Below are 115,343 nucleotides of genomic sequence, written 5' to 3' on the forward strand. Positions count from 1 at the left end.
GAACTACAGGAACGTGCCGCGGCGGTTGGCCAGCAGCTGGTACAGCGTCTGCTGGATGGTGGCGCGCACCTGGTCGGTCAGCTCGAAGGTGATCATCGGGTCGTCGGCGGCGGACTCGTCGTAGTCGGCCGTCGAGATGGGCTCGCCGAACTGGATGTACCACTTCGACGGCAGCGGCAGCAGGCCGATAGGCCCGGCGAGCGGGAACAGCGGCGTCAGTGGGAAGTACGGCAGCCCGAGCAGGCGGGCCAGCAGCTTCACGTCGCCGATCTTGGGGTAGATCTCCTCGGAGCCGACGATCGAGCACGGCACGATGGGCGCACCCGAGCGCAGCGCCGCCGAGACGAAGCCGCCGCGGCCGAACCGCTGCAGCTTGTACCGGTCCTTGAAAGGCTTGCCGAGCCCCTTGTACCCCTCGGGGAACACGGCGGTCAGCTCGCCGGCCTCGAGCAGCCGGTGCGCGTCGGCGGTGCAGGCCATGGTGTGGCCGGCCTTGCGCGCCGCCTGTCCCACCACCGGCAGGTCGAAGACGAGGTCGGCGGCCAGCAGCCGCAGATCCCGATGCTTCGGGTGTTTGTCGTGCACGGCGACCGACGTCATCAATCCGTCGAACGGCAATACGCCCGCATGGTTTGCCACCACCAATGCGGCGCCGTCATCGGGCAAATTCTCGATGCCGGATACCTCGACGCGGAACCACGAATTGAAAAGTGTTCGCAGCAACGGAAGAAAGACCGCATTGTTGAGATGCTGGTCGAAACCGAATTCGTCGACACGGTAGTCGCCGGTCAGTCGCTTGCGGATGAAATCCGAAGCGGCACTTATGCGTTGGGCCAGTTCATTGGGCCCCTCGTCGGCCGCAGGGCCGGCCGCGGCAAACCGGTGCTGGTCGATCTCACGGACCACGGCAGCAATCTGCTCGGCCGATGCGCGAGTCCCGGGGTCGGTCAACAGCGAAGGATGTCGCAGCGTTGCATCCCGTTTCGACGCCCGACGTTGCGCGGCAGCGCGTGTCGAATTCGAATGGAGCGGAATGACTTTGGCTTTAGATTCGCCCGCCACGTCAATATCTCCCACCATCAAAAACTTGCGAAATCAGCGTCCCCACCGCTGCGCTGCGGCCACTGCACGACGCTCCACTGAGCCTACCCACCCCGGGTCGATAATGGGCGTCAGCGCGCGGCCTGAAACGTAATCGTCAAAAGCCTCCATGGTCGTCCACTTTGGGGTATAGCCGAGTTCCCTCGTCATCCGTGTGGTGTCCATGACCCGGCCGTAGCGCATGTAGTCGGACTGCTCGCGGTCCAGTTCGACGCCCGCGGTCGCCCGTCGCCACGCGTCGAGCACCCACATGGTGGGGCCGGCGAGCGGCAACCCGATGCGGCCGGACCGGCGTATGGCCTGGCTCATCAGGATGATGCCCGGCGCCCCGATGTTGAAGGTGCCGGCCCGTCCGACCAGGGTGGCGCGTTCCAGCGCCCCGAGGGCGTCCTGCTCGTGCAGCAGTTGCAGCCGGGCGTCGTGCCCGAACGCGGTCGGCACCAAGGGGCCTGCCAGGTACCGCGACAGCGCGGTGTCCATGGCCGGACCGATCATGTTGGCCAGGCGCAGGATCGTCACCGCGATGTCGGGCCGCCGCCGCGCGAGACCGCGGGCGTAGCCCTCGATGTCGATGCTGTCCCGGGCGAAGCCCTCCCCCGGTGGTCGGCGGGCGCTGCTGTCCTCGGTGAACATCACCGGATCACGCGAGCTGGACCCGTAGATCTCCGATGTCGACTTGAGGATCACCCGACGGACCGAAGGTGCCTTCTGACAGGCCGCGAACAACTGCATCGCGCCCATGACGTTGAGCTCTTTGAGCGCAGCACGACCGGATTGCGGCACGTAGGACGCCGCCGCCGCGTGGACGACGGTGTCGACGTTGCCGTTCCGGATCACCTTGGCGATGAACGGGTTGCGGATGTCCGCGCGGACGAACTCCGCGCGGCCCATACGCCGCAACATGTCCTTGCTCGGCGTGATCGCGTCGACCGCGATCACATGCTCGATGAGCTGGTTCTGAGCGAGTCTGGCTGTCAGATATCCGCCCAGGAACCGGCACGCCCCGGTGACCAGCACCACCTTGGGGTGGTGCAGGGTCTCGGGGATGTCCGGGCCGGAATCGCTTCCGCCCGGCGCTGTGGGCCGGCTTCCGGGGCGTCCGTCGGCATCCATTTGGTCAGCCTAGTGGGCGACGCAAACGAGCGCTGAGAACTACTTACCGAGTTTTCTGCGCTGAACCCGGGTGCGACGAAGCAGCTTGCGGTGCTTCTTCTTCGACATGCGCTTACGCCGCTTCTTGATGACTGAACCCATAGACTTTGAAGTCTCCGCTACTAGACGTCGATCCGTGAAGATCGGTGTGAAACCAACCCCGCCACTTTACCCGGCGGGGTTTCCCGCCACGAAAACGCCTGCTGGATACGCCCACTCATCAGTGATTTGAGCGCGCCCCGGCCGTGCTGACCCGGACGGCTCACGCCGAAGTCGCGGAGTCGGTGCTGCGCACCTGAGGTGCGCAGCACTCAGCCGAGCCCGCGGAGACTAACCCGCGTCGTGGTACGACGACTCGAGCAGGTCGTGCACGGCCTTGGCGTGCACCCGAAATGAGCGGCCGACACGCACCGCGGGCAACTCCCCGTTGTGCACCAGCCGGTATACCGTCATCTTGCTGACCCGCATAAGGCTCGCAACCTCGGCAACAGTCAGGAACTGCGTTCGTGGCTGATCGCCACCGTCACGCGCCGATGGCCCGTTCATAGACGTCATCGCAACCCAATCAATCAGGCACGGCCAGCTCCAGCGGCTTCCCCTCCGCTGGCACCAACGCGTGCTTACGAGAAGGAGAATAGCGTGGCCAATGTGGTTATTGCGACGGGTGTGGGGTAATCAATCTGAAATCTTAGAACTACTCAGATGTAATTCTTAGCTGCTCAGACCGTGTTTTTGCGGCTTCGACCGCGCTTGCGACGGCAGACCGCAGCCCACCACGTTCGAGTTCCCGCAGACCAGCGGCGGTAGTGCCCCCCGGAGAGGTCACCGAAGCCCGCAATGCCGCGGCGCTGGTGTCCAGCGGACCGACCGTGGAACCAGGCCCGGATTGGGTCATGCGATCGAGCAACATGGCCGCCGCACCGGCCATCGTCTGGGCCGCCAGCTCGGTTGCCACGGGCCGTGGCAGGCCTGCCGCGACACCCGCGTCGACGACCGCCTCGACCATCAGGAAGAAGTACGCAGGGCCCGAACCGGACACCGCGGTGACCGCGTCCATCTGCTTCTCGGGCACCGTCAGCACCGCGCCGACGGCCGAGAAGATCTCCGACACCTCGGCCAGTTGCGCGTCGGTCGCGTACCGGCCCCGTGACAGCGCGGTGATGCCCGCACCGACCAGCATGGGCGTATTCGGCATGACCCGCACCACCGGCGAGCCGGCCGGCAGCTTGGCCTCGTAGAAGGCCGTGGGGACGCCCGCGGCCACCGACACCACGACCTGCTCGACGCTGCTGCTGTCGGCGTCCGCGGCAGCGTCGGCCAGCGTCTCGACGACGCCCTCGACGGCGTCGGGCTTGACCGCCACGATCACGTAGGCCGCGTTCTCGACAGCGTCCGCGACATCGGTGACCCGGACCGAGTACGTCTCGGCGAGCTGCGCGGCACGCGCCGGATTGGCCTCGGCGACCACCAGATCCTTGACCTGTCGCCCCGACTGCAACAGCCCCGCCAGCAGGGCTTCGCCGATATTTCCGCCACCGATGATCGCAATTCTCGCCACGGGAGACAGCATGCCAGGACGGTGCGGGGTCAGCGCAGCAGGTGCCGCCGCGCGAATTCGAGCGACTCGACGAGCAGCGCCTCACGCTCGGCGTTGTTGCGTGCCGCCGACGTGGTGACCTCCAGGATCACGTGCCCGGAGAACTCCCCGGCGGCCAGCATCTGGCAGATCTGCACCGTCGGCTGGCTGCCGCGCCCGGGCACGAGATGTTCGTCGGTGGACGCGCCGTTGCCGTCACACAGGTGCAGGTGCACCAGCCCCTTGCCCATGCGCCGCGCCATGTCGACGGCATCGGTGCCGGCCGTCGCCGAATGCGACAGGTCCAGCGTGTAGTGGGCGTGATTGCCGTCCAGCGGGTCGTAGGACGGCGCGAACGCCGAGATCCCCGGTCCTGGGTTCCCGCCGCGCTTACGCATCCGCTCGATCGACGGCTGGCCGGTGCCGAAGAACCGGTCGGTGCGGAACGGGAACATGTTCTCGACCGCGACCAGCACGTCGCTCGATGCCTCGAGCTCGGCGACCTGATCGGAGAAGCCTTCGGCATAGCGGCGCTGCCACCGGAACGGCGGATGTACGACGACCGTCTGCGCACCCAGCTGCTCGGCGGCCCGCACGCTGCGTTCCAGCTTCGGGATCGGGTTGGAGCCCCACACGCGCTGCGAGATCAGCAGGCACGGCGCGTGGACACTGAGCACCGGGACGCCCCACCGCTGCGACATCCGCTCGATCGCGTCGATGTCCTGGCTCACCGGCTCGGCCCACACCATCAGCTCGACACCGTCGTAGCCGAGGCGGGCGGCGTACTCGAAGGCAGCCTCGGTCCGCAAGGGATAGACCGACGCGGTGGACAGACCTACCTTGATGGCGGGACGCACAGGCCTCCGGTTCAGGCTGAGTAGAGCAGTGCCAGGGGTCCGAACGTGACAAGACCGCCGACCAGAATCGCGATCAGCGTACTGGCCAGATCATGATCCTTCCGGATCACCCGAATGCCGGCGACCAGGCCGAGGATCACCAGCATCGACAGCATCAGCGCCACGATCTGGTTCCAGCGCCACAGCTGGTCGAACGCGAAGAACATGCCGGCGCCGAACGCCACGGCCAGCAGGCTCTGCCCGACGACCCACGCGCCGCGCTTCAGGCCGGAACCGGACTCTTCGTCGTCCTCGTGGTCGGCTTCGTCGTGGTCGACGTCCTCGTCGCGCACGTCGTGGTCGGCGACCAGCTCTTCCCGCCGGGTGTCCTCGTCGGCCGCGAAGCCGCCGAACAGGGCGTCGTAGCGCTCGGCGCGGCCATTGCGTGACGGCTCACGCGGCGCCTCCGGAGCGGCTTCCGGCGCCACGGTGTCCTCGGCGTCCTCGGTGTCCTCGACGACGCGGACGGCGCGGACGGCGCCGGTGTCGAGCTTGGCGACGGGCTCCGCGTCCGTGAGCGAGAGCAGGTCGTCGTCGATGTCCGCGTCGGCCGGCGGCAGGTCCTCGTCGACCGGGTCGGGGCTCATCTCCTCGGCGCCGCGGACCGGCTTGAACGACCACCGGAAGGCGGGCTTGCGCGACGGCGCCACGAACTCCACCGGGTCGGCCTCGGCGTCGCGGCGGCGCAGGTGGTCCTCGTAGTCGTCGACCGCCGCGGTGTCCGCGGGCACGGGTTCGACGAGGTCGGTGTGCAGCATCTCCTCGTCGACGACGTAGTGGGCCCCGGTGTCGTCGGGCTCCATCTCGTCGGCCGCCGACGGCGTCTCGTCCTCGACGGCGACGGCCGGCTCCTCGACGGCGGCCTCCGCTTCCGGCTCGGCGACGGGCTCGGGCTCGGGTTCGGCGACAGGCTCGGGAGCCGCTTCCTCCGGAGCCGGGGCCTCAGGGGCCTCAGCCGGCTCTGCGTGCGGCGTCTCCGGCCGGATGATCGGGATTTCGCCGGTCAGTTCGGCGACGGTCACCGCGTCGCTGTTCCCCCGCCGCCGGCGCCGGCGGCCACCGACCGGCGGCGCACCGATGGTGCCGTTCTTGGCCAGCAGCTCGGCGACCGAGATCGGTCGCGTCGCCGAGAAGTCGTCTGAATCTGTCATCGTGTCTCGCCTTTGGCGGGAGCCAATCCCGCGAACGTTTCGACCAAGTCGGTTCCATCGGCTTCACTGTCGAGTTTCCGCAGGATCACACCCTCCCGCAATGCCCACGGGCAGATGTCCACGGAGTCGAGCGACAGCGCTCGCATGGTCGCCTCGGCCACCAACGCACCGGCCACGATCTGTGGCGCGCGGTCGGCACTCACCCCCTCCAGTTCGGCTCTATCAGCGGTGGTCATCCTAGAGATGAAAGATATGAGCTGTCTGAGGCCGGCGGCGGTCAACGTGCGCTTCACGCGCGGGCCCGCGCCCGACGGCGCCGCACCGGTGAGCCGCGCCAGCGACCGGAACGTCTTCGACGTCGCGACCGCGAGCTCCGGTGTACCGGCCGCCAGCACCTTGGCCGCCGAGGCGGAAATCTCGTTGTCGAGCCAGTCACGCAGCACCGCCACGCGCCGCCGCCCGGGCGGATCCTCCTGCAGCCATTCGCGCGTCAAACGGCCCGCACCCAGCGGCATCGACAGTGCGACGTCGGGTTCTTCGTCGATGCCGCCCGAGAGCTCGAGCGATCCGCCGCCGATGTCGAGGTTGATGATGCGGCCCGCGCTCCAGCCGTACCAGCGGCGCACGGCCAGGAAGGTGAGCCGCGATTCGTCGACCCCGGACAGGACCTGCAGCTGGACGCCGGTCTCGGCCCGCACCCGCGCCAGGACCGCCTCGGAGTTGGTGGCATCCCGGACCGCAGATGTGGCGAACGCCATAAACTCGGCGCACCCCGAGCTGGTGGCGATCTTGGCGAACTCGTCGACGGTCGCGACGAGGCTGTCGGCACCCTTGCGGGTCAATTTGCCGGTGTCGTCGATCGCCTCGGCAAGGCGCAGTGAGGCCTTGGTCGAACTCATCGGTGTCGGGTGCCCGCCGCGGCGCGCGTCGACTACCAACAGATGAACGGTGTTACTGCCCACGTCGAGGACGCCCAATCGCACGGAAACCACGGTAACGGGTCTACGGTTGCGTGCTGTGACCGCATCGCAGAAGAGTGCCGGCGAGCCTTCGAAGCCCGGTTCCCACGAGGTGGGGCTGGACTTTGCCCGCGAGTGGGTGGAGTTCTTCGACCCCGACAATCCGGAGCATCTGATCGCCGCGGACATGACGTGGCTGCTGTCGAAATGGACCTGCGTCTTCGGGACGCCGGCGTGCCAGGGCACCGTCGAGGGCCGGCCCGACGACGGCTGCTGCAGCCACGGCGCCTTCATGGCCGATGACGACGACGTCGCGCAGCTCGAGGAGTCGGTCAAGCTGCTGACCGACGAGGACTGGCAGTTCCGGGAGAAGGGCCTGGGCCGCAAGGGCTACCTCGAGATGGACGAATACGACGACAAGCCCAACCTGCGGACCCGCAAATACAAGGGCGCGTGCATCTTCCTGAACCGGCCGGGTTTCGCCGGCGGCATCGGCTGCGCACTGCACAGCAAGGCCCTCAAGCTCGGCGTCGAGCCGCTGACCATGAAACCCGAGGTCTGCTGGCAGCTGCCGATCCGTCGCACACAGGACTGGGTGACGCGGCCGGACGGCACCGAGATCCTGCGGACCGTCGTCACCGAATACGACCGGCGCGGCTGGGGCGAGGGCGGCCACGACCTGGTCTGGTACTGCACGGGCGACCCGGCCGCGCACGTCGGCGCCCGGCCCGTGTGGGAGTCCTACGGGCCCGAACTGACCGAACTGCTCGGCGCGAAGGTGTACGCCGAGCTGGCGGCCCTGTGCAAGCGGCGGGCCGGGCTGGGGCTCATCGCCGTGCACCCGGCCACTGCGGCGGCAGACAAGTAACCGCGAGGACTTGCGCCGGGAGCTAGCCCTCGAGCTTGTAACCCAGCCCGCGAACGGTGACGAGGTGCACCGGGTTGGCCGGGTCGGCCTCGATCTTGGACCGCAGCCGCTTGACGTGGACGTCGAGGGTCTTGGTGTCGCCGACGTAGTCGGCGCCCCAGACCCGGTCGATCAACTGGCCGCGCGTCAGCACCCGCCCGCTGTTGCGCATCAGGTACTCGAGCAGGTCGAACTCCTTGAGCGGCAGCGTGATGGCGTCGCCGTTGACGGACACGATGTGCCGCTCGACGTCCATGCGGACCGGCCCGGCCTCCAGCACGCCGTCGGCGCCGACGGTGTCGTCGGACTCACCACCGCGGCGCAGAACGGCGCGGATGCGGGCGATGAGCTCGCGGGCCGAGTACGGCTTGGTGACGTAGTCGTCGGCGCCGAGTTCCAGGCCGACGACCTTGTCGATCTCACTGTCCCGCGCGGTCACCATGATGACCGGCACGCCGGACCGCGAGCGCAGCTGCTTACAGACGTCGGTGCCGCTCATACCGGGCAGCATCAGGTCCAGGAGCACGATGTCGGCCCCGGCCCGGTCGAACTCGGCCAACGCCGACGGACCATCGGTCACGACGGTGGCCTCGAAACCTTCCTTGCGCAACAGGAACGCCAAGGGATCGGCCAGGGACTCCTCGTCCTCCACGATCAGCACACTGGTCATTGGTTCGGTCGCCCTCCTTGTGATGGCAATGAGTGGTCGTCTCCCTCGTCGACATCCACGTCGTCCGAGTCGAGATAGGCCGGAATCGACAAGGTGAATGTCGACCCGGTTCCCGGCTGACTCCACAGCCGGATGGTTCCGTTGTGGTTGGCCGCAACGTGTTTGACGATGGCCAGCCCCAGCCCGGTGCCGCCGGTGGCCCGGGACCGCGCCTTGTCGACGCGGAAGAATCGCTCGAAAACCCGCTCCTGATCGGCCTTTTCGATACCGATGCCACGGTCGGTCACCGCGATCTCGACATTGTCGCCGTAGCGGCGCCGGCTGATCGATACCTGGGAACCCTTGGGCGAGTAGGAGATTGCGTTGGACACCAGGTTCGCGAGCGCCGTCGCCAGCAGGGTCTCACTGCCCAGCACCTGGTAACCGCGGGGCGCGTCGGTGGTGATCGCGATATCGGCGTTGTCGGCGGCCACCTTGTGCCGGGAAACCACCTCGGCGACAACGGAATCCACGTCGACCGCGTCGAGGTGCGGCAGCGGCTCGGCGCCCTGCAAGCGGGACAGCTCGATCAGTTCACCGACCATGTTGGCCAGCCGGTTGGACTCGGTGACGATCTTCTCGGCGAACCGGTTGACCATGTCCTGGTCCTCCGACGACGCCAGCAGCGCCTCGGCCAGCAGGCCCATGGCACCGACCGGCGTCTTGAGCTCATGACTGACATTGGCGACGAAGTCGCGGCGACTGGCCTCCATGCGGGCCTGTTCGGACTGATCGTTGACGTAGACCACCGCGAAGCGGCCGTCCTCTTCCGTCAGCTGCCGCGCCAGACCCCGCACTGCCAGCCGGGACCGGCCGGGGTTGGCCCGTTTGGCCGGCGACAGGTCGAACTCGACGTCCTCGCCGGTCGCGAGGGTCCGCTGCGCGGCCTCCCACGCCCGGTCGTCCAGCAGCCGGTCCCGCACCAGACCGAGGTCCTTGGCCAGGCCGTTGGTGTAGACCACGTCGCGGTAGGTGTCGACGACCGCCATGCCCAGTGGGGACATGGACACGATGTGCGCGAACATCTCGGACACCGTGAGGCCGGACTGCTCGGCGGCGCGGCGCTCGCGGCGCTCGTTCAGCCGCGGCACCCACCGCATGCCGATCGCGATGCCCAGGGCCAACGCGAGCAGCGCCGTGGCGGCCACCAGAGGCAGCGCGTACGACAAGCTCACGGGCAAATCGTACGCATCAGATGAACGCCATCCCAGCAGCGAGCGGCCGGATCGGTACAAGTCACACGTACAAATCCAGGTGTTTCACTGGTGTTAACCGCTGTTCACCAGCTGTTCGCGGCGTCAGTGCTGTTTGGCGCCCTGCGCGGCGACCGCGGCGGCTCCCGCGGCGGCTGCCTCGGGGTCCAGGTATTCGCCACCGGGCACCGTCGGCTTCAGATTTTCGTCCAGTTCGTACCGCAGCGGGATGCCCGTCGGGATGTTCAGGCCGGTGATCTCGTCGTCGGACATGCCGTCCAGGTACTTCACCAGCGCGCGCAGCGAGTTGCCGTGTGCCGCGATCAGCACGGTCTTGCCGGCCTTGAGGTCGGCCGCGATGGTCTGCTCGAAGTAGGGCACGAACCGCTTGACGACGTCGGCGAGGCATTCGGTCAGCGGCGCGTCGATGCCGGCGTACCGCGGGTCGCCGTCCTGGCTGTAGGTGCTGCCCTTCTCGATCGGGGGCGGCGGGGTGTCGTAGCTGCGGCGCCACGACATGAACTGGTCCTGGCCGTACTTGGCCAGCGTCTCGGCCTTGTCGAGGCCCTGCAGCGCGCCGTAGTGCCGCTCGTTGAGGCGCCAGTCGCGGTGCACGGGAATCCAGTGCCGGTCGGCGGCGTCCAAAGCCAGGTTGGCCGTGGTGATCGCGCGGCGCAGCAGCGACGTGTACAGCACGTCCGGCAGCACACCCTGCTCGACCAGCAGCTTTCCGCCTCGGACGGCCTCGGCCCGGCCCTTGTCGGTGAGGTCGACGTCGACCCAACCGGTGAACAGGTTCTTCTCGTTCCACTGGCTCTCGCCGTGACGCAGCAGGATCAAGGTCGGCATGGCCTGCATCTTCTCACGTGCGGTTTTTTGGGGGGCGCTCTGGCTAGCCCACCGCCGAGAGTGGGCGATGTGACCGACAAATCGGCGGTACTGCGGCCATTTCGCCCACCTTCGGTGGCACGGACAGCTCAGATCGCGCAACCCGCCGCCCGGAGCCGAGTTCTGACACGGGCGACTACGGCGTCCGGCCGCCGCAACATCACGGCACTGACCCTGATCACCGTCCAGCCCAGTGACTCCAGAATCGCGATGCGCTCGATATCCCAGGCCCGCTGGCGCGCATCGGCCCAGTGCTGAACACCGTCGTACTCGACAATCACCTTCCACTGCCGCCAGCCCATGTCCACGCGGATGTGCGCGGCGCCGTACTCATCGAAGAACTCGATCTGCGTTTCGGGCGCCGGTAAGCCACCCGCGATCAGCGCTAACCGCAGCCGGGTTTCCTGAGGCGACTCAGCTCCGCCGTCAGTCAGATTCAGCGCCTTCGTCAGCTGACGGATGCCGCGCATACCCGTTCGGTTGAGCGCGAGCCTCTCTACCTCGATGATGTCCAGCTTGGTCGCGTTCAGCAGCGCATCCAGAATCGGCACAGAGCGGGCCTCGGGCAACAGCCTGCCGATGTCGAACGCCGTCCGAGCCGGCGTGGTGACGCGCATGCCGCGCCTGATGCAGATGTCGTCCGAGGCCAACTGGTACGAGTGAATCGTCAGCCCGGGCGGGCCGTGTTTCTCCTGACGCACAATGACGGCCGGCGCATCGACATCCAGCCATTTGGTGCCGTGGACCGCCGCTGCCGACACCCCTGCCAACACCGCGTCGGGCCCAGCGAACAGCCAGGCCGCGCGAGCCTTGAGCTCCGCGGTCACCGCGACGTCATTGGGCACGTAGACGTTACGGAAGATCGCACGGTTCCGAGTGAGCAGTTGATGCTTGGTGAGCTCACCCGCCCGGACCGCCGCACGGCCTAAAAATGGTTCGGTCATGATTCGAGCGTTGGCGCGACCACCGACAAGCCAGGCCACGAAACCGAGGGTTATCCACAGGCCAGTGCTACCCAAATCGCACCGAAAGTGGGCAAAATGACTGCTAAATCGCCGATCGTGCGGTCATTTCGCCCGCTTTCGGCGCTGAACCCCTACTCCGGCCGCAGGTGCTCGAACGCCTTGAGGTTCTTCAGCGACTCCCCGCGGGACAGCCGCCACTTCCACTCTTTCTCGATCGACGAGCGGAACCCCAGCTCGAGCAGGGTGTTGAAGTCGAAGTCGACGGCCTCGATGACCTGGCCCATCAGCCGGTCGATCTCGTCTGGGGTCACCGCATGCAGCGCCATCCGGCCCACCAGATAGATGTCGCCGATGTTGTCCAGCGTGTAAGCCATGCCGTACAGCCGCCGATTGCGGCGCAGCAGGTACTTGTAGACGCCCTCGAAGTTCTCGTCGGGCTTGCGGCAGACGAATGCCTCCAGGCGCACGCCGTGCTCGCCCACGCTGAGCAGCGTGTTGGTGGTCAGCCGGCGCTCACCGGGCAGCGCCACGACGATGCCGGGCCGGCCGTGCACTCCCCCGTCATGGTGCGAGAAGTCGAGTTCGTGTGCGCGCAGGGTCTCTTCGATCAACTGCGTGACCGTGGCGGCAGTCGTCATGCGCGCACGCCCCGACGGATCAGGAACCGGCGGCTGCGGCGGGCCGCGGAATCACGCCGGGGACGACGGCCGCGGTAGTCGGCGATCGCCCGCGTGTAACCGGCCAGCAGCGCGTCCACGGTGTGGGCCCACGAGAACGTCGCAGCGTGCTGTAAAGCGCCGTCGCGCAGGGATTCCGGACCCATTTCCAGCGTCCGCCCGATGGCGTTGGCCCAGTCGACCGGATCGTGGCCTTGCACCAGCACGCCGCTCACGCCGTCGCGCACCGCGACAGGCAGCCCGCCGACAGCGGCGGCGACCACCGGCGTCCCGCAGGCCTGCGCCTCGACCGCGACCAGGCCGAACGACTCCGAATAGCTCGGCACCGCAACGAGATCCGCGGCACGGTAGACATTGACCAGCTGGTCACGGGACTGCGGCGGCAGGAATGTCACACGGTCGGTGATACCCAGCTCGTCGGCGAGGGAAACCAGGCCGTCGGGTACGGCCAGGCCACTGCCCGACGGACCGCCGGCGACCACGACGCGCACGTCGGGCAGCTTGGCCGCCGCGCGCAACAGCACGTCGGGGGCCTTCAGCGGCTGGATGCGGCCGACGAAGGCGACCACCTGTTCGTGGGGCGAAAGCCCCAGTGCCGCACGGGCTTCGGCCTTGTCGCCGGGCGTGAAGGTCGTCAGGTCGACACCCGGGTAGGCCACGTCGATGCGGGCCGGGTCCGCGTGGTGCAGCGAAACCAGTTGCTGCGCTTCGTCTTCGGTGTTGACGATGAGCCGGTCGGCGGCGTCGACCACCTGCTGCTCACCGACCGCGCGCAGCGCCGGCTCCGGGGTATCGCCTTCCGCCAGCGACAGGTTCTTCACCGCGGCCCACGTGTGCGCGGTGTGCACCAGAGGCACGGCCCAGCGGTCCGAGGCCAGCCAGCCCACCTGCCCCGACAGCCAGTAGTGCGAATGCACGATGTCGTAGTAGCCCGGCTCATGGTTGGCCTCGACGCGCAGCACGCCCGCCGTGAAGGCGCACAGCTGCGTCGGCAGGTCGTACTTGTCCAGGCCCTCGAACGGGCCGGCGACGATGTTGCGTACCAGGACGCCGGGGGCCACCCGGACCACCGGGGCGTCGGTCGACGACGTGGCGCGGGTGAAGATTTCCACCTCGACGCCGCGACGGGCCAACTCGAGGGCGCTTTGCAGGACGTAGACGTTCATGCCGCCGGCATCGCCGGTGCCCGGTTGGGCCAGCGGCGAGGTATGGACCGACAGGACGGCGACACGCACGCCCTCCATCCTTACACCGTCGCTTCGGGCGCCCGCCGTCCGGTGGTCCGAGCTGGGCATTTTGGGGACGCTCGACGCCCGCGAGCGGCCGCGGAATGCACGCCTGACACGGAGTGTCGGCGTGCAGACACGGACGCTCGCGGGAAGTACCCCAGGCCGGGACGGTGGGGCACCTAGAGCATGTTGGTGGCGGTGCGGCGGGCGACGGCCATGACGGTGATCATGGGGTTCACGCCGGAACAGGTCGGCATGGCGCTGGCGTCGGCGATCCACACGCCGGGGGTGTCGTGCAGCTCGCCGGACGGCTTGGCGACCGACGTCTGCGGGTCGGTGCCCATCCGCGCGCTGCTCATCTGGTGGGCGCTGAACACCGGGGTGCCGCCGGGTCCGATCGGCAGCTGGTTGACCTTCGCGATGAACGCCTCCAGGTCCTCGCCGCGCTGCCACGGCGCGAACGGCTGGCCCGCCGCGTAAATCTGCTGCGCGCCCGCGGCGGCGTGCATCCGGATGGACGTCTCGATGCCCTCCCGGAAATGGCGGCGGTCGAGTTCGTCGGTGAACGGGTACCAGTGCACCGCCTCCCCGTCGGCGTCGATGGTGACGCTGCCGTCGCCGCGGTCCTTGACCAGGACGACCCAGTCGGCGCGGTTCTGGTACTGCCGGGCGAGTTCCTTGTGCTGTGCGCCCGACAGCCACGGGACGGTAGCGGTGAACAGCCCGGGCAGGTGCTGCACGCATTCGATGAGGTAGCCGTGGCCGTCGTGGGCCTCGGCGAACTCGTTCATCACGCCGGCCATGGCGGGGCCAGACCAAGGGTCCTGGCGGTCGTCGTAGATGCCGCTGACCAGGGTCGCCGGGTGCAACCGCAGGCCGGTGCCGACGGCGGGGCCGCCGATGCCCGAACGCAGCAGCAGCGCCGGGGTCTCCAGACTGCCCGCGGCCGCGACCACCTGCGGGGCGTTGATCAGCACGCGGTGCGCGGCGCCGGTCGCCGGGTCGGTGTACGTCGCCTCGACGCCCGCGGCCACCCCGTCGCGCGTGACGATCCGGTGAGCCCGGGTGTCGGGCAGCACCTGGGCGCCGGCGTCGGAGGCGTCCTGCAGGAACGTCTTCATGGTGCCCTGCTTGGCCCCTGTCTGATCGCCCATGCCGCTGTAGCCGACCAGTGCCGGGTCGAAGCGTTCCGGGTCGATGTTGAGCTGCGCGACGCCGTACGAATAGTCCAGTGCCGCGGCGCCTTCCGACAGGCGTTGGTGCGGTTCGTTCTGGACGGCGACCTTGTCGCAGCAGCCGATGCGCTCGAACACCGCGGCCAGGTGCTCGTCGAACGACGGGCCGGTGACGTCGGTCAGCCCGTACTCCTCGGCCCAGGTCTTGCGGACCGTGGCCGGCGTCAGCAGCGAGTTGGACCAGTTGACGGTGCTGCCGCCGCCGACCGTCGACCCGGCGGCGATCGAGACCATGCCGTCGGCGCTCGGGAAGAAGCCGCCGCGCAGGAACAGGTTGTGATAGGCGACGGGCTCGAGCTGCACGAAGTCCGATTCGTTGCGGTAGCCGCCGGCTTCCAGGACGATGACGCGCTTGCCCGCTGCGGCCAGGACCGCAGCGGCAACGCCCCCGCCCGACCCGGATCCGACGATGACGACGTCCGCGTCGAGCGTCGTATCCGCCGACGGGGTGATGACCGACAGCGTCTTCGGCGTCTGCGGCGGCTGTTGCGCCGGGCCGGGGTACCCCATGCCCGCCCACAGCGGGTTTCCGTTCTCGCCGCCGGGCAGGCTGTAGGAGAACAGCACCGACAGCGTGTACAGGGCCGTCATGGCCGCGGTGGTCTCGGGCGAGATGCGCGACAGGTTGCCGACGATGACCTCGCGCACATTCAGCGGCTGGTTGTTGAGGCCGACCAGCTCGGCGGTGTCCAGCAGCTGCTGTAGCCCGGCGAACTGCTCGGCGGGCAGCTTGGTCGTCAGGTACTGCTCGAGCACGGCGTCGGTGCCCAGGTCACTGCCTTTGGCGGCGAAGAATCCGGTGGGGTCGTCGTCGCGCGGCACCGCGGCGACGTAGGTGTCGACGATGGACTTCAGGGTCGCGCGCTGTTTGGTGGTGAATGCGTTGGCCATGGGAGTTGCTTTCGAAAGTCGTTGGGGATAGGGAAGTTTCAGGGCAGCTGCAGGGACTTGGTCTCGAGGAATTCCTCCAGGCCCCACTTGCCGAATTCGCGCCCGTTCCCGGACTGGCCGTAGCCGCCGAACGGGGCATGGATGTTGAAGGCGCCGTCGTTGATCTGCACCTGGCCGGACCGCAGCCGGCGGGCCACGGCGATCGCGCGCTCCCGGTCCGCCGAGTACACGCCGGCGTTGAGCCCGTAGATGCTGTCGTTGGCGAGGCGGACGGCTTCGTCCTCGTCGTCGTAGGCCTGGATGACGAGGACGGGCCCGAAGATCTCCTCGCGCACGATGGCCATGTCGGGTGTGCAGTCCGAGAACACCGTCGGCCGGACGTAGAAACCGCAGTCGAGGCCGTCGGGTGGGGTCGGGCCGCCGGCCACCAGGCGCGCACCTTCGGCGATGCCCTTCTCGATGTAGCCGACGACGCGGTCGCGCTGTACCGCGGACACCAGCGGGCCCAGTTCGGTGGCCGGGTCGAAGGGATCGCCGACGCGCAGCGCCTCGGTGCCGGCGCGCGCAATCGCTTCCACCTCAGCGACTTTCGCGCGCGGGACGATCATGCGGGTCAGCGCGATGCACGTCTGACCGGAGTTGAGGAAGCACCGGGTCAACCCTTCCCGCACGGCCTCGAGGAGGTCGGCGTCGTCGAGCACCACCAGCGCGGACTTGCCGCCGAGTTCCAGGCCGACGCGCTTGACGGTCTGTGCGGCCACCGCGCCGATGCGGCGGCCCGCGGCCGTCGACCCCGTCAGCGACACCATGTCCACCTGCTCGTGCGCGACGAGCGTCTCGCCGACGCCCGGGCCGGTGCCGGTGACCAGGTTGAAGACGCCCGGCGGCAGGCCGATCGCATCGAACACCTCGGCCAGTACGTAGGCGTTGAGCGGTGCGACCTCGCTGGGTTTGAGCACGACGGTGCAGCCCGCAGCCAGCGCCGGCGCCACCTTGGCGGCGATCTGGTGCAGCGGGTAGTTCCACGGCGTGATCGCGACGACGACGCCGATCGGCTCACGGACCACCAGCGAGTTGTAGACCTGCTCCTCGAACGGAAAGCTCAGTGCCACATCGGCGATCGACACGAACGACTGCACCGGCAACCCCGCCTGGATCACGTTGCTATACGCGAACGGCATGCCGACCTCTTGGCTGATCAGCGTGGCGATCTCGGTCTGCCGACGCTGCAGTTCCTCGGCCGCCAGCTTGAGGTACCCGGCGCGCTCGGCGACCGACGTCGCCGCCCACCCGGGAAACGCGGCGCGCGCCGCGGCCACTGCCGCGTCGGCATCGTCGGCGTCGCCCAGCGGGATGGTCGCGATGACGTCCTCGGTGGCAGCGTTGACGACCTCGAATCGCTCGGTGCCGATCGACGGCTGCCACCGGCCGTCGATGTAGTGCGAGTCGTGTTCGATCATCGGGTTGCTCCTGTCAGGGATCGTCAAAGATTTGTCACTGCGACCTATGCCATTGCCAGGGTGCGATGTGATGCCCGCCATATTCTTGGTCTGGCGGGACAACGAATCGCGCGACGTTGTTCGCGCGGACAAATGAGGAGCGAATGCATGCGGACCGATCCGGCCGTGACGGACTGGCTGGCGCAGTTCGCCGAGGCGTCGGAGCACCGGGAGACGCTCGACCACCTGGTCACCGTCGTCGATGACGAGATCACCGAGGCGTTGCCGATGTTCACGGACCCGACGCTGCGCCGCGATCTCGATGCGAGCACCCGCTCGAACTGGAAGGGTTTCCTCGCCGTCGTGACGCGCGACATCGTCGACGTGCGACCGGCACCCGAGATTTACGATCTGGCGCGGACCCTCGCCCGCCGCGGTTACGAACTGCCGGTGCTGCTGGCGGTCTACCGCATCGGGCAGCGGTCCGCGTGGCAGTTCATCACCGAGACGCGGGTCGCCGCCATCGGTGACCCGGAGCTGCGCGCGGCGGTGCTGATGCAGCTCTGGCCGCGGCTGGCGGGCTGGCTGGACACCATGGTCGAGGCGCTCATCGTCACCTTTTCCGACGAACGCGACCAGTGGCAGCGGGGCGCGCGGGCCCGGCGCGCCGAAACCGTCCGGACCATCCTCGCGGGCCAGGCCGTCGACATCGACGACGCCACCACCGCGCTGTCGTATCCACTTCGCCAGCGGCACACCGCATTTGCGGTGTGGGTCGACGAGCCGGTGGCCGACGCCGACGTGCAACGGCTACTCGACGCCACCCCGGTCACCGTCAGCGCGGCCCTCGGTGCCGGCCGGCCGCTGACGATAACCAGCGGAGCCCGTACCGTGTGGTGCTGGTCGGCCACCGCCGGACCGTCGAAACCCCTGCCCGACAACGATATTGCCGCACTGCCCGAGTTCGTCCACGTCGCGCTCGGCACGTGCCATCCGGGTGTCGACGGATTCCGCCGCAGCCATGCCGAAGCGCTCGCCGCCCAGGCGGTGGCGCACCGCCGCGGCGCCGGCGCAGTTCGTTATGACGACGTCGAATTGGCTTGCCTGGCAGCGGGTATCGCGGGCGAAGACGGCATGGCCACATTGGTGCGACGGGAACTGGGCGCGCTCGCGGCGGCCGACGACGGGGCGGCACGCCTGCGAGACACGCTCCGGCTCTATCTGGAGCACGCGGGTGACGCCCGGGCCGTCGGCGAAATCCTGAACCTGCACCCGAATACCGTCCGCTACCGCGTCCGGCAAGCCGAAGGGCTGCTCGGGCACTCCGTCGACCACCGCCGCGTCTACCTCGAACTGGCGCTGCACATCGTCAGCGCCTTCGGCGCTGTTTAGGCCGCGCGACGATCAAGCGGCGAGGAACGAGCCGCGATGAGGAGTGCGGCAAATCGGATCAGGCGGCGCGCAGGGCGCGGCGCATGGCGCCGATCGGGTCGGCATACAGCCCGCCGAGGGACACCACTCCGGCGCCGGCCTCCTGCACGCGGTTGCCGAACGTGGTGACGCGAATGTCCCTGACGCCCAACACCGTTCGCTCCGCGAACGCCTGCTCGACGAGCGGCAGACCCTCGGGGTACTCGGAGAAGGCCTGGCCGCCGACGACCAGATCATCGGGGTTCAGCAGGTCGCGCAGCAGCGCCACCGCACCACCGAGCACGCGGGCCCGTTCGGCCAGCAGTTCGACGGCCGCGGCGTTGCCGGACCGCGCGGCGCGCAGCACCGCGGCGATGGTCGACGACGGTCCGTCCGCCGGCACGATCCGCTGCTTGCGGGCGGCGGCCAGCACGGCCTCGTCGCTCACGGTGGACTCGAGCCGGCCGCTGCCGCCGAGCAGTTCCGACTGCGCCGGCAGGCCCGAGATGGTGCCGGGGCCGCTGGCCGGCGAGTGCACCTTGCCGCCGATCGACAGCGCGTAGCCGACGGTCTCGCGGGCGTACACGTACAGGCTGGTCATGGATTCAGACGAGGCCTCGGCGCCGATCTTGCCGCGGCGCGCGCCCAGCAGCAGTTCGGCGCCGGCCATCGCATCGACGTGCGACGCCAGCGACACCGGCAGACCCAGGGTCTGGGCCAGCACCGGGCCGACGGGCGCGTCGACCCAGCCGAGGCGCGGATGGTCGACGTGACCGGTGGCGCTGTCCACCACACCACCGGCGGCGACGCCGACCCACAGCGGGCGGCGCCGGTGCCAGCGGCTCAGGTAACGCTGCGCGCTGCCGGCCAGCGATGCCAGCGCGGCGTTCTGGTCGCCGCGCGGCGTGGGCGTCTCGACCACGTCGAGGGTGCGGCCGAACAGGTCGGTCGCGACGATCGCGGTGGTGCGGGCGCCGACGTGCAGGCCCAGGGTGAGGAACGGTTCGTGGTTGACCTCGACCGGGATGCGCGGGCGGCCGATGGCGCCGGCGACGGCCAGGTCGGCCCGCTCACGCAGCATCCCGGCGTCCAACAGGGCCGTGACCTGGCGGTTCACCGTGGCAATGCTCAGGCCGGTGGCCTGCGCGATCACGTCCCGGGCGATGGGGCCGCGCAGCCGGGCCGCGCTGAAGACCGAGCCGGCGGCGGCGTCGGCGACGCGGAGCGACGGGGCGACGATGTGGTGCCGGGCCAGGAGGGTGCGCTTGGCGTGTGCGGCAGAGCGGACGCCGGAGGGGGCAGAAACGGTGGAGACGGAAGCAGGCATTTGGGTGTCCTAGGGAAGAAGTCGGGCTGGTGGATCCTGGGGCCACACCTGCCGACAGCTAGGACGAAGATATCCGTGTCGTGAGTCAGGCGCAGCGCGAAGCGCGACAACAACAACACGAACGCCGCACAGCGACGCCGGATGCCTGACTGATGATCACGGAAGGAACTTAGCACGCCCACTAAGGTCGGTCATATGCCAGCTGACGAACGCTCCGTACGCGTCGCGGTGGTCACCGGCGCCAGTTCCGGAATCGGCGCCGCCACCGCGAAAACCCTTGCCGCCCTTGGTTTTCATGTCGTCTGTGCGGCCCGCCGCGCGGACCGGATCACCACCCTCGCAGCCGAGATCGGCGGCACCGCGGTTGTGACGGACGTCACCGACCAGGAGTCGGTGGACGCGCTTGCGGCCCAGGTCAGAGGCCTGGGACCGGTACACGTCCTGGTCAACAACGCCGGCGGCGCCAAGGGTCTGGCGCCTGTCGCGGAGGCCGATCTGGAGCACTGGGACTGGATGTGGCGGACCAACGTGCTGGGCACCCTGCGGGTGACGCGCGCGCTGCTGCCCGCGCTGATCGATTCGGGTGACGGACTGGTCGTCACCGTCACGTCCATCGCGGCACTGGAGACGTACGACAACGGCGCCGGGTACATCGCCGCCAAGCACGGCCAGGGCGCGCTGCACCGCACGCTGCGCGGCGAATTGCTGGGAAAACCGGTGCGGCTCACCGAGATTGCGCCCGGCGCCGTCGAGACGGAGTTCTCGCTGGTGCGGTTCGACGGTGACGCCGAACGCGCGGACGCGGTGTATCAGGGCATCACGCCACTGGTCGCCGAGGACGTCGCGGAGGTCATCGGTTTCGTGGCGTCACGGCCGCCGCACGTCGATCTGGACCAGATCGTCATGCGGCCGCGCGACCAGGCGCCCTACAGCCGCTTCAGCCGCCGGCCGCAGTAGTCGTCGTCGGGGCCGGCAGGCTCGAAGTCGAAGTCGAAGTCGACGTCGCTGTCGAGGTCGTCGTCGAGGTGGACGACGACGTCGACGGCGTGGTCGACGTGGTGGCCGGACCCGTCGGCGGCGGTGTCGTGGTGGTCGTCGGCGTGCCCGAATAGGTCGGCGCGTCGGTCGGGGTGGCCGGCGCGCTCTGCGGGATCGAGGTCTCCGGCGGCGCGGCGTTCGCCGGCGGCAGCGCCGACATCGAGACCCAGGTGGCCCAGTCGACGGCCCAGTCCCAGATGTCGCCGTCGGCGTAGGACAGCTGGATCGACGTGCCCGTCACCTCGACCGGATCGCCGTAGATGGCGGTCTGGAAGTACTGCTGGGCGTTGTCGGTCGACAGGTTGATACAGCCGTTGGTGACGTTCGTGTTGCCCTGCGCGCCCGAGCTGGCCGGGTTGGCGTGGATGAACTCGCCGTTGTTGGAGATGCGCACCGCCCAGCGTTCGTGGACGTTCGAGTATCCGGCGGCCGGATTCGACATCCAGAAGTCCGCGTACTTCTCGGTGACGACGTGCGTGCCGCTGCGGGTCACGTTGCGCGGCTTGTCGGCCTCGCCGTAGCTGCACGGGAAGTCGAACAGCACGCCGCCGTCGGTGATGACCTGGATGCGGTGGCTGGTCGCATCGGCCTTGACGACCTGGCGCCGGCCGATCGTGATTTCCAGCGTGCTGTCCTGCGCGCCGTAGGCGTCGTCACCGAACGGGACGCCGTACAACTTCGCCGAGACGCTGACCTTGGTGCCCGGCGGGTAGTACTCGCGGGGACGCCAGTGCATGCGTGCACCCTCGCGCTCGTCGGGCAACCAGGCCCAACTGCCCTCGACGGGCGGCTCGGTGACGACCTTGACGTTGCGCTCGACCGAGGCCTTGTCGCTGATCGACGAGTCGAACTGCAGGATGATCGGCGCCGCCACCCCGACGGTCTGCCCGTCGGCGAGCTGGAACTGACCGTTGACCTGCTTGGTCGGGTTGACGGTCGTGAACGTCGCGGACACCGGCACGGCCTTGCCGTCCCGGCCGACGGCGGAACCGGTGAACGTGTACGTCGCGCCGAAGCCGAGGGGCTCGGCGGCGTTGAACGAGGTGCGGTCCTTGTTGAACACCGCGGCGACGACCTTGCCGTCGCCGTTCGTCAGGGTCAGCTTCTGGAACCAGCCGTCGGTGACGTCGACGCCGACGCTGCTGGTCGGCACCACGTCGGTGGCGCCGTTGGCGGGCCGGTAGGTGATGACGGGCGCCGCGGTCTCTTTGGCAGGGGCCGACGAACCAGATCCGTTCGACTTGTCGGAGCACGCGGCGAGCACGCCGGAAGTGCCGACGGCAATCGCGGTCAGCATCTGTCGCCGGTTCACACTCACAGGAATGAATTTTACTACAGCGAACAGCCGATTAAGCACGGTTCCGGTGTGAGATCTATCCCGAAAGCGGCCTTGACGCCGTCCCGAACCGTCCTGGCCAGCGCTAATACGTCAGCGCTGCCAGCAAAGCCCCGGTTCGTCAGGGCCAGCGCATGCTTGGTCGAGAGCCGGGCCGGAGCGCCGTCACCCGGGTATCCCTTGCCGAAACCGGCCTGTTCCACGAGCCAGCCGGCAGCCAGCTTGACCCCGTTCGGGGCCGGGTAATTGGGCACGGGACCGTCCGATGCGTCCCTTATCCGTTCGAAGACGTCGGGCGGAACCACCGGGTTGGTGAAGAACGACCCGGCGCTCCAGGTGTCGTGGTCGGCCGCGTCGGACACCATGCCCTTGCCGCGCCGCAACGCCAGCACCGCCTCGCGGACCGCGAGCGCATCGACCCGGGTACCCGGCTCGGCGCCCAGGCGGGACGCGAGTTCGCCGTACCGCAGCGGGGCACTGAGCCCGTCGGGGTTCAGGGTGAACTCCACCTCCAGGACGACGGCGTGGTCGGAGTTCTTCAGCACGCTGTGCCGATAGCCGAAATCCAGCGTCTCGGGGCTCACCCAGTTGTCGGCACCCGTCGCACGGTCGAACAGCCGCACCCGGCTGATGGTGTCGGCGACCTCGGCCCCATAGGCACCGACGTTCTGCACCGGCGTCGCCCCGGCCGAGCCCGGGATACCGGACAGGCATTCCAGACCACCGAGCCCGTGCGCCAACGAGGCCACGACGACGTCGTCCCACAGCGCGCCGGCCTCGGCCCGCACCACGTTGCCCTCGACAGTGATCTCGGTGTTCGCCAGCAGGACGACGGTCAGCTCGGTCAAATCATCGGCGACCAGCACATTCGACCCGCCCGCCAGGACCAGCAGCGGACCCGGGCCGTCCTGCAGCGCGGTCAGCGCGCCGACCACCTTGGCGGTGGTATCGCAGGTGATCAGACGGGCTGCCACCGGTCCGACACGGAACGAGGTCAGGGGTGCCAGCGGCACGTCATAGTCGACCGCCGCGCCCCCGATATCCGAACTGACCACGGCCGCTAACGGTAGCGTGGCCGAGTATGGCCCGCTCTTTCGACATGGTTGCCGAATACCTCGGGACCGTGGCGCAGGTGCACAGCGCGTTCTGCAGCAAGGATTACTGGCTGGACCGGCTGGCAGAGGGCCGCGCCGACGTGTCGACCCTCGACTCGTTCGCCGAGGACGGCCACGGCGGCACGGACATCACCACCACGCAGACCATGCGCGCCGCCGGCCTGCCCAGCATCGTCACCCAGTTCCACTTCGGTGACCTCAGCCTGGTCCGCGAAGAGCACTGGGGCCCGCTCTCCGACGGGCGTGCCGTCGGGACGGTGCGCAGCCGCGTCCCCGGCGCGCCCGCGACCATCACCGGCAAGGGTGTCCTGACCGCCACCGGAGACGGTGCGCGACTGGACTTCTCGGCCAATGTCGAGGTCCGCATCCCGCTGGTCGGCGGCAAGCTCGAGGCGATGCTGGGGCAGCAACTCGGCTATCTGATCGAGCTGGAGCAGAAATTCACCAGCGACTGGATCGCCGCCCGCCGGTGAGCCGCCCATAAACTCGGGCCATGAGTTCGCCGTTGGGCCAGCCACGGGGTACACCTGTCGGCCAGCCACGGGGTACTCCTGTCGGCCAGCCGACGCGCGGCACAACGGGATACAACCGCCTGCGCCGCAGCGACCGCTGGCTCGTCCACTCGCCGCGGGTGCGGGCGCTGCTGCGCGCTGCGCCGGATCCCGTGGTCGTCGACCTCGGCTACGGCGCGCTTCCGGTGACCACCGTGGAACTGGCGTCCCGGCTGCGCACCGTCCGGGCCGACGTGCGAGTGGTAGGCCTGGAGATTCACCCGGACCGGGTGCGGCTGGCCCGGGAGCTGGCCGGCGACGTCGCCGAATTCGGCCTCGGCGGCTTCGAATTGGCCGGGCACACACCGGTTCTGGTGCGCGCGTTCAATGTGTTGCGGCAGTACGACGTCGCCGACGTACCCGCCGCGTGGGCGGAGATGACGGGCCGGCTCGCACCCGGCGGGCTGCTGGTCGACGGCACCTGCGACGAGTTGGGCCGGCGCTGCTGCTGGGTCCTGCTCGACGCCGACGGGCCGGTGAGCCTGACCTTGTCGTGCGACCCGTTCGCCATCGAGCGGCCCTCCGATCTGGCGGAGCGACTGCCGAAAGTGCTTATCCACCACAATGTTCCGGGTCAGCCGATCCACCAGCTGCTGCAGGCCGCCGACCGCGCCTGGGCCACCACGGCCGGGCACGGGGTGTTCGGCCCGCGGGTCCGCTGGCGCGCGATGCTCGACCTGCTGGTCGCCGAGGGCCAACCGCTGGAGCCGCCACGTCGCCGGTTGCGTGACGGCGTGCTGACCGTGCCGTGGTCGGCCGTCGCGCCCACACCGTGACGACGAGCGCATAGGGTTCGCCGTATGCCGTCACCCCGCAGCCGACTGCGATCGCCGGTCGTCCTGGCCTCGGCCGCGGCGGTGATCGTCGTCGCCCTGATCGTCGCGGCCGTCCTGAGCAAGCCGCGGCCCGTCGACGCCCCGCCTCCGGCGCCCAACCAGCCCACCGCGGCACCGCCGCCTGCCCCGTGCCGGCTGGACACCGTCGTGACAGCCCTCAGCGTGCGCCAGAAACTGGCCCAGCTGCTGATGGTCGGGGTCAAGAACCTGGCCGACGCGGAGGCCGTCGTCCGGCAGCAGGAGGTCGGCGGCATCTTCATCACCAGCTGGACCGACCACTCGATGCTCGGCGCTCCCCTGACCGCGCTGGCGCAGGAACCCCGGCCACTGCCGATCGCGGTCAGCGTCGACGAGGAGGGCGGCCGGGTGCAGCGGCTGAAAGGCCTCATCGGCAGCCAACCGTCGGCGCGCGCGCTCGTCGCCGCGGGCAAGAGCCCGGAACAGGTTCGCGAGATCGCCAGGCTGCGCGGGCAGGCGATGAAGGAACTCGGCATCACCATCGACTTCGCGCCCGTCGTCGACATCACCAACGCGGCCGACGGCACCGTCATCGGCGACCGGTCGTGGGGCAACACCGCCGAGGTCGTCACCGCCTACGCCGGGGCATACGCCGACGGCCTGCGTGACGCCGGCGTGCTGCCGGTGCTCAAGCACTTCCCCGGCCACGGCCACGCCTCCGGCGACTCGCACCAAGGCGGCGTCGTCACCCCGCCGCTGGCCCAGCTCGAGACGCTGGACCTGGTGCCCTACCAGTCTCTGACGACCCGCAAGCCCGTCGCCGTGATGGTCGGCCACATGCAGGTGCCCGGCCTCACCGAGACCGACCCGGCCAGCCTGTCCAAGGCCGCGTACGACCTGCTGCGCAGCGGCAGCTACGGCGGGCAGCCCTTTGACGGCGCCGTATTCACCGACGACCTCTCCAGCATGGGCGCCATCACGCAGCGCTACAGCGTGCCGGAGGCGGTGCTCAAAGCCCTGCAGGCCGGCGCCGACACCGCGCTGTGGATCACCACCAAAGAGGTGCCCGACGTCCTCGACCGGCTGCAGCAGGCCGTCGACTCCGGCGAGCTGCCCACCGAACGCGTCGACGACGCAGTGCGGCACATGGCGCTGACCAAGGATCCGTCCCTGGCCTGCACCCGCTGATTACGCTGGGGCGCATGCGCATCGCACTGGCCCAGATCGGCGCCGGCACCGACCCCGAGGCCAACCTGGCGCTGGTCGCCGACCACACGGCGCGCGCCGCCGACGCCGGTGCCGACCTGGTGTTGTTCCCCGAGGCGACGATGTGCCGCTTCGGGGTGCCACTCGCGCCCGTGGCGCGGCCACTCGACGGCCCGTGGGCGGACGCCGTCCGCGACCTCGCCGAACGGTCGGGTGTCACCGTGGTGGCGGGGATGTTCTGCCCGACCGCCGACGGCCGCGTCACCAACACCCTGCTCGCCACCGGCCCGGGCCTTGACGCGCACTACCACAAGATTCACCTCTACGACGCGTTCGGATTCGCCGAATCCCGCACTGTGGCAAGGGGTTTCGAGCCCGTCGTGATCGACGTTCCGACCGCCGACGGCACCGTGCCCGTCGGCCTCACGACGTGTTACGACGTCCGGTTCCCGGAGCTGCATCTCGAGCTCGCCGAACGCGGGGCCAAGCTGCTGACCGTCCACGCATCGTGGGGATCAGGCCCGGGCAAGCTCGAGCAGTGGACGCTGCTGGCCCGCGCCCGCGCGCTCGACACCGGCTGCTTCGTCGCCGCCGTCGACCAGCCGTACCCCGGTGACGAACTCGCCAAGAAGGGTCCGACCGGCAACGGCGGGAGTCTGGTGGCCTCCCCCACAGGCGACATCGTGGTGCAGGCCGGCCTCGAGCCGGAACTGCTGGTCACCGACGTCGACCTGGCCGCCGTCGAGCGGGCCCGCGAGACCATCGCCGTGCTGCGCAACCGCACCACGATTCCGCGTAAGGCACAATCGCAAGGGTGACTGACCCCTGGGCCCGCCCCGCCAATGAGGACGCCGCACCATCTGCCGAGCCCGCGCCGCAGGCGCCGGAGGCTCCGGGTGCCCAGCCCACCGAGGTGCTGACGGCCGCCGAACAACCGGCACCGGCCGCCGCCGACGTCCCGCCCGCCTACGGCGCCGACGCTCCCGCCGCGGCCCCCTATGGCGGCGACGTCCCGCCGACGTCCTACCCGGCTCCGCAGCAGGTGCCCGCCACCGATCCGCCGAAGAAGCGCCGCGGCGTCATGGAGCTGCTGCGCGACCCGATGTCGCTGATCCTGATCATCGTCATCGCCCTCGCGCTGTCGGCGGCCGGTGTGGTCGGCGGCGAGTTCTACGCGCGCAGCCGCGGCAACAGCGTCGTGTCGCAGTCCGTTCAGTGCGTCGTCCAGGACAAGGTCGACGTGCAGTTCGGCGCGACCCCGTTCCTGTGGCAGGTCGCCAACAAGCACTACGACCACATCACGGTCACCACGGCCGGCAACCAGCTGCGGTTCGCCAAGGGCATGAAGGCCCAGATCAACATCGATGACGTCAAGCTCGACAAGACGGCGAAGTCGGCCGGCACCATCGGGTCCCTCGATGCGACCGTCACCTGGTCGGCCGACGGCATCAAGCAGACCATCGCCGACACCGTCCCGGTGCTGGGTGGCCTGGTCTCCGACGTCACCACCGACCCGTCGTCGGGCACCATCGTGCTGGACGCGCCGATGACCCAGATCGTGGCCAAGCCGACGCTGTCCGACGGCACCATCTCGCTCAAGGTGGAGCAGCTCACCGGCTTGGGCTTCCTGCTGCCGCGCGAGTCGATCCAGCCGGCGCTGGACTTGTTCGCGTCGCAGCTGACCAAGGATTACCCGATGGGCATCCGCCCGGAGGCCCTGCAGGTGACCGGTACCGGCGTGACCGCGAAGTTCGGCACCAAGAACGCGACGATCCCGCTGGGCCAGCAGGACACCTGCTTCTCCGGCCTCTGATCCCCCGCTGACCCCAGGGATTTGTGCACGATTTTCCGCGGTGACCGCGGAAAATCGTGCACAAATCCCTAGTTGAGCCCGTCGAGGACGGCGCGGGTACCGGACAGGCCGAGCCTGGTGGCGCCGGCGTCCAGCATCGCGACGGCGTCTGCGGCCGAACGGATACCGCCGCTGGCCTTGATACCCAGCGCCGGGACGGTCTGGGCCATGATCTCCACGGCCTGCACCGACGCACCACCCGCCGGGTGGAAACCGGTGGAGGTCTTCACGAAGTCGGCGCCAGCGTCGGCGGCCGCACGGCAGACGTCGGCCAGCGTCGGCGCGCCGGCCATGTTCAGCAGCGCCGCGGATTCCACGATCACCTTCAGCACCGCCATCGGGGCGGCCCCGCGGACCGCGGAAATATCGGCGAACACCGCCGAGATGTCGCCGGCGATGGCGGCGCCCACGTCGATCACCATGTCGACCTCGTCGGCACCGCGCCGGCCGTCGGACCCGACGACCGACAACGCGGCCTCGCGCGCCTTGATCTGCGAATCATGCTTGCCCGACGGGAATCCCACGACGGTCGCGATCTTGACCCGCTCGGGCACCTCGACCGCGCCGAGCATCGACGGTGACACACAGACCGCGCACACCCCCAGATCGGCGGCCTCCCAGCACAGGCTCGCCACGTCGGCGGCGGTCGCCTCGGGCTTCAGCAAGGTGTGGTCGACCAGTGCGGCCACCTGCTGGCGGGTCCAACTCATCAGAACGGCTCCTCTGCGCCACCGGGATTGCAACGTGCTCTCACCATCTGGTTGTCGTCGACCACCGGGCGCCACGGCTCGAGATTCCAGCTGGTCTTGCCGGGCGCGCCCGCTTCGGCGAAATACCAGTGGCACATGAACTGGGCGCGCATGCCGGGGGTGTCGGCGTCGGGGGCAAGGTTCAAGACCTCGGACCAGGCCTCGTCTCCCGGCTGCGTGGCGCCCAGGCCGGACGCGCGCCGGCCGGCCCACGTCGGGTACACCCGCAGGCTTTTCGAACCGTCCCACTGCGTCCACCGGGTGTGGTCGATGTAGGGCGGCGCCGGGGCGGGTTGTGGAATGGGTTCGCCGGGATCAGCTGTGGACAGCGGCGCCGGAGCCAGCGTCAACGCCGCGGCAGCCAGCACCCCGCACCAGATCGAGCGCACCGACTACCGGGATTTCCCTTGGACCTCAAGAAGTTTGGGCTTCACATCGACCAGATACACACCGGTGGCGCAGGCCGCGATGGCCGCACCGACGGGCGGGCCGATGATCCAGCCCAGGACGGCACCGCCGCCCAGGATCGCGAGCCACACCGGCTTGGTCAGTTTGTCGACGGCCGTGTAGGCGTCCGGCCGCTGCATGGCGGCATGCACGAACGCATAAACGGTCGTGGCCAGCACCGCGATCTGCAATGCGAAAAGGACGTAACCCACCAGGCTTCCGAGGTACACGCCCTCAGCCTATGTGGGTTACGTCCCTGACGTCTAACTGTCCCGTCGCTTCGCTCGCCCCGGGAAAACCTGACTACTTCTGGGTGACCTTCTTGGCCGGAGCGGCCTTCTTGGCCGGAGCCTTGGCAGCGGCCTTGGCCGGAGCAGCCTTGGTCGCAGCAGCCTTGGCCGGAGCCTTCTTGGCGGCCGGCGCCTTCTTGGCCGGGGCGGCCTTCTTGGCCGGGGCCTCTTCCTTCTCGGGCAGCTCGACGCCGACCAGCTTGGCGGCGCGCTCGCCGACCGCGCGGGTCTGGCTGGCGACGTTGCCCAGGGCGTCCTGGGTCAGCTCGGTGACCTGCTCACGCACGTCCTCGACACGCTCACGGACGTCCTCGACGCGCTCGCGGACGCTCTCGATCGACGACTGGGTGCGCAGGCGCTCCAGGGCAGCCTCGCCACGCTCGACCAGCTTGTTGTAGGTGTTCTGGGCGTTCTCGGCGTAGGTCTCGGCGGCCTTGCGCAGCTCTTCGGTGCTGAACTTCTCGCGCAGCTCTTCAACCTGGCCCGGCAGTTCTTCCTGCAGCTTGGTCAGGCGGGCACGGCCCTCTTCGACACGCGCGTTGGCATCGGTGCGGGCCTCTTCGGCACGCTCACGCAGGCTCGCGACGATCTCGTTGACGGTGGCCAGGGCGAGGTCCGCGGCGCCGACGGCGGCGAACAGGGGGGCCTTCAGGTCTTCGATGGTGGGCTGGCTGGTCTCTTTGTTCTCTGCCATGTTCGTTGTTTCCTTTCTCGGGTACTGCGTTGGTCAGTTCGCTACTTGGTGAGTGTCAGTCGCCGTTGTCTGCTCCTCACTGGCGGCTTCCAATTCAGGCTGATCAGGAAGCGGTTTGGACTCGGCATCGTTCTGCTGCCGGAAGGATGTGTAGATGTCGAGCAGCACCTGCTTCTGCCGCTCGGTGATCGAGAGGTCCGCGATGATGGCGTCGCGCACCTCGCCGGCGGCGCTGGGCTCCAGAATTCCGGCCCGCACGTAGAGCACCTCGGCCGAAACCCTGAGCGCCTTGGCGATCTGGTTCAGCACATCGGCCGACGGCTTGCGCAGGCCACGCTCGATCTGGCTCAGGTAGGGGTTGCTGACACCCGCCTTCTCAGCGAGCTGGCGGACGGAGACCTGCGCAGCCTCCCGCTGGGTGCGGATGAAGCTGCCGATGTCCTGGGCTGCATTCGACATGACGGCGGCGATATCTGCATCCTGCGCCATGTCGTTCCCCTGTCTTCGTCGACCGCTTTTGGTTGGCGGTCCGTACCAAAACAACGGTACGAGGGGGTGCTAACTATTGCAAGCGCTAGCAAGCGCCCGCTGGCACCGTCAGACGAAAAGCTCGGCGATCGTGTAGATGACGAGGCCCGCCAACGATCCGACGACGGTGCCGTTGATCCGGATGAACTGCAGGTCACGGCCCACATGGAGCTCGATTCGCCGGCTCGCCTCGTCGGCGTCCCAGCGCTCGATGGTCTCCGTGATGATCGCTGTGATCTCCGTCCCATATTGCGCTACAAGGTGTTTTGCGCCCCTGACGAGCCAGTTGTCGACCTTGTCGCGGAGCTCCGCATCGTCCCGCAGGGACTCCCCGATCCGCACCACCGAATCTGCAATCCGGGTGCGCAAAACTGACGTCGGATCGTCCACCGATTCGAGGATGATGCGCTTGGCGGTACTCCATGCCGTCTCCGCCGCGCGGGCCACCTCGTCGCGCGCCAGGATCTGCTCCTTGATGCGCTCCGCCCGCGCGATGGTGTCCTCGTCGTTCTGCAGATCGTCGGCGAAATCGAAGAGGAACTTCGTCGCCGACATCCGCAGCTCGTGCTCGGGGTTGCGGCGCACCTTGTCGGTGAAGTCCATGAGCTCGCGGTGGATCCGGTCGCCCACCAGGTGGTCGACCCAGCGCGGCGACCACGTCGGCGAATCCCGCTCGATGACGCGCTCGATGATCTCGCCGGCGTTGAGCGACCACTGGAACGCCCGGTCGGCCAGCAGCTGCAGCAGTGCCTCTTGCCGCCGCTCCGCCAGCAGGCTCTCCAGCACCCGGCCGATCGGTGGACCCCACTGCGGTTCGGCGATGCGCTTGACGATCATCCGGTCCAGCACGTGCTGCACGTCCTCGTCGCGCAGCAGTTCCACCAGCACGCGCAACACGGTCGACGCCTCGGCCGCCACCCGCGCCGCGTGCACCGGTTCGGAGAGCCACTTGCCCAGCCGACTGGCCACCTGGGCGTCGCGCAGCTTGGTCTCGACCACTTCCTGCGACATGAAGTTCTCGCGCACGAAGGTGCCCAGACCCTCACCGAGCTGGTCCTTCTTGCGCGGGATGATCGCGGTGTGCGGGATCGGGATGCCCAGCGGATGACGGAACAGCGCCGTCACGGCGAACCAGTCGGCCAGCGCGCCGACCATGCCCGCCTCGGCGGCGGCCCGCACGTATCCCACCCACGGGCCCGTCCAGCTGTACGCGCCCCCGCGGGCCTGCAGCCATGTGCACACCGCAAACAAGACCGTCGCGCCGAGCAGGAAGCTCAGCGCGACCGCCTTCATCCGGCGCAGATTGCGACGCCGCTCCTCGTCGGCCGTCCGGTCGGCGCCGGCAAACGACTCCGCGAGACTGACGTGCGGTTCGAGGGACGCCTGGTGCCTCGGCTGAGGTCCAGGTCCCGGCCTGGGTCGGTGTGCCACGCTTCCATCATCCTGTATGCCCGGCATGGTCGCCCCGTATTATTAAGCGGACCTAGCGGAATGGACGTATTGCGACCGTGGCACAGCAAAACGCACCCTCGTCGGCAAAAGCCGACGGGCGTAAACGACGCTGGCACCAACACAAGGTCGACCGCCGCAACGAACTGGTCGACGGCACCCTCGAGGCCGTCCGGCGCCGCGGCAGCAACGTCAGCATGGACGAGATCGCGGCCGAGATCGGCGTGTCGAAGACCGTGCTCTACCGCTACTTCGTCGACAAGAACGATCTCACGACCGCGGTGATGATGCGGTTCGCGCAAACCACGCTGATCCCCAACATGGCGTCGGCGCTGTCGTCCAACCTCGACGGCTTCGAACTCACCCGCGAGATCATCCGCGTGTACGTCGACACCGTCGCCGCGGAACCCGAGATCTATCCGTTCGTCTTCGCCAACAGCTCGGCGAGCAAGAGCAAGGCCATCGCCGACTCGGAGCGGATCATCGCGCGGATGCTCGCCGTCGTGCTGCGCCGACGGATGTCGCACGCCCGCATGGACACCGGCGGCGTCGAAGCCTTCGCGTTCCACACCGTCGGCGGTGTACAGCTGGCCACCCACTCGTGGATGTCGAATCCCCGGATGACGGCCAAGGAGCTCATCGACTACCTGACCCTGCTGTCCTGGAGTGCGCTGCGCGGCATCGTCGAAGTGGGCGGATCACTTGCGGAATTCAACGCACAACCGCATCCGTCCCCGACCCTGCCGGATCATCTGCTTCACTGATCGCGTGACCTCCGATCTGCCGTCGCTGTGGACCCACGAACCGCACAAGCACCTGGAGTTCAAACCCGGCCTGCGCGTGAGCGACATCGACCCGGACGCGACTCCCGGATTCCGCGGCAAGAAGGCCGACGCCCCCGAGCTACAGGCCGAACGCAACGCGCGGTTCGCCGAACTGCAGGAGATGCTCTACGCGGGCAGCCGCTCCGGGGACACCCGCTCGATCCTGCTGGTGTTGCAGGGCATGGACACCGCCGGCAAGGGCGGCATCGTCAAACATGTTGTGGGAGCGGGTAATCCACAGGGAATTCGATACTCCAGCTTCGGCAAGCCCACTGAGGAAGAGCTGTCGCACCACTACCTGTGGCGCATCCGCAACGCACTGCCCACCGCCGGGCACATCGGCGTCTTCGACCGGTCGCACTACGAGGACGTGCTGATCGTGCGGGTGCACAACCTGGTGCCGCCGCCGGTGTGGGAAGCCCGGTACGACGAGATCAACGCCTTCGAGCGCGAACTCGTCGACGCGGGGACGACGATCATCAAGGTGGCGATGTTCGTTTCGCTCGACGAACAGAAGAAGCGGCTCGCCGAGCGACTCGACCGGCCCGACAAATACTGGAAGTTCAACCCCGGCGACATCGACGAGCGGCTGCTGTGGCCCAAGTACCAGGAGGCCTACCAGGCCGTGCTGGACCGCACCTCCACGGACTACGCGCCGTGGCACGTCGTGCCCTGCAACCGCAAGTGGTACTCCCGGCTGGCCATCACCGAGCTGCTGATCGAGGCGCTCGAGCGGCTCGAACTATCTTGGCCGCCAGCAGATTTCGATGTCGAGGCCGAGAAGAAGCGGCTGGAGTCCGCATAGCGCCGAGATAGCAACTTTTGCCGTTATCCGGCGAATTCTTCGCCAGAAGTTTCGGTCTCGACGTCCGAGAGATTGATGGAACCGTGCGTCGATTTCCACCGTCAGTATAGGTGTGCGGGAAATCATCGTGGGCACCGAAGCCCTCTCGCGCGGTGCGGTAACCCGGCACGCGCTGCAGACCAAGTTCGTGAAACTCCACCAAAACGTCTACGCCCCAAAGGGATTGACGCTTACTGCATATGACCGTGCGGTAGCCGCTTGGCTGTGGTCTGGACGCCGAGCAACGCTGGCCGGCCTCTCGGCCGCAGCAGCCTTCGGCACTCGCTGGCTGCCGGCCGACGCAAAGCCCGAGCTGGCCCGCGTTTACCAATCGTCGACATCCCGGATCGTCATCCATATCGGCGAGATCACCGACGACGAGTTGACGGTCGTTGATGCGATGTCATGCACCACGCCCGCCCGCACCGCCTACGACCTCGGCCGTCGATTGCCTTTCGAGACTGCCGTCATTCGCATCGATGCTCTGCTGAACGCCACCGGCACCACGGTCACCGCGGTGTCGGCGATTGCCGAACGCTATGCCGGGGCACGCGGCATCCGGCGCCTGCGGACCGCCCTCGTTGTCGCCGATGCGGGCGCCGAATCTCCGCAGGAAACGCGGTTGCGGTTATTGCTCGTGCATTCCGGGCTGCCCCGGCCAGAAACCCAGATACCGGTGGTCGATCAGTGGGGCCGCGTGCGTCGGCGTATCGACATGGGCTACCCGCAATGGATGGTCGGGATCGAGTACGACGGGGAGCAGCACTGGACCGATGCACGGCAGCATGAGGAGGACATCGAGCGGCTGGAGTTCCTGGCGGCGCAAGGCTGGACGATCATCCGGGTGAGCCGCAATCAACTGCGCTATCGGCAATCGGAGGTACTTCAGCGGGTGCGGGCCGCCCTAGCAGCTGCCGGATGCCATGCGACTTCCCCCAAATAGCAACTTATGCCGATATTCAAGAGGAATAGCGGCATAAGTTGCTGTCTCGGCGCTACTTGACCAGCGTGAACTGGCCGATGTTGGTGATGCCGCGGCGGAAGAAGTCGGCGCAACCGGTCAGGTACTTCATGTAGCGGTCGTAGACCTCCTGGCCCTGCAGGGCGATGGCCTCGTCCTTGGCCGCCTCCAGGTTGGCCGCCCACATGTCCAGCGTGCGCGCGTAATGCGGACGCAGCAGGTGGGTGCGCTGCAGGGTGAAGCCCGAGTTCGCGGCGAGCACCTCGATGTCCTCGACTGCCGGCAGCTGGCCGCCGGGGAAGATCTCGTCGCCGATGAACTTCATGAACTTCAGGTCGCTGATGGTCAGCTTGATGCCGTTCTCGCGGAAGAACTGCTGGGTGTGCGCGAGGATCGTGTGCAGCAGCATCCGGCCGCCGTTCTCCGGCAGGATGTTGTAGGCGCGCTCGAAGAAGATGGGGTAGCGCTCCTGCTTGAAGGCCTCGAAAGCGCCGATCGAGACGATGCGGTCGACCGGCTCGTCGAACTCTTCCCAGCCCTGCATCCGGATCTCGATGCTGCGGTTGGTGTCGAGCTTGGCGAGGCGAGCGCGGGCGTACTCCGACTGCGCCTTGCTCAGGGTGATGCCGATGACGTTCACGTCGAACTGGGTGATGGCCCGCTCCAGCGCACCGCCCCAGCCACAGCCGATGTCGAGCAGGGTCATGCCCGGCTTGAGGTCGAGCTTGCCCAGCGCCAAGTCGAACTTGGCGTTCTGCGACTCCTCGAGAGTCATGTCTTCGCGCTCGTAGTAGCCGCAGGTATAACCCATGGTCGGGCCGAGCCACAGGGCGAAGAACTCATTCGAGATGTCGTAGATCGACTGCGACTCCTCGTAATGGGGGGTCAAATCGATGTCGGCTTGTGACATATCGGTATCTATCCTTTGCGTTTACGTTCGCCGGGCGGGCGGCGCGACCGCATGCTGCGGCCAGCTGACATACCCGTACGTGCGCGCCCTGACGGGCCCAGCGAAAAACAACCCGCACGCAAGGTTAACGAAAATTACTGTCAGGCTCCAACCCGGCGTCTGTCAGTAGGTGTAGAAGCCCTTACCGGACTTCTTGCCGAGCTGGCCGGCCTCGACCATGCGCAGCAGCAACGGCGGGGCCGCGTACAGCGGCTCCTTGTACTCGTCGTACATCGAGTCGGCGATCAGCTTCATGGTGTCCAGGCCCACCAGGTCAGCGAGCTTCAGTGGGCCCATCGGATGCGCCAACCCGGCGACGACCGCGGTGTCGATGTCCTCGACGGTGGCGAAGCCCGATTCGGCCATCCGGATGGCGGCCAGCAGGTAGGGAACCAGCAGGAAGTTGACAACGAAGCCCGAGCGATCGGACGCCCGCACGACCTTCTTGCCCAGCACCTCGGCGGCGAAAGTCTCGACGCGCGCGGCGGCTTCGGGGGCGGTCGTCACCGAGGAGATGAGCTCGACCAGGGGCAGCACCGGCACCGGGTTGAAGAAGTGCAGACCGAGGACCCGGCTCGGGTTCTTGGTCGCGGCGGCGATGCGCATGATCGGGATGGACGACGTGTTCGACGCCAGCACCGCGTCGGGATCGGTGATGATCTCGTCAAGCTGAGAAAAAACCTTCGCCTTGACGTTGACGTCTTCGACGATGGCCTCGATGACGAGCTGCCGGTCGGCCATGTCGGCCAGGTCGTTGGTGAAGCTCAGGCGACCCAGCGCGGCGTCGCGGTCGGCCTCGGACAGCTTGCCCTTCTTGACGGCGTTGTCCAGCGACTTGGTGATCCGCTCCCGGCCGGCGGTGGTCAGCGCGTCGGTCGGCTCGAACGCCAGGACCTGCGCGCCTGCCTTGATGCAGACCTCGGCGATACCGCCGCCCATCTGCCCGGCCCCGATGACCCCGACTCGTTCGATTGCGTTGCTCACCGCTGTCCTCTCCTCGTGATTACTTCTGAAGATATGCGACAGGCCCCGCCCAGTTTCTGGGCGGGGCCTGCCGTATCAAGCTGTCGCGACCGTGAGGGCTGTGTACGGAATTCGTCGCGAAACGTGCACAGCACTCACACTCGTCGGCTGCCTAGTGGAACTGTCCCTCTTCGGTCGAGCCCTTCAGAGCTGCGGTCGAGGTGTTCGGGTCCACGGTGGTGGCGATCTTGTCGAAGTAGCCGGCGCCGACCTCACGCTGGTGCTTGGTGGCGGTGTAGCCACGAGCCTCAGCGGCGAACTCGCGCTCCTGCAGGTCGACGTAGGCCGTCATGCCCTCGCGGGCGTAGCCGTAGGCCAGGTCGAACATCGAGTAGTTGAGGGCGTGGAAGCCGGCCAGGGTGATGAACTGGAAGGTGAAGCCCATGGCACCCAGTTCCTTCTGGAACTTGGCGATGGTCGAGTCGTCCAGCGCCTGCTTCCAGTTGAAGGACGGGCTGCAGTTGTAGGACAGCAGCTGGTCCGGGAAGTCGGCCTTGACGGCCTCGGCGAACTTGCGGGCGACCTCGAGGTCCGGCACACCGGTCTCCATCCAGATCATGTCGGCGTACGGGGCGTAGGCCTTGGCACGCGCGATGCAGGGCTCGATGCCCTTCTGGATGTTGTAGAAGCCCTCAGAGGTGCGCTCACCGGTGACGAACGGCTTGTCGCGGTCGTCCACGTCCGAGGTGATCAGGGTGGCGGCCTCGGCGTCGGTACGCGCGATGACGACGGTGGGGGTGTTGGCGACGTCGGCGGCCAGGCGAGCCGAGGTCAGGGTGCGGATGTGCTGCTGGGTCGGGATCAGCACCTTGCCACCGAGGTGGCCACACTTCTTCTCCGAGGCCAGCTGGTCCTCCCAGTGGGTACCGGCGGCACCCGCGGCGATCATGGCCTTCTGCAGTTCGTAGACGTTCAGGGCGCCACCGAAGCCGGCCTCACCGTCGGCGACGATCGGGACGAGCCAGTTGTCGACGCTCTTGTCACCCTCGACGCGGGCGATCTCGTCGGCGCGCAGCAGGGCGTTGTTGATGCGGCGAACGACGGCCGGCACCGAGTTGGCCGGGTACAGGCTCTGGTCCGGGTAGGTGTGGCCGGAGAGGTTCGCGTCACCGGCGACCTGCCAACCCGACAGGTAGATGGCCTTCAGGCCGGCGCGGACCTGCTGAACGGCCATGTTGCCGGTCAGGGCGCCCAGCGCGTTGATGTAGGAGCCGTCGCCCTTGGTGACCGCGTCCCACAGGATCTCGGAGCCACGACGCGCGAGGGTGTGCTCCTCGACGACGCTGCCCTGCAGCTCCTCAACCTGGGCTGCGGTGTAGTCGCGGGTGATGCCCTTCCAGCGGGGGTTGGTGTCCCAGTCCTGCTGAATCTCAGCGGCGGTACGTGGCTTTCCGACGTTGGACATTGTGCTCCTTCGTGAGGCCGCGTCGCCGTGGGCGCCAAGATTCAAACTGATTGTTAACGCTTTGGCGACTTCGCTTGTGTGCTGTTAACGACGATGACACAGCACATACCCGCAGGTCCAGCGGTTACAAGTGCCAACTTTCGCCAACACATGTAGCGAAGTTGCGAAGATTGCGAAGTTGCTGAGGTGCTTGACCGGTTCAGAAGCTACCGAACGGTAACCGAAACGCGCTGGTCAGTACGCTCGTACTGTTAAATCCGCGCTCTCAGAGCGCGAACAGGCACGCGACGGCTTTGACCTCGTCACCGACGACATATGTGAGCGTTGTAACACTGCGGTCACATAGCTCGGGAGAGAATTTCTCGGTCGATCCGGCGGGGTACTCGTGCGTGATGATCTCGAGCCGCTCCCCCAGCGCCACCGCGGCGTCGTGCTCGATGGTGACCCGCAGCGGTGCTTCGAGCAGTTCGGGGCGATAGGTCTGCAGGTAGTCCTCGACCACCGACCAGTAGACGGAGTTGTTCATGTGGTCGAACAGGTCGATGTCGCTGACCCGGACCGGGAAGTCGACGATCCGGAGCGCGTCGTCGCGACCGCCGGCCTTGAGGTAGCCCTTCCAGCGCAGCCGATCAGTGGCGGCGGTCCGCTTCAGACCCGCCAGGAAGTCGTCCGAGATGCGGGCCGGTCCCTGCGTCTCGAGGTTCATGTTGATCCAGAACGCCTCGGACTCGATCAGTCCGCCCTTACGGCCGTCGATGCGCACCCGCATCTCGCACCACCGGTTCGACGTGCCCGAACACCAGCGCCGCAGCCGCAGGATGTCGCCGCGCTCGAACGGACGGATCAGGTCCACCATGGTGCGCCGGACGACCCAGGCCGGGTGGACGTCTTCGTAGCCCATCTGGCGCAGCTGGTCCTGGCCGACGTCCTGGATGTGCCGGCAGGCACCGTCGAACCGCAGGCGGCCGTCGCGATCGACGTCGGCCATCCGCAGCGGCCAGCTGGTGTCAAAGACGTCGGGATGCCCCTCCGGGACCGGCGCGAGGGTCTTGGCCAGGCCCGTTGCCGGTGCGGCAGTGGTCTTTTCGACGACCTTGTCGATGGTCTCCGCGGTGCTCATGGCGGCCCCTTTCCCAGCGGGCCAACGCGGCTGGATCGTCCAACTCACCCGCGGGCCCGATCCTGCCACAGCCCATTTTTGCCAATTGTGCGAAGACGGTATTCACATGATTGCTAGCCTGGTTTCGTGGCGAAGACTTTCGTTGGCTCCCGGGTGCGTCAGCTCCGGGGCGAACGCGGCTTCAGCCAGGCGGCGCTGGCGCAGATGCTCGACATCTCCCCCAGCTATCTCAACCAGATCGAGCACGATGTCCGGCCGCTGAGCGTCGCCGTGCTGCTGCGCATCACCGAGGTGTTCGGGGTCGACGCCACGTTCTTCGCCTCCCAGGACGACACCCGCCTGGTCGCGGAGTTGCGTGAAGCGCTGATGGATCGCGACCTGGGTGTCGACGTCGACATCCCGGAGATCGCCGACCTGGTCAGCACCCACCCGACGATGGCGCGCGCGATGGTCGACCTGCACCGCCGCTACCGGTTGTCCACGGCACAACTGGCCGCCGCCACCGAAGACCGGTTCTCCGACGGCAGTGGCAGCGGGGCCATCACGATGCCGCACGAGGAGGTGCGCGACTACTTCTACACGCGCCAGAACTACCTCCACGAACTCGACACCGCGGCCGAGGAATTCATCCTCCGCATGCACATGCGCCGATCCGAGCTGTCCCGCGAGCTGGCCGAGCGGCTGAGCCGCGTCCATCACGTGCGCATCGTGCAGCGGCTTGAACTCGGCGACAATGTGCTGCACCGGTACGACCCCGAAACCAGGACGCTGGAGATCGGCGGCCACCTGTCGTCGGGACAGTACGTGTTCAAACTGGCCGCCGAGCTCGCCTACCTGGAATTCGGCGACCTGCTGGAAAGCCTGGTAGCCGAAGGCAATTTCACCAGCGAGGAGTCGGTGAAGCTGGCCCGCATGGGGCTGGCCAACTACTTCGCCGCGGCCGCAGTGCTGCCCTACGGCCAATTCCATGCTGTCGCCGAGGAATTCCGCTACGACGTCGAGCGGCTGTCGGCGTATCACTCGGTGAGTTACGAGACCATCGCACACCGGTTGTCGACGCTGCAGCGGCCGTCGATGCGCGGCGTGCCGCTGTCGTTCGTCCGCGTCGACCGGGCCGGGAACATGTCGAAACGCCAGTCCGCCACCGGTTTTCATTTCTCGTCGTCGGGCGGCACCTGTCCCCTGTGGAACGTCTACGAGACGTTCGCCAACCCCGGCAAGATGCTGGTGCAGATCGCACAGATGCCCGACGGGCGCAACTACATGTGGGTGGCGCGCACCGTGGAACGACGCGCCGCGCGCTACGGCCAGCCGGGCAAGACGTTCGCCATCGGGCTGGGTTGCGAACTGCGCCATGCCAATCGGCTGGTCTACTCCGAAGGGCTGGACCTGTCCGGCGGCGCCGCGACGCCCATCGGCTCGGGCTGCCGGGTGTGTGAGCGCGACAACTGTCCGCAACGCGCGTTCCCCGCGCTGGGCCGGGAACTCGACCTCGACGAACACCGCAGCACCGTGACGCCGTACGTCGTGAAGCGGGCGAATTAGTGACAGGCAGCGCGCCAGCGCGGGCATAGGCTTGATGCGTGGCTCTCTCGAACCTGAAGGTCGATCCTGCCCGTCTGCGGTCACTCGCCGGAGAATTCAACGAGATCGCCGGCGGGTTGAAGGCAGCGCCCTCGCCAGTCACGGCTGGCCCATCGTGGCAACCAAGCGCCGCGGCCGTGGGTGCTGTGTCCGCCGGGATTGATCATGTCGATGGTGAATGTGCGACGGCCCTGACCGAATTCGGTGGCAACCTGACCAAGGCCGCCACAGAATACGAAGCCGCTGACGCCGCGGGCGGCGCAGGCATATCGCGGGCGATGCCGGGTCGGTAGGAGTCTTGACCGCACCGATCTCGATGCCGACGAAGTCACAGGTCCAGTCTTGGAACACCGAGTTGCTGGACGCTGCGGCAAAGGACTGGGGCCAACGCGCCACGAAACTGAAGGACGCCTACGACAAAGCCCAGCACGGACTCGAGAACGCCGACTGGAGCGGCACCGCGGGTAGACAGGCCAAGGCACGTATGCAGGCTGATGTAGCCAAGGTCCATTCGGTTCTGGAACGGATCGAGCACGCTCAAACGACGGCCACCCGGGGCGCCCAGACGATCGGCAACGCAAAACGCGACGCGATCAAGGCGATTGACGACGCCGAGGACGAGATGTTCTCCGTCAGCGAGGATCTAACGGTCACCGATCGACTGCCGAAAATTCTTGTGGCCCCGATGCTGCTCGTGCGCGAGCTCGCGCGGCACGCATACCAGGCAGCGATCCGTGGTCTGGCGATGAAATTGGCCAGCATCGATGCTCAGGTAGCCGCGGCACTGAAGCTGATCGGCACGCAATTGAACGGATTCAAACTCGGCCCCGGGGGCGGTGGTCCCGGGGCCGACGGTTCGGTGCCGCCGGGCGGAGTCAAGAACCTCGGGCCCATCGCCGGCACCGGCGCTCAGCCGGGTATTCCGGGCATCGGGGCCGCTGATCTCGGCGAGATTGTCGAGCTTCCAGACGGTCGGCTGGTAGCCGTCTTCGGCGACTCCTTCAAGGGCGACAAGGTCGGCGGGCCAGACAACGAGCACTACCGCTCGGTCGCCGTGCCGATCGTCGGCTGGGACAAGGACGGCAGGCCCATCTTCGGCCAGCCGCTCAACAGCCCCGGCGGCCCCGGGACCCCAGGTGTCCTGTTCCCACCCCCACCGGAAGCACTGGCGATCGACCCGAACACCAATCCCCTGCCAGCCGGCTCATTTCAGGCCAACGGCAAGACCTACATGATGGTCAGCGGAACCTCCGGCCTGAAGCCGACAGCTGGCTCATGGCTCGTCGAGGTCTCAAACGATCCGTCCAAAGGTTGGCAACCCGTGCCCGGCTCGTGGCGTCCCTCCTATCCCGGCCTGCCCGGAAACCCGCCTACACAGGTGAGCGGCTACCAGGGCAAAGACGGAATGGTGTACATAGCGGGAGACTCGTTCGACCGCAGCCAGGGCGTCACTATGTACCGAGTCGATCCGGCGCACGCCGCGGATCGCAGTGCATGGCAGCCGTGGACCGGCAACGACTGGGGGCAGCCCCGCGACGTACCCGCCGTATTGAGTCGTGGACAGAACTTCGGCGAATTGAGCTTCCGCGAGATCGATGGCCACCCCGTGTTGTCAGGGTTCAACAGCACTCCAGGTGTCAATCAGGTCGAAGTTCGCGTGGCCGATGACCCGACCAAGATCTTCGCACCGCCGCCGATCATTGCGGCCCAACAGAACTCGCCAGCGGCGCCTGGCTACGTCTTCCAGCCGTACGGCGGCTACATCATGCCGGGATCATCGCTCGACGACCTGAATATCCTTGTCAGCCAATGGAATACTCAAAATGGCCCCGACGGCCAACCGCTCGGCGCGCCATACGACACTCAGCAGGTACAGGTCAATGCGTCCAGGTAACGCGGATCGGGCGCGACGCGATTACCGTTCAGCTGATTCTGGAAGGATCTGACATGAGAGCACTCCCCAGAGCATCTTTCATCGTCGCGGTGATGACCCTGCTCAGCAGCGCCGCCCACCCCAGCGCTTGGGCGGATCCGCCGCCGTTTCCCGACATGAGCCGCTACGTACCGGTTAACGCCGCCGACTACGAAGTCGACGCATCCACGCCAGGCATCCACGCCACACAAGTTGTTTTCCTGACTCCTGACGGCATCACCTGCGATTACATGGCTCCGCCTGCAGCGATCTGCACGGGCAACAACTTTCCGTCGGTTCCGCCGGCCACAGTTGGCGTCAATTCGATCGGGACAGACTATGGATTGGCCGCAATCGGCTCTGGCATCCCGCAGAGAAGCAGCCTCAAGACACTCCCGCCGTTCCACACGCTTACCGTCAATGGAGTGATCTGCGGCGTTGACGACAAGCGCACGACTGCATGCAAGGACTCCCAGGGGCGGGGTTTCGTCTTGTCTCCCAACGGATCTGCCTGGCTTCCGCGGGTCTGATCACGATGAGAGTACATTCCGCGGTCATCATCGCGGGATTCGCCACGTTCGCGGGTGCCGCCTGCTCCAACCACCCGGCCAGCCCCACGCCGACCACTGCCCGCGCCGAGCTGACCAGCTTCCCGAATCTGAATGACTACGTTCTGGTCAACAGCCACGACTACGACGTCAAGGAGCACACCGGGTCAACCGAGGAGTTCTCCACCGCGGACGGTATCCGTTGCAGCATCAACGGGTACACGGCGAAGAGCTGCTCGACACCATTCGCATAGCCCGGTACGAACTCGGGAAGTACCGACAGCAGCTGCACGTCGGTCGGGCCCAACAGTGTGCCGCTGCGGGACGGGGATCCGCAGCCCTATCGGTTTCGGCAATCCAACACCTCATGCACGTCGGGTCCGTTGGAGAAGCGACTTCCAAACGGCACCAAGATCAACTACGACGCCCGAGAGTCACGTACTTCACGTGCGCTGCGGACGTCAACCTCGTTGCGTACATCGACGACAAGAAGCACGGCTTCGTCCTGCAGCCGTCACGCAGCTGGACTTTCTGACTCTTCGCCCGTCAATCGCTCAATCGCCGGCGCAGGGGTGCCCGGACGTGAGAAGAACGTGCCGTAGAAGCCGTACGTCAGCGTCGCGAGCGCCCCGATGATGAGCAGCCCGAACATGACCGGATAGTGCGCCATCCATTCCGACAGATAACGAACGCACAGCATCAGGCCGACGATGATGGCCACGCCACCGGCAATCAGTCGCAGCCGGGCATGGGGTGCCGGCCGAACCGGTTCCCGCAGCGCCGATTCCACCGTCAGGCACAACGCCGCACCGACGACGAGGTCTACGCCGTAGTGGAAGCCGAAGCCCAGCGTCGCGGCGAGGGTGCCCACGAGCCAGCAGGTGCCGCCGATGCGCAGCCACCGCGGACCGGACCGCGAATGGATGAACACGGCCAGCGCCCACGCCGTGTGCAGCGACGGCATGCAGTTGCGCGGGGTCGATGTGTCGAACGCGATGGGAACCGCAGACCCGTCAACCGGCGGCAGCAGCGCCGGCCAGAAGTCCCCGACCTGAAAGCCGCCCCCGGCCGCGCCGAACGCATAGGTCGGCCCGACCAACGGGAACATCAGATAGATCAGCGGCCCGATCAGACCCAGCACCAGAAAGGTCCGCACGACGAAGTGCTGCGGCCACCGTCCACCGGTGGTGACGTTGCGCAGCTGATAGATGGCCACCACAGTCGCGGCGGCGGACAGTTCGAGGTACACCCAGTGCAGCACGATGTAGAGGACCGAGTGGTGCTGCACCAGCTGCCCCAGCACCCAGGACGGCTGCCCGAGCGCAACGTCGGCCCGCGCCGCGAACTCATCGAGAACAGTAGGGCGCGTCAGAGACGTGATCGTCAGCCACGCGTCGCCGGCCTTGGTCGCGAGGACCAGCAGCAGGCCGGTGGCGACACCCTTCAGCGCGGTGTCACGCTGCGGGCCGGTCCACCGCAGCAGGGCAAGCACGCCCAGGCCAGTCAGCACAACCAGCGCGCCGCTGCCCATCGCCGAGGGCAGACCGAGAAACTCGCGGCCACCGACAAATGCCACATCGAGCCCCAACGCCACGCCCGCCGCCGGCAACCGGTACTGCCGCGGCACTGCGACCAGAGCCACCACCAACGCCGCCCACGGCACCGTGAACCCTGCCGGAGTTCCGACGTAATCGCTGATCAGGCGCTCGATCGGACCCCGGAATCCACACAGCATCGCTGTGATCTGCAGTGCGCACATGAATGTCGCGACCAGCGCTATGCCGATCGCGACCTTCGTCCGGGGCGGTACACCCTCCTTAAGGAAGGGTGAATGTTCGGTGAACACGCATAGACGATAGGCCGTCGGCCGCCGCTACCAGCAATTTGCGACCAATTTGCGACTCACCTGCATCACTCGATGGCTCGACCCTAAGACCCCGCCGCCTGTGCCAGACTCGGGAATTGTGAACAGCATCGAGCCGGCCCGCATCGAACCCGGCGGCTTCCGTGAACTCGGCCCGCTGAATTGGGTCATCGCCAAGATCGGCGCCAAGACCATCCGGGCCCCGAGGTTCGCGCTCTTCAACGTCCTCGGCCAGCATCACCTGCTGTTCCTGACGTTCCTCCCCTACTCCGGCATGCTGCTGGGCCGCAGCAAGCTGGGGCTCAAGGACGCCGAACTGGTGATCCTGCGCGTCGGGCATCTGCGCGGCAGCGAGTACGAACTGCAGCAGCACCGCCGCCTCGCCCGCAGCCGCGGCGTCGACGCCGAGACGCAGGCCCGCATTTTCGAGGGCCCCGACGCCGAGGGCCTCACCGACCGGCAGCGCGTGCTGATCACCGCGACGGACGAGTTCGTCATCACCCGGTCGGTGTCCGACCAGACGTGGAAGTCGCTGGCGTCGTACCTCGACCGCAAGCAGCTCATCGACTTCTGCCTGCTGGCCGCGCACTACGACGGCCTGGCGGCCACCATCGCGACGCTGCGTGTGCCGCTCGATTTCCCGGACTAGCTAGAGGTAGGTGACTCCCAGCACCGCGAGCGTCATCAGCACCGGCGCGACGGGTAGGCACCACAGGAACGCGGACTTGGCAAAAGCCTTGCGCTCTTGGAACTTTCGCGCGAAGAACACGGCGACGCCGGCCACCACGACGACCGCCGCGGACACCACCAGCACCCAGGAACTGATGCTGGTGGTGTCCATCGCGAGCGAGATGGCCAGCAGCCACAGCATGTGACCGACGACCAAACCGCCTATCGCGGCAACGACATTCGCGCGCAAGACCGACCTAGAAGTTGATCATGTGGCCGGCCAGGCCGTGGATGGCCTCCTGCAACGCCTCCGACAGCGTCGGGTGGGTGTGCACGTTGCGGGCCAGTTCGGTGGCGGTCAGGTCCCACTTCTGGGCCAGCGTCAGCTCGGGCAGCAGCTCGGACACGTCGGGGCCGATCAGGTGTCCACCGAGCAGTTCGAGGTGCTTCTTGTCGGCGATCAGCTTCACGAAACCGGTCGGGTCCGCCAGGCCGTGCGCCTTGCCGTTGGCGGTGAACGGGAATTTGGCGACGACAACGTCGTAGCCCTCGGCCTTGGCCTGTTCCTCGGTGAGTCCGAAGCTGGCGACCTGCGGCTGGCAGAACGTGGCGCGCGGCATCATGCGGTAGTCGCCGAGCGTCTGGGTTTCGGCACCGGCGATGGTCTCGGCGGCGACGACGCCCTGCGCCTCGGCGACGTGCGCGAGCTGCAGCTTGGCGGTGACGTCACCGATGGCGTAGATGTGCGGCACGTTGGTGCGCATGTTGTCGTCGATCGCGATGGCGCCGCGGTCGGTGAGCGCCACACCCGTCGTGTCGAGGCCGTAGCCGTCGACGTTGGGGCCGAAACCGATGGCCTGCAACACCTTGTCGGCCTTGAGTTCCTGCTTGGCGCCGTCCTTGCTCACGACGACGGTCACTTCGGAACCGTTGTCCTCGATCGACTCGACCTTGGTACCGGTGAGGATTTTGACGCCCAACTTCTTGTACTGCTTCTCGATCTCCTTGGAGACCTCGGCATCCTCGTTGGGCAGCGCGCGCGGCAGGAACTCGACGATGGTCACGTCGACGCCGTAGTTCTTCAGCACGTAGGCGAACTCCATGCCGATGGCGCCCGCGCCGGCGATGATGATCGAGCCGGGCAGCTCCCGGGTCATGATCTGCTTTTCGTAGGTGACGACGTTCTCGCTCAGCGAGGTGCCGGGCACCAGCCGCACCGACGAACCGGTGGCGATGATCGCGTTGTCGAAGGTGAGATCCTCGGTACCACCGGCGTTCAGCGCGACGCGCATCGAGTTGGGGCCGGTGAAGGTGCCGTAGCCCTCCAGCTCGGTGATCTTGTTCTTCTTCATCAGGAAGTGCACGCCCGCGACGCGGCCCTCGGCGACCTTGCGGCTGCGGTCGAACGCCGCGCCGAAGTCAAAGGTGGCCTCGCCGCTGATGCCGAAGGTCTTGGCTTCCTTGGTGAAGATGTGGGCCAGCTCCGCGTTGCGCAGCAGGGCCTTGGATGGGATGCATCCCACGTTGAGACAGACGCCGCCCCAGTACTTCGGTTCGACGATGGCGGTGGTCAGCCCCAGCTGGGCTGCGCGAATTGCGGCGACATATCCGCCGGGACCGGCTCCGAGAACGACGACGTCATAGTGAGTCACATGCACACCTTATAGGCGCGGCGGCGAGGAGGGTCGGGAGACCGATTCAACTTTGCGAAACGGGGTATACGGCGGGGACCTATCGCCAGAAAGGGTCGATGTCCCATGTCCAACTCCCTGATGCCGCACTTCAGCGATGTGCAGGCGCATTACGACCTCTCTGACGAGTTCTTTCGGCTGTTCCTCGATCCGACCCAGACCTACAGCTGCGCCTACTTCGTGCGCGACGACATGACGCTGCAGGAAGCGCAGCTGGCGAAGATCGACCTGGCGCTCAGCAAGCTCGGCCTGCTGCCGGGGATGAAGCTGCTGGACATCGGCTGCGGCTGGGGGTCGACGATGCTGCGCGCCGTCGAACGGTACGACGTCGACGTGATCGGCCTGACGCTGTCGCGGAACCAGGCGGCCCACGTGCAGCGCACCTTCGACCGGATGGACAGCGCCCGCAGCCGGGAAGTCCGGTTGCAGGGCTGGGAACAGTTCGACGAGCCCGTCGACCGGATCGTCTCGATCGGCGCCTTCGAGCACTTCGGTCCGGACCGCTATCCGGAGTTCTTCCGGCGGACGTACGCGGCCATGCCGCCCGACGGCGTCATGCTGCTGCACACCATCTGCGGCTTCGACTTCCGTGATGCCAAGGAGCTCGGGATACCGCTGACGTTCGAATTCGCCCGCTTCGTGAAGTTTCTGCTGACAGACATCTTCCCGGGCGGCCGGCTGCCGATCATCCCCGTGGTGGAGGAACTCGCAACGGCGGCCGGATACACCGTCACCCGGAAACACTCACTGCAGCCGCACTACGCCACGACGCTCGACATCTGGGCGCAGAACCTGGCGGACCAGCGGGACGAGGCCATCAGAATCCAGTCCCGAGAGGTCTACGACCGCTATCAGAAGTACCTGACCGGCTGCGCCGAATTGTTCCGCAACAAGCAGGCCGACGTCGTCCAGTTCACGTTGGAGAAGTAAGTGACCATGGACGAGACCACCTCCGCCACAACACAATTGCAGCCGCACTTCGACGATATCCAGGCCCACTACGACATCTCCGACGACTTCTTCGGCCTGTTCCAGGACCCCAGCCGCACCTACAGCTGCGCCTATTTCGAACCGCCCGGGCTGAGCCTCGAAGACGCCCAGGTGGCAAAGATCGACCTGAATCTGGACAAGCTGAACCTGGAACCGGGAATGACGCTGCTGGACATCGGCTGCGGCTGGGGCGCGACCATGCGCCGGGCCGTCGAGAAGTACGACGTCAACGTCATCGGCCTGACCCTGTCCAAGAATCAGTTCGCGTACACCAAGCGCCTGCTCGACGGCGTCGACAGTCCGAGGACCCGCGAACTGCAACTGCACGGCTGGGAGCAGTTTCACCGACCGGTGGACCGCATCGTCTCCATCGAGGCTTTCGAGCACTTCGGGTTCGACCGCTACGACGACTTCTTCACGAACTGCTTCGACATCCTGCCCGCTGGCGGCCGGATGGTGATCCAGAGCAGCACCGGATACCACCCCTACGACCTGAACCGGCGGGGCAAGGCGCTGACGTTCGAGACCGCGCGCTTCATCAAGTTCATGGTCACCGAGATCTTTCCGGGCGGCCGGATCCCGACCGCCGACATGATGGTCGAGCACGGAAGGAAAGCCGGATTCGAGGTGCCGGAATGCCTCTCGCTGCGCCCGCACTACATCCAGACGCTCGGCATCTGGGCCGACAAGCTGGAGGCGCGCCGCGAGCAGGCCCTGGCCGTCACCTCAGAGGAGGTCTACCAGCGCTACATGCGGTACCTGCGCGGGTGCCGGCACTACTTCAGTGACGAGATGCTCGACGTCAATCTGGTGACCTACGTCAAGCCAGAGGCCTGACACCCGGCACGGGGCACGCCTCCTCGGCGTGATCGACGATCAGCGTGCCGTCCCGCACCGGCCTGACGCCCTGCGCGTACTGCGCGCCGGTGACGGGCGGCTGCGCGACCAACGCGGCGTTCTCCGCCTCGCTGAACACCCGCCCGCGCGACAGGAAGCGCTTGCCTTCGGGCGCCTCCAGGCTGAACCCGCTACCCCGGCCCACGACCACGTCGATGATGAGCTGGGTGTGCTGCCAGGCCTCGAACTGCGGCCCGGAGATCCACACCGGGACGCCGTCGGAGCCGACATCGAGAACCGCCAGCAGCACGTCCCGGTCCCCCACGATGAAGTCGCCGTCGGGATAGCACATCGGCGACGAGCCGTCGCAGCATCCGCCCGACTGGTGAAACATCAAGGGGCCGTGCTGGTTCTGCAGCGCGCGCAGCAGCTCGGCGGCCTCGGCGGTGATCAGTGCCCGAGATGGCATACGGCCACCCTACGCCGGGGAGTAAGAATGACCAGGTGAGTTCTGAATCCCCAGTTGATCCCTACCTCTGGCTCGAGGACGTCACGGGTGACGACGCCCTCGCCTGGGTGCGTGCGCACAACGAGCCGACGATCGCCGAGTTCGGCGGCGAGCGCTTCGAGCAGATGCGCGCCGATGCCCTCGAGGTGATGGACACCGACGCCCGCATCCCGTACGTCCGCCGGCGGGGCGAGTTCCTCTACAACTACTGGCGCGACGCGGAGAACCCGCGCGGGCTGTGGCGTCGCACGACGCTCGACAGCTACCGCACCGAAGCCCCCGAGTGGGACGTGCTGATCGACCTGGACAAGCTCGCGGCCGACGAGGACGAGAACTGGGTGTGGGCCGGCGCCGACGTCATCGAACCCGGATTGAACCTGGCGCTGATCGCGCTGTCGCGCGGCGGGGCCGACGCCACCGTGGTGCGTGAGTTCGACATGGAGACAAGGCAGTTCGTCGACGACGGCTTCAACCTGCCGGAAGCCAAGTCCAGCGTCTCCTGGGAGACCCCCGACACGGTGTTGGTGGGCACCGACTTCGGGCCGGGCGCCATGACCGAGTCGGGGTACCCCCGGATCGTCAAGCGGTGGCACCGCGGGCAGCCGCTCGCCGACGCCGTGACGATCTTCGAAGGCGAGGCTTCCGACGTCAGCGTCGGCGCCGGCTACGACAGCACACCGGGTTTCGAGCGGCTGCTGGTGTCACGGTCCACCGACTTCTTCAACCGCGAACGCTACGAGGTCCGCGGCGACGAGCTCATCCGCATCGACGTCCCCACCGATGCCGCGATCTCCATTCACCGGGACTGGCTGCTGATCCGGCCGCGCGTCGAATGGACCGTCGGCGAGACGAAGTATGCGGCGGGCACGCTGCTGGCCGCACGCTATGACGACTACCTCGCCGGAAACCGCGAGCTGAGTGTCATTTTCGAACCCGACGACCACAGCAGCATGCAGAACTTCGCGTGGACCCGCGACCGGCTGCTGCTGCAGACGCTGGTCGACGTCATCGGCCACATCGAGCTGGTCACGCCGGGCACCTGGGAACGCACGGACATTCCGGGCGTGCCTGAGCACGCCACCACGGTCATCGTCGACGTCGACGAGTACGGCGACGAAATCTTCCTGGATTCAAGCGGATTCGACAGCCCGTCGCGCCTGCTGTGGGGCCACGCCGGCGGCGCGGTCACCGAGATCAAGCGCGCCCCGGCATTCTTCGACGCCTCCGAAGTCGAGGTGTCACAGCATTTCGCGACGTCCGCCGACGGCACGCGCATCCCGTACTTCGTTGTGGGACAACGCGGTGTCACCGAGCCACGCAAGACGCTGCTGAGCGGATACGGCGGCTTCGAGTCGTCGATGCTGCCGGGCTACGCCGGGGTGCTCGGCCGGTTGTGGCTGACGCAGGGCGGTACCTACGTCGAGGCGAACATCCGTGGCGGCGGTGAGTACGGGCCGCGCTGGCACACGCAGGCCATGCGCGAGGGCCGCCACCTGGTGTACGAGGACTTCGCCGCCGTCGCAGCCGATCTGGTACGCTGCGGCATCACCACCGTCGAACAACTCGCCGCCGAGGGCGGCAGCAACGGCGGGCTGCTCATGGGCGTCATGCTCACGCGGTATCCGGAACTCTTCGGCGCCCTGGTGTGCAGCGTGCCGCTGCTCGACATGAAGCGGTATCACCTGCTGCTCGCCGGCGCGTCGTGGGTGGCCGAGTACGGCGACCCCGACAACCCCGACGACTGGGAATTCATCTCGAAGTACTCGCCGTACCAGAACATCTCGGCCGACCGGAAGTACCCGGCGCTGCTGATGACCACGTCGACGCGCGACGACCGGGTGCACCCCGGTCACGCACGGAAGATGACGGCGGCCCTCGAGGCCGCCGGCCACCGCGTCAGCTACTACGAGAACATCGAGGGCGGACACGGCGGGGCCGCGGACAATTCGCAGGCCGCGTTCAAAGCCGCGCTGGTCTACTCGTTCCTGGAACGCACCGTCGGATCGTGATTTGTGCACGATTTTCCGCGCTGACCGCGGATTTTCGTGCACAAATCACTGTCAGGCGGCGGGAGCCGCCACCGGCTTGGGCTTGCGGACGACGCGTCGGCCGAGGTTGCCCAGCAGCGTGACGAGCACGCCCAGCACCACCAGCCCGCCGCCGATCGCGAGGGTGATGTTGAGCCACTGGTGGGCGTTGGCGATGGCCGTGTCGACCATGACGTCGGCCACCTGGCGGACGTTGCCGGTGGTGCGGTTCAGCCCGTCGTTGATGTAACGCCGCCCCGCCTCGATGCCGGCCCAGCCCGCGGCGCCGACGATCATGGTCGAGATACCCAGGGCGGCAACGGTTTTACCGCGTGACCGCGTCACCGCCAGCGTGAGCAGAGCGAACACGCCCGTCAGCACACAGATGCCGACCCGAGCCCACGGTCCCCACGTCGTCGCGGCGCGGAACTGACCCGGCCGCAACGATTGCGCCGAATCGGTGATCGGTACCTCGATTTTCGACGGGACGCGGACCCCGAACGCCGCCAAGGTCGCCTTGAACGACCGGTCCGACAGCATCGGCGACAGGTCGATGGTCCACCGGCCGGACGAGTCCGAGTGCGCCATGGTGTCGGTGAACAGCCAGTCGTGCGCGTAGCCGTTCGCGGCGCCGAACTGGCCCGGGAAGGCCGAGCTGGACGTGTAGATACCGGCGGCTTTCGACACGGTGCCGGTGCTCAGGTCGTATCCCGCGCTGGTGGCCAGCCTGTTGACCTGGATGCCCAGCTCGCTGGCCGTGGCCTTCTGCAGCTCATGGTTCTTGGCTGCCGTGGTGGCCAGGGCGACGTAGCCGCCCCGGTCGACAAGTGTGTGCTGCGCCCAGCAGACCGGCACAGCCACCGCCACAGCGACGGTGGTGACCAGCCACAACAGCAGTGTCGCGACGAATCGCAAGCGCCCTCCTACGTTGGTGGGCGCTGCTCAGTCGGACAGCGCCCGTCCCACGATCAGCGGATCGGCGTGTCCGACCACCTCATGGTCCTTGTTGTCGTAGTCGAACTTACCGAGAACATGCCGCATGGCGTTGATCCGGGCGCGCTTCTTGTCGTTGCTCTTCACCACGGTCCACGGCGCGACCTCGGTGTCCGTCCAGGCGAACATCTCTTCCTTGGCCGCCGTGTAGGCGTCCCACTTGTCCAGCGAGGCCAGATCCGTCGGCGAGAGTTTCCACTGCCGCACCGGGTCGACCTGACGGATCGTGAAGCGGGTGCGCTGCTCGGCCTGGGTCACCGAGAACCACAGCTTGGTGAGGCTGATGCCGTCGTTGGCCAGCATCTGCTCGAAAAGCGGTGCCTGGCGGACGAATTCAGCGTGCTGTTTGGGCGTGCAGTAACCCATCACGCGCTCGACACCGGCCCGGTTGTACCAGGAGCGGTCGAACAGCACGATCTCGCCGGCGGCCGGCAGATGCGTGACGTACCGCTGGAAGTACCACTGGGTGCGTTCCCTCTCGGTCGGCTTCTCCAGCGCGACGACGCGGGCACCACGCGGGTTGAGGTGCTCCATGAACCGCTTGATGGTGCCGCCCTTGCCTGCGGCGTCGCGGCCTTCGAAGACGATGACGTGCCGCAGCCCGTTGGCCTGGCTCCACTTCTGCAGCTTCAGCAGCTCGATCTGCAGCAGGCGCTTCTGCTGTTCGTACTCGTGCCGGTTCATCCGCTCGTCGTACGGGTAACCCTCGCGCCAGGTGTCGACCACTTCCCCGCTGGGCAGCAGCACCAGTTCGGGGTCGTCGTCGTCATCGTCGCGGACGGTGTAGGTGTCGGCGGCAGAGGCGTCCAGGATCACCGGCTGAACGTAACCGCCGGGCCGAACCTGGCGGTGACGTCACGGTGAACAACTGGTGGCGCTACTTGGCGGTGCGCTTGGACCGGATCAGCGACACCTTGGTCAGGACGCTGTTCATGCGGGCCAGCGCCTTCATCGAATTGTGGTAGTAGTTGCCGCCCGCGCCCTTGCTCGTGCGCGGCTCGACGACCGTCTCCTGGCGACAGAACTTGCGGATGCCGTCGGCCCCACCGAACCGCGCGCCGATGCCCGACGTCTTCCAGCCACCCATCGGGGCGGTGGTGCACATCAGGTTGGCCAGCACGTCGTTGATGTTCACCGCGCCGCAGTCGAGCTGCAGCGCAACGTCTTTGGCGCGCTGCACATCGCCCGAGAACACCGTCGCGCTCAAACCGTACGGGCTGTCGTTGGCCAGGCGTACCGCCTCGCCGACGGTGGCGACCTTCATGATCGGCAAGGTCGGGCCGAACGTCTCCTCCGTCATGCACGCCATCGTGTGGTCGACGTCGACCAGCACCGTCGGCGGATAGAAGCTGCCCGGACCGTCGGGGCGCTTGCCGCCGGTCAGCGCGCGGGCGCCGGCCGCCACGGCCTCGTTGACATGCCGCTCGGTGATGTCCACCTGGCCGGCGTCGATCTGCGCGCCCAGGTGATAGCCCTCGCCGGCACCCACCTTGAGGTTCTGCACCGCCTTGACGACGGCATCGACGAACGCGTCGTAGGCCGGTTCCAGCACGTAGACGCGTTCGACGGACACGCAGGTCTGCCCGGCGTTGAACATCGCGCCCCAGACCGCGGCGTTGGCGGCGAGCTCGACGTCGGCGTCCTCGAGAACGATCATCGGGTCCTTGCCGCCGAGCTCGAGGCTGACCGGTGTGAGACGACGGGCCGCACGCTCCATGACCTTGCGGCCGGTGGCCGTCGAGCCGGTGAACTGGACGAAATCCGAGTTGTCGATGACGGCCTCGGACACCTCGCGCGCGCCCTGTGCGAGGGCCAGCACCTCGGGCGCGCCGGAGTCGGTCCAGCCGCGCAGCAGCAGCTCGGCGGTCAGCGGAGTGCGCTCGGACGGCTTGAGCAGGACCGCGCAGCCGGCCGCGAGCGCGCCGATGGCGTCCATCAACGCGTTGGCCACCGGGTAGTTCCACGGCGCGATGATGCCGACCACCGGGCGCGGGCGGTAGTGCACGGTGATCTTCTTGATCGACAGCATCGGCATGGGGGCCGGCCGGGTGTCGGGCGCCAGCGCCTTCTCCATGGTCTTGACCACGTACGAGATGATCAGGATGACCAGCGGGATTTCGACCTTCGCGTCGACCGTCGACTTGCCGGTCTCGCGGATCAGCAGGGCCTCGACCTCATCGCGGTGATCGTTCAGCCACACCGCGAACCGGGCCAGCACCTTCGCCCGGCCCTGGGGTCCGCGGGCCTCCCACTCGCGCTGCGCGGCGCGCAGGCCGGCTGCGATGCGCGGCACGTCGGCCGGATCGGTCCAGCTCACGGTTCCTGCGATGGCACCCGTGGCGGGGTCGTAAATGGTGCCGGAACCGGGCGATTGGACGTCAGACGTAGCGGTCATACCGCCATCGTAACGACCGGGTGTGACGCGGGTCGCACCCGGCTTGACGCGTGTCAAAAATGGCCGGGCCGGACACGGCTCCGACAGATCAGGCCCCGGCTTCCCGGCCCGCCGGCACCGCGAGCAGCCGCGCCGCCAGGCACACCAGGCTGGACCCGAAGAGCAGCGCGCCGACGGTGTCGGTGAAGTAGTGGTACGTGAAGGCCTGGCCGAGCATGCCTAGTGGCACGAAGACGCCGGCCAGCACTCGGGCCCACAGCACCGCCCCGGCGGCGACGACGATGACGCCGAGCACCGTCACCATCAGCACGGTGTGCCCACTCGGATAGGCCAGCGCCCCACCCTTGTGCCGGCCGAACAGCTCCTTGAGCCCGCGCTCGATGACCACCGCCAACTGGGGCGTCAACGCGATGACCGCGGCCAGCCGCCAGCGCTTGTGCCACAACGCGATTCCCACCGCGATCACGAGCATCACCAGGAGCACACGCGGATCGGTGAAGAAGAGCAGCCAACCGGTATACGGCTCTCCGGCCCGGCCCGCGTCCTGGAAGACGTCGTCGACCGGTGTCGAGGCCCTACCGACACCCCAGCCCAACAGGGCCATCAGCACCAGTCCGACCGGCGGCCACCAGCGGACGAACTTCGCACCTGTCATCTGTGCGCGGCGATGCCCCGCACATACGCGGCCTGCCCAAGATGCTGCGCGCAATCGTCGACGATGCTGACGAGCCGCGCGCTCGCGGTGACCGGAGGGTTCCAGCGCCGGTCGATGACCTGCTCGAGCGCCTCGGGGGTCACGCTCGCGACATATTCAAGCGTCACCTTGTGCACCGCGCGGTAGTAGCCGACCAGCAGTTCGACCGGCGGCCGGACCTTGCCGACATCCTCGGCGGTGTGGCCATATCCGATGTCATAGCCGGGCGCGTCACTGTGCGGCAGATCGAGAGCGAACCGCTGCTCCCAACCTTCACTCGTCCACACCTGCTCGACGCCCGCGACATCGCACAGCTGCATGTCCTGGCACCGCGCGCTGTGCCACAGCAGCCACGCGATGCTGTTCGCCTCCGGAGTCGGCCGCCACCACGACACGTCGTCGGTCAGACCGTCGGTGACCTCGTCGACGTGCTCGATGAGTCGGGTGAACGAGTCGCGCAACAGTTCCCGCGCCGCAGCGGTGTCAGACATATCGCCGACGCTACCCGAGCTCGCAGCTATCCGGCCGCGCCGTGGAAGACCGCCTCGACGTTGTTGCCGTCGGGGTCACGGACGAACGCACCGAAGTAGCCGGGGTGGTATTCGGGCCACAGCCGGGGCGCGTGCAACGACTCGGCGCCGAGCTCGACGGCGGCGTCGTGGAACGCCGTCACCGCGTCGGTGTCCGCGGCCTGGAAGGCAAAGTGCACCTCACGGTTCGGCCCCGAGGCCTCCCCCGCGCTGGCGTCGGCGATCCAGAAATCCGGCTTGCCGTCACGGCCGTAACCGATGGCGACCCCGAAGTCCATCTGCCTACTGAAGCCGAGCACGCCGAGCACGGCGTCGTAGAACTGCTGGGACTTGGCCCAGTCACTGCAGTTGATACCGAAGTGGTCGATCATGCCCAGATCGTGCCACGGGGCACCGACAACATCGGAGCGACGAACCCGCATGGGTCCGCCGCTCCGATCGTCGGCCTCGGTCAGTTGTCAGCCAAGGTGCGGTAGAGCGCCTTCTTGGCCTCGGCCACCGCGCCGGACAGGGTGGCGACCGCCGCCTTCAGGTCGGCTTTCTGCGCGTCGTTGCCGGTGAACTTGATCGTGCGCGCCAGCCCGGCGAGCTCGAACAAGTCCTTGCGCAGCTTGATGACATCGCCGAACTTCCCCGCCTGCCCGAGGAACGCCTGCACCGTCTCGCTGCTGACGCCGCGCCAGGCGAGCAACTGCTCACCGAACTCGGTCAGCGTCGCGACACCGTCCTCGACCGTGGCCACGCCACGCGCCGCGAGCAGTGAGATGACGAACTCGACCTTGTCCACCGGCGGCGTGAACGCGCCGTCGGTGATCTCCGAAACCCGCTGCGAGAGCTGCTCCGCCGTGGCCGGACCTTCCTGTAGTAGCGCGGCCGCCGCAATCGCGGCACGCTTGATACGACCCCGGAAGAAGTGATGTCCGGCCCCCGGCCCGAAGCCGCCGCCGAAACCACCGCCGAAGCCCGGGCCGCAGGCGCCGGGACCACCCGCGCCGGGACCGAAGCCCCCGAATCCGGGACCGAAGCCCCCACCGAAACCGGGGCCGAAACCAGCTGAGAACATCGCTATTCCTTTCATTTGTTCGATGCATCTTGTACCTATCACGATACATCGGTTTGGCGATGCCTAGTCGTTCTAACTTCAACTCAAAGCCAACTCACAGATCTGATGACGGCCTGAGTCGTACGTTGTTCACATGAACGCAGCGGGCGCCGCCTACGACATCGTCATTCGCAACGGACTCATCGCAGACGGCTTGGGCGGCGCGCCCTTCCGCGGCGATGTCGCAGTTCAGGGCGGGTTGATCGCGGCGGTCGGCACCGTCGAAGGGACCGGCGCCCGCGAGATCGACGCCACCGGCAGGCTCGTCACCCCCGGCTTCGTGGACCTGCACACGCACTACGACGGACAGGCCATCTGGTCCGACCGGATGACCCCGTCTTCCGCTCACGGCGTAACCACCGCTGTGATGGGCAACTGCGGCGTCGGCTTCGCGCCCTGCCGCCCCGACGATCACGACGTGCTCGTCGACGTGATGGCCGGCGTCGAGGACATCCCCGGCGTGGTGATGGTCGACGGCCTGCCGTGGACGTGGGAGACCTTCCCCGAGTTCCTCGACGCCGTTGATGCCGGACGCCGCGACATCGACGTGGCGGCATTCCTCCCGCACTCGCCGCTGCGCGTCTATGTGATGGGTCAGCGCGGCGTCGACCGCGAGCCCGCCACCCCCGAGGACCTGGCCCTGATGCGCAAGCTCGCGGCCGAGGCCGTGGAGTGCGGCGCGCTGGGCTTCGCATCGTCGCGGCTGACGCTGCACAAGACCTCGGGCGGACAGCCCATCCCCAGCCACGACGCGGCGCAGGTCGAGATCGAGGCCATCGCGCGCGGCGTCGAGGACGGCGGCGGCGGCCTGATCCAGTTCGTACCCGACCTGCTGGCCGGCGACTACGAGGTCGCACTGAAGACCGTGTTCGACGTCGCCGCCGACGTCGGCCTGCCCGTCACGTTCACGCTCGCCGTCGGCAACGCCGGGCCGGCCACGTTCGAGGACGCGCTGCGCATGGTCGAGAAGGCCAACACCGACGGCGGCAGCATCAGCGCGCAGATTTTCCCGCGGCCCATCGGCCTCGTCATCGGCCTCGAACTTTCCGGCAACCCGTTCGTGCTGTATCCGTCGTACCGCGAGATCGCGGACCTGCCGCTGGCCGAGCGCGTCGCCGAGATGCGCAAACCCGAAGTACGCCAACGCATCCTGAACGACACGGCGGCCGCCGACGGCCACCCGCTGATGTTCGCGGCGCAGGCGTGGGACTACATGTTCCCCCTGGGCACTCCCCCGAATTACGAACCGGCACCGTCGGATTCGATCGCCGCCCGCGCCGCCGCCCGCGGCGTCAGCCCGCTCGAGGAGGCCTACGACCGCGTCCTCGACGACGACGGCCACGCCATGCTGCTGGTCACCCTCGCCAACTTCCGCGACGGTTCCCTCGACACCGTCGCCGAACTGATCCAGCGCGACGACGTCATCCTGGGCCTCGGCGACGGCGGCGCGCACTACGGAATGATCTGCGACGCATCATTTCCCACGTACCTGCTGACGCACTGGGTGCGCGACCGGCCCGCCGGCCGGCTGGACCTGGCACACGCCGTCAAGGAGCTGACGTCGGTACCCGCGCGCGTCGCGGGCCTGAACGACCGCGGCCGGATCGCGGTGGGCTACAAGGCCGATCTCAACGTCATCGACCAGGACGCGCTGACGCTGCACAAACCGACCATCGAGCACGACCTGCCCGCCGGCGGGCGCCGCCTGGACCAGACCGCCGACGGCTACGTCGCGACGATCGTGTCCGGCGAGATCATCGCGGAGAACGGTGTACCCACGGCGGCCCGGCCGGGGCGGCTCGTGCGCGGCCGCCAACCCGCGCCGGCGTGAGCGGCGGCGACCTATCCTGGCCTCATGAGCGTGAAGGTGGACCTGGAAAAACTGGGCGACACCCTGGCCGACTTCCCGGTCGGCTTCCTGATCACCGTCGGTGACGATTTCCGTCCGCACACGGTGGCCGTCGTCCCGGCATTCGACGGCGGCGCGGTGACGATCGAGCCCGTCGGGAACACCACCCGGCGCAACGCCGGCGCCCACCCGGCCGTGACGGTGCTGTGGCCGCCACGGGAACCCACCGGTTACTCACTGATCGTCGACGGGACTGCCGAAGCCACCGACACGGGCCTGCGCATCGCGCCGACACGAGCGGTGCTGCACCGCAGCCCCGAAGGCGTCCACGACTGCGTCTCGCTCAAGGAGTGATCGGCCCGCCGGCACGAAATCAGGCAGCTGCGCCGGACTGATCGGCTCCGGAGTTGGAGCCGGGCGCACCGGCGGGGGCACCGTCGCCAGGCTTGCTGGTCCCGCCCGGCTCCGATGCGGGCGTCGCCGGCTTGCCGGGTCGGCCCGTGGCCGTGCCGGTCTGGGCGGACTTGCCCGGCCGAACCTTGTTGCCCGACTTGACCTTTCCGGCCTTCTTGTCGGGCTTGCCGGTGGTGCTGCCCTGCGTGTCCGGCTTCGTCTCCGGCGTCTTCGAGGTGTCCTGAGCCTTCGAGGTGTCGGGCGCCTTGGGCGTCTCCGGGGTGGCCGGTGCTTCCGGCGTCTTCGGCGTATCGAGCGCCTCCGGCGCTTTCGCAGCATCCGGCGTCTTGGCGGTGTCCGGAGTCTTGGTCGCATCCCCAGTCTTGGTCGCATCCGGAGTCTTCGGAGTGTCCGAGACCGTGAGCGTCACCGTGTTCGCGCTCGGCGCGTTGACCGCGGGAATGTCGCCGGCGGCCACACCGGTGACCGCGGCGGTCGGCGCCGGCCCGGTCACGACAGCGGTTTTCGCGGCCGCGGTACTCGCCAGCGCCGGTGGTACCGGCATCGGAAGACTCGCCAGCAGATTGTCAAGCCCCTGCTGGACATTCGCGACCAAGGCCGTCGCGAACTGACCGACGGGACCCGGGAGGGTCGTCAACGGATAGCTGAGATCGGCAATCAGGTTGCCGGCCAGTCCGCCCTCGGTGTCCGACCCGAGGAGACCGTAGACCAGATTGCTGAGCAGGCCGGGGATTTCCTGCGGGGTCTTGATGGCCGCCTCGATGGTCGCTGCCACGTTGTACGGCAGGAAGCCCACATAGTCGACCACATCCCACGCCGCCCACACGGGAGCCAGTGGCACGTTGTTCAGCGACGTGATGATGCGACCGGGTGTGGTGGCCCAGAAGGCGTCGGTCGCGTCGACGCCGGTCGTCGGGTCGGGCAGCCCGCCGAGGGCGGCGCCGATGACGTTGGCGATGCCGTCGGCAATGCTGTTGATCAGGCCCAGCTGGGTGGCGCTCGGGCCCAGCGGATAGGGCAGCCCGAATGCGATGTTGCCGATCGCGTTGGCCTTGAAATCCCACGGGAACGTGTAGTGCGGGTAGGACTCGGCGGGGTTGGCGTATCGGTTGACCAGCCAGCTCAACACCGAAGGGGCGTAGTCCGGACGCTGCACCGAGATGGCGATGGCGGTCAGCGCATCGAACGGCAGCGAGACGAGCGCTTCGATCGGAATGGCGACGCTTCCCGCGAGGCCGTCGACGACCCAGCCCGCGCCCGCCAGCGCATCGGTGATCAGCGACGTGGGGACGACGTTGGCCTCGATGGTCGGTACGGCGCGCTCCGCCGCGCCGATCGAGACACCGGTCGCGACCACACCGGCCGCCAGGGCCGCAGCCGCCAACTTGGTCGGCATGAGTCGAACAGAAGCAGTCATGAGAGCGACCCCCTCGAAGCGCCTAATATTGACTTCACTGTCAATTGTTAGCAGATTCCCAGCAGCTACGTGGCCGTTCAGCAACCAACCGCAACGAAGAAGCCCCGGCGTGCAGAGCACGCCGGGGCTTTTCGTAGAAGAGCTGGACCTAGAAGTCCATACCGCCCATGCCACCGGTCGGGTCGCCGGCGGGAGCCGCGGCCTTCTCCGGCTTGTCGGCGACGACGGCCTCGGTGGTGAGGAACAGCGCCGCGATGGACGCCGCGTTCTGCAGCGCCGAGCGGGTGACCTTGACCGGGTCGGCAACGCCGGCGGCCAGCAGGTCCTCGTAGACGTTGGTCGCGGCGTTCAGGCCGTGACCCGAGGGCAGGTTCGACACCTTCTCGGCGACGACGCCCGGCTCCAGACCACCGTTGAAGGCGATCTGCTTCAGCGGAGCCGACAGGGCGACACGCACGATGTTGGCACCGGTGGCCTCGTCACCCTCGAGCTTCAGCTCGTCGAGAGCCGGAGCCGACTGCAGCAGGGCCACGCCACCACCGGCGACGATGCCCTCTTCGACGGCGGCCTTCGCGTTGCGAACGGCGTCCTCGATGCGGTGCTTGCGCTCCTTGAGCTCCACCTCGGTGGCAGCGCCGGCCTTGATGACGGCAACGCCACCGGCCAGCTTGGCCAGGCGCTCCTGCAGCTTCTCGCGGTCGTAGTCGGAGTCGCTGTTCTCGATCTCGCTGCGGATCTGGGCCACGCGGCCGGCGATGGCCTCGGAGTCACCGGCGCCCTCGACGATGGTGGTCTCGTCCTTGGTCACGACGACCTTGCGGGCGGTGCCCAGCAGGGTGATGTCGGCGGTGTCGAGCGAGAGGCCGACCTCTTCGCTGATGACCTGGCCACCGGTGAGGATCGCCATGTCCTGCAGCATCGCCTTGCGGCGGTCACCGAAGCCCGGGGCCTTGACGGCGATGGACTTGAACGTGCCGCGGATCTTGTTGACCACCAGGGTCGACAGGGCTTCGCCCTCGACGTCCTCGGCGATGATCAGCAGCGGCTTGCCCGACTGGATGACCTTCTCCAGCAGCGGCAGCAGGTCCTTGACGGTCGAGATCTTCGACGAGACGAGCAGGATGTACGGGTCCTCGAGGACCGCTTCCTGACGCTCGGCGTCGGTCACGAAATAACCCGAGATGTAGCCCTTGTCGAAGCGCATGCCCTCGGTGAGCTCCAGCTGCAGGCCGAAGGTGTTGGACTCCTCGACGGTGATGACACCCTCGTTGCCGACCTTGTCCATGGCCTCGGCGATCAGGTCACCGATGGACTGGTCACCGGCCGAGATACCGGCGGTGGCAGCGATCTGCTCCTTGGTGTCGATCTCCTTGGCGGACTTCAGAAGGCTGGCCGTGACTGCTTCCACGGCCTTCTCGATGCCGCGCTTCAGGCCGAGCGGGTTGGCGCCGGCCGCGACGTTGCGCAGGCCTTCGCGAACCAGGGCCTGAGCCAGCACGGTGGCGGTGGTGGTGCCGTCGCCGGCGACGTCGTCGGTCTTCTTGGCGACTTCCTTGACCAGCTCGGCGCCGATCTTCTCGTACGGGTCCTCCAGCTCGATCTCCTTGGCGATGGACACACCATCGTTGGTGATCGTGGGGGCGCCCCACTTCTTCTCCAGGACGACGTTGCGACCCTTGGGGCCCAGCGTCACCTTTACCGCGTCGGCGAGGGCGTTGAGCCCGCGCTCGAGGCCGCGACGGGCCTCTTCGTCATACGCAATTGTCTTGGCCATTGCGAAGTAATTCCTCCGGTTGGGAATTGCACGTCTTTGGTCAGGCGCAGCGCCCGCGACGGACGGCCTGGGCTGTGCTCGCAGATGCGGCCCAGGCCTCACTGTCCCGACCTAGCACTCACCTATCGAGAGTGCCAAGGTTGTTTTTAGCACTCTCCATAGGCGAGTGCAAGGTCGTTCGCCATTCGCGAAGCGCGCGACTCCCAGCCGAATCAGGAGGCGGAGCGATACCGCGCCACTTGCGCCGCGAATTCGTCGAGCAGGCGCAGCGATTCGTCCGTACCCAGCGAGGGCAGGCGCAGTCCCAGCTGCCCGAAGCCGAGTTCTTCGGCCGTGCTCCAGTAATCGGGCTTGATGGGCGCGCCGAACATCGCCAGCGGGACGTCATATCCGGCGTCGGCGCGGAACTGGGCCACCCGCTTCGCCAGGACGTCCCTCGGTTCCGCGACCGAAATCCAGCCCGCGCCGTGGCGGATCACCCGTTTGACGGTGGCCTCGGAATTGCCGCCGACATAGATCGGCGGGTGCGGCTTCCGGACCGGCTTGGGGCGGGAGTACGCCGGATCGAAGTTGACGTACGTGCCGTGATACTCGGCCGGCTCGGTGGTCCACAACGCCTTGACGGCTTCGATGCTCTCGTCCAGGCGGGCACCGCGGGTCTTCGGGTCCGTGCCGTGGTCGCGCATCTCCTCGAGGTTCCAGCCCGCACCGACGCCGAAGACGAAACGTCCGCCGGAGATGAGGTCGACGCTCGCGGCCTCCTTGGCGCAGTGGATCGGGTCGCGCTGGATCAGCAGGGCCACGCCGGTGACCAATTCGATGGTCGACGTCACCGCGGCCGCCGCCGCGAGGGTGACGAAAGGATCGAGGGTGGAGTAGTACTCCGGCGGCAGGTCACCGCCCATGGGGTACGGCGTCTCGCGGCTCGCCGGGATGTGACTGTGCTCGGCGACCATGAGCGAGGCGAATCCGCGGTCCTCGATCGCCCGCGCCAAGGTCACCGCATCAATGGTGTCGTCATCGACGAAGGTGGCGATTCCGAACTTCATGCGGCCGACGCTACTCCCGACGCGGCCGGAGCCCGTCCATCATCAATCCGATCACCCGGTCGGCGGCGTCGGCGTTGTAACGCTGCGCGGCGTTCGCCGCCACGAGCAGCGTCTTCACATCCGAGGGCGTGACGTCGGCACGAACGGCGCCGGCACCTTGCGCGGCGGCCAGCAGCTGGCCCAGCAGCGCCAGGAATTCCTCTTCGACATCGGGCACCAGGGCGTTGACGTCGATCCCGAGACCGGCGAGCGCGTCGACCAGCCCCTGGTCGGTTTCGCCCCACCGCACCATCGAGCGCAGGAAGTCGAACAGCGCCTCGCCCGGCGCGTCCGACGCCAAACACGCCCGGCCGGCGCCCATGACGACTTCCAGCCGATCCTCGATGACCGCGCGGTAGAGATCGTCCTTCGTCGGGAAGTGCCGGTAGACGGTGCCGGCGCCGACACCGGCCCGTCGGGCGATCTCGTCGATCGGCACCGAGAGCCCTTCGTCGGCGAAGGTTTCGTAGGCGACTTCCAGCACGCGAGCGCGGTTCCGGGCCGCGTCGGCCCGGAGCGGCCTCTTCGGTTTGCAGATCATCATGCTCCCGGGAACAAATAAAACGGGGCGACCGTTCCGGATAAGTGAAGCATCCGGGGCGCTCGCCCCGGTTCAAGCCCAGGCTACCGAGGAACCGTCATGACCAAGTGGACTACCGCCAACATTCCCGACCAGACCGGACGCACCGTCGTCATCACCGGCGCCAACACCGGCCTCGGCTACGAGACCGCCTCGGCGCTCGCCGCCAAGAACGCACACGTCGTGCTCGCCGTCCGCAATCTCGACAAGGGCAAGGACGCCGTCGACCGCATCCGGCAGGCCACGCCTGACGCCGACGTCGTCCTCCAGGAACTCGACCTCGGTTCACTGCAGTCGGTTCGGGAAGCCGCCGAACAACTGAAGTCCGAATACCCGGTGATCGACCTGCTGATCAACAACGCCGGCGTGATGTGGACGCCGAAGCAGACCACCGCCGACGGCTTCGAGATGCAGTTCGGCACCAACCACCTGGGCCACTTCGCGCTGACCGGACTCCTGCTCGACCAGCTCCTGACCGTGCCCGGCTCGCGCGTCGTGACGGTCAGCAGCCTGGGCCACCGGATTCGCGCCGCGATCCACTTCGACGATCTGCAGTGGGAGCAGCGCTACAACCGGGTGGAGGCCTATGGCCAGTCCAAGCTCGCCAATCTGCTGTTCACCTATGAACTGCAGCGCCGGCTGACGGGCGCCGAGACCGTCGCCCTCGCCGCCCACCCGGGCGGCTCCAACACCGAGCTGGCGCGGCACGTGCCGCTGCCGCCCGCCGTCCTCTCGCCCATCGCGGAGCGGTTGTTCCAGAGTGCCGCCATGGGCGCTCTGCCCACCCTGCGCGCCGCGACCGATCCGGCCGCGTTCGGTGGCCAGTACTACGGCCCGGACGGGCGGTTCCAGCAGACCGGCCACCCGAAGGTCGTCGGCTCGAGCGACCAGTCCCACGACACCGAGCTGCAGCAGCGGCTGTGGGCGGTATCCGAGGAACTGACCGGGGTGACGTTCCCGGTCTGAGCAAAAGAAGTCCTGTGGGTTGTGCGACAGGAGGTTTCGCACAACCCACAGGACCTGTTGGCGTCCCGGTTCCAGCGACCTCAGTAGCCGATGTTCAGCAGGCCGTTGCGCCCGTCGCCCACGGTGACGACACCGCCGCTTCCGTCACCGATGTTGACGATGCCAGTGCTCCCGTTGCCGATATTGGCGATGCCGGTGTTGCCGTTGCCCAGGTTCAGGATGCCCTTGTTTCCGACACCGAAATTGAGGACGCCGGTGTTGAAGGCGCCGCCGTTGAGCACGCCGTCGTTGCTGCCAGGTCCGAGGTTGATGCCAGAGTCGGCGGAAGCCGCACCTGCGCCGAGCAGCGCCATTGTGCCGGCACCGACCACTGCCGCTCCCCACAGGACGGTTGAACGGATCATCGACATGACTTCTCCTTCGCTAGCCTGAATGTGGATGAACCAAGAGTAGACAGTGGTCGAGCAAATGAGAAGCAGTTTCAGCAAATAACGCTACTTGCTTACGCGAATCCGCAGGCTGGCACTGGCAACAAGCTCACGCGAACGCCTCGCAATGGGCGCCCATCGCCAATATTCATTCAATCTGACTAATTTCCAACATTATTCACACCAGCATCGATCCGCGAGTATTTACGATCCGAACGAATTTCCAACAGCATGATCAGCAGACTCGCTCGCTACGGTCGCAAATACAACGACGATGGCAAATACCACATACGGCTTTCCATTTACGCCAATGAGTAAATGAGTAACGCCTTCGGGCCCTCGAGTTGATTTGCTACGGAGTGCGACATCCCCTCGCTCAGTCCCGTGGCCCCGGCGACCCTCAAACATCCCCGAAGCCCCCCTGCCACGGCTCCGAGTCGCGACCGACGTCGTCCCGCGAGGGGCCTCCGCACCCCAGAGCGCGCCGGGTCAGTTGCGCATCGCAGAACTGAACGTGTTCTAGATTTCCCCCACGCAGCAACCCTGTCGACCGCCCTACGACGGACCACAACTGTCGAGGCCCAGCGCCGGCGCATCGCCAAAATATGCACGACAGCCGACTTTCCCGCAGGTGAGAATGACTTTTTCAAGATCGTCCCGGTACCCGCGGTCCGCCGATATGAACGGACGCACACTTTCCTCAAGATGTTCACAGCCTGCGATTACGGGTGTTAGTCTCGCCACGTTTATTGACGGGGGTGGTGTTTCTCACACCCGACGCGCGAGGAGGATCGTGGGCAAGCACAGGGCAGTGGGGACGAACAGCTGGTGGAGTGCGGCAGGACCGCTCGCAGCCGCAGGGTTGACGAGCGCGGCCTTCGCCAGCGCCGGTGTCATGCTGCTGCTGGGGCCCGATTCCCCGACGATGCAGTCGGTGACGGCGGACATCCGGCTCGTCAACACCGAGAGCGCCGGCGGCGACAGCGGCGCCAAGTCGGGCACTTCCGGCGCAAGCAAGGCGACCGACGGCAAGACCAAGAACCCGAACAAGCCCAAGCCGTCGACGAAGCCTTCCACGAAGCCGTCCACGAACCCGAAGCCGTCCACCGAACCCGGTGGCACACCGTCGTCCGGCACCACGACTGACACCCCGCGCACCCCACGCCAGCAGGCGCAGGACCGGATGCGCCAGTACGCGGACGATGCCCGCAAAGCCCTGAACGACCTCGCCAAGGGCGTCAAGCCGCCGAAGCACGCCGCCCCCGGTACCGGCAGCGACTCGGGCGCCGGCACCGCCAAAAACGGCACCCAGCAGCCCCGGCACTCCCGGGGTCCGCGGACAACCGGCGCCCAGAAGCCCGACACCGCGGACAAGCCGAATGCCACCTCGGCGGTCGGCCCCAAGCAGCCCCATACCGGCGCAACCACCGGGCACAACGCCACCGAACCGGGCACCGCGGCGGGCGCCACGACCCCGGCGACGCCGACCGGCCCGTCCACGTCTGCGGCGGCGACCCCGGGGACCGGGGCGGTCATCACGGCCCCCACAACCAAGACGTTCAACCCCATCACCGGCCTGCTGTCGGCGGTCGGCCTTGGCACGATGCTCGCCCCCGACGCGCCGACCCATCCCGACCAGATGCCCGGCGTCTGGGCCGTGATGGCGTGGGTCCGCCGCCAGGTCGAGTACGGCACCCCCAAGCGGTTGCACCCGAGCGCCCCGCACTCGGTGGCTGCCACCGCCCCGCCCGCGGGGACCAACCCGCTGGGCGCGGTCAACCCACTCGCGGCAACCGACCCGAAGGCCGCGCCCGCTCCCCTGGGCGCGGTCAACCCGCTCGCCGCCATCAACCCGCTGGCCGCGGTCAACCCGCTGGCCGCGATCGGGCCGCTGGCCCTGCCGACGTTCGTCGACCCGACGGTGATCGTCGCCAACTGGATTTACCAGAACGTGCACTTCGGCGTGCAGGCCTGGATCAACAGCCCCATCGGCTTCGTCGTCGACACCGGAATCAACCTGTTGGCCGGCCAGTACCTGATCGGCAACGGCGCCAACGGAAACCTGATCAACCCCAACGGCGGCAACGGCGGCCTGTGGTTCGGCGACGGCGGTAAGGGCTACTCGAGCGGCCTGCCCGGAGTAACCGGCGGTAACGGCGGCAATGCCCGCGGCTTCGGTAACGGCGGCTCGGGCGGCGCCGGCTACTCGGGCTTCGGCATCTTCACGCCGACGGCCGGCGGCAACGGCGGCAACGCCGGAGGCATCGGGCACGGCGGCGTCGGCGGCAAGGGCGGCGACGGTGCCAATGGCGCCGACGGCCTTGCGGCGCTGGGCCAGAACGGCGGCAACGGCCAGACCGGCGCCAACGGCGGCGACGGTGGCAATGGCGGCCACATCTTCGGCATCGGCGGGCGCGGTGGCGCCGGCGGGAAGGCCGGCAACGGCGGTCACGGTGGCTCGGGTGTCCTCGGTGGCGGAGCTCTCGGCGGCGGCGGAAACGGTGGCGACGGCGGAAACGGCGGTGTCGGTGGCAAGGGCGGCAAGAAGGTCGGGTTCATCGGCTCGGTCGGCGCCGGCGGCACCGGTGGCGCGGCCGGATTCGCCGGCAATGGCGGCAACGGTTCCGACGGCAGCTCGTCGCTGATCCCCGACGGCGGCAAGGGCGGTGACGGCGGCAATGCCGGCACCGCGGGCATCGGCGGCTTGAACGGCAGCGGCACGAAGCGGGCCGCGACCGGCAACGCCAGTGCCACCGGCGGCAACGGCGGTAAGGGCGGCAACGGATTCGACACCATCACCGCGATCGGTGTCGCGGGCAACGGCGGCGCCGGCGGTAACGGCGGCTCCGGCGGGACCGCGGGCAATGGCGGTAGCGGCGGCGCGGGCGGCACCGGTGGCAACGGCGCCAATGGCCTTGCCGCACTTGGGGAGAACGGTCCCAACGGCGGCCACGGCGGCGCCGGCGGCAACGGTGGCGCGGGCGGTACCCAGTCCGGCAACGGCGGCAAGGGTGGCGCCGGTGGCGACGCCGGCAACGGCGGCAGCGGCGGTTCGGGTGTCCTCGGTGGCGGAGCCCTCGGCGGCGGCGGAAACGGCGGCATCGGCGGTAACGGCGGCGGTGGCGGCAAGGGCGGCGCCGCGGCCCACGGCACCGTGGGGGCCGGCGGCCAGGGTGGCGCAGCCGGTAATGGCGGCAACGGTGGCAATGGCTCTGACGGCAGCTCGTCACTGATCCCCGATGGCGGCAAGGGCGGTAACGGTGGCAATGCCGGCACCTCGGGCGTCGGCGGCTTCAACGGTGCGGGCGTCAGCCAGGCCGCGAATGGCGCGGGTGGCAACGGCGGCAACGGCGGTAAGGGCGGCAACGGGTTCAACACCATCACCGCGATCGGCGTCGCGGGTAACGGCGGTGCCGGCGGCAACGGCGGTTCCGGCGGATCCAACGGCAACGGTGGCAGCGGCGGCGCGGGCGGCATCGGCGGTAGCGGTGCCGATGGCCTTGCCGCACTTGGGGAAAACGGCCCCAACGGCGGCCACGGCGGCGCCGGCGGCATCGGTGGTGCCGGTGGCACCAATGCCGGCAACGGTGGTAGCGGCGGAACCGGCGGCGCCGGTGGCAGCGGCGGTTCCGGCGGCTCGGGCGTGCTCGGCGGCGGGGCCCTCGGCGGCGGCGGCAAGGGTGGCAACGGCGGTAACGGCGGCGCCGGAGGCAAGGGCGGCGCGGCCGCCCACGGCACCGTCGGGGCCGGCGGCCAGGGCGGTGCAGCCGGTAACGGCAGCAACGGCGGCAATGGCTCCGACGGCAGCTCGTCGCTCATTCCCGACGGCGGCAAGGGCGGGGACGGCGGTAACGCCGGTACCTCGGGCGTCGGCGGCTTCAACGGCGCGGGCGCCAACCAGGCCGCCAGCGGCGCGGGTGGCAACGGCGGCAACGGCGGTAAGGGCGGCAACGGGTTCAACACCATCACCGCGGTCGGCGTCGCGGGTAACGGCGGAGCCGGTGGCAACGGCGGCTCCGGCGGATCCAACGGCAACGGTGGCACCGGCGGCGTCGGCGGCAACGGTGGCAGCGGCGCCAATGGCCTTGCCGCACTTGGGGAGAACGGCCCCAACGGCGGCCACGGCGGTGCCGGCGGCAGCGGTGGCGCGGGCGGCACCAATGCCGGTAACGGCGGCACCGGCGGGGCCGGCGGCAATGCCGGTAACGGTGGCAGCGGTGGCTCGGGTGTTCTCGGCGGCAACACCGGCGGTTCCGGTGGTGCGGGCGGCAATGGCGGCGCCGGCGGCAAGGGCGGCGCGGCCGCCCACGGCACCGTCGGCAACGGCGGCAAGGGTGGCAACGCCGGAAATGGCGGGACCGGCGGCGCCGGCTCGGACGGCATTTCGTCGATCCAGCGCAACGGCGGCACGGGCGGTACCGGTGGTGCCGCCGGCAACGCCGGGGCCGGTGGATTCAACGGCGCCGGCCTCAGCCAGGCCGCCGGCGGCCTGGGCGGTAACGGAGGTGACGGCGGCAAGGGCGGCAACGGCTTCGACGCCCTCACCATCCTGGGCACCGCCGGTCGCGGTGGCGACGGCGGTGCCGGCGGTGCGGGTGGCCTGACCGGCAACGGCGGCGCGGGTGGCGCCGGCGGTACCGGTGGCAACGGCGCCGACGGGACCATCGGGGCATCGCTGGGAGCCACCGGCCTGTCCGGCACCAGCGGTGGTGCCGGCGGTAACGGTGGCGTCGGCGGCGCGGGCGGCACGGTCTCGGGCGTCGGCGGCGCGGGCGGTGTCGGCGGCACCGGTGGCACCGGCGGAAACGGCGGCGTCGGCGGCCTTCCGGCTTTCGGCTCCAACAACGCGGCCGGTATCAGCGGCGGCGGTGGCTTCGGAGGCACGGGTGGCGCCGGCGGCGCCGGTGGCAACGGTGGTGCCGGCGGATTCTCCGCGAACGGCATCGACGGAGCCGGCGGCAATGGTGGCGTCGGCGGCAATGGTGGTATCGGCGGCGACGGCCAGGACGGCGCGAACGGCATTCCGTTCATCAACGGCAACGCCGGTGCCACCGGCGGCGTCGGTGGCCACGGCGGCGCCGCAGGCGCCGGCGGTAATGGCGGCTCCTCTGGCGACAACGTCGGTGGTGTCGGCGGTAACGGTGGCGTCGGCGGTGCCGGTGGCACCGGTGGCGACGGCGGCAATGGCTACAACGACAACATCACCCAGTGGGGCAACGGTGGCAATGGCGGAGCCGGCGGCACCGGTGGTACCAGTGGCAATGGCGGTAACGGCGGCACCGGTTCGATAACCGGCGCCGGCGGCAACGGTCCCGCTGGTGGTGCGGGCGGCGCGGGCGGTTCGGGCGGCGCCAACGGCGGCCACGGCACGCACGACGGCACCGACGGCGCCACGGGCGCCGGCGGCGCCAGTGGTTCCGGCGGCACCGGCAACCCGGCCGGCGGCTCCGGAGTCCTGATCTAGCCACGAATGACGAATGCGGTGTGGCGCCGGTCGGCGCCAAACCGCATTCGTCTGTTCAGGACGGCCCGTGCCGTCACCTGCGCAGGTCCAACAACTCCTCCTGGAACCCGCCGAACCGTCGGCCCGGTTCGACGAGATGCACTTCGAGAATCCAATGACATTGCCGCCCTTGGGAATCCAGTCGCCGCATCGGCAGGTCCGAGCCGGGCGCCACATAGGAGTCGATCTCGTGGCCACGGATCTTCTCGTGTGGAAACTCCCCGACGAGGTGTCCGGCGATCGCGCCACCGAACTCCCAGCCGGCAGCGCGACTCAACCCGACGACGTGGTCGAACAACTGCGCGCCGGTGATGTCCGGGGTCGACTCGAAGTGCGCCCGCGCCGCTTCCCACACCTTCGGTAAGTCGTTGCGCAAGGCCAACTTTCGTGGATCGTCACCGAGCACAAAGGTACGGCCGAAGTCGGCTTCCCACTCTTCGAAGAGCGGGCCGAGGTCGACGAACACGATGTCGTCGTCGGTGATCACCCGGTCGGGCGGATTGTCCCGCGCGGTCGCGAGCGTGTTCTCGCCGCCATGGACGATCCGCTTGTGCCAGTGCCGGGTGACGCCGAGGATTTCGGCCGCCAGATCACGGATCTCGTCGGTCACCTGACGCTCGCCGACGCCCGGCCGGATCAGCCCGCGTTCTTCGATGGCGGCGAACAGTTCCGCCGCTTTGTCCTGAGCATCCAGAAGCCGCGCGGCGCGCATGCCCTCGTCAAACTTCTCCACCGCACCGATGCTAGGCGGGCCGCACGAACTCCCACCCGGCCGCCCGCATATCGGCGATGGCCCCGGCGTAGCCGGCCGCGGTACCCGACCCCGGGTGGTTCATGTGGGAGATGACGATGGAACCGGGCTGCGCTCCAACGACATTCGCGCGCACCCGGCCCGCGGGCAAGGTGGCGCCGCAATCACCGTTGACGCTGAACCCGAGCGGCTGCAGCCCCAGGTCGCGCACGATCTGCACGGCGACGTCGTCGTAGTGCGCGGTGCCGGGCCGGAACCAGGTGGGTGCCCGGCCGGTCAGTGCGGTGAGCTTCAGCTGGTTGCCCCACACCTCGTCGACGACCTCGGCGGCCGACCGCGTGCCGGCGATGCCGTAGGCGGCCCGGCCGGTCACCGACAGCGGCACATGACGGGTGCCGTGGTTGCCGATCTCGAACAGCGGGTTGGCGGCCAGCTGTGCGGCGCGGTCGGGGTGCTGGTCGATCCACCGGGAATTGAAGAAGAGCACCGCGGGCACGTTGTTGCGCTGCAACGTGTCGAGCAGCGCGTCGTCGACTCCGCCGCGGCAGGCGTCGAACGTCAGCGCGAGCTGGCGCCCGCGGGCCGGCATCGACGTGACGATCCCGGGCAGCGCCATCCCCCATTGCGTCGGCACCCGGCGCGTGTACTGGCCGGCGACGGCGCTCGGATCCTGCGCGGCCACGCTCGGCGCGGCCAGCGCCAGCGAACCGGCAGCTGCGGCCCCAGCAGCCAGGAAGGCGCGTCTGGTTATCACCGCACGGACGCTAGGCCGGGACTCTGAACAACGCGTGTCCGCAGCCTGTGAGTTCGCCCCGAACCGCGTGAACGGCGGGCCGTCCTATGGTGAGAGTCGAGGAGCCAGACGCTCGATGGCCACCAGGAGTCGATCATGTCGTTGGTAGTACCGCCTTATCCCCCGGCCCGGTACACATCCGCTCAACCAGAAGTCAGTGCCACGCTGCGGCGCGGTGACGAGCCGCCCGACTACGACTCACACGGCGTGATCCAGTACCACTACCTCGCGAACCAGAAGAAGACCGCGGGCGACTACGGCCTGTACCGCGTCGACATCGTGCCGCGCGGCGGTGGCCCGGGCCCACATTTCCACCGCGCCATGTCCGAGGCGTTCTTCGTGCTGTCCGGCACCATGACGCTGTACGACGGCACCGACTGGGTGCAGGCCGGCCCCAACGACTTCCTCTACGTCCCGCCGGGTGGCATCCACGGTTTCCGCAACGAGGCCGACGAGCCTGCGTCGGTTCTGATGCTGTTCGCCCCGGGTGCACCCCGCGAGGCCTACTTCGAGGGGTTCGGCCAACTCGCCGACATGACGGACGACGAACGTCGCGAGTGGTTCATCAAGCACGACAACTTCTTCGTGGAATAACGCCCGGCGGCCGGGCCTCGGACCGGCGTTCCTCTCGAGCCGTGCACATTGAGTCATTTGTCTCTACCGGCCAGTAACACAAACATCCCATGATGTGCGTTGCCGTCAATATTTGTTCGATCCGTGATCGAACCGACGGAAAAGTCAGGTAGACGCTGCCGCCACCATCCGGCCGCAGCGAATGAGAGGAAACCCATCTTGCACGCCGCCGTTCGATCGTCCGTCCTTTCCGGAGCCACCCTGCTGACGGCGGGAGCCATCGCAGTCACTCCCGTCCAACCACTGGCCCACATGCCGTCGCTCCCGTCGATCAGTCACGCGGTGTCGACTGCCGCCGTCAACCTGACCAGCAGTCCGTTCGACCTGTACGGCCAGGTTTTGAAGACCGCCGCCGGCAACCTGCAGGCCGACGTGAAGTCCTACCTGGACATGGGGCTGTTCCCGATCCTGCGTCAGATTCTGACCAACCAGGTCGGCACCATGACCGGTCTGGTCAACGCCCTCGGCGAGAGCGGCAAGGCCGTGGCCACGGCGCTGACCAAAGAGGTGCCCGGCTACCTCGGGGCCGCGTTCAGCGACCTCGGCAAGGCCAACGTCGAGGGCGCGCTCAACAACCTCCAGCTGGCGATCGTGCTGCCCATCTTCGCCGCGATCAACCCGATCGGGCCCCTGCCCAAGGCCCTCGGCAACCTGATTTCGCAGCCGCTGCAGAGCGTCATCAACATCGCCAACGATCTGCCGAACATCATGCTCGAGCTCGGCGTCGGCCTCATCGGACCGGTCGCCAGCACCCTGGGCGCCATGGGGACCGCCACGCAGAACGTCATCAACGCGATGAAGGCCGGCGACCTCGGCAAGCTGGCGACCGCCGTCATCCAGGCGCCCGCCACCGTCATCGACGGCCTGCTCAACGGTGGCTACGGCCCCAACCTCGGTGCGCTGCTGGGACTCAACATCCCCGGCTTCAACATCTACGGCGGCGGCCTGTTCGGCGGCGGGGCAACCGTCCCCGGCGGCACCACGATCGCCGGTACGGTGCAGGCCATCGTCGCCGTCGTGAAGTCGATCCTCAACGACATCACCCCCGCCAAGCCGGCTGCGGCTGCCGCAACGACCACCACCAAGGCCGTCTCCGATATCGCCGCCGTGCCCTCCACCACCGCCACGACGGTGACGCTGAGCACCGCCGCGGCGACGAAGGCCGGCGCGACCGACACCGCGAGCACCGACAAGGTCAAGGCGACCGGCTCGACGAGCGAGTCGACCGGTTCGGCAACCGAGGGCACGACCAAGGCCGGTGAGACCAAGGCCGGCGAGACCACCGGTTCGACGAGCGACGGCGCGTCCACCGGCACCGACGGCAAGGCCACGGACTCGACGTCGGCCGGTGGCACCAAGACCGGTGACAGCAAGACCGGCGACACCAAGACCGGCGACACCAAGACGGGTTCCAGCTCCAGCTCCAGCAGCTCGGGCTCGTCGTCGTCCTCCTCGTCGTCGTCCTCGGGCAGCGATGGCACCAAGACGACCACCCCCGGCCGCAAGGGCCATCAGGGCAAGGCGGGCTCCAACTCCGGCTCGAGTGCCGGTGCCGGCGCGGGTTCGTCGTCGACCTCCTCGGGTTCGGCGTCCGGATCGGACTCGGGTGCCAAGGCCGGCAGCACCAAGGGCGGCAGCACCAAGGCCGGCAGCACCAAGGGCTCGCACACCGGCTCGAAGAGCAAGTCGAAGTCGCACAGCGCGGCCTGACGCGTGAGACCGGTCGGCGGCGGCGGATTTTCCGTCGCCGCCGACTTTCCGTTTGCGGACCTCAGGGACGGTCGCTCGTCCAGCCGGCTGGGCGCGCCACATCATGAATCTGATGGCGGCTGGTGACACCGAGCTTGGGGAACGACCGATACAGGTGGTTGGACACCGTTCGCACCGACAGGTTCAAGATGCTCGCGATCTGCGGGTTGGTGTACCCCTCGCTGACGAGGTAGACGACGTTGTGTTCCTGCGAGCTCAATGTGCCGGTCTGCACCGACGACGAATGCGGTCGCACCCCGGCCGCCCGCAACTCACGGGTGCACAGGTCGACCCACGGCGCCGCGCCGAGGTCCTGCATGACGGTCAGGGCCGCGGCCAATTGATGCTGGCAGTCCCGGCGCCGTCGGTGCCGGCGCAGCCATCCAGCGTAACTGATGCGCAGCCGCGCCCGCTCGAACGGCCACCGGTTGCCTGCCGGATCGGCGAGCGCCTCGACATAGCGCGCCCCGGCGGTCTCTGGATTGAGGACGGCGTCCGCATGCGCGACCAGCTGGGTCAACCGCGGTGACACGGATCTGGGTAGATGACTCACAATCCGGGTCAGTTGTTCGCGGGCCCGGTCGATGCGGCCCGTCAGCACCGCGGCCTCGGCGTAATCCGCCAACGCCAGATACGACGCATATGCGTGCAGCGGCAATCCGGACTCGTCGAACAGCTCCGCCAGTTCGGCGTGGGCGGTCGTGTCCTGGTTCTCGGCCAGGGCGATCGAACCCGCGATGTGGTGCATCCACGCCGCCAGCGCGGGCCGGTCCCGGAAATCTGCCAACGCCGCGGCCGACTTGAGGCGCGCACGGCCGGTGGCGATCTGCCCGCGCCGGGCCGCCACGGTGGCGATCACCAGATCCGCGATCCGCGCGACGACCGGAACGCCGGCGACGGCCGCCGAGGAACTCATGGTGGTTGCCGCGTCGACGGCCTCGTCCCAGCGGCCCGATTCGACGAAGGCCCAGGACAGGGCGGTCGAGGCCAAGCCACCGAAGCGCGGCGCCAGCGCTCCGGTGTGCGCGCCGCGCAGGCAGCGCACCGCCAGGTCAGGTTCGCCGGCGAGCCAGGCCGCCGCCCCGACCGCGGTGAGCCCGACGGCGTCGCCGACCCGGCCGGACAGCGCGACGATCTCCGGCGACATCAGATGGGCCCGGTGCGGATCGGTGGCGGTACGGATCCAGAGCCGGTCGGCGAGGGCGGGCACGTTCCGGGGTGCCGCGGTGTCCTCCAACTGCCGCAGCAGGCGGGTGACACCACATCGCCCCGCGGCGTCGTCGGCGATGAAGGTGACCGTCGCGGCCACCCGCAGCGACTCCCAGGCGACCGCCGGAGCGACGTCGATCGCCAGGCCGGCCGACTCCAGCAGCAGGTCCAGCACCCGCTGGTTGTCGGCATCCCAGCAGCGCGCCGATCCCAACTCGGTGTGGGCGCGCACCCGGGAGATGACGTCATCGACGCCGTCGAGCGCACACCGGCTCAGCGCCGCGGCCCAGTGCGGGTCGCCGGCGTTGCGGGCCAGGGGCGCGGCGCGCACCAGATGCCGGGCATGTTCGCCGATATCGGTGGTCAGCATCGCCGCGCGCTGCATGGTCACGGCGGCGGCCAGGTAGCCATCCCGGCGCAGCACCTCGTCGCAGGTGTCGGCCAGCTGCGCGGCCAGCGCATCGTCGGGCTTGAGCGCCGCTTGCGCGCGATGCCAGACCTGCCGGTGCGGTAGCGCGGCCAGGGCATCGGCGAGCCTGAGATGTGCCGCCGAGCGGGCTGCCGCCGGGGCCCGGTGATACGCCGCGGACCGCAGCAGCGGATCGAGGAACCGCACGCCGCCGGGCTCGACCCGGACGATCCCGGCGATCTCGGCCGGGGCGAGGACCTCGGGGTCCGCCAGTGCCGCGGGCATCAGATGCCGCAGATCGTGGTCGGAGGCCGCCGCGAGCACGAGCAGCGCGGCCCGCGTCGTTCCGGGCAGCAGTGCAAGGCGGCGGCTGTAGAAACCGAGGCTCGCGGCGGGCAGCGCCAGGGGCTCGGCGGCGGGGCCCACCGTGAGGTCAGCGGCCGCGGCGGTCTCGGCGAAGGCGATGACGGCCGCGGGGTTGCCCGCGGCGGCCGTCAGCACCTGCTCGCGGCGCAAGCCCCGCGGTACCGATGGCTGCCGGTCGAGCAGCACGGCAGCGTCACCGCGCTCGAGCGGCGAAAGTTCGATCTCGACGGCGCGGCCGTCCCCGCTGAGGATCTTTCCGGCCGTGGCCGGGATCGCCAGCACGACGGTCAACGACCGCCCTGCGCTGCGACGGGCCGCGAATATCATCGCCGTGCGCGACGGGGCGTCGAGCCACTGCCCGTCGTCGATGCAGACCAGGACCGACTGCCGTTTCTCCACCGCGTCCAGGAGGCCGAGCAGCGCCATGGCGACCCGGACGGTCTCGAGTTGCTCCCCGCTGGGCGACCGCAGCGCCTCGTCGATGACGCGCTGGTACTGCCGCGCCTCGTCGCCCCAGCAGCCCAGGGCGTGCACGAGCTGGTGGACGCCGGCGAACGGGGTATCGGCTTCACCCGGCGTTCCGGCGATCGACAGCACCCGGAACCCGAGCTCACATGCGTGCCGGCAGGCGACGTCGAGCAGTGCGGTCTTGCCGGACCCGGCGGCACCGGACACCACCACGGTGCGCCCGCGCGGGGTGTCGCTGATCGCGGCCATCAACCGCGAAAGTTGTTCGCCGCGACCGACGAGTTCCGGGGGCGGCGCGGCCAACCGTTCCGGACAGGGCTCAGCGACCACACCACCTCCTGTGATCCACGTCCCACCCGATGCCGAACGTTAGGCAGGCCTCACCTCACTGTCAACTAATTAGTTAGTTAGCAAACGCCGACCCGGCAGCTAAAATCTCCGGAATGGGCCACCCGCGAGATTCCGACGCCACGCGCGCGCGGCTGCTCTGCGCGGCGACCACCGAATTCGCCCAGTACGGCATCGCCGGAGCGCGGGTTGATCGCATCGCCGCCAACGCCGGCGCCAACAAGGCGCAGATCTATCACTACTTCGGCAGCAAAGATCAGCTGTTCGACGCCGTCTGGGCCGCGATGACGCAGAAGTTCTTCGCCGACAGCCCGGTGGTCGCCGACGACCTGCCCGCGTACGCCGCCCATCTGATCGATGTCTATGCCGGCCAGCCCGAAGTCGGCCGGCTGATCTCCTGGCACCGGCTGGAGCGAGCCGACGACACCGCCGCGGGGTTTCCCGGCGAGACGATGCACGAACAGATCGCGTCCATCGCCGCCGCCCAGGCCGACGGCAAGCTCACGGGTGAGCTGCCCGCGCCGGTGCTGTTCACCCTGGTGCTCACCATCGCGTCGATGTGGCACAACCTCAGCCCCACGCTGCTCGCCGTGATCGGCATCGACGACCATGCCCAGCGCAAGGCCATCGTCTGCGACGCGGTGACGCGCCTGATCAGCACCTCGGCCGGCGACACCGACGAGCCGAGCGCCAGGACACGCCGGGCAAATGTGCATCCGCCAAACCCGTTGCCCTAGACTGCCCTTCGACCAAGGAGGAGTCTTCGGGTGCGGGCTTATGCAGCGCCCAGCACCCAGGCTTTGCGGGGCTGGCAGCGTCGGGCTTTGGTGCGGTATCTGACCGCCAAGCCACGTGATTTTCTTGCGGTCGCGACCCCGGGCGCAGGCAAAACGACCTTCGCGCTGCGGATCGCCGGCGAGCTGCTGACGGAGCGCACCGTCGACCAGGTTGTGGTCGTCGTCCCGACCGAGCACCTCAAGACCCAGTGGGCGGAAGCCGCGGCGCGCGTCGGCATGGCGCTCGATCCCAAGTTCAGCAACTCGACGGGCCAGACGTCGTCGGACTACCACGGCATCGTCGTCACCTATGCCCAGGTGGCCAGCCACCCGACGAAGCACCGGGTGCGCACCGAGAACCACAAGACCCTGGTGATCTTCGATGAGGTCCACCACGGCGGCGACTCGAAGAGCTGGGGCGAGGCCATCCGCGAGGCCTACGACGACGCGACGCGGCGCCTCTGCCTGACCGGGACCCCGTTCCGGTCCGACGACAGCCCCATCCCCTTCGTGCAGTACGAGCCCGACGGCAGCGGCCATCAGCAGTCGGTGGCCGACCACACCTACGGCTACTCCGATGCGCTCGCCGACGGCGTGGTCCGCCCGGTGGTGTTCATGGCGTACTCGGGCGAGGCCCGCTGGCGCGACAGCGCCGGCGAGGAGCACGCGGCCCGCCTCGGCGAACCGCTCACCGCCGAGCAGACGGCCCGGGCCTGGCGCACCGCGCTGAACCCCGAGGGTGAATGGATGCCCGCGGTGATCGCGGCGGCCAACAAGCGGCTGGGCCAGTTGCGGCAGAGCATCCCGGACGCCGGCGGCATGATCATCGCCACCGACCAGACCACGGCGCGTGCCTACGCCAAGCTGTTGCACACCATCACGGGCGAGGAGGCGACGGTCATCCTGTCGGATGACCCGACGGCATCGGCCCGCATCTCGCAGTTCTCCGAGGGCACCAGCCGCTGGCTCGTCGCGGTCCGCATGGTGTCCGAGGGCGTCGACGTGCCGCGCCTCGCGGTCGGGGTGTACGCCACGAGTGCGTCGACCCCGCTGTTCTTCGCGCAGGCCATCGGCCGGTTCGTGCGCCTGCGCCGCAAGGGCGAGACGGCCAGCATCTTCCTGCCGTCGGTGCCGAACCTGCTGGAGCTGGCCAGCGAGCTGGAGCGCGAGCGCAACCACGTGCTCGGCAAGCCGCACCGCGTGTCCGACGGACTCGACGACGAACTGCTCGAGCAGGCGCAGAAGAAGGAAGACGAGAAGTCGGAGCTGGAGAACGGCTTCGAGATGCTCGGGTCGGACGCCGAGCTGGATCAGGTGATCTTCGACGGCTCGTCGTTCGGTACCGCGACGGAGACCGGCAGCGACGAGGAAGCCGACTACCTGGGCATCCCGGGCCTGCTCGACCCCAGCCAGATGCGTGACCTGCTCAGCAAGCGCCAGGACGAGCAGCTGCAGAAGCGCAGCGCCAAGGCCGCCGCCACGGGCGCGCCGCCCCCACCCATGACGACGCACGGCCAGCTGCGCGAGCTGCGCAAGGAGCTCAACCTGCTGGTGTCGGCGTTCCACCACCGCACCGGCAAGCCGCACGGCTGGATCCACAACGAGTTGCGGCGCCGGCACCCCGGTCCGCCGGTGGCCGCCGCGACCCGCGAGCAGCTGCAGGACCGCATCGCCGCGATCCGGAACATGCAGCGCGAGCTGACGGCCTAGAGCCGTTAGAGCCCCAGCAGCTCCGGCAGATCGGCGACGGAGTCGACCACATAGTTCGGCTGCATCGCGAATTCGTCTGCGGCCCAACGGTCCAGCGTGTCCTGGCGGAACTTGCCGGTGCGCACCAGCACGCCGGTCATCCCGACGACCTGGGCCGCGAGGACGTCGTTGTTGAGGTCGTCGCCGACCATGTACATCTCTTCGGGTTCGACGCCGAGCCGGGCGGCCGCGGCCAGGAACCCGGCGGGTGCGGGCTTGCCGACGGCGGTGCCCTGATAGCCGGTGGTCTGTTCCAGCCCGGCCAGGTAGAGCCCGGTGTCCACCCGCAGGCCGTCGGCGGTGTTCCATGCGTTGCTGCGGTGCATGGCGACGACGGGCACGCCGCGGGCCATCCAGTCGTAGACCCAGCTGAGGGTCAGATGCGTGTATTCGGGTCCCGCGCCACCGAGCAGCACGACGTCGGGCGTGTCGGGCTGCTGTGGGCCGGCGAAGTCGGACGCGTACACCAGATCGACACCGGGCATGTCGGCACCGATCTGGCCGCTGTTCACCAGGAAACATCGGGCGCCGGGGTAGCGGTCGCGCACGTAGTCGGCGGTCAGCACCGCGGCGGTGACGACCTCGTCGGCGGCGACGTCAATGCCTGCCGCACACAGCAATTCGGCGATCTGCTGGCGGGTGCGGGTGGTGGTGTTGGTGAGGAACGAGCGGGCGATCTGGTGCTCCTCCAGCGCCCGCAGGGTCTCGGCCGCACCGTCGATCGGACGCCACGAGGTCACCAGGACACCATCGATGTCGAAGAGCACCCCGCCGATTGCCATGGTGCCGACAGTAAACGCCCGCCGCTCCCGCGCAACTCAGGCGGTCCGCTCGGTAGTGTCTTCGGCCATGACCACCAAATGGACCGCCAATGATGTGCCGGACCAGACAGGGCGCGTGGCGATCGTCACCGGCTCCAACACCGGGCTGGGTTACGAGACGGCGCGGGTGTTGGCGGGCAAGGGCGCTCGCGTGGTGCTGGCGGTGCGCGACACCGCCAAGGGGGACGACGCCGCCGCACGGCTGCGGGCGAGCACCCCGAACGCCGACGTCGTCGTGCAGAAGCTGGACCTGGGATCGCTGACCTCGGTCCGCGCGGCGGCCGACGACCTGCGCGCGGCCTATCCGCGGATCGACCTGCTGATCAACAACGCCGGCGTGATGTACCCGCCCAAGCAGACGACCGCCGACGGCTTCGAATTGCAGTTCGGCACCAACCATCTCGGCGCCTTCGCGCTCACCGGCCTGCTCATCGAGAACCTGCTGTCCGTCCCCGGCTCGCGGGTGGTGACGCTCGGCAGCATCGCGCACCGCATCCTGGGCAAGATCGACTTCACCGACCTGCAGTGGGAGAAGCGCCGCTACAACCGGGTCGCCGCCTACGGCCAGTCGAAGCTGGCCAACCTGATGTTCGCCTATGAGCTGCAACGCCGGCTCGTGGCCACCAATGCCGAGACCATCTCGGTCGCGGCGCATCCGGGCATCTCCAACACCGAGCTGATGCGCCACATCCCCGGTTCGAGCCTGCCCGGGTTCAACGCCCTGAGCGGGCTGGTCGCCAACAGCCCCGAGGTCGGCGCGCTGGCCACGTTGCGCGCCGCCGTCGATCCGGATGCGCGCGGCGGCGAGTACTACGGCCCGTCCGGTATCCGGCAGCTGGTCGGCCACCCGGTGCTGGTGCAGTCGAGCGCCCAGTCGCACGACGCCGGCATTCAGCGGCGGCTGTGGGCGGTGTCCGAAGAGCTCACCGGCGTCACCTTCGCGATCTAGCGTCATGCGGACCGTCGAGGAACATCAGCAGGTCGTCGCCGGCTTGATCAGCGCCCGGCCGGCCGTCGCCGTACCGCTGGCCGAGGCCCTCGGGCTCGCCCTGGCCGAGGATGTGGTGGCGCCGCTGTCACTGCCCGGTTTCGACAACTCGGCAATGGACGGCTATGCCGTCCTGGCCACCGACGTGGCCACCGCCACTGCCGAAAATCCCGTGAAACTGCCTGTCGCCGAAGACATTCCGGCCGGCCGCACCGACCTGCTGACCTTGGCGCCCGGCACCGCGCACCGGATCATGACGGGCGCCATGCTGCCGGCCGGGGCCACCGCGGTGGTCCAGGTGGAGGCCACGGACGGGGCGACCGATGTCGTGTCCATCTACTCGGCGGTCCCCGAAGGTCGCAGCATCCGGCGCGCGGGCGAGGACGTCACCGCCGGGATGACGGTGCTGTCCGCCGGTGAGGTGCTGTCCCCCGCGGCGCTGGGCCTGGCCGCCGCCCTCGGCTTGGCCGAGCTGAAAGTGATTCCGCGGCAACGGGTCCTGGTGTTGTCCACCGGGACCGAGCTCGTCACGCCGGGCACCCCGCTGCAGCCGGGCCAGATCTACGAGTCGAACGCCGTCATGCTGGCCGCCGCGCTGCGGGAGGCCGGCGCCGACGTCACGACCGCACCGGCGACGTCCGATGACGTCGCGCTGTTCCGGGAGACCCTGGCCGGTCATGCTGCCGGCGTCGACCTGATCGTCACCACGGGCGGCGTCAGCGCCGGCGCCTACGAGGTGGTGAAGGACGCGCTTTCGGGCGATGTCGAGTTCGTGAAGGTCGCCATGCAGCCCGGCATGCCGCAGGGCGCCGGACGCTTGAAGGACACACCCAACGGCACCTCGATTATCACGCTGCCGGGCAACCCGGTGTCGGCGCTGGTTTCGTTCGAGGTGTTCATCCGGCCCCCGCTGCGCGCCGCGATGGGGCTGCCGTCGCAACGGCCGCGCCGCTCGGCGACCCTCACCGAGAAGCTGACCTCCCCCGCCGGGAAACGCCAGTTCCGCCGCGGCGTGCTCGGCACCGATGAACAGGTCAGCAGCTACGGCCCGCCGGCGTCGCACCACCTGCGGTGGCTGGCGACGGCAAACTGCCTGCTGGACATCGGCGAGGACGTGGTCGAATTACCGGCTGGATCGCCCGTGCCCGTCTGGGATCTCAGTTAGAGCCCCGCAAACCGTAGAATCGAGTCCCCATGGCCAGACCTGCGCGCCCCCCAGCTGACACCCCAGAGTCCGAACTGTCCCGTTTCGTCGACCTGGTCCGTTCCACCGTTCCCCCGATGCACCCGGCCGGGCTGCCGTTCGTCGGTGGCGCCCTCGGCGTCGCCGCGATCGGCCACCGCAAGCGCTGGGTCCGGGCGGCCGGTCTGGCCGCGGCCGCCGCGTGCGCCGGGTTCTTCCGGCATCCGCCGCGGACGCCACCGAGCCGGCCCGGCGTCGTCGTCGCCCCGGCCGACGGCCTGGTGACGCTCATCGACGAGGCCGTCCCGCCCGCCGAGCTGAACCTCTCGGACGAGCCGCTGCCGCGGGTCAGCATCTTCCTGTCGCTGTTCGACGCGCATGTGCAGCGCGCGCCGGTGGCCGGTGAGGTCATCACCGTCAAGCACAAGCCGGGCCAGTTCCTGTCCGCCGACAAGGCCGAGGCCAGCGAGGACAACGAGCGCAACAGCATCTGGCTGCGCACCGCCGACGGCCATGACGTCGTCGCGGTGCAGCTGGCCGGTCTGCTGGCCCGCCGCATCGTGTGCGACACCCACCCGGGTGCGCACCTGGCGCTCGGCGAGACGTACGGCCTGATCCGGTTCGGCTCCCGCCTGGACACCTACCTGCCCAAGGGCTCGGTGATCGAGGTCGAGATCGGGCAGCGCGCCATCGGCGGCGAGACCGTGCTGGCAGAGCTCCCGACCACCGGATCGCCGGCATGAAACCCCGGATCAAGACTCCGCAGGTGAGCCTGCGGAAGCTGGTCCCCAGCGCCCTGACGGTCGCGGCGATCTGCCTGGGTCTGTCGGCGGTGAAGTACGCCCTCGACCACCGGCCCACCGAGGCCATGGCACTGCTGGCCGGTGCCGCGATCCTCGACGCGCTCGACGGCCGCGCCGCCCGCATGCTGAACGCGACGTCCAAGATGGGCGCCGAGATCGACTCGCTGGCCGACGCCGTGAACTTCGGCGTGGCGCCGGCGTTCATCGTGTACGCGACGCTGCTGGAGCACAACACCTCGCCGCTGGCGTGGATCGTGGTGCTGCTGTACGCGGTGTGCATCGTGCTGCGCCTGGCCCGCTTCAACGCGATGCTCGACGTGGAGGGCCCGGCGTTCGAGAAGGAGTTCTTCACCGGCATGCCGGCCCCGGCCGGCGCGATCGGCGCCATCGGCCCGCTGGCGGCCAAGATGCAGTTCCCGGGCCCGTGGTGGGATTCGCACTGGGGTCAGGTGTTCATCTGCGTGTGGCTGATCGGTGTCTCGCTGCTGGTGGTCAGCACCGTGCCGATGCGCAAGGTGCACACGTTCGCCATTCCGCCGAACATGGCGTTGCCGCTGCTGGCGCTGCTGGCCATCCTGGTGGCCGCCTCGGTGATGTACGGCTACATCGTGATCCTGGTGATCATCGTCGCCTACGTGTTGCACATCCCGTTCGCCATCCGCACCAAGGCCTGGCTGCGTGCGCACCCCGAAGTCTGGGACGACAAACCGCGGGAACAGCGGCAGGCCCGCCGCGCCATCCGCCGTGCGCAGCCGCGGCGCACCGACCGCGGCCAGCGCCGGTCCACGGCCCGACTGCGGTTGCGTAGGCCGGGTCCGCGTCGATGACGCAGGGCGTGCGGGACGCGGCGTCACCTGAACCCCCACCGGGCCAATTGCGGCTCACCGCACGGCTCAACACCTCGGCACTCGACGCCCGTCGCGGCGTGGTGATGCTGCACCCGGAAGCGATTGCTGCCCTGGGTATCCGCGAGTGGGACGCGGTGTCGCTGACCGGCACGCGCACCACCTGCGCGGTGGTCGGTGTCGCCGCCGCCGGCACTCCCCCGGGCACCGCACTGCTCGACGACGTGACGCTGTCCAATGCCGGCATCCGGGCCGACGCGCCGGTGCTGGTGTCACCCGCGACGGTGTACGGCGCCCGCTCGGTGACCGTCAGCGGTTCGCGGCTGGCCAGCAGTTCGATATCGCCGGCGACGTTGCGAATGGCGTTGCTGGGCAAGGTGATGACGGTCGGCGACACGGTGTCGCTGCTGCCGCGGGACCTGGGCCCGGGCACCTCGACGTCGGCGGCCACCGCGGCGCTGGCCACCCAGGTCGGCATCACCTGGACCTCGGAGCTGCTCACCGTGACGGGCGTCGACCCCGCCGGCCCGGTCAGTGTGCAGCCGAATTCGGTGGTCACCTGGAGCGACACGACCGTCGTCACGGCCACCGCGGCCGCGCAGCCGGTGATCTCGCCGGCCGAAACCGGTGCCGCCCAAGCTCTTTCGATCGATGATCTCAAGGGCATGACCGCCCAGGTGACCCGGCTGACCGAGTGGCTCAAGCTGGCTCTGGACGAGCCCCAGTTGCTCGAAACCCTCGGCGCCACCGCCAATCTGGGAGTCCTGGTGTCTGGGCCCGCGGGCGTCGGGAAGGCCGCCATGGTGCGGACGGTGTGCGCGTCGCGTCGCCTGGTCGAGCTCGACGGGCCGGAGGTCGGGGCGCTGCGCGCGGAGGACCGGCTGGCCGGTGTCGCCGCTGCCGTGAGTTCGGTGCGCGACGGCGGTGGCGTCCTGCTGATCACCGACGTCGACGCGCTGTTGCCCGCCGTCGCCGAACCCGTGGCCACGTTGATCCTGACCGAGCTCCGCAAGGCCGTCGCCAGCCGCGGTGTGGCATTCATCGCGACGTCCGCCGTGCCCGACGGTGTGGACGCCCGCCTTCGCGCTCCCGATCTCTGCGACCGTGAGCTGGGACTGACCCTGCCCGACGCCGCCACTCGCAAGGCGTTGCTGGAGGTGCTGCTGCGGTCGGTGCCCGCCAAGGATTTGAACCTGGACGAGATCGCCGAACGCACACCGGGATTCGTCGTCGCCGATCTGGCGGCCCTGGTGCGTGAGGCCGCGCTGCGGGCGGCCGCCCGAGCCAGCGCCGACGGCGCCGAACCCGCCCTGACGCAGGATGACCTGACCGGCGCGCTCTCGGTGATCCGGCCGCTGTCGCGGTCGGCGACCGAGGAGGTCGCGGTCGGGTCGGTGACCCTCGACGACGTCGGCGACATGGTCGCGACCAAACAGGCGCTGACCGAAGCGGTGCTGTGGCCGCTGCAGCACCCGGACACCTTCGAGCGGCTGGGCGTGGAACCACCCCGCGGGGTGCTGCTGTACGGGCCGCCCGGCTGCGGCAAGACATTCCTGGTGCGGGCGCTGGCCAGCTCCGGCCGGTTGTCGGTGCATGCCGTCAAGGGCGCCGAGTTGATGGACAAATGGGTCGGCTCGTCGGAGCGCGCGGTGCGCGAATTGTTCCAGCGCGCACGCGATTCCGCGCCGTCGCTGGTGTTCCTCGACGAGATGGATGCGCTGGCGCCGCGCCGTGGGCAGAGCTTCGATTCCGGCGTCACCGACCGCGTGGTGGCCGCGTTGCTCACCGAGCTGGACGGCATCAACCCGCTGCGCGATGTCGTGGTGGTGGGCGCCACCAACCGGCCGGATCTGATCGACCCCGCGCTGTTGCGGCCGGGCCGGCTGGAGAAGCTGGTCTTCGTCGAGCCGCCCGACGCCGAGGCCCGTCGCGAAATCCTGCGTACCGCAAGCAAATCCATTCCCCTGGCGCCCGACGTCGACCTCGGCGAGCTGGCCGGTGAGCTCGACGGTTACAGCGCTGCGGACTGCGTCGCCCTGCTGCGCGAGGCCGCGCTGACCGCGATGCGCCGGTCGATCGACGCCGCCGATGTCACCGCGGCCGACGTGGCCAAGGCCCGCGAGACGGTGCGGCCGTCACTGGATCCCGTTCAGGTGCAATCACTTCGGGAGTTCGCCGAGGGCCGCTAGGACCCTGCCAGACCCACGACGGCGCGCATCGCGGCCCGGACGCGGCGTTCCAGCTCACCGGGGTCGGTGCTGTCGAACTTGCCGTCCAGGAACAGGAATGCCAGGCCGTGCACGAGCGCCCAGACGGCGTCGCTCAACGCGTCGGCGTCCGCATCCGGAAACACGCGGGCGATGTTCGCGCGGAGGTAGGTCGAGATCGCCGCGACGGCGTCGGCCCGCTCGGGGCTGCCGGCATCGCCCTGCTCGCTGAACATCGCCCGGAAGAGCGCGGGACGCCGCAGCGCGAATCGGACGTAGGCGATGGCGACGTCGGCGATCTCGTCGGCTGTCGAGGGGGTCTGGCTGACGGCCACGAGGTCCTGAGCCAGTTCGCGATAGCCGACGGCCGCGACGGCTGACATCAGCGCGTCGCGGTCCTGGTAGTGCCGGTAAGGGGCGGCCGCGGTGACCCCGGCGTGCCGGGCGACGGCGCGCATCGACAGCGCCGCGGCGCCTTCCTCTTCCAGCAGCGCCAGCGCCGACTGCACCAGGGCGGTCCGCAGATCGCCGTGGTGGTACGTCACTTTCGCCGTCATCCTGCGTCCCGTCTCACAAATGTTGACACTGTTTACATTGCCCCATATAAATGTGAGCAGCGTTCACATCGTACGACCCGAAGGCAACCGACCACCGATGAACCAGCCCGTCCCCCACCACCACGTCGCGATCGTGGTCACCGGCCCAGGCGCGCTCGCGGCGGCGGTCCGGCTGCACCAGGCGGCGGTCGACGACATCGTGCTGGTCGACCACGCCACCGACGATGTGCTGGCACTGCACTGGCGGGCCGACCGGCAGCACTGGCACATCACGACCGCGAGCGGCGAGCAGACGGCGACCCACGTCGTCGTCGACACCGACGCTCTGGCCGACCGGCTGGTCGGCACCGCGGGCGTCTCCATGGCCGAGACCTGGGACGGCGAGCCCGTCGCCTATCTGGGCACATCCGTCCACGGCTTCCCGAACTGCTACCTGGTGCACGGCCCGGACATCGGCCTGCGCCACAACTCGGTCGAACAGATGCGAGAGTCGCAGGCGGAGTACCTCGCCGCGGCAGTGACCTACGCCCGCGACTTCGGCTTCGCCGCGGTCGAACCGACACCGGCGGCCCAACAGAACTACGGCGACTTCCGGCCGCGGCGCACTGCCGATTTCCGCCGGCGCACCAACCGCTTCACCCCGAGGGATCATCTGGTCCAGCGACCGGTGCGCGAGCCGGTCGCCGTCAGCGCGGCGGGTCGCCTCGCCACCGAAAGCTGTTGACGTACTTGCCCATATCCGCGGCCAGCTCCAGGCTGACCCCGGTCGGCGGCCCCGAGCCCGGACCGAATTCGCTGAACGGTCCGGCCGCGGCGGCGATCAACGCGAGGTCGTCCTTGACGGCCACCATGACCAGGATGCGGGTGCGTGAGGCCACGACGTTCTGTCCGTCCGGCCAGTCGTCGGCAGCGACGCCGTAACCCGGGTGGTACCCCACCAACGTGTTGGGTATCTCGTAGGCCACCCGCGAGTCGGGAAACTTGTCCAACAGCAACGTCATGGTGATGTCCCTGGCGTCGCGGCCCCGCGCCGGTTCGCCCCACAGCCGCATGATCCCGCCGGTGCCACCGGTGTATTGGGCCGTCACACCGGTGTCGTCCATGGTCACCGAATAGGCGGTACCCGGCGCCGGGTAGGAGACGCTGAAGGCACCGTCGGGGGCGGTGAAGCGCGGGTTGATCACCACGGGCTTCCCCATCGGCGGGTGACCGCAATTGGGTGGGCACTGATACCGCGCCACCGGTTGGGTCGTCGCAGCGGCGACGCCGACCAGGCCGAGCGCCAGCACCACCACCACCGCCGTCCAGATCGCGACCAGCCGCGGCGCGGACAGTGCGCGCGCGGCGTGGGGGGCGGCGCCGCCAGGTTCTTCGTGCCGCAACGCCAGCCGCAGGACCAGACGGAGCAGCAGCACCCCCAGCCCGGCGAACGCGATGTGCCAGGCCAGCTTCGCCCACTGCGAGATGTCGGCCGAATCCTCGTCACCGAGCCACATGTGCGCCAGCACCGGCACGACCGCGATCAGCAGTACCCGCCACCAGATCCGGCTGCCGCGGGGCCGGAACCACAGTGCGGCACCGAGCATGCCGGCGGCGGCCGCCGCGGTGATGGGCATGGTGATGCCACGGATCACGGCGTCGATGAGAAAATCCGCCAACGGCTGGTCGTGGTCGACGAGTCCCGAATCCAGCTGGGCGAACATCCGGACCGCTGTGGTCGCGGCGGTCAGGCCCAAGGCGCCGCTCGCGCCGATGACATAGCCGTACAACGCTTTTCGGTCACCGGGACTGAAGAGCCGGAGAAGCAGTGCGGGCGCGATGACCAACAGCGCCTCCACCGCCGAGAGGCCGGCCTCGACAGTCCGCAGATGCACTGCGGCAACGCCACTTTCGAGCGGGACACCGTAGGCACGCGCGACGACGGCGCCGGACCCGAGGGCGAAGGCCACGCCGAACGCGATGCCGAGGCCCGCACTCACGAGCAGCCGGGCCTGCGCCGCGCCCTGGTAGTCCAACTGTCGGATGTACAGCGCGAACAGCAGCGGAATCCCCACGGCCACAAGCGAGATGAACAAACCGGGAAGCCGCAGTGCCGCGGCGCCGGCGAGCCATGCGACGAAGACGGCCACACCGATCTGGAACGCCCGGTGGCTGCGTGCCGGGAGCTGCGGGAACAGCGTGCTCACCAGTCCGATGCCGCTCATCCGGTTGTCCCCTGCGCCACCAGCAGGCTGCGCGCCAGCTTGTCGACATCGGGCGTGCCAAGACCGGTGACGGAGTCGAAGCCGGGGCCGGCCATCGCGACCGCGTTACCGCCCACGGTGACATCGTGGAACGCCGGAAGGCGGCCGGCCCGCTCCAGGCGGTACAGCAACGGGTTCAGGTCGCCGAGCAGTCGTCCGCCATGATCGAGCAGGTACTGGTCGATCACCGCGGCCATCCCGGCCCAGATCGGCGCGGACATGGACGTGCCACCGGCCAGCACCGTTTCACCGCCGAAGACCATGCGGGCTCCGGTGAAGAAGTCCGCGACCGCCGAGATGTCCGGGACCAGCCGCTTGTTGCGGCCGCGGTCCGACGGCACACCCCGTTGCCATGCCGGGCGGTCGAACAGGGCCGACGCCCCGCCGCCACTGCCGTGCGTCAGCGGCACGTCGAACCAGGCCAACTCACCCAGCCACTGGCCGTGCTCGTCGGTGGACAGCGTGGTGCCGCCGACGGCCGTCATCTCGGGCACCGACGCCACCGAGTCCAGGCCGATGTCGTCGATGCTCGGCGGTGCCGACCAGTCCTGCCCGCCTTTGCATTCCAGGCCCGCCAGGTCACCACTGGCGTCGAATGCGGTGGTGCCGCTCCGGTGCGCCCGCGCCAGGGCCGAGCGCACCGGCGCCAGATCGGCAGCGGTGAGCATCTTGTCGCAGCCCCAGCCGATCGACAGGCTCCACTCGGCGCCGGGGAAGCGCCGGTCGGCGTCGGCCATCATCTCGCCGATCTTGCGGTAGGCACCGTCGCCGGACACCGTCGGCCGGGCATTGACGTAGACGGTTCGGGCATCGGGCGCGATGGCGTGCGCCATCTGGAGATCCATCGTGGTTTCGCCGGTGCGCTCGGATGGCATGTCCCCCACCACGATGGGGGTGAAGCGCGGCAGCTGGTTCAGGTCGGCGAACATGTCGAGATCGGATTGATCGAAGCCGTCGAAACCGAAGATGACGATGGTCCGTCCCTTGCCCGTGTAGCCCTGATCGGACAGCGGAAAGACGTTGTAGGCGCGGCGCAGATCCTGGGCCGTGAGACCACCGGCGGGCACGTCACGCGGCATGATCAGCGGCCGCGACTCCCGGAACGGCGTGTAGCCGAGGAGCCTGCCGAATCCGCTCAGTTCGGGCACCAGCGACTGCGGCGGCTCAGGCTGACTGGTCGCGGCGTAGAAGGTCTGCCCGCGGCGCCCGCGGTAGTCGCGGACCTCGACGCGCAACGCCCGCGCCATGGCACGGGCGTCGCCTTCGACGGTGGCCCAGTCGTCGCCGGGCCGCCAGTGCACCGAAAGCCCTGCGGCTCTTGCCCATTGGATCAGCCCGTCGGGCCGCGTGGCACGTGTCAGCGCAGCGGTGAGTTCGACGTGCGCTGCTGCCGAGGGGCCGAGATCGACCGACGCCGAGAGCAGGTGGGCCAGTGGACCGGACAGGGACAGCCGTCCGCCCCGCTCAGCAGGCGGGCCGGCGGACGCCAGCGCCGTCAACCCCGCGGCTACCAGTACTGCGCCGATGCGCCGTACGGCGCATCGGCGACCTACTGGGATGGAGCTCCCGTCTTAGTGCGGAGCGGTGACGACGTTGCCCGGCAGCGCCGTCTGCGGTCCCGGAGCCTTCACCGTCGGGGAGAACGAGTTGCCACCCTTGGTGGGCCCGCCCTTCTCGCTCGGCGTCACCGGCGACGAGGAGGCGGGTGCCGACGTCGTGGTGGTGGTGCTCGTGGTGGTGGTCGGCTCTTCCTTGGCCTTCTCGCCGCAGGAAGACAGCAGGCCCATGGCGAGTCCGGCGGTCACGGCGAGGCCGGCCACCATCTTCTTGCGGGTCGAGTGCCGAACGGTGGTCATACCGATTCTCCTTAGTCCATTCCGTTCGCCCCGACGGCCGAAGCCACGAAGAAACGGGCATCGCGATCGTAATCTGATTCGCTTCTCACAGCATACCGACAAGCGATTTCCATTGCTGGGATATCTAGCCCGATATCGGGACATCGCACCATGCCAGCAAACAATGAGGCAGGCATGAGAATTCGGGCCGATAGCGCAACTACTGAGGCCGATGAGGCGGCAGTGGCTGTCAACCCTAAACGTTTCCTCAAAGTAGTACTTGGCGTACCAGTGACCAATACGGTCGGAATGGTTCGGACTTCAATGGCGAAGTCGTTTCACTGTCGAATACATAGGGGAAGTTTCACGTGAAAAACGAATTGCTGTTCCGCCGCACCGCCGCCGCCATCGGCATCGCCGCAGTCACCGGCGCCGCCGTCGTGGCCTGCTCGCAGACCAAGGACATCGGCTCCACCGCGTCGTCGGCCGCCAGCTCCGGCGCGAGTGCGGCATCATCCGCTGCCAGCTCGGGAGCCAGCGCGGCATCGTCCGCGGCCAGCTCCGCGTCGAGCGCCGCGTCATCGGCGATGGCCGGTCCATCCTCGTCCATCAACGCACCCGGCGTCGGCGAGGTACAACTCGACGGCCCCATCGCCGACGCGTACCACAAGGCCGGCGGCGAGGCCGCCCTCGGCCTACCGACCGCTCAGCCCCAGAAGGTCGGCGACGGTACGGTGCAGGCCTTCGCCAAAGGCACCATCTTCAGCTCGCCCGCGACCGGAGCCCATCTGGTACAGGGCGAAATTCTGCGCGAGTACACCGAAAAGGGCGGTGCGGGAGGCGAATTGGGCTTCCCCACCACCGATGAAGCGCAGACCGCAGGCGGCCCGGACGTGCCCAAAGGCGGCTGGATCAGCGAGTTCCAGAAGGGCACCATCACCTGGCTGAACCAGGGTGACGGCACCTTCAAGGCCACCATCACCCCCAAGCAGTAGTCACTGCTCTTCGGCGAGCGCGGCGAGCCGGGCCAGCGAGGCCTGCAGCCAGTCTGCGGAGGTCTGCCTGGCCCGGTTCAGCCGCTTCTCGTCGGTCAGTGCGGTCCAGTCGTAGGTATGGGTGACGCGGGTGTGCCCGTCGTCGATGGGCTCGAGTTCCCAGCGCCACAGGTGCCCCGGCTGCGGCAGTCCGGGTTCGGACGGCTTCCACGCGATGCGCCGTCCCTCGTCGAATTCGACGACGTGGTTCTCCCGGACGGCGCCGACGGTCAGCCCCATGACGAACACGTCACCCACGCCGCGGACGCGTTGGCCGGCGGCCGCCTCCGCCAGGTTGTCGTTGCCGTCCCACCGCGGCTGCTGTGCGGGGTCGGCGATCAGCTCGAAGATCCGCGCCGCCGGGGCGGCGATGTCACGGCTGGCGCTGACTACCCGAGTTTCGTTGTCCACGAGTCATATTCAACCCTATGTCGGCAGTCGCCGGTTGATCACCAGCGCGGAGATCACCGCACACGTCAGGGCAAACACGCCGAGGCGCAGCCATGCCGTTCCACCGGGGCCGCGGATGATCTCGTAGCCGATCTGCTGCTGAATGGCGTCGTAGCTCTTGTTCAGGTCCTCGATCTTGGCCGCCGTGTACATCTGCCCGCCGGACAGCTCGGCGACCCGCTTCATCGTGGTGTCGTTGACGGGGACGTTGACGCTCTGATTGTCGACCTTGATCTTGCCGCCCTTGGTCCCGAACGCGATGGTCGAGATCGGGGTGTCCGACTCTTTGGACGTCCGCGCCGCGGTGTACGCGCCGTGCGGGCTGTCCGGGTTGCCCGGCCGGTTCTCGGCGCCGTCGGACAGCAACACGATGCGTTTCGGCGGCTTGTCGGTGTTGCCACTGCCGCCCAGCACGTCCGACAGGGTCGAGATCGCGCGCAGCGCCGCGAAGATGCCGTCGCCGGTCGCGGTGCCGTCGTCGACGGTGAGGTGGTCCAGCGCGGTGATGGTCGCATTGTGGTCGGGGGTAGGTGACACCAGCAGGTTGGTGTTCCCGGAGAACGTGACCAGACCGAGGTTCACGCCGGGGGTCAGCTTCTTCGCGAACTGTTTGGCGGCGTCTTTCGCCGCGGCCAGCCGGCTCGGTGAGACGTCGTCGGCCTCCATGGACCGGGAGACGTCCATCACCAGCATGATCACCGCGCGGTTGCGCGGGGTCTTGATCTCGTGGGTGGGGGCGGCCAGCGCGACGGTCAGGGACAGCAGCGCGGCCACCGAGAACACCATCGGCAGGTGCCGCCAGCGCGTCGGCTGCAGGGGCACGACGTCGGTGCGCGGCTGGTCGCCGGCATAGCTGCGAAGCCGGGCACTGCGGTTGCGCTGTGCCGCGAGATAGGCGGCGACCAACGCGATGGGCAACAGTGCGGTCAGGAGCAACCAGGGGTGGGCGAAGCCCGACAATGACACCGATCCGATTCCCGGAAGACTCATCGGCGCCCCGTCGCGTTCGTCACCATAAGTGAAAAGTGTAGGAGTCGGTGCATCGTGCACCCGGTAGCGGGGCTGTGGCCTGCGACAACCGTCAGACCACGACAGTCACAGCCGCCCCGTAAGCTGGCCGCGGACCGTCCCCGACACCCGCCGGAGGCCCATGCTCACCGTTCTGTACGTTCACGCGATCGCCACTGTGCTCGCTCCACTGTTGGTACGACGCTGGGGACGGCGGGCTTTCTATCCGCTCGCGCTGGCGCCCGCCGGCTCCCTGGTCTGGCTGGCTTCGAACTGGCCCGGCACCGGCGAGCAGACGGTGCACATCGACTGGGTGCCGCAGCTGTCCATGGACATCACGCTGCGGCTGGATTCGCTGTCGGCGATCATGTCGGTGTTGGTGCTGGGGGTCGGCACGCTCGTGCTCCTGTACTGCGCCGAGTACTTCCACCACGCGGACGGGCACACCGAGAACCGGCTGCCCAGCTTCGCCGCCGAACTCGTGGCGTTCTCGGGCGCCATGTTCGGACTGGTCTGCAGCGACAACACGCTGCTGCTGTATCTGTTCTGGGAGCTGACGACCATCCTGTCGTTCCTGCTCGTCGGCCACTACGCCGAACGCGTCGCCAGCCGGCGCGCGGCCACCCAGGCACTGCTGGTCACCACGTTCGGCGGCCTGGCGATGCTGACGGGCATCATCATGCTGGGCACGCTCGCCGGCACCTACCGGCTGTCGGACCTCGTCGCCAACGCGCCGACGGGCACCACGTCGTCGGTGGCCGTCGTGCTGGTGCTGATCGGTGCGCTGTCCAAGTCGGCCATCGTCCCGATGCATTTCTGGCTGCCGGGCGCCATGGCAGCGCCGACGCCCGTGAGCGCCTATCTGCACGCGGCGGCCATGGTGAAAGCGGGCGTGTACCTCATCGCCCGCATGACGCCCGGTTTCGCCGACCATCAGCCGTGGCGGCCGACGGTCGTGACGCTGGGTCTGGTCACGCTGCTGCTGGCGGGTTGGCGCGCCGTCCGCGAGTACGACCTCAAGCTGATCCTGGCCTTCGGCACGGTGAGCCAACTCGGGTTGATCACGGTGATGGTCGGCGCCGGCGGTGGCGATCTGATGCTCGCCGGCCTCGCCATGCTGTGCGCGCATGCCATGTTCAAGGCCGCACTGTTCATGGTCGTCGGGATCATCGACCACGCCACCGGCACCCGTGACATCCGGAAGCTGGCCTGGCTCGGCCAACGCAGTCCCGTGCTGCTGGGCATCGCCGTCGCCGCGGCCGCCAGCATGGCCGGGCTGCCGCCCTTCCTCGGCTTCGTCGCGAAGGAAGCCGATTTCGAAACCCTGTGGCACAGCCCGACGTTGGGGGCCTCCGCCCCGTTGGTGCTGGCGACGGTGGCGTTCGGATCGGTCTTCACCATGATCTACAGCCTGCGGTTCCTGTACGGGGCGTTCGCGCGTAAAGGCAAGGACGAGCCCACGATTCGCGTCGCCGAGATGCACCGGCCCACCGTCGGTTTCCTGGTGCCACCGGGCTTCCTGGCCGTCGCCGGCCTCGGCTTCGGGTTGCTGCCGAACGCCCTCGATCACGCCATCGCCGACTACACCGCGACCATGCCGGGCAGTACCGGGTACCACCTGGCGCTGTGGCACGGCGTCAACATGCCGCTGCTGCTGTCGGCCGTGATCGTCGCTGCCGGCGCGGCGGCGTTCGTCCTGCGGCATCGCCTCGAGCGCATCCGGGTGCCCTATCTACCGCTGGGCAACGCCGATCGGATGTACGACGCGGCCATCCGCGGCGCGGACCGCTTCGCCGTGCGGTTGACGGCGTTCACCCAGCGCGGTTCGATCCCGACGACGCAGGCGATGATCCTGTCCACCCTGACCGTGCTGCCCATCGCGGTGCTGTTGCTGGGCCCGCGGGACCAGCCCGACCTGAAATTGTGGAATTCGCCGCTGCAGGTGGTCGTCGGCCTCATCGTGCTGGCGGCGGCAGTCAGCGCGACGGTGATGCGCAACCGTCTGGCGGCCGTGCTGGTCGTCGGCGTCACCGGTTACGGCTGCGGCACGCTCTACATCTTCTACGGGGCACCGGACCTGGCGTTGACCCAATTCCTGGTCGAGACACTGACTTTGGTGGTCTTCCTGCTGGTGCTGCGCACCCTGCCCGCCGAATCCGACGCCGCCCATATGAAGCGGCATCGCCTTCCCCGCGCGCTGCTGGCCACCGCTGTCGGCGCGTCGGTGACGGCGCTGGCGGTCTACGCCATGGCCGCCCGCCACACCCGGCCGCTGGCCGAACTGCTGCCCGACGCCGCGTACTACCGCGGGCACGGCGCCAACACCGTCAACGTGCTACTCGTGGACATCCGGGCCTGGGACACCCTCGGCGAAATCTCGGTGCTGCTGGTCGCCGCGACGGGCGTCGCATCAATGGTGTTCCGGCACAGGCGTTTCGGTTCGGCACCCCGGGTACCGAAGGATCACCGGCCGACACCCGACATCACCTGGCTGCGCGGCAGCGACCTGCGCGATCCGCGGCACCGGTCCCTGGTGCTCGAAGTCGCGACCCGCATGATCTTCCCGCTCATCATGGTGCTGTCGGTGTACTTCTTCTTCGCCGGGCACAACACGCCCGGCGGCGGTTTCGCCGGCGGCCTGACGGCCGGTCTGGCGCTGGTACTGCGGTACCTGGCCGGCGGCCGTTACGAATTGGGCGAGACGCTGCCGCTGGACGCCGGGAAGATTCTGGGCGCCGGCCTGACCCTGTCCGCCGGGACGGCGACGGCCTCGCTGCTGCTCGGTGCGCCGGTGCTGTCCAGCGCGGTCGTGAAATTCACGCTGCCCCTGCTGGGTTCGGTGAAGGTGGTGACGGCGCTGTTCTTCGACCTCGGCGTGTACCTCATCGTCGTGGGCCTGGTGCTGGACATCCTGCGCAGCCTGGGAGCGAAGGTCGACGAAGAGTTGTACGCACCACGTGAGGCGGCCGCCCGATGACGACCTATCTCGTACCGCTCGTGCTCATCGGCGGTCTCACCGGCACCGGTGTGTACCTGCTGCTGGAGCGCAACCTGACCCGAATGCTGTTGGGCCTGTTGCTGATCGGCAACGCGGTGAACCTGCTGATCCTGGTGATGGGTGGCGACTCCGGTAATCCGCCGGTGCGCGGCCGCACCAGCCACGGTCGGACGGGGATCGCCGATCCGCTGGCGCAGGGCATGGTGCTGACTTCCATCGTCATCACGATGGGCGTCGCCGCGTTCGTGCTGGCGCTCATCTATCGGGCCTACCGCCTGACCACGGTCGAAGAGGTGGGCAACGACCCCGAGGACAGCCGCGTGGTGCAGCTGTCGTCCACCGACACCCCGGCGGTCGAGGAGGACCGCGGCAAGCCCGCCGTCGTCACCGACGCCGACGCACCCGCGGAACTCGACGCGCTGCCCGCCGACCCGGTGGAGCAGGCGTGACGGCGGGTGCGGTGCTGGCGCCGCTGCCCGTGCTGATCCCGATCCTCGGTGCCGCCACGACGTTGTTCGCGGGTCGCCGGCCGCGGCTGCAGCAGATCATCGCGGTCGTGGCGCTCGCCGCGGTGACGGCGGTCTGCGCGGCGCTGGTCTACGTCGTCGACCACAGCGGCACCGTCGCCGTCCACGTCGGCGGCTGGGGCCAGACCGAGCCCGGGATGGGACCGCTCGGCATTGTCCTTGTCGTCGACCGGCTTTCGGCCCTGATGCTGGTGGTGTCCTCGATCGTGCTGCTGGCGGTCGTCTGGTACGCCATCGGGCAGGGGATCCGCGACGGCGGTGACGAACAGCCGGTGTCGATTTTCCTGCCGACCTACCTGGTGCTGTCGGCGGGCGTGTGCATCGCCTTCCTCGCGGGCGATCTGTTCAACCTGTTCGTCGGCTTCGAAGTGCTGCTGGCCGCCAGCTTCGTGCTGCTGACCGTCGGCGCCAGCGAGGAGCGGGTCCGCGCCGGCATCGGCTACGTCATGGTGTCGATGGTGTCGTCGGTGATCTTCTTGATCGGCATCGCCCTGATCTACGCGGCCACCGGCACCCTGAACCTGGCCGAGCTGGCGAACCGGCTCGACGGCATCACGCCGGGCACCCGCGCGGCGCTGTTCGCGGTGCTGCTGGTGGCGTTCGGCATCAAGGCGGCGGTGTTCCCGCTGTCGGCATGGCTGCCCGACTCCTACCCCACCGCCCCGGCGCCGGTCACCGCGGTGTTCGCCGGCCTTCTGACCAAAGTCGGTGTGTACGCGATCATCCGGGCCCACACCCTGCTGTTCCCGGGCGGCGCACTGGACGGCGTGCTCATGGTCGCGGCGCTGTTGACCATGTTGATCGGCATCTTCGGCGCCATGGCCCAGAGCGACATCAAGCGGCTGCTGTCCTTCACCCTGGTCAGCCATATCGGTTACCTGGTGTTCGGCATCGCGGTGTCCAACCGGATCGGCATGGCCGGCGCCATCTACTACGTCGCCCACCACATCGTCGTGCAGACCACGCTCTTCCTCGTGGTGGGACTGATCGAGCGGCAGGCCGGGGCGTCCACGCTGCAGCGCCTCGGCGGACTCGCGGCAGCCAGCCCGCTGCTGGCGTTCGTGTTCATCATCCCGGCCCTGAATCTCGGTGGCATTCCGCCGTTCTCGGGCTTCATCGGCAAGGTGGCGTTGCTGCAGGCGGGAGCGACGAGCGCGTCGGTCCTGGCATGGGCGCTGGTCGCCGGTTCGGTCGTCACCAGCCTGCTGACGCTGTACGTGATGGCGCGCGTGTGGACCCTCGCGTTCTGGCGCGCCCGCGCCGACGCGCCGGAGGGCATGCTGTCCACGGCGGCCCCGGCCGGCCTGTTGGAACCGGTCGCGAATGTGGCGGTCGACGACCGGCCGGATGTCGGCCGGATGCCCGTCAGCATGCTGGCTCCGACCGCGGTTCTCATCGCGGTGGGGCTCGCCCTGACGGTGTTCGCGGGGCCCATCTTCGGGTTCGCGGAACGCGCCGCCGACCAGGTCACCGACCGCGGCCAGTACATCTCGGCGGTGTTGACGCCATGAGGCAGTGGTTACCGCGCGTGGGCATCCTGGTCTGGCTGATGGCCGTGTGGATTCTGTTGTGGGGCAACATCTCCGTTGCCAACATCCTCGGCGGGCTCGCCGTCGGCGTGCTGATCACGGTGCTGCTGCCGTTGCCGCAGGTTCCGGTGGCGGGGCGGCTGCATCCGCTGTCGCTGACGTGGCTGGTGCTCAAGGTCGCCTACTATCTGGTGCTGTCCTCGGTACAGGTCGCGTGGCTGGCGATCAGGCCCGGTCCCCCGCCGCTGACCGCAGTGCTGCGGGCCCGGCTCGCGCTGAAGTCGGACCTCGTGCTCGCCGTGGCGGTCAACGTGATCAACCTGATCCCCGGCTCGATCGTCCTGGAGATCGATCAGGACCGCCGGATGATCTACGTCCACGTGCTCGACGTGGGTTCCGAACGTGCGGTGCAGCAGTTCTACCGCCAGATCGCGGAAGTGGAGCGGCTGATGATCGCCTCGTTCGAACGGGAATCCCATTGGCAGCCAGTGGAAGTGGACCCGGCATGAGCACAGTGTGGATCATCGCCGCCGTGATGCTGGTCGCGGCCGCTGCCATCACGGTGTTCCGGCTGCTGGCCGGTCCCGGCACCCTGGACCGGCTGGTCGCGCTGGACACCTTCGTCGCCGTCACCATGTGCGGAATCGGCACGTGGGCGGCGTACAGCCTCGACACCACGGCCACCTACAGCCTGACGGCCCTCGCGCTGATCACCTTCGTCGGGTCGGTCAGCGTGGCCCGGTTCCGCGTCCGCGACACCGCCACCGACCCCGAAGCCGAGCCGCCACGATGAATATCTTCGATGTTGTCGCAGGTGCCCTGGTGCTCTTCGGTTCGGCACTCGCGCTGACCGCAGCGATCGGCGTCGTGCGGTTCCCCGACACCCTGACGCGGATGCACTCCGCGTCCAAACCCCAGGTCCTCGGACTGCTGCTGGTGCTGACGGGCGCCGCACTGCGGCTGCGCGGGCAGGCCGATGTCGGCATGCTGATCCTGGCCGGCTTGTTCACCCTGATCACCGCGCCGGTGGTGGCCAACCGCGTGGGCCAGCTGGCTTATCGTGAGCAGAGTTTCCGCGACGACCTGCTGATCCGCGACGAATTGGACGACAATGGCGCGTACTGACGACGATTCCTGGGACATCACCGAGAGCGTGGGTGCCACCGCGCTGGGTGTGGCCCTGGCCCGGGCCGCCGAATCCGCTTCGGAGAACCCACTGTTCGACGACCCTTACGCACAGCTGTTCATCGACGCCGCCACCGCGGCCGGCTGGTCTTCACCGTTCGCCGGTGGCGCTCCCGGTTCGGTGCAGGCTCAGCGCATTCGCATGGTGTGGGCGTACGCCGCAGCGCGCACCAAATGGTTCGACGAGTTCTTCGCGGCGGCCGGTGCCGCGGGCATCCGCCAGGTGGTGATCCTGGCCGCGGGACTGGATGCGCGGGCCTGGCGACTGCCCTGGCCGGATGGCACCGTGGTTTTCGAGATCGACCAGCCGAAAGTGCTGGCGTTCAAGGAGGAAACGCTGGCGGCCCACGACATCCAGCCGGCCGCCCGGCACGTCGGCGTGCCCATCGACCTGCGCCAGGACTGGCCGGAAGCGTTGCGGCAGAACGGGTTCGACCCCGCCAAGCCGACGGCCTGGCTCGCCGAGGGGCTACTGCCCTATCTGCCCGCCGACGCCCAGGACCTCTTGTTCGACCGCATCCACGGGCTCAGCGCGCCCGGAAGCCGCGTCGCGGTCGAGGGTTTCGGCGCCGGGTACTTCAGTGAGGCGCAGCAGCGCATCCGCGAGGAGCGGATGGCGGCCATCCGGGCTGAAGCCGCACACAGCGGGCAGCCGATCTTCGACGTCAGCAACCTGTTCTACAGCGAACCGCGCGAGGACGTCGCCGAGTGGCTGACCCGCCACGGCTGGCAGACCAGGGTCGAGACGTCCGCCGAGGTCACCGCCCGCTACAAGCCCGAGGTCGCCGGCGAGGTGCCGGATATCGGCAGCGAGTTCGTCGACGCCAAGTTGGTCTGAGCCGATCAGCGGTACCCGTCGATGTACGTTCCGCTGTCGTCCGTACGTACAGCGAGGACGACACCCGGCGCTGCAACAATCTCCTCCGCGTCAGCCGTGGGTGCGGTCCCGGTGGGAACGCAATCCTGGCGGTTGAAGACCGTCAATTGTCTTCTGGCGAACACCACCTCAGCACCGAGAATCACCGCTCGCGCATCCAACAGATCGGTCATCGGGTAGTCCGCGAAGGTACATCGCGCTTGCCCGTCTCGGCCCCTCAACATGAAGTCGTCCGCTGGCTCAGGTCCGGTGGCGAGAAAATCCGCCGACTCGTCACGAGTCCGATAGACAAGCACTTGCCCGTGAAAATCCAGAACGCGCCGATCAGCCGTACTCACGAAAGCACCCACGCCACCAGTGGATTCGACGTCGGCGCCCATCACATATCCATCTCGGCCCGCCCGGCTGATGCCCGGACGGATGGCGTTGAGGTCGTGGCCCGAATATGGCAGGCCCGCTAAAAGCGTTGTTTTCCAGCGAATTTGGCCGTTCGATGGATCGACGTAGACGAAGCGAATATCGGCTTTGTCACCAGACACACACCGATATGCGGAACCCGGCAGGCTGGGGTTTCCGCCGTACCAACCGCGGCATTCGGTGGACGGCGCCGGAATTGACCACAGCAGCTTCCCGGTCCGGGTGTCGTAGCGGGTCCACTCGCTGGCGTCCTTGTTGGTCGCTACCAGGAACGGCGGCGTTCTGCGGTTGTAGTCCAGATAGCCAAATGCTTTCGTCAGGCCAAGGTCGGACGACCACCAAAGTTGTTGGCCGGTCATGGCGTCCAGTCCGATCAACATGTCCGGACGGCCGCCCAGCCTGACCACGACTGTGCTTCCTTGATCGAAAACAGCCACGTCCGCGACAGTCTGAGTACTAGGTCCGCTGCGGCGATAATGCCAACGTTCGACGCCGTCGGACCGGTACGCGGTTACGCCGTCCTTGCCATAGGTCACGAATCCGGCCCCGCCTGACTCAACGCGCCAATTCCGACGACGCGACGTGCCGTTGGCGTCGGCAATGCGGATCGTAAAAGCTTTTTGTCCCAAACGATCTGGACTTGTAGGCACAGCCGTCTGCGTCGCGGTGGTGGCCTCGACAAACCGACCGTCGTCACCGGCTCGCAACGCCGACATTGTCATGGCACCGGCGACCACCACGGCCATCACCAATCCGATACCGACGAGCCAGCGACCACCCCGTGCCCACCGAGCGACGGCGGGCGCGGCGAGGGCGGCAGCCACGGTGCCCGACACAGCCAGCTGCCAACTGCTCACCGCGGTAGGCAGCTTGGGTGTCACCGGGAGGCGTTGCATCCAATCGAAAAACTGCCCCATCCCAGAGCCAGCCAACAGTAAGTACACCAACGCGATACCGGCCGCCAGCACACTCCATCCCCAGTACCGCGACACCCGTTTGAACCGTACGAGCAGCAGCGCGGCAACAAGAATGACTGCGACGGCGCATACCGATGACGCAACTGCTTTGGGGGACATGCTCGCCCAATACGAGGAGTTGTCGCCCTGTCGCACAGACTCTGACCACGCCGCGTAACCAGGCGAGGGGTCCGGCACCAGCCAGCTCCACAGCGATAGCCCAGCCGCCCAAACCAACAGGCCCACGGCCACGCCGAGGCAGACTGTCGACAAGCCCACCAGGACACGCCTCAGCATGCTGCCCCCGCCCCTCCCCTGACGTTGACCATCTGAACTACCGCCGGTTGTCAGGCGCAGTTCACCACCAAGCTCAGTTGAACTTGATCTTCACCTGCTCGCCGCTGACGTCGGCGGTGGTCCCGGTGACGTACGAGGTCAACGTGCCGCGCTTGGTCCCGCCATTGCGGCCCTGCCCGCTCACGTCGTAGTGCACCTCACCGCTGATCCGGACCTCCATGCGGTACTCGTCCAGATCGCCGACCTTGACGGCACTCATGTCGGGCGGGCTCCACGTCACGGTGCCGTCGACCAGATCGCGGTCGCTGATCTTCACGGGGCACGGCGCCGGCGGCACCAGTGAGCGCGACGACGAGCAGCTGCCGTACGCCGCGTCCAGCAGCTTGGCGATGGTCTTGGTGCCCGAATCGTTGAGCGCGAACTTCGGCTGCAGGTAGGCGCTCGACGAATACCCTTCGACGGCGTCGAGCAGCAGCGGCTTGGCGGCGGTGACCGACACGTACGGGCTGGTGCTGCCGAGCTCGAGGAAGCCCGGGAACACGTAGATCGCCGATTCCTCGGCGATCTCCTTGCCGAACACCGTCATGGACTTGCGGGCGGCGTTCTCGGTGCTGCTCAACGACGACAGATCGAGCTTGACGGCGGCGTGGGCCAGCTGCCACTTGCCGCCTTCCTTCTTGACGTGGATCGTGGCGTCGGAGTTCTTGTCGCCGAACTTGGCCGCCACGTGGACGTCGGCGCGGCCGATCGACTCCATGGTCTTGTCTTCGTTCAGGATGCGGATGTCGCTGATCGGCCATTCGGCGATCTGCTTCTTCAGCACGTCGCTGGACAGGAACTCCTTGGAGGCGGGCTGATCATTGCTGAACGACAGCGCCGTGTCGGCGTTGCCGTTCGACAGCGCTTCCAGATAGCCCTTCACCACCTCGCTGGCGGAGCTTGAGCCGCCGCTGTCGCCCGAACCGAACGAGTCGTAGACGTAGTAGATGCCACCACCCAGCACGACGAGCACCACGACAATGGCCGCGATGATCAGCGGCACCTTGTTCTTCTTCTGCGGGGTGACGAACGGCTGTGCGCCGTAGCCGCCTGCCGGCGCTCCCGGCCACCCCTGGCCGGCACCTGGTGCCGCCGGCGGGGTCCCCCATCCCTGCGGCGCACCTGCCGGCGGCTGGCTCAACGGTGGCGGCGTCTGCGGGGGCCATCCGGGCGCGGCCGGCGGCGTGGTCTGGTGAATCGCCGTCTCTTCTTCGTCCGACGATCTACCCGCGCCGCCACCTGGGTTGGGACCGTTGTAACCGCTCCCCTGCCAACCCGTCATCGTGAACCCTCCCCGTAGCACAACATGCTGTGTCCAGGATAAGCGGTGCCACACCACCCTGCGTGCACGGAACTGCCCGTACTAGTCCTCGGACAGCTGGAATTCCACCATCGCGGTGAGACTCTCGACCGCTTCCTCGAGCGCGCCCAGCCGGGCCGCGGCATTCGGCGCAGCCAGCACCGAATACTTGTCGGCCTGGCCGATCGGCAGTAGCGCGGCCAGCGCGTACAGCCGTTGTCCCACATCGGGTTTGACGGTTCGCGCCAGGATCGAGTCCCGGTCCCGCAGGCGCGCGCCCTGAGCCGACGCGATGCGTTCGAACACGGCGATGATCCGGTCCTCGACCGCCACGATGGATGCCTCGGGAACCACCGGCCCCGGCTCGTCGGGCCACCTCTCGATTTCGGCCCGCGGGTACGGATCGTCGTTGTGCCACTGCATGATTCGGATGCGGTCGGTCACGCTGCAGCTCAACATGTACCGGCCGACGCCCTGCGGCTGGCACCGGTCGATGCGGGCGAGCGCGCCGACCGAGCAGCGGGCGTCGCCGCCGCCGACCTCACGGCCGGCCGAGATCAGCACCACGCCGAACACCTGCTCCGTGGCCGCCATACAGTCCCGCACCAGTTCGCCGTACCGCGGCTCGAAGATGCGCAGCGGTAGTTCCTCGCCGGGCAGCAGCGCGGATTCCAGCGGGAACATCGGCGTGATCGGCACGGCTACAACTCCAGCTCCGACACCAGCGCGTCGACGACCTCCAGCAGGTCCCCGTCGGTTTCCTCGGCGACCCGGCGCTGCCGTTGATAGGAGCCGCCCAGGGTGTAGATGTCGGCGACCCGAGCCAGTTCGTCGGCGCAATGCAGCGATGCCGCAACCGGTTCCAGCCGGTTCAGCAGGTCGTCAAGGTCTTCGGTGACCAGCCGCTCGTTGCTGTCGGCGTCCAGGATGATCTCCGCGTCCAGCCCGTAACGCGCTGCGCGCCACTTGTTTTCCTGCACATGCCAGGGCGGCATGGTCGGCAGCTGCTCACCGGCGTCCAACCGGCGGTCCAGGTCGACGATCAGGCAGTGCGTCAGTGCGACCAGCGCACCGAGTTCGGCGATGTTGGACACGCCGTCGAAAATCCGGACCTCGATGGTGCCGAGATGCGGCGACGGCCTGATGTCCCAACGGATTTCGTTCATGTGGTCGATGATGCCGGTCTTGCGCTGGTCGTAGACGAAGCGCTCGAAGTGCGACCACTTCTGGAAGTGGAACGGCAGGCCCGCGGTCGGCAACTGCTGGAACATCATGGCCCGGTTGCTGGCGTAGCCGGTGTCCTCACCCTCCCAGTACGGCGACGACGCCGAAAGCGCCAGCAGATGCGGGTACTGGTTGAGCAACGACGTGATGATCGGCATCACCTTGTGCGCCGACGAAATCCCGACGTGCACGTGCACGCCCCAGATCAGCATCTGCCGGCCCCACCACTGGGTCCGTTTGATCAGCTCGGCGTAGCGCTGACCTTCGGTGAGCTGCTGACTCTCCCACTCCGCGAACGGGTGAGTGCCGGCACAGAACAGCTCCATGCCGCGGTCGCGCACGATCCGGCGGACCGGGCCGAGCGTGGACCGCAGGTCGTCCATGGCCTCGCCGACGGTGTCACACACGCCGGTGACCACCTCGACGGTGTTGCGCAGCAATTCCTTGTGCACATGCGGGGTCTCGCCGATCTCGGCGATGACCGCGGCGGCCTCGTTGCTGAGGTCACGCGTGCGGGCATCGACGAGGGCGAACTCCCATTCGACGCCGAGGGTCGGCCGAGGCGACCCGGCGAAATCGATTCGCGGTGGGGTGTGGCTGTCCGCGCTACCCGGCAGCGATGACACCGCACGCCACGCGCTTACCGGAGTCACCGGTGTTCATCGAAGCCTCGTCCGCACCGGGAGCGGCGCCCTGGATCTGCTGGTACCGGTCAGCCGGGATGTTGCCGAAGTTGTCGGCCTTCTCGTGGATGATCAGCGCGGTCTTGTTACCGGCGAGCAGCTGCTCGGCGGTGAAGGCGTCGGTGGTGGTCACCAGAGAGCCGGTGCCGTCGCCCTTGATCTGCAGCGAGGCGAGGTCACCACTCATCGGGTAGCCGGTGTGGCCCGGAGCCTGGAAGTGTCCGCCGGCGGACAGGAAGTCACCGGGCGCGCCACCGGTCGGGGCGACCGAGTTCGGCTCACACTTGCCGGCCGAGTGGATGTGCAGGCCGTGGAAGCCGGGGGTCAGCACGCCGCCTGCGGTGGTCTTGACCGTCAGCGTGGCGAACCCGCCGTTGAACAGGAACTCGGCGGTCGCGACCGTCGTGCCCTCGGGGGTCTTCAGCTCGGTGACCAGCTTCTCGCCGATCGGGGCAGCCTGCGGGGCCGCTTTTTCGCCGGCCTTTTCACCGTGGCCCTGCGGGGCGTGCTCGACGCCGGTCCAGATCGCCGGGGTGGTGCCGGGCACGGACGAGGGGACCTGTCCGGGAGGGGCACACGCAGCGACGACAGGAGCGATGACCGCAGCGGCGGCAAGGAAGCGAATCGGGGCTGAGATCGGCATGCCGGAGAGCCTAACCGGTCACCAGAACGATCACGCCTGGTCCCTTGTCATTGAGGGCCGGGATGCGCGGTTCGACGGGTGCGTCGAGGATTTTGCCGACCGCTTCGGCGGCTTCCTTCTCCCCCGCGGCGTCACCGAAATACACGGTCGTGGCTGGCGGCGGCGCGTCCACGCTGAGGTTGTCGGTCTCGGTGACGTTCCACTGCGCCTCGTGCAGCTTGTCGGCGACGCCCTTCGCGGCACCGGCAACCTCGGAGATGTTGAAGACCTTGACGTCGGCCTTGGCGGGCGCGGGCGTCGTCGACGTCGTGGTGACCGTGGCCGAGGTGGCGCTGGCGGAGCTGCTCGACGAACTCGAGTCAGAGCTGCTGTCCGAACTCAGCGACTGGAACGCCACCAGCAGGAACACGACACCAAGAAACAACAGCACCATGACCATGGCGCGCAGGGGCAGTCCGGAGGACTCTCGCTGATTCATTGCTCCCCACCTTATCGAGGCTGACCCTCAGGGCAGAAAAGCTAGGTGATTTCGAAACCGAGACGACGCGCGGCCTTGGCCTTCTGGCGGCTGGCCCGCTGCCGGCGCAGTCGCTTGACCAGCATCGGGTCCGCGGCCAGCGCCTCAGGTCGGTCGACCAGGGCGTTGAGCACCTGGTAGTAGCGGGTCGCCGACATCGAGAACAGTTCCTTGATGGCGTCCTCTTTGGAACCCGCGAATTTCCACCACTGACGTTCGAAACCAAGAATGTCGTGTTCGCGGCGGGTCAACCCGTCGGCGAGCTCAGAGTCGTCCCCGGATCGCTCAGTACGCGCCATAGCGCCGTCCATTTCGCCCCTGGACCCTTTCTCTGATCTCGGTATATGCCAGCCTGTTTCGCGCGTCACAACGGATCTGGGACGCAGCAAGTGGTTCGGCGAACATTCAACCATGACCGACGGTATTGAGCCGTGATCGTTACCCGCGAGTCGGGTCACTAAGATTGCTCGTCATGGCTGTCCGTCCAATCTGCATCGTCGGTGACCCTGTTCTGCACACCGCGACCACTCCGGTGGCCGTCGGCGCCGACGGGTCGCTTCCTTCCGATCTCGCCGAGCTCATCGACGACATGTACGAAACGATGGACAAGGCCAACGGCGTGGGCCTGGCGGCAAACCAGATCGGTGTCGGGCTGCGGCTGTTCGTCTACGACTGCGCCGACGACCGCGGCCAGACCGCGCGGCGTCGCGGCGTGGTGATCAACCCGGTGCTGGAGACGTCGGAAATCCCCGAGACGATGCCCGACCCGGACTACGACGACGAGGGCTGCCTGTCGGTTCCCGGTGAGTCGTTCCCGACCGGCCGCGCCACGTGGGCGAAGGTCACCGGTCTGGACGCCGACGGTAAGCCGGTCGAGCTGGAAGGCACCGGCCTGTTCGCCCGCATGCTGCAGCACGAGACCGGCCACCTCGACGGCTTCCTGTACCTCGACTGCCTGATCGGCCGCAACGCGCGGGCCGCGAAGCGGATGATCAAGTCGAACAAGTGGGGCGTGCCGGGGCTGAGCTGGATGCCGGGCGAGGTCGACGACCCGTTCGGGCACTGATGCCCGCCAGCGGGCGCGTCGGTAGCCGCGTCTCGCTGCGCTACCGCCTTGCCGATCCCGGCGCCGAGGCCTTCACCGACGTCGTCGGTCATCTCGAGGCGCTCGACCCCCTGGTCGTGGTGCGCACCAAATCGGGTGAGCGCGTCGAGATCAGCCCCGCCGCGGTGATGTCGGTGCGCGAGCTGTCGCATGCCCCGGTACGCAATTCGGAGATTCGTGCGGTCGAGCATGCTGCCGCGCTCGCCTGGCCCGGCACCGAGCAGCACTGGGTCGACGGCTGGCTGCTGCGGGCCGGTGGCACGGACATGCGAACCAATTCGGCTGTGCCACTGCTCTTTTCATCGGACTTGACGGCGCTGCCGGCGATCGCCGACTGGTACGCCGCGCGCGGTCTGCAACCGTGGGTCGCGCTGCCGGAGCGGCTGCTGCCGGTCCGTTCCGAGGGCATCGAGCCCAATCGCGTTCTGACCGTTGAATTGCCGGGCGGCGCGGCTGCCGAACTGCCCTCGATCCCGGATGCCCGGTGGCGGCAGATTCACGCACACGACGTTGCCGTCGAGGTGCTCACCGCCGTCGTCGATGGCGACGTGGCGTTCGCCACCGTGGCGGATGCCGCGGTCGGGCGCGCCGCGGTGACCACCGCACCCGACGGCAAGGTGTGGGCGGGACTTTCCGACGTCGCCGTACTGGAGTCGGAGCGTCGACGCGGACTGGGCCGCGCCGTCTGCGCGGAGCTGATGTCCTGGGCCGCCGGCCGCGGTGCGACGCACGCATATGTACGGGTTCTCGACGACAACGCGCCGGCGATCGCGCTGGCCGAGTCGATCGGTTTCCGGTTGCATCACCGCTCTCGGTACGTGCTCCTGTAACGCCGAAGACCACGGTTTCTCGCGCGACATCGTCGGCGCCCGGGAAACCGTGGCCTCGGCAGGTACCGGCTAGGCTGCGTCAGCCCCGCTGTGGGACGAACCACCCTGGCCTGCGGTGGATTTCGCCGGTGCCGGCTTCTTCGCGGGCTTCGGCTTCTCGGCCTTCTCCGCCTTCGGCTTGCCCGGCTTCTTCGAATCGGACTTCTTGGTCTCCGACTTGGTCGTCTCCGACTTGGTGTCGGACTTCGTTGCATCCGGCTTGGTCGAGTCCGGCTTGGTCGAGTCGGGCTTGGTCGACTCGACCTTGTGGTCGTCCGACTTCTGGTTGTCGGGCTTCGCCGGGGTCGCCGGGGTCGCGGGCGTCGCCGGAGTCGCGGGGGTGGCGGGCGTCTCCGAGCCGGCCGGCGTCGCGGGCGTGGCCGGGGTCGCCGGCGCAGCCGGAGTTGCCGGGGTCGCCGCCGTCTCCGACTTGGCGGGGGTGGCGGGCTTCTCGGCCGTCTCCGGGGCCTGTGCCGCGGTGGCCTTGACCTGAGTCACCGCGAGGGCAGGCTGCGGGATCGAGGTGATCGAGTTGTCCGTCGCTGCCTTGGTCACCGACACCTGCGTCGTCGCGGCTGCCGGCTCGACAGCAGCCTTGGGGGCCAACGGATTACCGGTGCCGCTCCAGCCGATGGCCTTGGCCAGAATGTGCCCGAGGGAAACCAGCGCCCCGATCGGTCCGATGCCACGACCGTCAACAGGGAATTCCGAGGGTCCGAAGATCTCGGTATAGACGTCCTGGCCGATCGAGTTGAGGATCGAGCCGCCGATGCCGCTGTCATCGAAGCCCGTGGCGCCGGCGGTGAACAGCCCGCCGAACTGGATGCTCAGTGCCCGGAGCTGGGTGTTGTACTTCAGCAGTCCCGAGTTGTTGACGAGGGGCGTCAGCGCCGTGAGGTCGAGCTTGGCGCCGTTGAGGAAGCCGTTGACCATGTTGGCCGGGATGTTGATGACCGACTGCACAGCCTTGGCCACATCGCCGGCCGACAATGCGGCGCCGACGGCGGTGAGACTGTTGACCAGTGCAACGACCGGGCTGATCGCCGGACCCGCCAAACCGATGAGAACACCGCTCAGCGGCGAGGCCAAGAAGGTCAGGACCTGCGAGACGACCGCGTTGGCCTGCGGGTTGTCGTAGGTCGGCAACATCTTCGGGATCATCTGGAGCAGCAGCGTGTGCCAGCCATCGTTCGACTGAGACGCCGCGGCGGTGTCGGCGGGATTGACGCCGATGCCGGTGGCGGCGCCAACCGCGGACTGCAGGTTGTGCCCGACCTCACCGATCACCGTGCCGATGCTGCCCGGGTTCTTCCGGATCGCCTCGACGTGGCGGATCTGGTTGGCCAAGAACTGTTGCAGCAACACCGCCGGGGCGTCGGAGAATGCCTCTCCGATGCGGCCTGCATTCGCCGATGCGGTGTTGAACGCGTTCAGCCACGGCTGCAGCGGGTTGTATGCCGCTGTCAGCTGCACCGCGGCGGTACTGACCGACGGCAGCGCCGGAAGCTTGACCGAGGCAGGTGCCGACGACAGCAGTGGGGCGGCCACGATGGCCGCCGTGGTCGCTGCGCAGATACCCGCCTTGGTATGGCGACGGACCGCTGAATCCATGTGTACGACTCCCTCTTTCCGAGTTGATTGGGGTTGGTTGATGCGGGGAATCGGTGGGCCTCCCCCGAGCCGGGAGGCCCACCGATCGTTGACCTGCTAGCTCGACGCGCCCGAGGCGTGCGAGCCGGCGCCACCGTCGGCGCCGTGAGTCGAACCACCCTGGACCGCAGTGGATTTCGCCGGAGCAGGCTTCTTCACGGGCTTCGGCTTCTCCGACTTCTGCTTGGCCGGCTTCTTCGATTCGGTCTTCTTGGTCTCGGACTTCGTCGTCTCCGACTTGGTGTCCGACTTCGTCGTCTCCGACTTGGTCGAGTCCGCCTTGTGGTCATCCGACTTCTGGTTGTCGGGCTTCGCCGGGGTGGCCGGAGTCGCCGGGGTGGCGGGCGTAGCCGGAGTCGCCGGGTTCGCCGGCGTCTCCGCAGTGGCCGGGGTGGCGGGCGTCGCCGGAGTAGCCGGAGTGGCGGGCGTGGCCGGGGTCGCCGACGTCTCCGACTTGGCCGGCGTGGCCGGCTTCTCGGCTGTCTCCGGCGCCTGCGCCGCGGTGGCCTTCACCTGCGTCACCGCCACCGATGCCTGCGGGATGGAGGTGATCGAGTTGTCCGTGGCCGCCTTGGTCACCGAAACCTGGTTTGCCGCAGCCGGTTCGGCGGCGGTCTTGGGGGCCAACGGGTTACCGGTGCCGCTCCAGCCGATGGCCTTGGCCAGCAGGTGGCTGAGGTTGACGAGCGCACCGATCGGCCCGATGCCCTGGCCCGTGATTTCCAGCGGGAATCCCGGGGCGAGCACCGTTTCGGCCGTCAGACCCAGGGAGTTCAGGATCGAGCCACCGATGCCGGTCATGTCCATGCCCGTCACGCCGGCGGTGAACAGGCCACCGAACTGGATGTTGAGTTTCTGCAGTTCGTTGCCGGCCGGCATGGTCTTGGTGATCAGCGGCGCCAGCACATCCAGGTTGAGATTGGCGCCGTTCAGGAAACCGTTCACCATGGCGGCCGGGATGTTGATGGCAGCCTGCGCCGCGGCCATCGCGTTACCGGCGGCGAGCGAGGTGGCGATCTTGGTGATGCTGTTGACCAGCGCCACCACGGGGCTGATGCCGGGACCCACCAAACCCATCAGCACACCGCTGAGGGGTGAGGCCAGCACGTTGACCACCTGCGTGACGATCGCGGACGCCTGCGGGTTGCCGGCTGTCGGAAGCATGTTCGGAAGCATCTGCGCGACCAGGCCGTGCCAGACGTCGTTCGAGCCGGCGATGGTCCAGTCATCCGGCTTGGTCCCCAGCAGCGTGGCGGCGGTGATGGCCGACTTCACGTTCTGCCCGACGTCCTGGATCACGGCGCCGATGTTGCCGGGGTTCTGCAGGATGGCCCCCACATGGCTGATCTGGTTCGCCAGGAACTGCTGCAGCAACACCGCCGGCGCCTCGGAGACGACCGCACCGATTCGCTGCGCGTTCTCCGACGCGGTGTTGAACGCGTCGAGCCACGGCTGCAGCGGGTTGTACGCCGCGGTCAGCTGGACCGCGGCGCTGCTGACCGACGGCAGCGACGGCAGATGCGCGGCGGCAGGCACCGACGGCAACAGCGGGCCGGCCACGATGGCCGCCGTGGTCGCTGCGCAGATACCCGCCTTGGTATGGCGACGAACCGCAACATTCATGAAGTGACTCCTCGGGGTCGGCTTGCTTACTGGCGGGTAATTTACCGACGAGTAACCGAGTTAATCCAGAGTTTTTGACGAAGTCGTAACGAATCGGTAGCGACGGCATGCGGCTCACAGGTAACGCCAAGCCTGTTTGCGTATTAGCCGGTAAACCGCCGTTTATAGGCCCGCTAACCGTCCGGCAAATGGCCAGTCGGCAAACCCATTTAGGGCGCCCAGTAAGGCTTCGGCGCGACCCCGTGAACGCGGCCGAACCTGCCAGATATATTCCGATTAGTAATGCTCAGACGCATTTTTCGCGTCGTGACCGAGACCACACCGGGCCGTGATCGTGACCGGAATCTCACACGCGCTGAAGCCGCCCTGTGAACTCGGCGGGGGCGCCCTGTTTCCCACACGGGGCAAATCGGGCATGGGTCACAGCGACGCATTCGCGAGATTGCTGCAGCCGCATGTCCAGCAGCCGGCCGAGGCTTCGACCGGTGTCCACATGGTGAGACAACATGTGGGACTGACGGTCCCGGGCAATGCGGGCGACGGTCGTCCGGGGCTCCGCAGGGCACGACCGCCGATGCCGGCCGGCACTTCGCCAAGTATCTTGGATCGGCGGTGGAACGCACCGAAGTGTCAGGCTGGTCAGGGGTTGCGGGTGCAAGAGAATGCGGCGCTGTCGGCCGCCGAGTTGCTCGAACTCAACCGTGACGTTCAGGGCTCGCGCGCGGTCCGGCTGCTGGCCACCAACAACCTCGGCGTCTATGCCACGTTGATGGAGCGGCACCTCAGTGACGGCATGGTCGCCGAGACCGATCTGGTCGTCCGGCTGGAACGCGATCTGGCGGCGCTCGGCGACACCGACGACCAGCTCGGGCAGTCCGGCCTCGCCCTGATCAAGTCGTGGGCCAGCCAGGGCTGGGTGCACCGCGTTGCCGAAACCCGCACGGGTGCCGAACGCAATGTCTGTTATCTGACGCAGGACGCGCGTCGTGCCCTCGACTTCGTCCGCGGCATGCGTCGCGGCGACAGCATCGCCACCGGCGGTTCGATCGCCGGTATCGCGTCCCGCATGCGTCAGATCGCCACGCGTGCCGGAAACGACCCCGACCGCATCCGGGCCGGTATCGAAGCCGAGATCGCCGCGCTGCACCGCGAGCTCGACGAGTTGGAAGCGGGCCTGCGCCCCGAGCCCGACGTCACCGACATGTACGACGAGGCCCGCGCCATCGCGCTGCAGATGGAACGGCTGATCACCGACATCGGCCTCTACGGCACCATGATCGAGCAGGCCACGCAGGCGCTCGACGATCCGATCGACACCAACATCGAGTACCGCGACCGGCAGCGCCAGATGTACGCCGACTACCAGGCGGCGTGGGATTCGGCGGGCCGCGATTCGCATCGCGCGTTCCTGCGCATGATCAACGACCCCGACCAGCGCGCCGAATTCGAGAACGACATCGCCACCGTGGCGTCGGCGCTGCCCGAGCTGGACCCGGCGCTGCGCAAGGTGATGGCGGGCTTCTTCGAGTTGATCGGCCACCAGATCGACGAGGTCGAACGCATCCAGCAGCGATGCGCGCAGCGGGTCAAGCGGTTCACCGCGTTCGGCACCATGGAGTCCAGCCGCGGCGTGGCCCGCCAGCTCAACGAGGCCATCGGCGCGGCCCGGACACTGCTGAAGTCGTCCCTCACCGACTCCCGCCTGGATATCGAAGTCCCCTTGGCCCGGCACGCGATCAGCTCGATCGGCGCACTGAGTTTCAAGATCGGCGACCTCTCGGCACCCAAGCCCGCCGAAGCGGCACAGGGCGACGTCGACCTGTCGACCTTCGCGGCGCTGACCACCCAGGTCGACGCACCCGCGATGTCCGAGATGATCAATGCCGCGGTCGCGCGCCGCCCAGTCTCGCTGGCCGAGGCCGTCTCGATGCTCGATTCGGCGTACCTGGGCCACGTCATCGTGTTGTGGTCGTGGGCCCTCAAACAACCCGCAGGACCGGGTGACCAGAGCGACGACACCATGTCGGTGCGCTTCCGCTCGCTCGACGGTCGCGACCGCGAGATCGAGGTGCCCTACCTGATGTTCACCGAGCCGGTCATGAGTACAGGAGCCATGCATGACTGACAGCCCCATCGATTTCGCCTCGCTGCCCGAGGTCGACAGCACCAGCCGGGCGGCGCAGCAGCGTCGCCCGCGGTTCGACGGCGACGTCAGCGCCATGCCGGACCGCGCCTGCTGGGCCCTGCAGCATCTGCTGACCCGCCGCTACATCAGCAGCGAGTCCGACCGCGACATCTACAGCTGGATTCTGGAGTACCGCAGCGAATTGTCGGTGCGGCTGTCCGAACTCGACCTGCAGTTGCGCATCTCCGAAGGCGTCGACATCGCGTTCATCGAGCAGGCCCGTTACGAGTCGGCCAAGGGCATCAAGCTGT

The 115,343-nt window shown here is 68.2% G+C and carries 108 protein-coding genes and 2 pseudogenes (1 of these 110 running past the window's edge); 46 read left to right on the forward strand and 64 right to left on the reverse strand.

Features of this window, described 5'->3' with window-relative positions:
- Nucleotides 1-3: 3 nt before the first annotated feature.
- From VXD91_RS17115 to VXD91_RS17150, 8 genes are all read right to left on the reverse strand, one after another.
- Nucleotides 4-1,077, reverse strand: a complete 1,074-nt coding sequence (locus tag VXD91_RS17115) for a lysophospholipid acyltransferase family protein (RefSeq protein ID WP_177127404.1) — start codon at nt 1,075-1,077, stop codon at nt 4-6.
- An 18-nt stretch (nt 1,078-1,095) separates the two neighbouring features.
- Nucleotides 1,096-2,214, reverse strand: a complete 1,119-nt coding sequence (locus VXD91_RS17120; protein WP_212807059.1) for an SDR family oxidoreductase — start codon at nt 2,212-2,214, stop codon at nt 1,096-1,098.
- 39 nt (nt 2,215-2,253) lie between these two features.
- Nucleotides 2,254-2,355 carry an AURKAIP1/COX24 domain-containing protein gene (locus tag VXD91_RS17125; RefSeq protein WP_003402602.1) on the reverse strand — a complete coding sequence of 34 codons (102 nt, stop codon included), beginning with the start codon at nt 2,353-2,355 and terminating at the stop codon, nt 2,254-2,256.
- Nucleotides 2,356-2,583: 228 nt separating this feature from the next.
- Complete coding sequence (locus VXD91_RS17130; protein ID WP_029105159.1) at nt 2,584-2,808, reverse strand: cell division/environmental response transcriptional regulator; 225 nt, start codon at nt 2,806-2,808, stop codon at nt 2,584-2,586.
- Between the two features lie 139 nt (nt 2,809-2,947).
- Nucleotides 2,948-3,811 (reverse strand): pyrroline-5-carboxylate reductase, encoded by an 864-nt coding sequence (proC, locus tag VXD91_RS17135; RefSeq protein ID WP_318986665.1) that lies wholly within the window; start codon nt 3,809-3,811, stop codon nt 2,948-2,950.
- A gap of 29 nt (nt 3,812-3,840) precedes the next feature.
- Entirely contained in the window at nt 3,841-4,686 is an 846-nt protein-coding gene (locus tag VXD91_RS17140) for a sugar phosphate isomerase/epimerase (protein ID WP_318986611.1), read from the reverse strand.
- 11 nt (nt 4,687-4,697) lie between these two features.
- Nucleotides 4,698-5,876, reverse strand: a complete 1,179-nt coding sequence (locus VXD91_RS17145; RefSeq protein ID WP_346415935.1) for a hypothetical protein — start codon at nt 5,874-5,876, stop codon at nt 4,698-4,700.
- A complete protein-coding gene (locus VXD91_RS17150) occupies nt 5,873-6,859 on the reverse strand; it encodes a Ppx/GppA phosphatase family protein (RefSeq protein WP_029105158.1) in 987 nt (328 codons plus the stop codon). The genes VXD91_RS17145 and VXD91_RS17150 overlap by 4 nt, the downstream gene beginning before the upstream one ends.
- A 34-nt stretch (nt 6,860-6,893) precedes the next feature.
- On the opposite strand from VXD91_RS17150, the gene VXD91_RS17155 reads away from it, so the two are divergent.
- On the forward strand, nt 6,894-7,703 hold the full coding sequence (locus VXD91_RS17155) for a hypothetical protein (RefSeq protein WP_346415936.1): 810 nt from the start codon (nt 6,894-6,896) through the stop codon (nt 7,701-7,703).
- A gap of 22 nt (nt 7,704-7,725) precedes the next feature.
- Here the strand turns inward: VXD91_RS17155 and regX are convergent, their stop codons facing one another.
- The 8 genes from regX to VXD91_RS17195 form a co-directional block, all read right to left on the reverse strand.
- Nucleotides 7,726-8,412, reverse strand: a complete 687-nt coding sequence (regX, locus tag VXD91_RS17160) for a response regulator transcription factor (RefSeq protein WP_212814598.1) — start codon at nt 8,410-8,412, stop codon at nt 7,726-7,728.
- Complete coding sequence (locus VXD91_RS17165; RefSeq protein WP_212807064.1) at nt 8,409-9,626, reverse strand: ATP-binding protein; 1,218 nt, start codon at nt 9,624-9,626, stop codon at nt 8,409-8,411. The genes regX and VXD91_RS17165 overlap by 4 nt, the downstream gene beginning before the upstream one ends.
- 123 nt (nt 9,627-9,749) lie before the next feature.
- Nucleotides 9,750-10,502: a phosphoglyceromutase gene (locus tag VXD91_RS17170; RefSeq protein WP_346415937.1), complete on the reverse strand. Its 753-nt coding sequence runs from the start codon at nt 10,500-10,502 to the stop codon at nt 9,750-9,752.
- A 119-nt stretch (nt 10,503-10,621) separates the two neighbouring features.
- On the reverse strand, nt 10,622-11,476 hold the full coding sequence (locus VXD91_RS17175; RefSeq protein WP_212807063.1) for a DUF559 domain-containing protein: 855 nt from the start codon (nt 11,474-11,476) through the stop codon (nt 10,622-10,624).
- Nucleotides 11,477-11,628: 152 nt separating this feature from the next.
- Nucleotides 11,629-12,135, reverse strand: coding sequence for a YbjN domain-containing protein (locus VXD91_RS17180; protein ID WP_318986614.1), 507 nt, complete (start codon nt 12,133-12,135; stop codon nt 11,629-11,631).
- Complete coding sequence (gene mshA / locus VXD91_RS17185; RefSeq protein WP_318986615.1) at nt 12,132-13,418, reverse strand: D-inositol-3-phosphate glycosyltransferase; 1,287 nt, start codon at nt 13,416-13,418, stop codon at nt 12,132-12,134. Before mshA ends, VXD91_RS17180 begins: the two co-directional genes overlap by 4 nt.
- A gap of 164 nt (nt 13,419-13,582) precedes the next feature.
- Nucleotides 13,583-15,529, reverse strand: a complete 1,947-nt coding sequence (locus VXD91_RS17190) for a GMC family oxidoreductase (protein WP_318986616.1) — start codon at nt 15,527-15,529, stop codon at nt 13,583-13,585.
- A 38-nt stretch (nt 15,530-15,567) separates the two neighbouring features.
- Nucleotides 15,568-16,989: an aldehyde dehydrogenase family protein gene (locus tag VXD91_RS17195; protein ID WP_346415938.1), complete on the reverse strand. Its 1,422-nt coding sequence runs from the start codon at nt 16,987-16,989 to the stop codon at nt 15,568-15,570.
- 147 nt (nt 16,990-17,136) lie between these two features.
- On the opposite strand from VXD91_RS17195, the gene VXD91_RS17200 reads away from it, so the two are divergent.
- Complete coding sequence (locus VXD91_RS17200) at nt 17,137-18,360, forward strand: helix-turn-helix domain-containing protein (protein ID WP_318986618.1); 1,224 nt, start codon at nt 17,137-17,139, stop codon at nt 18,358-18,360.
- 58 nt (nt 18,361-18,418) lie between these two features.
- On the opposite strand, the gene VXD91_RS17205 is transcribed toward VXD91_RS17200, so the two are convergent.
- Nucleotides 18,419-19,705, reverse strand: coding sequence for an ROK family transcriptional regulator (locus VXD91_RS17205; RefSeq protein WP_318986619.1), 1,287 nt, complete (start codon nt 19,703-19,705; stop codon nt 18,419-18,421).
- Nucleotides 19,706-19,900: 195 nt separating this feature from the next.
- Between VXD91_RS17205 and VXD91_RS17210 the strand changes: the two genes are divergently transcribed.
- Nucleotides 19,901-20,662: an SDR family oxidoreductase gene (locus VXD91_RS17210; protein ID WP_226519664.1), complete on the forward strand. Its 762-nt coding sequence runs from the start codon at nt 19,901-19,903 to the stop codon at nt 20,660-20,662.
- A 100-nt stretch (nt 20,663-20,762) separates the two neighbouring features.
- Here VXD91_RS17210 and VXD91_RS17215 read toward each other — a convergent pair.
- Both VXD91_RS17215 and VXD91_RS17220 read right to left on the reverse strand, forming a co-directional pair.
- A pseudogene (locus VXD91_RS17215) lies at nt 20,763-22,040 on the reverse strand (Ig-like domain-containing protein); the annotation flags it as partial.
- A gap of 35 nt (nt 22,041-22,075) precedes the next feature.
- On the reverse strand, nt 22,076-23,134 hold the full coding sequence (locus tag VXD91_RS17220) for a UDP-N-acetylmuramate dehydrogenase (protein WP_135356110.1): 1,059 nt from the start codon (nt 23,132-23,134) through the stop codon (nt 22,076-22,078).
- 26 nt (nt 23,135-23,160) lie between these two features.
- On the opposite strand from VXD91_RS17220, the gene VXD91_RS17225 reads away from it, so the two are divergent.
- The 5 genes from VXD91_RS17225 to VXD91_RS17245 are packed head-to-tail and all read left to right on the forward strand — an operon-like array spanning nt 23,161 to nt 27,558.
- Nucleotides 23,161-23,667, forward strand: coding sequence for a DUF2505 domain-containing protein (locus VXD91_RS17225; RefSeq protein ID WP_346415939.1), 507 nt, complete (start codon nt 23,161-23,163; stop codon nt 23,665-23,667).
- 20 nt (nt 23,668-23,687) lie between these two features.
- The gene (locus VXD91_RS17230; protein WP_064858653.1) at nt 23,688-24,521 is read left to right on the forward strand and encodes a class I SAM-dependent methyltransferase; all 834 of its coding nucleotides are present in this window, start codon (nt 23,688-23,690) and stop codon (nt 24,519-24,521) included.
- A 24-nt stretch (nt 24,522-24,545) separates the two neighbouring features.
- Nucleotides 24,546-25,727 carry a glycoside hydrolase family 3 N-terminal domain-containing protein gene (locus tag VXD91_RS17235; RefSeq protein WP_346415940.1) on the forward strand — a complete coding sequence of 394 codons (1,182 nt, stop codon included), beginning with the start codon at nt 24,546-24,548 and terminating at the stop codon, nt 25,725-25,727.
- A 14-nt stretch (nt 25,728-25,741) separates the two neighbouring features.
- Nucleotides 25,742-26,563 (forward strand): carbon-nitrogen hydrolase family protein, encoded by an 822-nt coding sequence (locus VXD91_RS17240; RefSeq protein WP_346415941.1) that lies wholly within the window; start codon nt 25,742-25,744, stop codon nt 26,561-26,563.
- Nucleotides 26,560-27,558: a DUF2993 domain-containing protein gene (locus VXD91_RS17245; RefSeq protein ID WP_346415942.1), complete on the forward strand. Its 999-nt coding sequence runs from the start codon at nt 26,560-26,562 to the stop codon at nt 27,556-27,558. Before VXD91_RS17240 ends, VXD91_RS17245 begins: the two co-directional genes overlap by 4 nt.
- A gap of 68 nt (nt 27,559-27,626) precedes the next feature.
- Here VXD91_RS17245 and deoC read toward each other — a convergent pair whose 3' ends face one another.
- The 6 genes and pseudogenes from deoC to VXD91_RS17275 form a co-directional block, all read right to left on the reverse strand.
- Complete coding sequence (gene deoC / locus VXD91_RS17250) at nt 27,627-28,307, reverse strand: deoxyribose-phosphate aldolase (protein WP_346415943.1); 681 nt, start codon at nt 28,305-28,307, stop codon at nt 27,627-27,629.
- On the reverse strand, nt 28,307-28,726 hold the full coding sequence (locus VXD91_RS17255) for a DUF2599 domain-containing protein (protein WP_346416088.1): 420 nt from the start codon (nt 28,724-28,726) through the stop codon (nt 28,307-28,309). The genes deoC and VXD91_RS17255 overlap by 1 nt, the downstream gene beginning before the upstream one ends.
- A gap of 12 nt (nt 28,727-28,738) precedes the next feature.
- Nucleotides 28,739-29,023: a DUF2516 family protein gene (locus VXD91_RS17260; RefSeq protein ID WP_020101171.1), complete on the reverse strand. Its 285-nt coding sequence runs from the start codon at nt 29,021-29,023 to the stop codon at nt 28,739-28,741.
- A 73-nt stretch (nt 29,024-29,096) separates the two neighbouring features.
- Entirely contained in the window at nt 29,097-29,777 is a 681-nt protein-coding gene (locus tag VXD91_RS17265) for a hypothetical protein (RefSeq protein ID WP_020101170.1), read from the reverse strand.
- Between the two features lie 33 nt (nt 29,778-29,810).
- Nucleotides 29,811-30,266 (reverse strand): helix-turn-helix transcriptional regulator, encoded by a 456-nt coding sequence (locus VXD91_RS17270; RefSeq protein WP_064858657.1) that lies wholly within the window; start codon nt 30,264-30,266, stop codon nt 29,811-29,813.
- Between the two features lie 108 nt (nt 30,267-30,374).
- Nucleotides 30,375-31,667 (reverse strand): annotated as a pseudogene (locus VXD91_RS17275) (DUF445 domain-containing protein); the annotation flags it as partial.
- Nucleotides 31,668-31,813: 146 nt separating this feature from the next.
- On the opposite strand from VXD91_RS17275, the gene VXD91_RS17280 reads away from it, so the two are divergent.
- The 3 genes from VXD91_RS17280 to VXD91_RS17290 all read left to right on the forward strand — a co-directional run bounded on the left by VXD91_RS17280 (nt 31,814) and on the right by VXD91_RS17290 (nt 34,365).
- Nucleotides 31,814-32,518: a TetR/AcrR family transcriptional regulator gene (locus tag VXD91_RS17280; RefSeq protein WP_064984355.1), complete on the forward strand. Its 705-nt coding sequence runs from the start codon at nt 31,814-31,816 to the stop codon at nt 32,516-32,518.
- A gap of 4 nt (nt 32,519-32,522) precedes the next feature.
- Nucleotides 32,523-33,383, forward strand: a complete 861-nt coding sequence (locus VXD91_RS17285) for a polyphosphate kinase 2 family protein (protein WP_346415944.1) — start codon at nt 32,523-32,525, stop codon at nt 33,381-33,383.
- Nucleotides 33,384-33,495: 112 nt separating this feature from the next.
- Complete coding sequence (locus VXD91_RS17290) at nt 33,496-34,365, forward strand: DUF559 domain-containing protein (protein WP_346415945.1); 870 nt, start codon at nt 33,496-33,498, stop codon at nt 34,363-34,365.
- Between the two features lie 52 nt (nt 34,366-34,417).
- On the opposite strand, the gene VXD91_RS17295 is transcribed toward VXD91_RS17290, so the two are convergent.
- The 4 genes from VXD91_RS17295 to VXD91_RS17310 form a co-directional block, all read right to left on the reverse strand.
- On the reverse strand, nt 34,418-35,293 hold the full coding sequence (locus VXD91_RS17295; protein WP_138250645.1) for a cyclopropane mycolic acid synthase family methyltransferase: 876 nt from the start codon (nt 35,291-35,293) through the stop codon (nt 34,418-34,420).
- Between the two features lie 162 nt (nt 35,294-35,455).
- Nucleotides 35,456-36,316, reverse strand: a complete 861-nt coding sequence (locus VXD91_RS17300) for a 3-hydroxybutyryl-CoA dehydrogenase (RefSeq protein WP_346415946.1) — start codon at nt 36,314-36,316, stop codon at nt 35,456-35,458.
- A 151-nt stretch (nt 36,317-36,467) separates the two neighbouring features.
- The gene (aceA, locus tag VXD91_RS17305) at nt 36,468-37,760 is read right to left on the reverse strand and encodes an isocitrate lyase (protein ID WP_293015594.1); all 1,293 of its coding nucleotides are present in this window, start codon (nt 37,758-37,760) and stop codon (nt 36,468-36,470) included.
- Between the two features lie 265 nt (nt 37,761-38,025).
- A complete protein-coding gene (locus tag VXD91_RS17310) occupies nt 38,026-38,880 on the reverse strand; it encodes an acyl-[acyl-carrier-protein] thioesterase (protein ID WP_346415947.1) in 855 nt (284 codons plus the stop codon).
- A 126-nt stretch (nt 38,881-39,006) separates the two neighbouring features.
- On the opposite strand from VXD91_RS17310, the gene ramB reads away from it, so the two are divergent.
- From ramB to VXD91_RS17335, 5 genes are all read left to right on the forward strand, one after another.
- Nucleotides 39,007-40,425, forward strand: coding sequence for an acetate metabolism transcriptional regulator RamB (gene ramB / locus VXD91_RS17315; protein ID WP_346415948.1), 1,419 nt, complete (start codon nt 39,007-39,009; stop codon nt 40,423-40,425).
- 38 nt (nt 40,426-40,463) lie between these two features.
- Nucleotides 40,464-40,757, forward strand: coding sequence for a type VII secretion target (locus tag VXD91_RS17320; protein ID WP_138250649.1), 294 nt, complete (start codon nt 40,464-40,466; stop codon nt 40,755-40,757).
- 5 nt (nt 40,758-40,762) lie between these two features.
- Complete coding sequence (locus VXD91_RS17325) at nt 40,763-42,358, forward strand: DUF4185 domain-containing protein (RefSeq protein ID WP_234880780.1); 1,596 nt, start codon at nt 40,763-40,765, stop codon at nt 42,356-42,358.
- Between the two features lie 155 nt (nt 42,359-42,513).
- Nucleotides 42,514-42,906: a hypothetical protein gene (locus tag VXD91_RS17330; protein WP_346416089.1), complete on the forward strand. Its 393-nt coding sequence runs from the start codon at nt 42,514-42,516 to the stop codon at nt 42,904-42,906.
- A gap of 5 nt (nt 42,907-42,911) precedes the next feature.
- Nucleotides 42,912-43,178 (forward strand): hypothetical protein, encoded by a 267-nt coding sequence (locus VXD91_RS17335; protein ID WP_346415949.1) that lies wholly within the window; start codon nt 42,912-42,914, stop codon nt 43,176-43,178.
- Nucleotides 43,179-43,438: 260 nt separating this feature from the next.
- On the opposite strand, the gene VXD91_RS17340 is transcribed toward VXD91_RS17335, so the two are convergent.
- Nucleotides 43,439-44,770, reverse strand: a complete 1,332-nt coding sequence (locus tag VXD91_RS17340; protein ID WP_346415950.1) for a DUF5933 domain-containing protein — start codon at nt 44,768-44,770, stop codon at nt 43,439-43,441.
- 118 nt (nt 44,771-44,888) lie between these two features.
- Between VXD91_RS17340 and VXD91_RS17345 the strand changes: the two genes are divergently transcribed.
- Complete coding sequence (locus tag VXD91_RS17345) at nt 44,889-45,437, forward strand: carboxymuconolactone decarboxylase family protein (RefSeq protein ID WP_064858663.1); 549 nt, start codon at nt 44,889-44,891, stop codon at nt 45,435-45,437.
- On the opposite strand, the gene VXD91_RS17350 is transcribed toward VXD91_RS17345, so the two are convergent.
- Nucleotides 45,438-45,707, reverse strand: coding sequence for a hypothetical protein (locus VXD91_RS17350; RefSeq protein ID WP_073698362.1), 270 nt, complete (start codon nt 45,705-45,707; stop codon nt 45,438-45,440).
- Nucleotides 45,708-45,714: 7 nt separating this feature from the next.
- Nucleotides 45,715-47,109, reverse strand: a complete 1,395-nt coding sequence (gene lpdA, locus VXD91_RS17355) for a dihydrolipoyl dehydrogenase (RefSeq protein WP_293015609.1) — start codon at nt 47,107-47,109, stop codon at nt 45,715-45,717.
- 105 nt (nt 47,110-47,214) lie between these two features.
- On the opposite strand from lpdA, the gene VXD91_RS17360 reads away from it, so the two are divergent.
- Nucleotides 47,215-48,078 carry a cyclopropane mycolic acid synthase family methyltransferase gene (locus VXD91_RS17360; protein WP_293015611.1) on the forward strand — a complete coding sequence of 288 codons (864 nt, stop codon included), beginning with the start codon at nt 47,215-47,217 and terminating at the stop codon, nt 48,076-48,078.
- Between the two features lie 6 nt (nt 48,079-48,084).
- On the forward strand, nt 48,085-48,975 hold the full coding sequence (locus VXD91_RS17365) for a cyclopropane mycolic acid synthase family methyltransferase (RefSeq protein ID WP_293015725.1): 891 nt from the start codon (nt 48,085-48,087) through the stop codon (nt 48,973-48,975).
- Here VXD91_RS17365 and VXD91_RS17370 read toward each other — a convergent pair.
- Entirely contained in the window at nt 48,959-49,444 is a 486-nt protein-coding gene (locus tag VXD91_RS17370; RefSeq protein ID WP_064858666.1) for a DUF779 domain-containing protein, read from the reverse strand. The genes VXD91_RS17365 and VXD91_RS17370 overlap by 17 nt on opposite strands.
- Here VXD91_RS17370 and VXD91_RS17375 point away from each other — a divergent pair.
- The gene (locus tag VXD91_RS17375; RefSeq protein ID WP_346416090.1) at nt 49,438-51,492 is read left to right on the forward strand and encodes a prolyl oligopeptidase family serine peptidase; all 2,055 of its coding nucleotides are present in this window, start codon (nt 49,438-49,440) and stop codon (nt 51,490-51,492) included. The two genes, VXD91_RS17370 and VXD91_RS17375, sit on opposite strands and share 7 nt — an antisense overlap.
- 51 nt (nt 51,493-51,543) lie before the next feature.
- Here the strand turns inward: VXD91_RS17375 and VXD91_RS17380 are convergent, their stop codons facing one another.
- The 7 genes from VXD91_RS17380 to VXD91_RS17410 form a co-directional block, all read right to left on the reverse strand.
- The gene (locus tag VXD91_RS17380) at nt 51,544-52,425 is read right to left on the reverse strand and encodes a hypothetical protein (RefSeq protein ID WP_346415951.1); all 882 of its coding nucleotides are present in this window, start codon (nt 52,423-52,425) and stop codon (nt 51,544-51,546) included.
- A 27-nt stretch (nt 52,426-52,452) separates the two neighbouring features.
- Nucleotides 52,453-53,319: a polyphosphate kinase 2 gene (gene ppk2 / locus VXD91_RS17385; protein ID WP_346415952.1), complete on the reverse strand. Its 867-nt coding sequence runs from the start codon at nt 53,317-53,319 to the stop codon at nt 52,453-52,455.
- Between the two features lie 61 nt (nt 53,320-53,380).
- The gene (locus tag VXD91_RS17390) at nt 53,381-54,898 is read right to left on the reverse strand and encodes an aldehyde dehydrogenase family protein (RefSeq protein WP_138250658.1); all 1,518 of its coding nucleotides are present in this window, start codon (nt 54,896-54,898) and stop codon (nt 53,381-53,383) included.
- 88 nt (nt 54,899-54,986) lie between these two features.
- On the reverse strand, nt 54,987-55,553 hold the full coding sequence (locus tag VXD91_RS17395) for a PA-phosphatase (RefSeq protein WP_346415953.1): 567 nt from the start codon (nt 55,551-55,553) through the stop codon (nt 54,987-54,989).
- A complete protein-coding gene (locus tag VXD91_RS17400) occupies nt 55,550-56,083 on the reverse strand; it encodes a mycothiol transferase (protein ID WP_346415954.1) in 534 nt (177 codons plus the stop codon). The genes VXD91_RS17395 and VXD91_RS17400 overlap by 4 nt, the downstream gene beginning before the upstream one ends.
- A gap of 26 nt (nt 56,084-56,109) precedes the next feature.
- Nucleotides 56,110-56,493, reverse strand: coding sequence for a VOC family protein (locus VXD91_RS17405; RefSeq protein ID WP_061000329.1), 384 nt, complete (start codon nt 56,491-56,493; stop codon nt 56,110-56,112).
- 80 nt (nt 56,494-56,573) lie between these two features.
- Complete coding sequence (locus tag VXD91_RS17410) at nt 56,574-57,185, reverse strand: hypothetical protein (protein ID WP_346415955.1); 612 nt, start codon at nt 57,183-57,185, stop codon at nt 56,574-56,576.
- A 133-nt stretch (nt 57,186-57,318) separates the two neighbouring features.
- Here VXD91_RS17410 and VXD91_RS17415 point away from each other — a divergent pair, with 133 nt between their 5' ends.
- Both VXD91_RS17415 and VXD91_RS17420 read left to right on the forward strand, forming a co-directional pair.
- Nucleotides 57,319-59,055, forward strand: a complete 1,737-nt coding sequence (locus tag VXD91_RS17415) for an amidohydrolase family protein (protein ID WP_346415956.1) — start codon at nt 57,319-57,321, stop codon at nt 59,053-59,055.
- 24 nt (nt 59,056-59,079) lie between these two features.
- Nucleotides 59,080-59,427 carry a pyridoxamine 5'-phosphate oxidase family protein gene (locus VXD91_RS17420; RefSeq protein ID WP_133425434.1) on the forward strand — a complete coding sequence of 116 codons (348 nt, stop codon included), beginning with the start codon at nt 59,080-59,082 and terminating at the stop codon, nt 59,425-59,427.
- A 19-nt stretch (nt 59,428-59,446) separates the two neighbouring features.
- Here VXD91_RS17420 and VXD91_RS17425 read toward each other — a convergent pair whose 3' ends face one another.
- The 4 genes from VXD91_RS17425 to VXD91_RS17440 form a co-directional block, all read right to left on the reverse strand.
- Nucleotides 59,447-60,904: a hypothetical protein gene (locus tag VXD91_RS17425; protein WP_133425435.1), complete on the reverse strand. Its 1,458-nt coding sequence runs from the start codon at nt 60,902-60,904 to the stop codon at nt 59,447-59,449.
- Between the two features lie 148 nt (nt 60,905-61,052).
- Nucleotides 61,053-62,678: a chaperonin GroEL gene (gene groL / locus VXD91_RS17430; RefSeq protein WP_346415957.1), complete on the reverse strand. Its 1,626-nt coding sequence runs from the start codon at nt 62,676-62,678 to the stop codon at nt 61,053-61,055.
- A gap of 212 nt (nt 62,679-62,890) precedes the next feature.
- A complete protein-coding gene (locus tag VXD91_RS17435) occupies nt 62,891-63,727 on the reverse strand; it encodes an LLM class F420-dependent oxidoreductase (RefSeq protein ID WP_346415959.1) in 837 nt (278 codons plus the stop codon).
- A gap of 10 nt (nt 63,728-63,737) precedes the next feature.
- A complete protein-coding gene (locus VXD91_RS17440; protein ID WP_061000350.1) occupies nt 63,738-64,304 on the reverse strand; it encodes a TetR/AcrR family transcriptional regulator in 567 nt (188 codons plus the stop codon).
- A 102-nt stretch (nt 64,305-64,406) separates the two neighbouring features.
- Here VXD91_RS17440 and VXD91_RS17445 point away from each other — a divergent pair, with 102 nt between their 5' ends.
- Entirely contained in the window at nt 64,407-65,312 is a 906-nt protein-coding gene (locus VXD91_RS17445) for an SDR family NAD(P)-dependent oxidoreductase (RefSeq protein ID WP_133425436.1), read from the forward strand.
- 80 nt (nt 65,313-65,392) lie between these two features.
- Here the strand turns inward: VXD91_RS17445 and VXD91_RS17450 are convergent, their stop codons facing one another.
- Complete coding sequence (locus VXD91_RS17450) at nt 65,393-65,800, reverse strand: pentapeptide repeat-containing protein (protein WP_237162736.1); 408 nt, start codon at nt 65,798-65,800, stop codon at nt 65,393-65,395.
- A gap of 733 nt (nt 65,801-66,533) precedes the next feature.
- Between VXD91_RS17450 and VXD91_RS17455 the strand changes: the two genes are divergently transcribed.
- Nucleotides 66,534-71,204: a PGRS repeat-containing protein gene (locus VXD91_RS17455; protein ID WP_346415960.1), complete on the forward strand. Its 4,671-nt coding sequence runs from the start codon at nt 66,534-66,536 to the stop codon at nt 71,202-71,204.
- A gap of 73 nt (nt 71,205-71,277) precedes the next feature.
- Here the strand turns inward: VXD91_RS17455 and VXD91_RS17460 are convergent, their stop codons facing one another.
- Complete coding sequence (locus VXD91_RS17460; RefSeq protein WP_318986667.1) at nt 71,278-71,955, reverse strand: M24 family metallopeptidase; 678 nt, start codon at nt 71,953-71,955, stop codon at nt 71,278-71,280.
- Nucleotides 71,956-71,986: 31 nt separating this feature from the next.
- Nucleotides 71,987-72,748, reverse strand: coding sequence for a polysaccharide deacetylase family protein (locus VXD91_RS17465; RefSeq protein ID WP_346415961.1), 762 nt, complete (start codon nt 72,746-72,748; stop codon nt 71,987-71,989).
- 135 nt (nt 72,749-72,883) lie between these two features.
- Between VXD91_RS17465 and VXD91_RS17470 the strand changes: the two genes are divergently transcribed.
- Entirely contained in the window at nt 72,884-73,381 is a 498-nt protein-coding gene (locus tag VXD91_RS17470) for a cupin domain-containing protein (protein WP_318986625.1), read from the forward strand.
- 198 nt (nt 73,382-73,579) lie between these two features.
- Nucleotides 73,580-75,130 (forward strand): hypothetical protein, encoded by a 1,551-nt coding sequence (locus VXD91_RS17475; RefSeq protein WP_346415962.1) that lies wholly within the window; start codon nt 73,580-73,582, stop codon nt 75,128-75,130.
- Nucleotides 75,131-75,191: 61 nt separating this feature from the next.
- On the opposite strand, the gene VXD91_RS17480 is transcribed toward VXD91_RS17475, so the two are convergent.
- Nucleotides 75,192-77,951 (reverse strand): LuxR family transcriptional regulator, encoded by a 2,760-nt coding sequence (locus tag VXD91_RS17480; RefSeq protein ID WP_318986627.1) that lies wholly within the window; start codon nt 77,949-77,951, stop codon nt 75,192-75,194.
- A 113-nt stretch (nt 77,952-78,064) separates the two neighbouring features.
- Between VXD91_RS17480 and VXD91_RS17485 the strand changes: the two genes are divergently transcribed.
- Nucleotides 78,065-78,706, forward strand: coding sequence for a TetR family transcriptional regulator (locus VXD91_RS17485; protein WP_318986628.1), 642 nt, complete (start codon nt 78,065-78,067; stop codon nt 78,704-78,706).
- A gap of 30 nt (nt 78,707-78,736) precedes the next feature.
- On the forward strand, nt 78,737-80,455 hold the full coding sequence (locus VXD91_RS17490; protein ID WP_318986629.1) for a DEAD/DEAH box helicase: 1,719 nt from the start codon (nt 78,737-78,739) through the stop codon (nt 80,453-80,455).
- 5 nt (nt 80,456-80,460) lie between these two features.
- Here the strand turns inward: VXD91_RS17490 and VXD91_RS17495 are convergent, their stop codons facing one another.
- Entirely contained in the window at nt 80,461-81,276 is an 816-nt protein-coding gene (locus tag VXD91_RS17495) for an HAD-IIA family hydrolase (protein ID WP_318986630.1), read from the reverse strand.
- A 67-nt stretch (nt 81,277-81,343) separates the two neighbouring features.
- On the opposite strand from VXD91_RS17495, the gene VXD91_RS17500 reads away from it, so the two are divergent.
- Genes VXD91_RS17500 through VXD91_RS17520 form a run of 5 tightly spaced genes read left to right on the forward strand, consistent with a single transcriptional unit; the run spans nt 81,344 to nt 87,323 of the window.
- A complete protein-coding gene (locus VXD91_RS17500) occupies nt 81,344-82,264 on the forward strand; it encodes an SDR family NAD(P)-dependent oxidoreductase (RefSeq protein ID WP_318986631.1) in 921 nt (306 codons plus the stop codon).
- Between the two features lie 4 nt (nt 82,265-82,268).
- Nucleotides 82,269-83,468, forward strand: a complete 1,200-nt coding sequence (gene glp, locus VXD91_RS17505) for a gephyrin-like molybdotransferase Glp (RefSeq protein ID WP_318986632.1) — start codon at nt 82,269-82,271, stop codon at nt 83,466-83,468.
- A gap of 29 nt (nt 83,469-83,497) precedes the next feature.
- Complete coding sequence (locus tag VXD91_RS17510) at nt 83,498-84,229, forward strand: phosphatidylserine decarboxylase (protein WP_318986633.1); 732 nt, start codon at nt 83,498-83,500, stop codon at nt 84,227-84,229.
- Nucleotides 84,226-85,116: a CDP-diacylglycerol--serine O-phosphatidyltransferase gene (gene pssA / locus VXD91_RS17515; RefSeq protein ID WP_318986634.1), complete on the forward strand. Its 891-nt coding sequence runs from the start codon at nt 84,226-84,228 to the stop codon at nt 85,114-85,116. The genes VXD91_RS17510 and pssA overlap by 4 nt, the downstream gene beginning before the upstream one ends.
- Complete coding sequence (locus VXD91_RS17520; RefSeq protein WP_318986635.1) at nt 85,113-87,323, forward strand: AAA family ATPase; 2,211 nt, start codon at nt 85,113-85,115, stop codon at nt 87,321-87,323. Before pssA ends, VXD91_RS17520 begins: the two co-directional genes overlap by 4 nt.
- On the opposite strand, the gene VXD91_RS17525 is transcribed toward VXD91_RS17520, so the two are convergent.
- Nucleotides 87,320-87,898 (reverse strand): TetR/AcrR family transcriptional regulator, encoded by a 579-nt coding sequence (locus VXD91_RS17525; RefSeq protein ID WP_318986636.1) that lies wholly within the window; start codon nt 87,896-87,898, stop codon nt 87,320-87,322. The genes VXD91_RS17520 and VXD91_RS17525 overlap by 4 nt on opposite strands.
- A 97-nt stretch (nt 87,899-87,995) precedes the next feature.
- Between VXD91_RS17525 and VXD91_RS17530 the strand changes: the two genes are divergently transcribed.
- Nucleotides 87,996-88,622 carry a hypothetical protein gene (locus VXD91_RS17530; protein WP_318986637.1) on the forward strand — a complete coding sequence of 209 codons (627 nt, stop codon included), beginning with the start codon at nt 87,996-87,998 and terminating at the stop codon, nt 88,620-88,622.
- On the opposite strand, the gene VXD91_RS17535 is transcribed toward VXD91_RS17530, so the two are convergent.
- The 3 genes from VXD91_RS17535 to VXD91_RS17545 form a co-directional block, all read right to left on the reverse strand.
- Nucleotides 88,585-90,102, reverse strand: coding sequence for a zinc ribbon domain-containing protein (locus VXD91_RS17535; RefSeq protein ID WP_318986638.1), 1,518 nt, complete (start codon nt 90,100-90,102; stop codon nt 88,585-88,587). The two genes, VXD91_RS17530 and VXD91_RS17535, sit on opposite strands and share 38 nt — an antisense overlap.
- Nucleotides 90,099-91,640 carry a S53 family peptidase gene (locus VXD91_RS17540; protein ID WP_318986639.1) on the reverse strand — a complete coding sequence of 514 codons (1,542 nt, stop codon included), beginning with the start codon at nt 91,638-91,640 and terminating at the stop codon, nt 90,099-90,101. The genes VXD91_RS17535 and VXD91_RS17540 overlap by 4 nt, the downstream gene beginning before the upstream one ends.
- Nucleotides 91,641-91,712: 72 nt before the next feature.
- Complete coding sequence (locus VXD91_RS17545; protein WP_167526427.1) at nt 91,713-91,997, reverse strand: hypothetical protein; 285 nt, start codon at nt 91,995-91,997, stop codon at nt 91,713-91,715.
- A gap of 443 nt (nt 91,998-92,440) precedes the next feature.
- Here VXD91_RS17545 and VXD91_RS17550 point away from each other — a divergent pair, with 443 nt between their 5' ends.
- Entirely contained in the window at nt 92,441-92,971 is a 531-nt protein-coding gene (locus tag VXD91_RS17550; RefSeq protein WP_346416091.1) for a hypothetical protein, read from the forward strand.
- Here VXD91_RS17550 and VXD91_RS17555 read toward each other — a convergent pair whose 3' ends face one another.
- Together VXD91_RS17555 and VXD91_RS17560 are read right to left on the reverse strand one after the other, a co-directional pair.
- Entirely contained in the window at nt 92,972-93,421 is a 450-nt protein-coding gene (locus VXD91_RS17555; RefSeq protein WP_318986640.1) for an SRPBCC family protein, read from the reverse strand. It lies immediately after the preceding gene.
- 15 nt (nt 93,422-93,436) lie between these two features.
- Complete coding sequence (locus VXD91_RS17560; protein WP_346415964.1) at nt 93,437-94,450, reverse strand: VWA domain-containing protein; 1,014 nt, start codon at nt 94,448-94,450, stop codon at nt 93,437-93,439.
- A gap of 160 nt (nt 94,451-94,610) precedes the next feature.
- Here VXD91_RS17560 and VXD91_RS17565 point away from each other — a divergent pair, with 160 nt between their 5' ends.
- Genes VXD91_RS17565 through VXD91_RS17595 form a run of 7 tightly spaced genes read left to right on the forward strand, consistent with a single transcriptional unit; the run spans nt 94,611 to nt 101,545 of the window.
- On the forward strand, nt 94,611-97,445 hold the full coding sequence (locus tag VXD91_RS17565; protein ID WP_318986642.1) for a Na+/H+ antiporter subunit A: 2,835 nt from the start codon (nt 94,611-94,613) through the stop codon (nt 97,443-97,445).
- Nucleotides 97,442-97,915 (forward strand): Na(+)/H(+) antiporter subunit C, encoded by a 474-nt coding sequence (locus VXD91_RS17570; RefSeq protein WP_318986643.1) that lies wholly within the window; start codon nt 97,442-97,444, stop codon nt 97,913-97,915. Before VXD91_RS17565 ends, VXD91_RS17570 begins: the two co-directional genes overlap by 4 nt.
- The gene (locus VXD91_RS17575; protein WP_318986644.1) at nt 97,912-99,504 is read left to right on the forward strand and encodes a Na+/H+ antiporter subunit D; all 1,593 of its coding nucleotides are present in this window, start codon (nt 97,912-97,914) and stop codon (nt 99,502-99,504) included. Before VXD91_RS17570 ends, VXD91_RS17575 begins: the two co-directional genes overlap by 4 nt.
- A complete protein-coding gene (locus VXD91_RS17580) occupies nt 99,501-100,031 on the forward strand; it encodes a Na+/H+ antiporter subunit E (RefSeq protein WP_318986645.1) in 531 nt (176 codons plus the stop codon). Before VXD91_RS17575 ends, VXD91_RS17580 begins: the two co-directional genes overlap by 4 nt.
- On the forward strand, nt 100,028-100,315 hold the full coding sequence (locus tag VXD91_RS17585; RefSeq protein ID WP_318986646.1) for a monovalent cation/H+ antiporter complex subunit F: 288 nt from the start codon (nt 100,028-100,030) through the stop codon (nt 100,313-100,315). Before VXD91_RS17580 ends, VXD91_RS17585 begins: the two co-directional genes overlap by 4 nt.
- Nucleotides 100,312-100,647, forward strand: a complete 336-nt coding sequence (gene mnhG / locus VXD91_RS17590) for a monovalent cation/H(+) antiporter subunit G (protein WP_318986647.1) — start codon at nt 100,312-100,314, stop codon at nt 100,645-100,647. Before VXD91_RS17585 ends, mnhG begins: the two co-directional genes overlap by 4 nt.
- The gene (locus VXD91_RS17595; protein WP_318986648.1) at nt 100,634-101,545 is read left to right on the forward strand and encodes a class I SAM-dependent methyltransferase; all 912 of its coding nucleotides are present in this window, start codon (nt 100,634-100,636) and stop codon (nt 101,543-101,545) included. The genes mnhG and VXD91_RS17595 overlap by 14 nt, the downstream gene beginning before the upstream one ends.
- A 5-nt stretch (nt 101,546-101,550) precedes the next feature.
- Here the strand turns inward: VXD91_RS17595 and VXD91_RS17600 are convergent, their stop codons facing one another.
- The 7 genes from VXD91_RS17600 to VXD91_RS17630 form a co-directional block, all read right to left on the reverse strand.
- Nucleotides 101,551-103,077 carry a PQQ-binding-like beta-propeller repeat protein gene (locus tag VXD91_RS17600; protein ID WP_318986649.1) on the reverse strand — a complete coding sequence of 509 codons (1,527 nt, stop codon included), beginning with the start codon at nt 103,075-103,077 and terminating at the stop codon, nt 101,551-101,553.
- A gap of 250 nt (nt 103,078-103,327) precedes the next feature.
- A complete protein-coding gene (locus VXD91_RS17605) occupies nt 103,328-104,575 on the reverse strand; it encodes a hypothetical protein (protein WP_346415965.1) in 1,248 nt (415 codons plus the stop codon).
- Between the two features lie 81 nt (nt 104,576-104,656).
- Nucleotides 104,657-105,292, reverse strand: a complete 636-nt coding sequence (locus VXD91_RS17610; protein ID WP_318986651.1) for an LON peptidase substrate-binding domain-containing protein — start codon at nt 105,290-105,292, stop codon at nt 104,657-104,659.
- Between the two features lie 2 nt (nt 105,293-105,294).
- Complete coding sequence (locus tag VXD91_RS17615; RefSeq protein WP_318986669.1) at nt 105,295-106,443, reverse strand: glutamate--cysteine ligase; 1,149 nt, start codon at nt 106,441-106,443, stop codon at nt 105,295-105,297.
- Nucleotides 106,424-107,143, reverse strand: coding sequence for a superoxide dismutase family protein (locus tag VXD91_RS17620; RefSeq protein ID WP_318986652.1), 720 nt, complete (start codon nt 107,141-107,143; stop codon nt 106,424-106,426). The genes VXD91_RS17615 and VXD91_RS17620 overlap by 20 nt, the downstream gene beginning before the upstream one ends.
- Nucleotides 107,144-107,153: 10 nt before the next feature.
- On the reverse strand, nt 107,154-107,621 hold the full coding sequence (locus tag VXD91_RS17625) for a LytR C-terminal domain-containing protein (RefSeq protein ID WP_318986653.1): 468 nt from the start codon (nt 107,619-107,621) through the stop codon (nt 107,154-107,156).
- Between the two features lie 41 nt (nt 107,622-107,662).
- Nucleotides 107,663-107,971 (reverse strand): DUF3263 domain-containing protein, encoded by a 309-nt coding sequence (locus VXD91_RS17630; RefSeq protein ID WP_029105136.1) that lies wholly within the window; start codon nt 107,969-107,971, stop codon nt 107,663-107,665.
- A 161-nt stretch (nt 107,972-108,132) separates the two neighbouring features.
- Here VXD91_RS17630 and VXD91_RS17635 point away from each other — a divergent pair, with 161 nt between their 5' ends.
- Together VXD91_RS17635 and VXD91_RS17640 are read left to right on the forward strand one after the other, a co-directional pair.
- A complete protein-coding gene (locus VXD91_RS17635; RefSeq protein WP_020101093.1) occupies nt 108,133-108,726 on the forward strand; it encodes a peptide deformylase in 594 nt (197 codons plus the stop codon).
- A complete protein-coding gene (locus VXD91_RS17640) occupies nt 108,726-109,595 on the forward strand; it encodes a GNAT family N-acetyltransferase (protein ID WP_318986654.1) in 870 nt (289 codons plus the stop codon). Before VXD91_RS17635 ends, VXD91_RS17640 begins: the two co-directional genes overlap by 1 nt.
- A gap of 69 nt (nt 109,596-109,664) precedes the next feature.
- Here VXD91_RS17640 and gjpA (VXD91_RS17645) read toward each other — a convergent pair whose 3' ends face one another.
- A complete protein-coding gene (gene gjpA, locus VXD91_RS17645; RefSeq protein WP_318986655.1) occupies nt 109,665-111,245 on the reverse strand; it encodes an outer membrane porin GjpA in 1,581 nt (526 codons plus the stop codon).
- Between the two features lie 96 nt (nt 111,246-111,341).
- Entirely contained in the window at nt 111,342-112,907 is a 1,566-nt protein-coding gene (gjpA, locus tag VXD91_RS17650) for an outer membrane porin GjpA (RefSeq protein ID WP_318986656.1), read from the reverse strand.
- Between the two features lie 652 nt (nt 112,908-113,559).
- Here gjpA (VXD91_RS17650) and VXD91_RS17655 point away from each other — a divergent pair.
- On the forward strand, nt 113,560-115,032 hold the full coding sequence (locus VXD91_RS17655; RefSeq protein ID WP_318986657.1) for a DUF3375 domain-containing protein: 1,473 nt from the start codon (nt 113,560-113,562) through the stop codon (nt 115,030-115,032).
- A protein-coding gene (locus VXD91_RS17660) for a DUF4194 domain-containing protein (protein ID WP_318986658.1) crosses the window boundary here: on the forward strand, nt 115,025-115,343 show its 5' end (the start). 347 nt of this gene lie beyond the right edge of the window; only the first 319 of its 666 coding nucleotides appear in the window; it begins with the start codon at nt 115,025-115,027; its stop codon lies off the right edge, out of view. The genes VXD91_RS17655 and VXD91_RS17660 overlap by 8 nt, the downstream gene beginning before the upstream one ends.

Source organism: Mycobacterium sp. SM3041, from assembly GCF_039668335.1.
In the GTDB taxonomy this organism is placed as follows: Bacteria; Actinomycetota; Actinomycetes; order Mycobacteriales; family Mycobacteriaceae; genus Mycobacterium.

Coding starts and splice junctions, on each gene's coding strand:
- VXD91_RS17570 (WP_318986643.1), top strand. CDS start 97,442: ATGACGACCTATCTCGTACCGCTCGTGCTCATCGGCGGTCTCACCGGC.
- glp (WP_318986632.1), top strand. CDS start 82,269: ATGCGGACCGTCGAGGAACATCAGCAGGTCGTCGCCGGCTTGATCAGC.
- deoC (WP_346415943.1), bottom strand. CDS start 28,307: ATGAGTTGGACCCGCCAGCAGGTGGCCGCACTGGTCGACCACACCTTG.
- VXD91_RS17395 (WP_346415953.1), bottom strand. CDS start 55,553: ATGACAGGTGCGAAGTTCGTCCGCTGGTGGCCGCCGGTCGGACTGGTG.
- VXD91_RS17460 (WP_318986667.1), bottom strand. CDS start 71,955: ATGCGCGCCGCGCGGCTTCTGGATGCTCAGGACAAAGCGGCGGAACTG.
- VXD91_RS17605 (WP_346415965.1), bottom strand. CDS start 104,575: ATGACGGGTTGGCAGGGGAGCGGTTACAACGGTCCCAACCCAGGTGGC.
- aceA (WP_293015594.1), bottom strand. CDS start 37,760: ATGTCCAACGTCGGAAAGCCACGTACCGCCGCTGAGATTCAGCAGGAC.
- VXD91_RS17390 (WP_138250658.1), bottom strand. CDS start 54,898: ATGACCGCTACGTCTGACGTCCAATCGCCCGGTTCCGGCACCATTTAC.
- VXD91_RS17420 (WP_133425434.1), top strand. CDS start 59,080: ATGAGCGTGAAGGTGGACCTGGAAAAACTGGGCGACACCCTGGCCGAC.
- VXD91_RS17435 (WP_346415959.1), bottom strand. CDS start 63,727: ATGAAGTTCGGAATCGCCACCTTCGTCGATGACGACACCATTGATGCG.
- VXD91_RS17210 (WP_226519664.1), top strand. CDS start 19,901: ATGCCAGCTGACGAACGCTCCGTACGCGTCGCGGTGGTCACCGGCGCC.
- VXD91_RS17225 (WP_346415939.1), top strand. CDS start 23,161: ATGGCCCGCTCTTTCGACATGGTTGCCGAATACCTCGGGACCGTGGCG.
- VXD91_RS17190 (WP_318986616.1), bottom strand. CDS start 15,529: ATGGCCAACGCATTCACCACCAAACAGCGCGCGACCCTGAAGTCCATC.
- VXD91_RS17520 (WP_318986635.1), top strand. CDS start 85,113: ATGACGCAGGGCGTGCGGGACGCGGCGTCACCTGAACCCCCACCGGGC.
- VXD91_RS17410 (WP_346415955.1), bottom strand. CDS start 57,185: ATGTTCTCAGCTGGTTTCGGCCCCGGTTTCGGTGGGGGCTTCGGTCCC.
- VXD91_RS17375 (WP_346416090.1), top strand. CDS start 49,438: ATGGCATACGGCCACCCTACGCCGGGGAGTAAGAATGACCAGGTGAGT.
- mnhG (WP_318986647.1), top strand. CDS start 100,312: ATGAATATCTTCGATGTTGTCGCAGGTGCCCTGGTGCTCTTCGGTTCG.
- VXD91_RS17365 (WP_293015725.1), top strand. CDS start 48,085: ATGGACGAGACCACCTCCGCCACAACACAATTGCAGCCGCACTTCGAC.
- VXD91_RS17295 (WP_138250645.1), bottom strand. CDS start 35,293: ATGTCACAAGCCGACATCGATTTGACCCCCCATTACGAGGAGTCGCAG.
- VXD91_RS17230 (WP_064858653.1), top strand. CDS start 23,688: ATGAGTTCGCCGTTGGGCCAGCCACGGGGTACACCTGTCGGCCAGCCA.
- VXD91_RS17205 (WP_318986619.1), bottom strand. CDS start 19,705: ATGCCTGCTTCCGTCTCCACCGTTTCTGCCCCCTCCGGCGTCCGCTCT.
- VXD91_RS17600 (WP_318986649.1), bottom strand. CDS start 103,077: ATGTCCCCCAAAGCAGTTGCGTCATCGGTATGCGCCGTCGCAGTCATT.
- VXD91_RS17235 (WP_346415940.1), top strand. CDS start 24,546: ATGCCGTCACCCCGCAGCCGACTGCGATCGCCGGTCGTCCTGGCCTCG.
- VXD91_RS17265 (WP_020101170.1), bottom strand. CDS start 29,777: ATGGCAGAGAACAAAGAGACCAGCCAGCCCACCATCGAAGACCTGAAG.
- VXD91_RS17360 (WP_293015611.1), top strand. CDS start 47,215: ATGTCCAACTCCCTGATGCCGCACTTCAGCGATGTGCAGGCGCATTAC.
- VXD91_RS17495 (WP_318986630.1), bottom strand. CDS start 81,276: ATGGCAATCGGCGGGGTGCTCTTCGACATCGATGGTGTCCTGGTGACC.
- VXD91_RS17470 (WP_318986625.1), top strand. CDS start 72,884: ATGTCGTTGGTAGTACCGCCTTATCCCCCGGCCCGGTACACATCCGCT.
- VXD91_RS17400 (WP_346415954.1), bottom strand. CDS start 56,083: ATGTCTGACACCGCTGCGGCGCGGGAACTGTTGCGCGACTCGTTCACC.
- VXD91_RS17200 (WP_318986618.1), top strand. CDS start 17,137: ATGCGGACCGATCCGGCCGTGACGGACTGGCTGGCGCAGTTCGCCGAG.
- VXD91_RS17270 (WP_064858657.1), bottom strand. CDS start 30,266: ATGGCGCAGGATGCAGATATCGCCGCCGTCATGTCGAATGCAGCCCAG.
- VXD91_RS17195 (WP_346415938.1), bottom strand. CDS start 16,989: ATGATCGAACACGACTCGCACTACATCGACGGCCGGTGGCAGCCGTCG.
- VXD91_RS17425 (WP_133425435.1), bottom strand. CDS start 60,904: ATGACTGCTTCTGTTCGACTCATGCCGACCAAGTTGGCGGCTGCGGCC.
- pssA (WP_318986634.1), top strand. CDS start 84,226: ATGAAACCCCGGATCAAGACTCCGCAGGTGAGCCTGCGGAAGCTGGTC.
- groL (WP_346415957.1), bottom strand. CDS start 62,678: ATGGCCAAGACAATTGCGTATGACGAAGAGGCCCGTCGCGGCCTCGAG.
- VXD91_RS17620 (WP_318986652.1), bottom strand. CDS start 107,143: ATGCCGATCTCAGCCCCGATTCGCTTCCTTGCCGCCGCTGCGGTCATC.
- VXD91_RS17120 (WP_212807059.1), bottom strand. CDS start 2,214: ATGGATGCCGACGGACGCCCCGGAAGCCGGCCCACAGCGCCGGGCGGA.
- gjpA (WP_318986655.1), bottom strand. CDS start 111,245: ATGGATTCAGCGGTCCGTCGCCATACCAAGGCGGGTATCTGCGCAGCG.
- VXD91_RS17125 (WP_003402602.1), bottom strand. CDS start 2,355: ATGGGTTCAGTCATCAAGAAGCGGCGTAAGCGCATGTCGAAGAAGAAG.
- VXD91_RS17485 (WP_318986628.1), top strand. CDS start 78,065: ATGGGCCACCCGCGAGATTCCGACGCCACGCGCGCGCGGCTGCTCTGC.
- VXD91_RS17525 (WP_318986636.1), bottom strand. CDS start 87,898: ATGACGGCGAAAGTGACGTACCACCACGGCGATCTGCGGACCGCCCTG.
- gjpA (WP_318986656.1), bottom strand. CDS start 112,907: ATGAATGTTGCGGTTCGTCGCCATACCAAGGCGGGTATCTGCGCAGCG.
- VXD91_RS17530 (WP_318986637.1), top strand. CDS start 87,996: ATGAACCAGCCCGTCCCCCACCACCACGTCGCGATCGTGGTCACCGGC.
- VXD91_RS17130 (WP_029105159.1), bottom strand. CDS start 2,808: ATGACGTCTATGAACGGGCCATCGGCGCGTGACGGTGGCGATCAGCCA.
- VXD91_RS17415 (WP_346415956.1), top strand. CDS start 57,319: ATGAACGCAGCGGGCGCCGCCTACGACATCGTCATTCGCAACGGACTC.
- VXD91_RS17560 (WP_346415964.1), bottom strand. CDS start 94,450: ATGAGTCTTCCGGGAATCGGATCGGTGTCATTGTCGGGCTTCGCCCAC.
- VXD91_RS17310 (WP_346415947.1), bottom strand. CDS start 38,880: ATGAGCACCGCGGAGACCATCGACAAGGTCGTCGAAAAGACCACTGCC.
- VXD91_RS17630 (WP_029105136.1), bottom strand. CDS start 107,971: ATGGACGGCGCTATGGCGCGTACTGAGCGATCCGGGGACGACTCTGAG.
- VXD91_RS17510 (WP_318986633.1), top strand. CDS start 83,498: ATGGCCAGACCTGCGCGCCCCCCAGCTGACACCCCAGAGTCCGAACTG.
- VXD91_RS17500 (WP_318986631.1), top strand. CDS start 81,344: ATGACCACCAAATGGACCGCCAATGATGTGCCGGACCAGACAGGGCGC.
- VXD91_RS17175 (WP_212807063.1), bottom strand. CDS start 11,476: ATGACCGAACCATTTTTAGGCCGTGCGGCGGTCCGGGCGGGTGAGCTC.
- VXD91_RS17565 (WP_318986642.1), top strand. CDS start 94,611: ATGCTCACCGTTCTGTACGTTCACGCGATCGCCACTGTGCTCGCTCCA.
- VXD91_RS17405 (WP_061000329.1), bottom strand. CDS start 56,493: ATGATCGACCACTTCGGTATCAACTGCAGTGACTGGGCCAAGTCCCAG.
- VXD91_RS17635 (WP_020101093.1), top strand. CDS start 108,133: ATGGCTGTCCGTCCAATCTGCATCGTCGGTGACCCTGTTCTGCACACC.
- VXD91_RS17580 (WP_318986645.1), top strand. CDS start 99,501: ATGAGGCAGTGGTTACCGCGCGTGGGCATCCTGGTCTGGCTGATGGCC.
- VXD91_RS17370 (WP_064858666.1), bottom strand. CDS start 49,444: ATGCCATCTCGGGCACTGATCACCGCCGAGGCCGCCGAGCTGCTGCGC.
- VXD91_RS17170 (WP_346415937.1), bottom strand. CDS start 10,502: ATGCAGGCCATGCCGACCTTGATCCTGCTGCGTCACGGCGAGAGCCAG.
- mshA (WP_318986615.1), bottom strand. CDS start 13,418: ATGGAGGGCGTGCGTGTCGCCGTCCTGTCGGTCCATACCTCGCCGCTG.
- VXD91_RS17625 (WP_318986653.1), bottom strand. CDS start 107,621: ATGAATCAGCGAGAGTCCTCCGGACTGCCCCTGCGCGCCATGGTCATG.
- regX (WP_212814598.1), bottom strand. CDS start 8,412: ATGACCAGTGTGCTGATCGTGGAGGACGAGGAGTCCCTGGCCGATCCC.
- VXD91_RS17145 (WP_346415935.1), bottom strand. CDS start 5,876: ATGACAGATTCAGACGACTTCTCGGCGACGCGACCGATCTCGGTCGCC.
- VXD91_RS17545 (WP_167526427.1), bottom strand. CDS start 91,997: ATGACCACCGTTCGGCACTCGACCCGCAAGAAGATGGTGGCCGGCCTC.
- VXD91_RS17585 (WP_318986646.1), top strand. CDS start 100,028: ATGAGCACAGTGTGGATCATCGCCGCCGTGATGCTGGTCGCGGCCGCT.
- VXD91_RS17330 (WP_346416089.1), top strand. CDS start 42,514: ATGAGCCGCTACGTACCGGTTAACGCCGCCGACTACGAAGTCGACGCA.
- VXD91_RS17240 (WP_346415941.1), top strand. CDS start 25,742: ATGCGCATCGCACTGGCCCAGATCGGCGCCGGCACCGACCCCGAGGCC.
- VXD91_RS17535 (WP_318986638.1), bottom strand. CDS start 90,102: ATGAGCGGCATCGGACTGGTGAGCACGCTGTTCCCGCAGCTCCCGGCA.
- VXD91_RS17180 (WP_318986614.1), bottom strand. CDS start 12,135: ATGACGACTGCCGCCACGGTCACGCAGTTGATCGAAGAGACCCTGCGC.
- VXD91_RS17335 (WP_346415949.1), top strand. CDS start 42,912: ATGAGAGTACATTCCGCGGTCATCATCGCGGGATTCGCCACGTTCGCG.
- VXD91_RS17640 (WP_318986654.1), top strand. CDS start 108,726: ATGCCCGCCAGCGGGCGCGTCGGTAGCCGCGTCTCGCTGCGCTACCGC.
- VXD91_RS17595 (WP_318986648.1), top strand. CDS start 100,634: ATGGCGCGTACTGACGACGATTCCTGGGACATCACCGAGAGCGTGGGT.
- VXD91_RS17445 (WP_133425436.1), top strand. CDS start 64,407: ATGACCAAGTGGACTACCGCCAACATTCCCGACCAGACCGGACGCACC.